Annotated in this window: 75 protein-coding genes, 2 tRNA genes and 1 pseudogene; 44 read left to right on the top strand and 34 right to left on the bottom strand. The window is 46.0% G+C overall.

Features of this window, described 5'->3' with window-relative positions:
• Window positions 1-1,160: restriction endonuclease subunit S (locus ACYVI9_RS17380; protein WP_460767172.1), on the top strand; the 1,160-nt coding region annotated here is incomplete at its 5' end.
• Here the strand turns inward: ACYVI9_RS17380 and ACYVI9_RS17375 are convergent.
• On the bottom strand, window positions 1,153-1,587 hold the full coding sequence (locus ACYVI9_RS17375; protein ID WP_460767178.1) for a restriction endonuclease subunit S: 435 nt from the start codon (window positions 1,585-1,587) through the stop codon (window positions 1,153-1,155). The genes ACYVI9_RS17380 and ACYVI9_RS17375 overlap by 8 nt on opposite strands.
• A gap of 121 nt (window positions 1,588-1,708) precedes the next feature.
• Here ACYVI9_RS17375 and ACYVI9_RS17370 point away from each other — a divergent pair, with 121 nt between their 5' ends.
• Window positions 1,709-2,263, top strand: coding sequence for a restriction endonuclease subunit S domain-containing protein (locus ACYVI9_RS17370; RefSeq protein ID WP_460767170.1), 555 nt, complete (start codon window positions 1,709-1,711; stop codon window positions 2,261-2,263).
• Here the strand turns inward: ACYVI9_RS17370 and ACYVI9_RS17365 are convergent.
• The gene (locus tag ACYVI9_RS17365; protein WP_460767175.1) at window positions 2,256-3,413 is read right to left on the bottom strand and encodes a restriction endonuclease subunit S; all 1,158 of its coding nucleotides are present in this window, start codon (window positions 3,411-3,413) and stop codon (window positions 2,256-2,258) included. The two genes, ACYVI9_RS17370 and ACYVI9_RS17365, sit on opposite strands and share 8 nt — an antisense overlap.
• Before the next feature lie 120 nt (window positions 3,414-3,533).
• On the opposite strand from ACYVI9_RS17365, the gene ACYVI9_RS17360 reads away from it, so the two are divergent.
• Both ACYVI9_RS17360 and ACYVI9_RS17355 read left to right on the top strand, forming a co-directional pair.
• A complete protein-coding gene (locus tag ACYVI9_RS17360; protein WP_460767167.1) occupies window positions 3,534-4,457 on the top strand; it encodes a tyrosine-type recombinase/integrase in 924 nt (307 codons plus the stop codon).
• 143 nt (window positions 4,458-4,600) lie between these two features.
• A complete protein-coding gene (locus tag ACYVI9_RS17355) occupies window positions 4,601-4,900 on the top strand; it encodes a winged helix-turn-helix domain-containing protein (protein ID WP_460767164.1) in 300 nt (99 codons plus the stop codon).
• Window positions 4,901-5,121: 221 nt separating this feature from the next.
• Here ACYVI9_RS17355 and ACYVI9_RS17350 read toward each other — a convergent pair whose 3' ends face one another.
• The 3 genes from ACYVI9_RS17350 to ACYVI9_RS17340 form a co-directional block, all read right to left on the bottom strand.
• The gene (locus tag ACYVI9_RS17350; protein WP_460767161.1) at window positions 5,122-6,477 is read right to left on the bottom strand and encodes an ISL3 family transposase; all 1,356 of its coding nucleotides are present in this window, start codon (window positions 6,475-6,477) and stop codon (window positions 5,122-5,124) included.
• A gap of 692 nt (window positions 6,478-7,169) precedes the next feature.
• On the bottom strand, window positions 7,170-8,903 hold the full coding sequence (locus tag ACYVI9_RS17345; protein ID WP_460767158.1) for an ATP-dependent nuclease: 1,734 nt from the start codon (window positions 8,901-8,903) through the stop codon (window positions 7,170-7,172).
• Window positions 8,904-9,117: 214 nt separating this feature from the next.
• A complete protein-coding gene (locus tag ACYVI9_RS17340; RefSeq protein WP_460767155.1) occupies window positions 9,118-9,417 on the bottom strand; it encodes a transposase in 300 nt (99 codons plus the stop codon).
• Window positions 9,418-9,695: 278 nt separating this feature from the next.
• Between ACYVI9_RS17340 and ACYVI9_RS17335 the strand changes: the two are divergent.
• The 3 genes and pseudogenes from ACYVI9_RS17335 to ACYVI9_RS17325 form a co-directional block, all read left to right on the top strand.
• A pseudogene (locus ACYVI9_RS17335) lies at window positions 9,696-9,980 on the top strand (transposase); the annotation flags it as partial.
• A 189-nt stretch (window positions 9,981-10,169) separates the two neighbouring features.
• On the top strand, window positions 10,170-10,418 hold the full coding sequence (locus ACYVI9_RS17330) for an IS3 family transposase (protein ID WP_460767153.1): 249 nt from the start codon (window positions 10,170-10,172) through the stop codon (window positions 10,416-10,418).
• 5 nt (window positions 10,419-10,423) lie between these two features.
• A complete protein-coding gene (locus ACYVI9_RS17325; RefSeq protein ID WP_460767150.1) occupies window positions 10,424-10,768 on the top strand; it encodes a hypothetical protein in 345 nt (114 codons plus the stop codon).
• A gap of 744 nt (window positions 10,769-11,512) precedes the next feature.
• Here ACYVI9_RS17325 and ACYVI9_RS17320 read toward each other — a convergent pair.
• Window positions 11,513-11,863 carry a hypothetical protein gene (locus ACYVI9_RS17320; RefSeq protein ID WP_460767148.1) on the bottom strand — a complete coding sequence of 117 codons (351 nt, stop codon included), beginning with the start codon at window positions 11,861-11,863 and terminating at the stop codon, window positions 11,513-11,515.
• Between the two features lie 562 nt (window positions 11,864-12,425).
• Here ACYVI9_RS17320 and ACYVI9_RS17315 point away from each other — a divergent pair.
• Genes ACYVI9_RS17315 through ACYVI9_RS17305 form a run of 3 tightly spaced genes read left to right on the top strand, consistent with a single transcriptional unit; the run spans window position 12,426 to window position 17,634 of the window.
• A complete protein-coding gene (locus ACYVI9_RS17315; RefSeq protein ID WP_460767145.1) occupies window positions 12,426-12,989 on the top strand; it encodes a TlpA family protein disulfide reductase in 564 nt (187 codons plus the stop codon).
• A complete protein-coding gene (locus tag ACYVI9_RS17310; RefSeq protein ID WP_460767142.1) occupies window positions 12,986-16,201 on the top strand; it encodes a SusC/RagA family TonB-linked outer membrane protein in 3,216 nt (1,071 codons plus the stop codon). The genes ACYVI9_RS17315 and ACYVI9_RS17310 overlap by 4 nt, the downstream gene beginning before the upstream one ends.
• Before the next feature lie 47 nt (window positions 16,202-16,248).
• Window positions 16,249-17,634 (top strand): RagB/SusD family nutrient uptake outer membrane protein, encoded by a 1,386-nt coding sequence (locus ACYVI9_RS17305; protein WP_460767139.1) that lies wholly within the window; start codon window positions 16,249-16,251, stop codon window positions 17,632-17,634.
• Between the two features lie 45 nt (window positions 17,635-17,679).
• On the opposite strand, the gene ACYVI9_RS17300 is transcribed toward ACYVI9_RS17305, so the two are convergent.
• Together ACYVI9_RS17300 and ACYVI9_RS17295 are read right to left on the bottom strand one after the other, a co-directional pair.
• Window positions 17,680-18,042, bottom strand: coding sequence for a hypothetical protein (locus ACYVI9_RS17300; RefSeq protein WP_460767137.1), 363 nt, complete (start codon window positions 18,040-18,042; stop codon window positions 17,680-17,682).
• A 531-nt stretch (window positions 18,043-18,573) separates the two neighbouring features.
• Window positions 18,574-19,569, bottom strand: a complete 996-nt coding sequence (locus ACYVI9_RS17295; protein ID WP_460767134.1) for a helix-turn-helix transcriptional regulator — start codon at window positions 19,567-19,569, stop codon at window positions 18,574-18,576.
• Window positions 19,570-19,715: 146 nt separating this feature from the next.
• Between ACYVI9_RS17295 and ACYVI9_RS17290 the strand changes: the two genes are divergently transcribed.
• The gene (locus ACYVI9_RS17290) at window positions 19,716-20,312 is read left to right on the top strand and encodes a GNAT family N-acetyltransferase (RefSeq protein WP_460767131.1); all 597 of its coding nucleotides are present in this window, start codon (window positions 19,716-19,718) and stop codon (window positions 20,310-20,312) included.
• A 254-nt stretch (window positions 20,313-20,566) separates the two neighbouring features.
• On the opposite strand, the gene ACYVI9_RS17285 is transcribed toward ACYVI9_RS17290, so the two are convergent.
• Both ACYVI9_RS17285 and ACYVI9_RS17280 read right to left on the bottom strand, forming a co-directional pair.
• Entirely contained in the window at window positions 20,567-22,036 is a 1,470-nt protein-coding gene (locus ACYVI9_RS17285) for a sensor histidine kinase (protein ID WP_460767128.1), read from the bottom strand.
• Window positions 22,036-22,743 carry a response regulator transcription factor gene (locus tag ACYVI9_RS17280; protein WP_460767126.1) on the bottom strand — a complete coding sequence of 236 codons (708 nt, stop codon included), beginning with the start codon at window positions 22,741-22,743 and terminating at the stop codon, window positions 22,036-22,038. Before ACYVI9_RS17280 ends, ACYVI9_RS17285 begins: the two co-directional genes overlap by 1 nt.
• Window positions 22,744-22,873: 130 nt before the next feature.
• On the opposite strand from ACYVI9_RS17280, the gene ACYVI9_RS17275 reads away from it, so the two are divergent.
• Window positions 22,874-24,172 carry a spondin domain-containing protein gene (locus ACYVI9_RS17275; protein ID WP_460767123.1) on the top strand — a complete coding sequence of 433 codons (1,299 nt, stop codon included), beginning with the start codon at window positions 22,874-22,876 and terminating at the stop codon, window positions 24,170-24,172.
• Window positions 24,173-24,594: 422 nt separating this feature from the next.
• Here ACYVI9_RS17275 and ACYVI9_RS17270 read toward each other — a convergent pair whose 3' ends face one another.
• Window positions 24,595-26,451, bottom strand: a complete 1,857-nt coding sequence (locus ACYVI9_RS17270) for an alpha-1,3-galactosidase-related protein (RefSeq protein ID WP_460767120.1) — start codon at window positions 26,449-26,451, stop codon at window positions 24,595-24,597.
• A 253-nt stretch (window positions 26,452-26,704) separates the two neighbouring features.
• The gene (locus ACYVI9_RS17265; protein WP_460767118.1) at window positions 26,705-27,097 is read right to left on the bottom strand and encodes a GreA/GreB family elongation factor; all 393 of its coding nucleotides are present in this window, start codon (window positions 27,095-27,097) and stop codon (window positions 26,705-26,707) included.
• Window positions 27,098-27,742: 645 nt separating this feature from the next.
• On the opposite strand from ACYVI9_RS17265, the gene ACYVI9_RS17260 reads away from it, so the two are divergent.
• The 8 genes from ACYVI9_RS17260 to ACYVI9_RS17225 all read left to right on the top strand — a co-directional run bounded on the left by ACYVI9_RS17260 (window position 27,743) and on the right by ACYVI9_RS17225 (window position 34,777).
• Window positions 27,743-29,665 (top strand): glycoside hydrolase family 127 protein, encoded by a 1,923-nt coding sequence (locus ACYVI9_RS17260; protein WP_460767115.1) that lies wholly within the window; start codon window positions 27,743-27,745, stop codon window positions 29,663-29,665.
• A 414-nt stretch (window positions 29,666-30,079) separates the two neighbouring features.
• Window positions 30,080-30,316 carry a hypothetical protein gene (locus ACYVI9_RS17255; protein WP_460767112.1) on the top strand — a complete coding sequence of 79 codons (237 nt, stop codon included), beginning with the start codon at window positions 30,080-30,082 and terminating at the stop codon, window positions 30,314-30,316.
• A gap of 310 nt (window positions 30,317-30,626) precedes the next feature.
• Window positions 30,627-30,764: a hypothetical protein gene (locus ACYVI9_RS17250; protein WP_460767110.1), complete on the top strand. Its 138-nt coding sequence runs from the start codon at window positions 30,627-30,629 to the stop codon at window positions 30,762-30,764.
• A gap of 103 nt (window positions 30,765-30,867) precedes the next feature.
• Window positions 30,868-30,942: transfer RNA gene (locus tag ACYVI9_RS17245), tRNA-Lys, on the top strand.
• Window positions 30,943-31,079: 137 nt separating this feature from the next.
• The gene (locus ACYVI9_RS17240; RefSeq protein ID WP_460767108.1) at window positions 31,080-31,559 is read left to right on the top strand and encodes a ribonuclease H-like YkuK family protein; all 480 of its coding nucleotides are present in this window, start codon (window positions 31,080-31,082) and stop codon (window positions 31,557-31,559) included.
• A gap of 209 nt (window positions 31,560-31,768) precedes the next feature.
• Window positions 31,769-31,833, top strand: a tRNA-OTHER gene (locus ACYVI9_RS17235).
• A gap of 333 nt (window positions 31,834-32,166) precedes the next feature.
• Window positions 32,167-33,267: a slipin family protein gene (locus ACYVI9_RS17230; RefSeq protein WP_460767105.1), complete on the top strand. Its 1,101-nt coding sequence runs from the start codon at window positions 32,167-32,169 to the stop codon at window positions 33,265-33,267.
• A gap of 91 nt (window positions 33,268-33,358) precedes the next feature.
• Window positions 33,359-34,777 carry an RtcB family protein gene (locus tag ACYVI9_RS17225; protein WP_460767102.1) on the top strand — a complete coding sequence of 473 codons (1,419 nt, stop codon included), beginning with the start codon at window positions 33,359-33,361 and terminating at the stop codon, window positions 34,775-34,777.
• Between the two features lie 80 nt (window positions 34,778-34,857).
• Here ACYVI9_RS17225 and ACYVI9_RS17220 read toward each other — a convergent pair whose 3' ends face one another.
• Together ACYVI9_RS17220 and ACYVI9_RS17215 are read right to left on the bottom strand one after the other, a co-directional pair.
• Window positions 34,858-35,469, bottom strand: a complete 612-nt coding sequence (locus tag ACYVI9_RS17220) for a response regulator (RefSeq protein ID WP_460767098.1) — start codon at window positions 35,467-35,469, stop codon at window positions 34,858-34,860.
• Window positions 35,462-37,411, bottom strand: coding sequence for a tetratricopeptide repeat-containing sensor histidine kinase (locus ACYVI9_RS17215; RefSeq protein WP_460767095.1), 1,950 nt, complete (start codon window positions 37,409-37,411; stop codon window positions 35,462-35,464). Before ACYVI9_RS17215 ends, ACYVI9_RS17220 begins: the two co-directional genes overlap by 8 nt.
• A gap of 192 nt (window positions 37,412-37,603) precedes the next feature.
• Between ACYVI9_RS17215 and ACYVI9_RS17210 the strand changes: the two genes are divergently transcribed.
• Together ACYVI9_RS17210 and ACYVI9_RS17205 are read left to right on the top strand one after the other, a co-directional pair.
• Window positions 37,604-38,215: a hypothetical protein gene (locus ACYVI9_RS17210; RefSeq protein WP_460767092.1), complete on the top strand. Its 612-nt coding sequence runs from the start codon at window positions 37,604-37,606 to the stop codon at window positions 38,213-38,215.
• 347 nt (window positions 38,216-38,562) lie between these two features.
• Window positions 38,563-41,055: a hypothetical protein gene (locus ACYVI9_RS17205; RefSeq protein WP_460767090.1), complete on the top strand. Its 2,493-nt coding sequence runs from the start codon at window positions 38,563-38,565 to the stop codon at window positions 41,053-41,055.
• Here the strand turns inward: ACYVI9_RS17205 and ACYVI9_RS17200 are convergent.
• From ACYVI9_RS17200 to ACYVI9_RS17180, 5 genes are all read right to left on the bottom strand, one after another.
• Entirely contained in the window at window positions 41,039-43,339 is a 2,301-nt protein-coding gene (locus tag ACYVI9_RS17200) for a GH92 family glycosyl hydrolase (protein ID WP_460767087.1), read from the bottom strand. The two genes, ACYVI9_RS17205 and ACYVI9_RS17200, sit on opposite strands and share 17 nt — an antisense overlap.
• A gap of 120 nt (window positions 43,340-43,459) precedes the next feature.
• A complete protein-coding gene (locus ACYVI9_RS17195) occupies window positions 43,460-44,665 on the bottom strand; it encodes an acyltransferase family protein (RefSeq protein WP_460767084.1) in 1,206 nt (401 codons plus the stop codon).
• A gap of 65 nt (window positions 44,666-44,730) precedes the next feature.
• Window positions 44,731-46,395 (bottom strand): RagB/SusD family nutrient uptake outer membrane protein, encoded by a 1,665-nt coding sequence (locus ACYVI9_RS17190; RefSeq protein ID WP_460767081.1) that lies wholly within the window; start codon window positions 46,393-46,395, stop codon window positions 44,731-44,733.
• Window positions 46,396-46,447: 52 nt separating this feature from the next.
• The gene (locus tag ACYVI9_RS17185) at window positions 46,448-49,489 is read right to left on the bottom strand and encodes a SusC/RagA family TonB-linked outer membrane protein (RefSeq protein WP_460767078.1); all 3,042 of its coding nucleotides are present in this window, start codon (window positions 49,487-49,489) and stop codon (window positions 46,448-46,450) included.
• Window positions 49,490-49,540: 51 nt separating this feature from the next.
• Window positions 49,541-50,416: an inositol oxygenase family protein gene (locus ACYVI9_RS17180; protein WP_460767075.1), complete on the bottom strand. Its 876-nt coding sequence runs from the start codon at window positions 50,414-50,416 to the stop codon at window positions 49,541-49,543.
• 270 nt (window positions 50,417-50,686) lie between these two features.
• On the opposite strand from ACYVI9_RS17180, the gene ACYVI9_RS17175 reads away from it, so the two are divergent.
• The 9 genes from ACYVI9_RS17175 to ACYVI9_RS17135 all read left to right on the top strand — a co-directional run bounded on the left by ACYVI9_RS17175 (window position 50,687) and on the right by ACYVI9_RS17135 (window position 66,964).
• Entirely contained in the window at window positions 50,687-51,700 is a 1,014-nt protein-coding gene (locus ACYVI9_RS17175; RefSeq protein ID WP_460767073.1) for a LacI family DNA-binding transcriptional regulator, read from the top strand.
• 561 nt (window positions 51,701-52,261) lie between these two features.
• A complete protein-coding gene (locus ACYVI9_RS17170; RefSeq protein WP_460767070.1) occupies window positions 52,262-55,336 on the top strand; it encodes a SusC/RagA family TonB-linked outer membrane protein in 3,075 nt (1,024 codons plus the stop codon).
• Between the two features lie 28 nt (window positions 55,337-55,364).
• Window positions 55,365-57,158, top strand: a complete 1,794-nt coding sequence (locus ACYVI9_RS17165) for a RagB/SusD family nutrient uptake outer membrane protein (RefSeq protein WP_460767067.1) — start codon at window positions 55,365-55,367, stop codon at window positions 57,156-57,158.
• 33 nt (window positions 57,159-57,191) lie between these two features.
• On the top strand, window positions 57,192-58,817 hold the full coding sequence (locus tag ACYVI9_RS17160) for a DUF4998 domain-containing protein (protein WP_460767065.1): 1,626 nt from the start codon (window positions 57,192-57,194) through the stop codon (window positions 58,815-58,817).
• A 98-nt stretch (window positions 58,818-58,915) separates the two neighbouring features.
• Window positions 58,916-60,370 (top strand): Ig-like domain-containing protein, encoded by a 1,455-nt coding sequence (locus ACYVI9_RS17155; RefSeq protein WP_460767062.1) that lies wholly within the window; start codon window positions 58,916-58,918, stop codon window positions 60,368-60,370.
• A 68-nt stretch (window positions 60,371-60,438) separates the two neighbouring features.
• A complete protein-coding gene (locus tag ACYVI9_RS17150; RefSeq protein ID WP_460767060.1) occupies window positions 60,439-61,911 on the top strand; it encodes a phosphodiester glycosidase family protein in 1,473 nt (490 codons plus the stop codon).
• A gap of 56 nt (window positions 61,912-61,967) precedes the next feature.
• Window positions 61,968-63,797, top strand: coding sequence for a glycoside hydrolase family 71/99 protein (locus tag ACYVI9_RS17145; RefSeq protein WP_460767057.1), 1,830 nt, complete (start codon window positions 61,968-61,970; stop codon window positions 63,795-63,797).
• Window positions 63,798-63,849: 52 nt separating this feature from the next.
• On the top strand, window positions 63,850-65,151 hold the full coding sequence (locus ACYVI9_RS17140) for an alpha/beta hydrolase family protein (RefSeq protein ID WP_460767055.1): 1,302 nt from the start codon (window positions 63,850-63,852) through the stop codon (window positions 65,149-65,151).
• 10 nt (window positions 65,152-65,161) lie between these two features.
• Window positions 65,162-66,964: a glycoside hydrolase family 71/99 protein gene (locus ACYVI9_RS17135; RefSeq protein WP_460767052.1), complete on the top strand. Its 1,803-nt coding sequence runs from the start codon at window positions 65,162-65,164 to the stop codon at window positions 66,962-66,964.
• Between the two features lie 7 nt (window positions 66,965-66,971).
• Here the strand turns inward: ACYVI9_RS17135 and ACYVI9_RS17130 are convergent, their stop codons facing one another.
• The gene (locus ACYVI9_RS17130) at window positions 66,972-68,003 is read right to left on the bottom strand and encodes a GntR family transcriptional regulator (RefSeq protein WP_460767050.1); all 1,032 of its coding nucleotides are present in this window, start codon (window positions 68,001-68,003) and stop codon (window positions 66,972-66,974) included.
• A gap of 223 nt (window positions 68,004-68,226) precedes the next feature.
• Between ACYVI9_RS17130 and ACYVI9_RS17125 the strand changes: the two genes are divergently transcribed.
• From ACYVI9_RS17125 to ACYVI9_RS17080, 10 genes are all read left to right on the top strand, one after another.
• Window positions 68,227-69,495 carry a class II aldolase/adducin family protein gene (locus ACYVI9_RS17125; protein ID WP_460767047.1) on the top strand — a complete coding sequence of 423 codons (1,269 nt, stop codon included), beginning with the start codon at window positions 68,227-68,229 and terminating at the stop codon, window positions 69,493-69,495.
• Between the two features lie 27 nt (window positions 69,496-69,522).
• Window positions 69,523-70,494, top strand: coding sequence for a sugar phosphate isomerase/epimerase family protein (locus tag ACYVI9_RS17120; protein WP_460767044.1), 972 nt, complete (start codon window positions 69,523-69,525; stop codon window positions 70,492-70,494).
• Between the two features lie 26 nt (window positions 70,495-70,520).
• Window positions 70,521-73,244, top strand: coding sequence for an alpha-L-rhamnosidase (locus ACYVI9_RS17115; protein WP_460767041.1), 2,724 nt, complete (start codon window positions 70,521-70,523; stop codon window positions 73,242-73,244).
• 94 nt (window positions 73,245-73,338) lie between these two features.
• A complete protein-coding gene (locus ACYVI9_RS17110) occupies window positions 73,339-74,241 on the top strand; it encodes a DUF4886 domain-containing protein (RefSeq protein WP_460767039.1) in 903 nt (300 codons plus the stop codon).
• A gap of 47 nt (window positions 74,242-74,288) precedes the next feature.
• Entirely contained in the window at window positions 74,289-77,072 is a 2,784-nt protein-coding gene (locus ACYVI9_RS17105; RefSeq protein ID WP_460767036.1) for an alpha-L-rhamnosidase, read from the top strand.
• Window positions 77,073-77,078: 6 nt separating this feature from the next.
• Window positions 77,079-78,164: an L-rhamnose/proton symporter RhaT gene (gene rhaT / locus ACYVI9_RS17100; protein ID WP_460767034.1), complete on the top strand. Its 1,086-nt coding sequence runs from the start codon at window positions 77,079-77,081 to the stop codon at window positions 78,162-78,164.
• Window positions 78,165-78,173: 9 nt separating this feature from the next.
• Complete coding sequence (locus ACYVI9_RS17095) at window positions 78,174-79,574, top strand: FGGY-family carbohydrate kinase (protein WP_460767031.1); 1,401 nt, start codon at window positions 78,174-78,176, stop codon at window positions 79,572-79,574.
• A 155-nt stretch (window positions 79,575-79,729) separates the two neighbouring features.
• Window positions 79,730-81,841: a bifunctional aldolase/short-chain dehydrogenase gene (locus ACYVI9_RS17090; protein ID WP_460767028.1), complete on the top strand. Its 2,112-nt coding sequence runs from the start codon at window positions 79,730-79,732 to the stop codon at window positions 81,839-81,841.
• A 170-nt stretch (window positions 81,842-82,011) separates the two neighbouring features.
• Entirely contained in the window at window positions 82,012-82,524 is a 513-nt protein-coding gene (locus ACYVI9_RS17085) for a GNAT family N-acetyltransferase (RefSeq protein WP_460767025.1), read from the top strand.
• 108 nt (window positions 82,525-82,632) lie between these two features.
• On the top strand, window positions 82,633-83,706 hold the full coding sequence (locus tag ACYVI9_RS17080; protein WP_460767022.1) for an SGNH/GDSL hydrolase family protein: 1,074 nt from the start codon (window positions 82,633-82,635) through the stop codon (window positions 83,704-83,706).
• A 137-nt stretch (window positions 83,707-83,843) separates the two neighbouring features.
• Here ACYVI9_RS17080 and ACYVI9_RS17075 read toward each other — a convergent pair whose 3' ends face one another.
• From ACYVI9_RS17075 to ACYVI9_RS17045, 7 genes are all read right to left on the bottom strand, one after another.
• On the bottom strand, window positions 83,844-84,440 hold the full coding sequence (locus tag ACYVI9_RS17075) for a hypothetical protein (protein ID WP_460767019.1): 597 nt from the start codon (window positions 84,438-84,440) through the stop codon (window positions 83,844-83,846).
• A 19-nt stretch (window positions 84,441-84,459) separates the two neighbouring features.
• Entirely contained in the window at window positions 84,460-85,458 is a 999-nt protein-coding gene (locus tag ACYVI9_RS17070) for a Kelch repeat-containing protein (RefSeq protein ID WP_460767017.1), read from the bottom strand.
• Window positions 85,459-85,473: 15 nt separating this feature from the next.
• Window positions 85,474-86,493: a hypothetical protein gene (locus tag ACYVI9_RS17065; protein WP_460767014.1), complete on the bottom strand. Its 1,020-nt coding sequence runs from the start codon at window positions 86,491-86,493 to the stop codon at window positions 85,474-85,476.
• Between the two features lie 32 nt (window positions 86,494-86,525).
• Window positions 86,526-87,251, bottom strand: a complete 726-nt coding sequence (locus ACYVI9_RS17060; RefSeq protein WP_460767012.1) for a hypothetical protein — start codon at window positions 87,249-87,251, stop codon at window positions 86,526-86,528.
• 280 nt (window positions 87,252-87,531) lie between these two features.
• Window positions 87,532-88,599: a hypothetical protein gene (locus tag ACYVI9_RS17055; protein ID WP_460767009.1), complete on the bottom strand. Its 1,068-nt coding sequence runs from the start codon at window positions 88,597-88,599 to the stop codon at window positions 87,532-87,534.
• A gap of 12 nt (window positions 88,600-88,611) precedes the next feature.
• Entirely contained in the window at window positions 88,612-89,421 is an 810-nt protein-coding gene (locus ACYVI9_RS17050) for a hypothetical protein (protein ID WP_460767006.1), read from the bottom strand.
• A 443-nt stretch (window positions 89,422-89,864) separates the two neighbouring features.
• Window positions 89,865-90,701, bottom strand: coding sequence for a helix-turn-helix domain-containing protein (locus ACYVI9_RS17045; RefSeq protein ID WP_460767004.1), 837 nt, complete (start codon window positions 90,699-90,701; stop codon window positions 89,865-89,867).
• A 234-nt stretch (window positions 90,702-90,935) separates the two neighbouring features.
• Between ACYVI9_RS17045 and ACYVI9_RS17040 the strand changes: the two genes are divergently transcribed.
• A complete protein-coding gene (locus ACYVI9_RS17040) occupies window positions 90,936-91,601 on the top strand; it encodes a DUF4372 domain-containing protein (RefSeq protein WP_460767001.1) in 666 nt (221 codons plus the stop codon).
• 280 nt (window positions 91,602-91,881) lie between these two features.
• Here the strand turns inward: ACYVI9_RS17040 and ACYVI9_RS17035 are convergent, their stop codons facing one another.
• The 3 genes from ACYVI9_RS17035 to trxA all read right to left on the bottom strand — a co-directional run bounded on the left by ACYVI9_RS17035 (window position 91,882) and on the right by trxA (window position 93,765).
• Window positions 91,882-92,205: an HIRAN domain-containing protein gene (locus tag ACYVI9_RS17035; RefSeq protein WP_460766999.1), complete on the bottom strand. Its 324-nt coding sequence runs from the start codon at window positions 92,203-92,205 to the stop codon at window positions 91,882-91,884.
• Window positions 92,206-92,386: 181 nt separating this feature from the next.
• Window positions 92,387-93,388, bottom strand: a complete 1,002-nt coding sequence (locus ACYVI9_RS17030; protein WP_460766996.1) for a helix-turn-helix transcriptional regulator — start codon at window positions 93,386-93,388, stop codon at window positions 92,387-92,389.
• 77 nt (window positions 93,389-93,465) lie between these two features.
• A complete protein-coding gene (gene trxA, locus ACYVI9_RS17025) occupies window positions 93,466-93,765 on the bottom strand; it encodes a thioredoxin (RefSeq protein ID WP_460766993.1) in 300 nt (99 codons plus the stop codon).
• 155 nt (window positions 93,766-93,920) lie between these two features.
• Between trxA and ACYVI9_RS17020 the strand changes: the two genes are divergently transcribed.
• Window positions 93,921-94,427 (top strand): hypothetical protein, encoded by a 507-nt coding sequence (locus ACYVI9_RS17020; RefSeq protein ID WP_460766991.1) that lies wholly within the window; start codon window positions 93,921-93,923, stop codon window positions 94,425-94,427.
• A 60-nt stretch (window positions 94,428-94,487) separates the two neighbouring features.
• On the opposite strand, the gene ACYVI9_RS17015 is transcribed toward ACYVI9_RS17020, so the two are convergent.
• On the bottom strand, window positions 94,488-98,291 hold the full coding sequence (locus ACYVI9_RS17015; RefSeq protein ID WP_460766989.1) for a TIM-barrel domain-containing protein: 3,804 nt from the start codon (window positions 98,289-98,291) through the stop codon (window positions 94,488-94,490).
• Between the two features lie 253 nt (window positions 98,292-98,544).
• Complete coding sequence (gene msrB / locus ACYVI9_RS17010; protein WP_460766986.1) at window positions 98,545-99,006, bottom strand: peptide-methionine (R)-S-oxide reductase MsrB; 462 nt, start codon at window positions 99,004-99,006, stop codon at window positions 98,545-98,547.
• A gap of 283 nt (window positions 99,007-99,289) precedes the next feature.
• On the opposite strand from msrB, the gene ACYVI9_RS17005 reads away from it, so the two are divergent.
• The gene (locus ACYVI9_RS17005) at window positions 99,290-99,868 is read left to right on the top strand and encodes an adenylate kinase (protein WP_460766984.1); all 579 of its coding nucleotides are present in this window, start codon (window positions 99,290-99,292) and stop codon (window positions 99,866-99,868) included.
• Window positions 99,869-99,934: 66 nt separating this feature from the next.
• Here the strand turns inward: ACYVI9_RS17005 and ACYVI9_RS17000 are convergent, their stop codons facing one another.
• Entirely contained in the window at window positions 99,935-100,384 is a 450-nt protein-coding gene (locus tag ACYVI9_RS17000; RefSeq protein WP_460766981.1) for a viral A-type inclusion protein, read from the bottom strand.
• 79 nt (window positions 100,385-100,463) lie between these two features.
• The coding region (locus ACYVI9_RS16995) for a zinc ribbon domain-containing protein (RefSeq protein WP_460766978.1) at window positions 100,464-100,702 on the bottom strand (239 nt) is incomplete at its 5' end.

The raw sequence follows: 100,702 nt of genomic DNA, 5'->3' as shown, positions 1-100,702 counted from the left end.
CCGCTTTTGCGGCAGGCGTCAATATGCGCACCCATAGCCGCTGCTTTGAGGTTGTTTTTACTTTTCATCGGGCAAAAGTCAAACCCTGTATCCTAAATTCCTATATGCCCTTGGCCAACTGGATACGATACAAGTTCATAAACGTATTGGACATTCTCAATAACGAGTTTATAACACACGATAAAATTATTGGGAGTGTAAATGTCAATGAAGAAATCATTGATAAATTCCCAGTGAACTACGGAGATATTCTGTTTCAACGAAGTTCTGAGACACGAGAGGAAGTGGGAACCACAAGTGTATACTTAGATAAAGACAAAACTGCAACATTTGGAGGATTTGTAATTAGAGGTAAAAAAATTGGAGAATATGAACCTATTTTTTTGAATAAATCATTAAAAACTGATTTAGTAAGAAATCAAATAACATCAAAATCGGGAGGAAGTACAAGATATAATATTGGTCAAGAAATATTAGCTTCTGTAACTCTGCCCTTTCCATCGCTCAATGAGCAAACTAAAATTGCATCATTTCTATCCTTAATAGACTCTCGAATCCAAACCCAAAACAAAATAATTGAACAATTAGAAACCTTAATTAAAGGGCTAAGTGAAAAAATATATTCGCAGAAAATTAGGTTTATGAAATTCACAGAGAAATGGGAGGTGAAGAAGTTAGGCGAAATATCAACCATAACAACTGGTTCTTCTAATCGAGAAGATTCTATTCTAAATGGAGAATATACTTTTTTTGACAGGTCACAAGATATTAGAACAAGTAGTAGATTTTTGTTTGATAAAGAAGCAGTAATTGTTCCAGGAGAAGGGCAAGAATTTATCCCTAAATATTTTATAGGAAAATTTGATCTTCATCAACGAACATATGCGATTTTTGATTTCAGAGGAATAAATGGAAAATATTTATATTACCATTTACTTAATGATGATAAATATTTACAATCAAAAGCAGTTGGTTCTACTGTAAAGTCATTACGATTGCCAATGTTTCAATCTATGCCTATCAAATCTCCTTGTTTAGATGAGCAAACTACCATTGCTAATTTTCTTTCTGTTATTGAAACAAAAATTCAAACAGAAAAAAATACTTTAGATAAATTCCATTGTCAAAAACAATATCTGTTACAGAGCCTATTTATATAAACAAGTTCTGTAAAAGGTTCTTTTTTTGTATCTCATACTTTTTTAATAACGTCTTTTCAATATTTATTTTCTCATCAAGTGATGATAGTAATTTCTCAGTATTACCTTGTTCATCAAGTGATGGGCAAAAAATTAATGATTCTCCATAATCTTTGAAATAGATATGCGGAATCCCAGAGCCAATTTTGTATTTTTCAAAGTTGAAGAATTTTAAACAGAAAAAAATATACTTCAAATTAACATCTGGTTTTACAGTTAGATAGTTCAAAGTACCAATAACCGAAAACTTATCCGATGCGTATTGAACCTTTCCAACTCCAGAACCATCTTTTATTATTAAAATCGCATCTTCATTAATTTGAGATTTTTCCGTAAATGCAATAACACCTGTAGCTCCATAAACTGGGTAAATTCCATTTTTATCAATTACATCAGATTCTGTTAATGATGATGAACAGCAAGAAACACAATTATTTATTTTCTTATTTGGTACTTGATTTAGAATTAGTTTCTGACAAAGCCCTTTAATTAGGGATTTTATTTCCTATGTGATTACGCTTCGCTATCAACTATACGAACAAATTCTTAATCAAGAAAATGAATATGTTCAAGTTAAGGATACTTTAAACTATGAACAGCCAACTAAATATTTGGTTACAAATACGGATTATTCATCTGATATTTCGCTAATTCCAGTTCTAACTGCAAATAAAGCTTTTGTATTAGGATATACCGATGAAGAATTTGGTATTTATGACAAAGGTCAATGTATCATTTTCGATGATTTTACAATGGATATAAAGTTTGTTAATTTTCTATTCAAAGTAAAATCTTCAGCAATTAAAATACTGAAAGCGAAACCAAATGTTAACCTAAAATTTATATTTGAGTATTTGTCATTTTTAAATCTATCATCAAATGAGCACAAACGGCATTATATATCCGAAATTGAGCCTATGGAAATGCAATTACCAAATTATGTTCAACAAACGTATGTTGCAGATTTTCTATCAAGTATTGACGATAAAATAAAAACTGAATTTGAAATTCATACGCTATTACTTAAGCAGAAACAATACTTGTTAGCTAATTTATTTATATAAATAAGTTAGCTAACAAGTATCTCTTTTGTTCTTCAAATTTATGCAATAGTTGGCTTTCAATATCAATCTTTGAATCTATAGATGAAAGGTAATCAGCAATCTTTTTTTGCTCTTCAATACAAGGTAAATCAAATTTAATTCTCGCAAAATTGTCGTAGAAAAGATAATCTCTTACTCCTCCTTCAACATTTTTTAAAACTTCTCTATTAAAAAAATCTGTCTTTAGATATTGATATAGAAAGTTATCATTTACGATGTTATCCGTTTTAAAACAAACATACAATGAACTGATAATAATATTCTCTAAGTTTTCATTATAGCCAATAGATCCCACATTAATTCTTGCTGGATTATAGGCAAAGGTGTTCTTGTCAATTATTTTGTATAATTTAATATCGTAGCCTCTATCTTCACTATCAACTCCCTCGAATTGCTCACTTTGCGGAACGAATCCTAATTTGTTATTTATAGAATAAACAGGAAACTTTTCGTTATTTTTATTTCTCCTATTTATAAGAGTTGTAACCTCTCCCAACTTTTTAGTATACCAATCTATATAATTTTCATTGTTTCCATTTTTAAATCTCAATTGACGTAAGAATAATTTCTTACTAATCGTAATCTTTAATAATTTCAACTCCTCAATTATTTTGTTTTGGGTTGCAATCCTTTGATCTATTAGAGAAAAGAATGAGGCGATTTTTTGTTGTTCAGAAAGTGACGGGAAATTGAATTCTATTTTTGATAACTTCTCTTGATTTAAATTATCTTGAGCAACTCCTTGTGAAAGTTTTTGAATAAAAATTTTAAATTTATCAAATGAGTATTTAACGAACAAGACAGTCGTTTTGTCTTTGTACGGTATCAAACCAATTATACTATCAGGAAAACAAGCCTTAATTTTAAGAATTGCTGTTTCCGCAATATTAGCAGCAATAGTAATACATAAAGTATCCTCATTCCATAGTTTACTTTGCTTTAAACCTTGTTCAGAATACGTTTGATTATATTCAGTTAAATATAAATCTGCTTTTTTTATATCCCCTGTCTGTATAAATGGGTATTTTCCACCAAACAAGAAATCAGCATCTCTGGGGCGATGTTTTGATTTACCTCTTGCTATTTCCGCTACTTCTCCCAACTTTCTCAATTCCCACTTTCCTTCAAACCCCGGAAATCTCAAAGTGGGAACATTGACTAATTCATTTCCTTAAGGTTTTAAAATCTATAAATGCTTTCCTTTAAGATTTTTAATCTTAATTCAAATAAAATGAACAAAAAATTAATTTCAGAAATCGTGACCCTATGGAAAATCAACAAAAAGCAATACGTGAAAAAATCAAGCTTTTCAGCGTATTCGCTAGTGGTTGAAAATCATTTGCTGCCAATTTTTGGTAGCAAATATGCAATTGAAGAGGCGGATGTACAAAGCTTTGTTTTGCAGAAATTGGAAACAGGTTTAAGCCATAAAACGATTAAGGACATTCTTATTGTCTTAAAAATGATTCTAAAATTTGGAGCAAAGAATAAATGGATAGACTATACACCTTTCGACATACAGTTTCCTACTGAAAGAGAAAGACACATTATTGAAGTATTAAGCAAATCTGATCAGAAAAAAATAATGAGTTATATACAGGAGCATTTTACATTTCGGAATTTGGGCGTTTATATATGTTTAAGTGCAGGAATGCGTATTGGCGAAATATGTGCATTGACTTGGGAAGATATTGATACAGATAATGGAGTTATTAGTGTTAACAGAACCATCCAACGCATTTATGTGATAGAGGATGGAATTCGTGGGACGGAATTAATTTTAGACACCCCGAAAACAAAAAATTCTATTCGTGAAATACCAATAAGTAAGGATTTGTTAAGAATATTAAAGCCGTTTAAAAAAATAGTGAATTCATCATTTTTTGTGTTGACTAATGATGCGAAACCAACTGAACCTAGAACATATCGAAGCTACTATAAAAATCTAATGACATCCCTTAATATGCCCGAATTGAAGTTTCATGGATTAAGACACAGCTTTGCAACCCGATGTATAGAAAGTAATTGTGATTACAAAACGGTAAGTGTACTGTTAGGACATTCTAATATTAGCACCACTCTTAATCTGTATGTTCATCCTAATATGGAACAGAAGAAGAAAGCAATTGAACAGATGTTTAAAGCATTGAAATAAAGAGTTAGAAATCTCAAGTAGTAAAACAGCCCATCGAACAAAATTTCGGAGGGCTGTTACTAGGTTATATTAATAAGCTATAAAATGATTTTAAGCACCCAGAACCATTAATTTTCAACAAATAAAATGTACAAAATTTATCGATGCCAATACAAGACTATCAAACGATCATGTTGCCTTTACTACAATTTGTAGCAGACAGAAAAGAGTATGTTTTTAAAGACGTAGTTGCTGCATTGGGGCAGCAATTTAAATTAACAGAAGAAGAGTTGAGTGAAATTCTGCCCAGCGGCGGTTCATTGTTATTTCCTAATCGTGCAGGCTGGGCCAGAACATACCTAAAGAAAGCAAGGTTGCTCGATTCCCCGAAAAGAGGTGTTGTCATTATTACTCATAGGGTGTATATTCCGTTGATGCTGGTTCTTAGTCAAATTTGGTGCTAAGAAGGAGCCAGCACCAGACGTTTCTCCAGAAGCCGGAGTGAACAGCGTCCATACATTTGCCGTTTTATTGTTTTTAATTTATTGACATTGCCTTCTACAGGCCCGTTTACTCCATTTATAATCAAATGCGTTTTTTATTGCATTAAAATCCGACGTTAGACTTTTCGCAAAGCCGGCTATTTCTTTCACGTTGCTTCGTACCGCCGCCTTCATCCATTTGCTCAATTTATTGCCATTTTTTCATCAAGCATTATCTGGAGAAATTCCATAACCAAGCGATAGGATTTTTGTATTTGCGAAGATCTCTCACAAAGACTTTTTAACAAGTCGGATTCTATTGGCTGAAGACGTTCTCGTTTTTTAAAGAACAGAATAGAGGTTTTTGAAGGCCTCCAGAATATGTCCATTTTAGGAAGGTTATGTGATGTATCTTTCTTGACTGACTTTTTTCGTAATCCCATTTTAACTATGTTCTCAGCTAATACGCTGTAGCATCCGGAGTACCCTTTACTTTGAAGTTCCTTATGCAAAACTCTGACTGTAATATTAGGTTGCTCTATTAGTCTTTGCTCAATGTAAGGACGCATTTGGTTAAAACTTGATGAGTATGATTTTAACGGCAATTGATCATATTGACGATATTTACGAATGGTAACCCTACACATTTTCAGCCTTCTACTTATTTCTCTAACAGGAACCCCTTGACTCAACATCTCCTTTACCTGTTGGAAGTTTCGTTGTAGTACTCCTATGGTGGGAGTCTTCGGGACTATATTCTTTTTCTGTTCCATAGTAGCCCAGTCCTGTCGAACCTTTCCGAGTACCATGTGCTCTCGATCAAGTATTTTGCGTATGGAGAAATGAAGATTCTGTAGCAAATGCCAGCGATCTGTCACTTGTATTGCCCGAGGAGCACCCTCAGATATTCCCTTTTGAAATTTACTGTATCGATCCCTGGAAACAATCCGGATATGAGGTTGGGTCTTAAGCCAATTTCGTAATGTAGCGGTCTCTCTGTCAGGGAGTAAACCTATTGGCTTATTGGTTGTAAGGTCAACCAGAATACTCCCGTACAGGCGACGTTTTGTATAGGCCCAATCATCAACTCCGATTGCCTTAGTCCGAGGTGGGGCTGGTAGAGGCGTTTTATAGATCAGGCGCAGCAGCGTAGTATCACTTGCCGCTATCGACATGAGTGAGCATAGCCTTTCCGCTGGGCGCCCTCCCATCTGCAATGCAAGGTTTTGTAAAAGAACAGTTAGCCGACTCGTTCGACGCTGATAAGGCTGAATTTCAGCCTTAAACCGCTCCGTAAAAATCCTGGCTTCGCAATTTTTATTGCAACACTTAAATTTCCTAGCCCGTAATAGAATCCGGCAGGAGCCTCCGAAGGCAGGCAGGTCAGCTAGTTTTCGACAGTAGTAACTGCGTATTTTACGAGAAGCTTTACCACATTTGGGACAAAGGCATTGTGATGCCTTGCTTTTGACCCGAATTGCGATTGAATCATAATGCCTGTCTATCGAAATTACCTCCAACCGATCCGCTGAATTAAAAATCAGTTGTGTTAAGTTCATCTCCGTTCTTTTAATAAGAACGGACCGCCCCCGGAAGATATTTTAAATCATGCACCAAATTTGACTAAGAACCAGCATCACAGGAATTTACACCTGAACCGGCTTGTGTATAATATCAAGTAATGTCGCCACTGTTATCAAGCTTTATTTACCCCTCCCGGCATATTTCGTAGACCATCATTCCGATGTTTTTACAGTTTATCAAAGGCTGCCATTTTTGCATGTGCGGTACTTTCTCATGCGATACAGGCCCATTTTTTCTCATGGCGTTTTGGGCCAATTTTTCTGAAACCATACAGGTCCAACCTGGATATTGAATTTAGGTTTTGGTTATTGGATTAAAAAAATCCGCGAAAGCTATTTTCCGATCCTTACAATTACGAACATCATTTATTTATATATTGATAATATGTATAATATGAATTTTTTTTATTGCTGTTTAAGGTGCCGAGTTTTGAGCATATGCCAGCCTCCCACCAGGCTCATACTGAGGCCTGGAGATGGGAAGGAATTGATTTTATAGAGCGGGCCGCGGTGGTAGGCCCTTATACTGTCCGTTGTATTGAACGGATACTGAAAAGCATACAAATAGAACAACATACCTATCGATCCTGTCAGGGGCTTCTTTGTCTTGGTTAATCTTGATCTTTGCTTAGTAAGCAATAAATAATTCAAATGGCTTTCAGTGTCAATTAAAAAGCAGTTGCGTTTTCAATACAGGTTATAGTTTTTATTATTTCAGAGTCAACTTCCGATAAATTTATTTCTCTGGCGACGCCAAATTTACTTAAAGAAGCTTTGTAAGTTTCGGCTGCCCATAAAAATAACTTTGAAAGAAGTTCCTTCCCTGAGCATAAACTCGTCTTTTCCTTATTCCATCTTTCATTAACATATTTTCTTGCTTGTTGATTGGCCGTTTTTAAGTCTTTAGAAGTATCTCTATTTCTTATTTCTGTAGCAAAAGAGTCAATAACATCATCTTTTAATTCTTCACAAAAATTGTCTATAGCATTCGCTACCGCAACTTCATCGACTTCAGCTGACTTTCTCTTTGCTTTAATTAACCGAAAGATTGCCGCTGGCACTAATAAATAGTTTTCAATTTCCTTTTTGTTCCAAATATGCAAGTTTATTTCATTTTCCTTGGCATCTGAAAGTCTTTTTAGTTTCTCGTCCTCAGTGTGATAATCGGAGTCAAAAATGCAATAGGTTTTAAGTGACATTTTATTTTCTTTAAAAACCTTGTTTGATCCAATTACTCTTTGCCAACCGCCCCAACCTTCAACAAATATTTTTGGTAAAATATCGAGTTGCTCAAAAGTATTCGCAAAAATCTTTCCTTGAAAAATAGAAAGCAGCTTAATATCGTCTTTATCACCCTCGACAATTAAAAATTTATTATAAGAGAATAATCTTGCTATCTCTATGTTATGAACGCTGCCAATTTCATTGACAACTTTCTGAACTATCGGCGCTTTGTTAGCATACTCTTGTCGAGGCTTCATGTTATTTATAGGTAGAATATTTTCAGGTTCAACTTCAGACATTATTTCTATTGAATGTGTCGCAACAATAATTTGCTTGTGATGGCTTTTAACTAACTTTATTAACCGTCTTTGTAAATCTGCATGCATATATACATCAGGCTCGTCAAGAATTACCGTAGAGGAGGGTAATGAACGAGAAAGAAACCACATTGTCTGTAGCCACATTTGTAGTCCATGGCCCATCATTCCGATTTCTCCTTCAAAGCGATTATCTCTTACGAATAGAAATAGATCTCCTTGCGTTCTTATGTTTTGACTTTCACTATGAATTAGGAGACCTTGCCATGTTATTTCCGATAATTCCTTGAATTTGCTAAACTCGCTACGATAATAGTGTAGTTGGTTCCTAAAGTTCCTAGAACTTAAGTAGGTAGCTAAATTTTTTTGAACGGTTTCGTACTTTATTATCGGCTCTTCCTTCAATAGAGGAGAAATTTGTGGGAGAATATTTATATCCTGAAGTTTCAAACTTGCGGCAAATTTCTTTGATTCAATATTTATTTGATGGCCATTGTGTATGGTGGCAAAGACATCTAACTCATCATTAATGAAGATGTTTATTGTCGTCCCATTTTCGAACGTTGCAATTATTTTAGCAGGCCCTTCGCGGTACATAAATATTATTCCCGCAACATTAATGTCAAGATTTTGTAATGATGGACTAATTCCTAAAAGGTCGTCACTAAGTCTTAACCAAGCTGGTCGTTTGGTATAATTAATATTCTTGCATCGGTTTACGACTAAAGAGAGAATTCGTAGTGCTTCAATAAGTGTAGATTTCCCTGCGTTGTTTTTACCAACAATTATTGTTAGGTCTTTGAAATTTATTTCCGTCTTCTCAAAGCATCTATAGTTTTCAAGAATTAGTTTTTTTAACATTCGTACACAAATTGGAAGTGTTGTCAATTGATTAAGTCACAAACACTATTAAAAAACATTGTTGTCCGGATAAATCCGGGGTTAAATTTGCCGTGACCCTTACTGGGTAAATGTTACAGCTTAAAAATTCCTTGTTCCAGATTCAGGGGGAGTACCCCCAGCTTCTTCATGTTGCAAAAGCAAAAGAGGTATTATGCATTTTCCTCCATGCTTTTTATGTGTTATTAATAAACTCAAACAGGTCGACATAGCTCATTAAATGAAGCCTGATCACAGTAATCATAATCGCAAAAGATTTCTTTGTAGCCGCCTTCTTTCTAATAACTACCATTAATAATTGACCGATCAGTACGCAATACACCTGTATTTTAATAGCATTGACGTTATTAGCCCAGAAGTACCGCAAGGGAAAGTTCTGCTTGATTTGTTTGAATAGCAGCTCGGTCCTCCAGCGACTCTTATAAATGGAAGCTATCTGTGTAGGCGGTAACGCAAAATTATTAGTGATAAACACATAAACTTTCCTTCATCTGTTTTAAAAGTAATACGCCGGAGCTTTAACCGATTCGTCTCCACCCCATTTTTCCTAACACCCACCATAATATATTGTTCTTTTAATAACCCTTCACATTTTTCTTTTTCGTCTTATCTACCAGCACTTTAGTTACATGATACACTGCAGTTTCCTTCATTGTCCTAGCCCCTTAAAAGCCTGGACAAAAATTGAAAATCTATTTAGTCACAGTAAATTTAAGGATTATGGCAAAAACAAGATGACATTTCGCAGCTGAGGAGAAGTACAGCATCTTGCAGGAAGCCGAACGAGAGGGTACGACCGCGACGGCTCGAAAGTATAATTTGGCGCATTCAGTAATAAGCTATTGGAAAAAGAAGTATCTGTCCAGAGGAAAAGATGGATTAAAAGCTGGTTACAAGAGAATAGATCCGCAGGTTCGCGCCCTGGAAGAGGAAAATGCCCGGCTTAAAAAGATTGTTGCCAATCAGGCTCTTGAACTGGAGTTTAAGACCGAGCTTTTAAAAAAAAGTGATGCCTATTATCTGAAACAAGGCAAATGATAGCTCAGTACAAAAGCAAGGCAGGTATAGAAGATCTCTGCAAATGGTCGGGGGTGGCCAAAAGTAGTCTGTATTACCTTTCACATCCGGGTCCCAGGGGGCGGAGGCCCAGCACGCACACCCAGGTTGGTCACTCAGGACTTGTGGAAAATGGCCTGGTGACTGATCAGATACGTTCAGATTCTTTCTATGGATTACTGCGTATACGGTTACCGGAAGATGACAGAAGAACCTCGGGATTTAGAATACCATATCAACCCCAAGAAAGTGTATCGGCTAATGAAAGAGAGCCACTTGCTGAGCGGTAAACGTATAAAGGTTCAGGGCAAGCGTAAATGGGTGGAGCATCGCCGTATTGACGCCAGGCATGCCATGAAGTACTTGTGTCTGGATATCAAATACATTTTCAGGGTGAAAGCCGCTGGTCTTACCAGTTAGCGATCATGGATGTGTTCAGCCGCAGGATCCTGTGCTGGATCTTTCAGCGGAGCGTTCGCCAAACAGATGTAATCGCACTGATGCGGTGGCTGGATCTCCGCTTTGGCCTCAAAGGAGTGATCATCCGTAATGACAATGGATCGAAGTTCATCGTCCATAAGGTACGCGAAGCATTGCAATTACTGGAAGCCAGGCAGGAGTTCACTCACGTGGCCACACCGGAAAAAAACGCATACATTGAAGCCTTTCATTCCATTGAGCAAAGTGAGCTGATTGACCGGCACAGTTTCTCAGGGCTTCTACAATGCCAAACAACATATCGAAAAGTACATGGATTGGTACAACTGTAGAAGAAAACATGGTGCAATAGGCTTTATGACACCCATGCAGAAATGGGCACAAGGATTATCCCGGAAAGCTGTTAAGGCACTCATGAAGCAAGGGGCGACGGGCTTGTCAAGGCCGGACTGCGTGAGCCTGAGCGCGGCGTCCGCTTTGTATAGCCTTGACAAGACTGGAGAACCTTCTTATCTTTGCCCGGAAGGTGACCGGGGTAACGGAGAATTAGTAGCAAACCATTTTGAAAAATCAGTCCAGTTTATTGGGGGTTAAGACACCGCTATTGAACCAGACCGATTCGTTAACGGAATTACCGATCGGAGCAATTTGGGCACAGTAAACTGCGCCCAAATTTTGTTTTTGGATTTCACACAGACTGAATACATATCTGGTTACCATGTGCCATCGGTATGTACTTGCGGTTTTGTTCCTGACCCATTATCGTAAACCAAAGGGTAAATTGTACCACCAACAGAGATCTCAATCGCCGGATTCGCTGGATTTACAGTAACATTCGCACCATTTGGCGTAGGAACACTGGGCTGATCTGAAAGCTGCTTGAAACTAGCGGCATTTATCTGGGCATATAATCCCGAATTTGCATACTTTTCACTGGTAGCAAATGCAAACGCTGTAACGGCCATTAGGCAAACCAAGGTAAGTGAGAATAACAATCTCCTTGGATGCTCTCCATGTATTGAAAAAGCCAGTGCTATATAATTCCAAGATGTTTAGTTTTTCACAAGTTCATCCTTTTATTTTTTAAGTTGCCTTTCTAGAATCTGGTTATACTTTTCTAAGATTTCATAGTATTTGGCTTTCCAATAGGCTATCTGTTTTTGAGCCTCATTCAGAGTTGCCGGCTCCTCATTAGATAGCATTGCCTTAATTCTCTTAACATCTGGCAATTCACTGGAAAAATCATAGTTTAATGCTTCTCCATACTTCAATAAAATTTCAGCAGAAAGATTCTTATCTTCAATGTGATTGTAATAGCTTGTTGTACTTTTGTATCCTGTTTTTTTAATCAAAATAGTTTTATTCATACCCGATGCGTCAACTATTTTTTTCAATAGTTCACCTCTATGAAGATTTCCTTTTGCCATTTTTCAAAGGTCAAATCGAGTAAATGCATAAAAATGTACGATTATGTACATATTTGGTCGTTATTAAATAGGTTTTTGTATATTTGTTGTGCGGTATTTCTTAAAGTTGTTTTTTGACACCTTGAGATTTACTTTTGCGAATTAGGCTGTAAAAAAATATTAAAGCAATTCGCTTGGAGTCTCGCTCTGAAAAACTGGTAATTTTTACGTACACGAGACGAAAAGTAGAATGGCTCACGACCCGGGCGTGAGCACCTTCTTTTCGTGTACAAGGTATACCAGTACCTCAGAGCGGTAAGTTGTGTGCCGCGCCCAATTTATTGCTTGGCAAAAAAAGCAATTTGCCTGGAGACTCATCCAACCCCTAACGGATGAGTATTAAAGCACTATACATCCTTTATTTTTCGTATGCAGTAGCGTATAAGCTATTGTATGCGTGTAAACCACGTCTACCCGAGTAACATCGGCAGCCGGGCGGCGGGCCTGCTTTTCTCATGGGCATTAGCCCGCAAATCCCGGCATTGCCGTAACCTAATTCCTCAAATTTTAATGCTTATGCAATATGAAAAAAGTAACGCTCTTAGGCGTAATAGCCATCTTATGGCTCCAGCTTACAGCCCAGGAAAACGCCCGGCAATCAAATATTAGCCCGATCTGTATTGACGACTATCTACCGGATAGCAGTTTTGCCGAGGGGATAAATTTTAAAGTTCCGGCGTTTAAGCTATCTGACTTTAAAGGTAAACTCCTGATCCTGGATTTTTGGTTTACCTCCTGCATTGTTTGTATCAGGTCGTTTCCCAAAATACTGGCACTTCAAAAACAGTTTAGTGACAAGGTCCAGTTTATAATGGTGGCGCATGAAGACAAGAACGCAGTTAAAACATTTATAAAAAACTGGGAGCAAAAAAATAAAATTGCATTTACACTGCCCATCATTACCAATGATACCCTGCTGCACAAACTTATACATCATCGTTATGAAACACATTACGCCTGGGTGGCAGCAGATGGAAGGCTACTGGCCCAGTCCTCCGTGCTCTTCATGAACGAGGGCATTATTAAGGCCTATCTGGAGGGCCAGGACAAAAAAAATCACCAACCTCTAAATACGAAAGCCCAATGAAAAAAACACTATTATTAATTGTAGGTATCTGTGTTTATTTCTGCAATCTGTCGGCACAGAGCGACAGTGCGGTTACCGGAATAGTTAGTAACGCCGTCACCGGTGCTGCACTCCCAGGTGTAACGGTAACAGCGTCCAATAATAAAATAGCTACCCAAACCAAGGGCAATGGCGCCTTCACCTTATTATTGCGTTTACCGGATACCCTGTATATTTCACATACAGGGTTTGAGACGGCAAAAATAATCCTGGAAAATAACGCACCATTACAAGTACGGCTTGTACCCCTCGGGGGTGAACTGGAGACTATAACTATTAATACCGGCTACCAGCGACTAAAGCCCAACGAAGTCAACGGCTCCTACACCCTAATTGACAATAAGGCACTGAACCAGCAAACCGGAACCAATATACTGGACCGGCTCAATGGCATTACCAGCAGCCTGTTAGTGAACATGGGTAAAAGCAACCGCAATCCGCAAAATACGACCAATATCAGCATCCGGGGCCTGAGCACCATTAACGGGCCCTTAGACCCCTTAATTGTTGTAGACAATTTTATTTACGAAGGTAATATTGCGAACATCAATCCCAATGATGTGGAGAGTGTAACCATCTTGAAGGATGCCGCAGCTGCCAGTATTTGGGGCGCGCGTGCCGGCAACGGGGTTATTGTAATAACCATGAAAAAAGGACGTTGGGATCAAAAAATTAATATAGGGATTAGCGCCAACACTATTATAACTGGCAAGCCGGACCTTTATTCCCTTTCACAGCTCAGCAGTTCAGACTACATAGACCTGGAGCAGCAATTATTCAGGCAGGGTTATTATGATGGCACAATCAATAGTCGAACCAGACCAGCATTATCTCCTGCAGTATATATTTTCAAAAACCGGCGCTCCGGCCTTATTTCGGCGCAGGATTCTGCGCTTGAAATAAATGCCTTAATGGCGATAGACAACCGCGAGCAATACATGAAATATTTCTACGAAAAAGCACTTACACAACAATACGCCGTGAATCTGTCGGGCGGTAGTTCCTCGATGGCCTGGCTAATTTCCGGGGCGTATGACCATAGCCGAGATCAGTTGAACAACAATATAGATAAAATAAATCTCCGTATTAAAAACGACTATAGACCGTTTAAACACTTTACGGTGCATGCCAGTGTTTTTTTTACCAGCAGTACAGCCCTATCGGGCAGACCTGATTATAATGCAACGACATCTGTAAATGGCCGGAAAATACCCTATTTACCCATTGCGGGGCCTTCCGGAAGGCCGGTTGCAGTACCTATATATAACCAGGACTATACGGATACCGCGGGTGGCGGTCGATTGCTTAGCTGGGACTATTACCCGCTTAACGATTATCTGCATAGCCGTACCAAAACCAATCGACGGGAGTTACTGGCTGAAATTGGAATGGAGTACCAGTTCAGCAGCAGCCTGCGGGCAATTCTAACCTACCAGCACCAATTACAGCAATCGACTGCCAACACACATTATGATACGACCAGCTTTTTTACGCGCAATCTTATCAACCTGTACACGCAGCTTAACACCCAAACAGGAGCGCGTACCTATATAGTGCCAATGGGGGGTATTTTGAATAAGCAGGATGTTGTGCTCAACGCTTATAATTTCCGGGGACAATTGAACTTCGATAGGGTCATTCAGAAAATGCATCGTATTTCCGCTATTACTGCGGTGGAAATAAGAGCTGCCCGATCAGATGATCGGACTACAAGGCGCTATGGTTATTATAAAGATCCGCTTATCTATAGTACCAATATGGATTTTGCAACCAGCTATCCCACGTTTATCACCGGCGGCCGGGCGCAAATACCATCAGGTATTGCGATGAATAAAACAGAAAACCGGTTTCTATCTGTACTGGCTAATGCAGCATATAGCTTTAAAGGAAGATACCAGCTATCTGGCAGTATCCGACAGGACGGGGCCAATATTTTTGGCGCAAAAGTTAACGATAGATGGAAACCGCTATGGTCGGCAGGTCTGGGCTGGGTGTTATCAAAGGAAAATTTTTATCACTGGACTGCAATGCCTTTTTTAAAATTATCAGTAACCTACGGCGCGAGCGGAAATGTCGACCTCGGGAAATCTGCACTGCCTGTCGCTGTTATGAATACCGATCCGCTCACGGGTCTACCTATAGCGCAGGTGACAGTTATAAATAATCCCCGCCTAAGCTGGGAAAAAACTTTTCAAACCAATATAAAAGCTGATTTTTCTCTGCGAGAGCAACGGATAACCGGCACCATAGAGTATTATTTAAAAAAGGGAACCAACCTTTACGGTCCAACGCCTTATGATTATACGGCCTGGGGTGCTTCCAGTACCATTGTGGCAAATGTTGCCGCTATGAAAGGCCGGGGTTGGGATATAACGCTGAACAGCCTTAATGTAAACCGGGCCTTTAAATGGCGCACCAGTTTTTTGTTTAACTATAACACAGCAATCACCACAAAATATTACGCGCCGCAGGCCGCTAACATGGCCCAGCTGCTGAGTTTTGACGGCTCAGGCATTAATCCGGTAATTGGCAAACCTCTTTATGCTATCGCCGCTTACCGTTGGGGTGGCCTTAATGCGCAGGGAATGCCGCTTGGCTACATGCAGGATACCTTAACCACAGATTATCGTTCACTCATTCAAAATGCATCTGATAAGGGTTTTGCATCGGGCAGCTTCAGGTATATAGGGCCTGCCTCACCGCCGATTTTTGGATCTGTATTCAATAGCATTAATTATAAAGGATGGGAAATCTCTGCAAATATTGTTTACAAATTGGGATATTATTTGTTTAGACGAAGCCTGTCTTACAGCGCGCTGTTAAATAGTGGTCAGGGCACTGGCGATTATCAAAACCGGTGGCGGCAGCCAGGTGATGAAGCCCGGACTTCGGTTCCCGTATTTACTTATCCCATCAACATCGACCGGGAAAGTTTTTACGGAAGGTCAGAAGTAAATGTGATCCGGGGTGATCAGGTCCGGCTTCAGTTTATTAACCTGTCATATTCATTCAACCCACAGGCGCATCGGGGCCTTTCCGGGTTACAGGTTTATGCAAACGCAAATAACCTGGGCATTCTTTGGCGCAGTAACAAGGAGGGCGCAGACCCGGACTATATAAATAGCATACCACCGCCAAGATCCTATACTGTTGGAATTAGGGCCAGTTTCTGAGTTATTACGAATGTATATGATCACACCTAAAAAATAAAAACAAACTGATGAAAAATCAATTTATAAAGCCTGCTATTATTGTATGGACAACCTTCTTTATCTTTTGCTCCTGCACAAAATTTTTGGATAAAAAGCAAAATAGTAAAGTGATAGTTCCTGTTACGCTACCTGATTTGCAGGCGCTGCTAGACAATAAAGGAATAATGAACGGTTATGTACCTACTTATGGTATGATCTCCGCAGATGAGTATATCATTACGGATGCATTCTACAATTCAAGGACGCCGGCGTTGAAAGCTGCTTATACCTGGAAGAAATATTCAATTGATGGAGAAAATGACTGGTCAAAGGCTTATAATGCAGTTTACAATACCAACCTTGTGTTGGAACAGTTGCAAAACATTAAGCGGACAACCGGCAATGAACAGGACTTCGATAATATCAAAGGCAGTGCCTTGTTTTATCGCAGTTTTTACTTCCTTCAACTCTTATGGAACCATGCAAAAGCCTATGATGCAGCCACGGCATCCAAAGACTTGGGCATTGCACTTAGGCAAACCTCAGATTTTAATGTGCCATCAGTTAGGACTACAGCTGAAGCCGGGTATCAGCAGGTAATCAGCGATACAAAATCTGCTCTTCAGTTTTTACCAGTGCTTTCATCAGTTGCCACAAGGCCATCTAAATGCGCGGCATATGGTTTGTTGGCAAGATGTTATTTATCGATGCGGGATTATGCCAATGCTTTTTTATATGCGGATTCCAGTCTCCGGCTCAATGACAGGCTGATGGATCTTAACGGGGATACGGATATTCCGGAGGGAATTGCAGCAAGACTACCCTTCGTTACCTTTAATAAGGAAACTATTTTTTATGCCAACTTCAACCCAATTTATTACTTGTTCAATACGGATGCTACTTCAAGAAGTTATATGGATACCACTTTGATAAGTATGTATGAAGATAATGATCTTCGAAAGGTGGCTTTTTTTGATATTTGGACACCTGGCCGGTATTTTTTTAAAGGCTCCTATTCAGGTCAGTATTACGTTCCCTTTGCCGGGATTACTACTAGTGAAATGTACCTGGTGAGAGCAGAAGCGGCTATCCGGATAGATAATATGCAGGCGGGGCTGGATGACCTTAATGCGCTTTTAAGCAAACGTTATAAGGATGGTACCTACATGCCATATCACCCTACGGACGTAGAGGAGAGCTTGCGTATCGTTTTGAATGAGCGCAGGAAAGAACTGGTAATGAGAGGACTTAGATGGAGCGATATAAAAAGGCTGAATAAGGAGGGAGCAAACATAATATTGAAACGGGTCGTAAACGGTGAGCCCTTTGTGCTATCGCCCAACGCGAACTATTATGCGTTACCACTCCCTGATGATATTATCAGACTAACAGGAATGCCTCAAAATGAAGAGTAGAAAACAAGGCATTAATTGCGTCAATGCCTTGTTCCGGAATGTTTCCTAATTTAAGGTATTGGAAACATATGTTGCGTCACTTCCCTCCGTTGTAGATATTACATGTGAGATCGATCCAGATGACGCAGTGATGACCAATGATGGGTCCAGTTTATAACCCGAACCATCTGGTACAACGTAAGCATCAGATACGTTTATCTTGCATGCAATGTCACTGCCGGCGGGGCAGGCGGTTGTGTTGGTAGTATAATTCCAGTTTGAGTTTTTCTGCACCTCGGTTTGTGAAAAATCGAGGCCGTTGTACTGAAACGTGCGCATCGTATACGCCTTCTCTACCACGGGCTTTTTATCGGTGTCACTGGCAGCCCATGCCAGCGCTGCGGCCATTGCTGTAGCAGCAAAAGCCAACGAGATTTTTTTTATTATCATTACATATAGCGGAGGGCCGGTATTGTTGTTTTGGAGCTTGGGAGAGGCATGTTCCGGGTCCTGCTTTAATGGGTTGGTTTAGATGTTAAATCCAATTTCTGCTCTGTGTTGAAAACCGTGAGATTCAGCGCAAATTTTGCACTTTTCCCAAACCACCAAGCCCAACTGGTAAGGTGGTAACCGCAACAATAGCTACAATAATAAACCCGCTTTTGCCTGGGTTTTAAACAGCGGTGTTTGATGCGTTTTCCGTCTGCACTTTTTCGCCTGGCAGCGCTCCGGATGGTGAGAAGTGCCCTCATTGCTTCGGTTCTTGACCCAAAAGATACTTTTCCTGTATGGTGGCAAGTTGCTTTCATGTTATTAAATGCGGTCGATCAATACTATAGGCCGGATAACATTTACAGAATGTAGTTAGCGTTCGGGTTAAAATAGCCATCTACATTCTTCTGAAACGAAGATACGATCCCCACCAAGTGCTCTGTTTATCAATTCGTATCATTTTCTTTTTTATTTGGAATTATTTTCTCTCATTTCGCTGGGATAAAGGTCAAATCGATTTTTAAACGCCTTGGAAAAAGAAAAAATATCCGAAAATTCCAGGTCGAGCGCAATATCTGAGATTGCGTCATCGCTACTTAGCAGGCGTTCCCGAGCAGTATTTAATCGGTTGATCATCCAAAATCGGTATGGGGATTCCAGGACAATTTCCTTAAAGAGTACTTTAAAACGAGGCAGGCTCATATGGGCTTCGCGGGCAAGATCTGTCAACCTTGGAATTTGGGAAAAATCTGTTAGCAAGCGGTTCCGTATGGCATGAATGTGGCTGATTTGCTCCAGGGAAATCCGCTTTTTCTTAGGATTGAGCTCGTATTTACAGGTAAAAGCGTAACTGAGCAGGGTTTTTACATTCAATTCCAGCAGGTAATCATTGTTATTACCGGTTTTTAAGTGATGTAGAATGCTATCTGCTAATGATAACATGAAATTAGTGGCAAATAGCGGCTGTGTAAATAACTGTACCGGCTTATTGTTTTTTACGGCGTTTAAAAAAGGATCAATGATATCAGGAAAAGGTTCTGAGAAGGTTTTCAGATAATCAAAGGTGAAATGAATATCCAGCGTAGTGGTCAACTGACCTACCTCAAAACTGGCCTGGCTTTCTATATAAGGAAGGTAGAAAATACTGAACTGGCTGTTTTTTACTGTCTGATGGCTGAACGGCTTTGCTCTATAGGAGACGCTGCCATCCACTTGCAATGAAAATTCCAATAATTTTATATTTCCACGGGCTTCAAAAGACCTGCGCAACCTGTTATCATAACGACTGCTCCAAATACTAAACTGTTGCTTTTTAAATGATTGAAAAAGCATATTCCCCCAACCTCCATAAGCAGTAAAGGACTCACTTCGGGGTAGATTTAGCCCCGATGAATGTTTATGGTACTGGTCTGCCCATGTTAGGGTGTCTCCCTGGAGACAGATGATTTCAAAAGGTGGGTTCATACGCACATCACAAAACAATACGAATTGACAAATAAAATAGCTGAATTGATAAGGGGAAGGATATTTTCCCGCTGTAGCTTGCCATCAATTCAATAGAGAGCTAATGCAGCTATAAATCTAATGATTTTCTAATAAAACCGCGTTTTATGCCCTATTCACTATTTAAGGGCCCGCATCATTTCTTTTACAGGAAAAAATTTGCGCGGACCTGGATCTATATACGCCCGTTCCATTTTCGAAAAGATGTGCCCTTAATACACCGGTGGGTAAACCGGCCTTATGCACACCGGTACTGGCAAATGCAGGGAACTTTAAAAGCACTGGTTCTGTATCTTATAAAACAAGAAGAGGCATCCGTTACCATTACTTTTATCGTTTGCCACCGCCTGAATCCAATTGCACTCTTTGAGGTCTATCATGTCGAACAAACCGAAGTCGCCGCAGTTTATGCATCAGCGAATGACGATTACGGTATTCACCTTTTAATGGCTCCTCCAGAAGAATTGCTTTCTTTAAAGGCGAAAATCCGGAACGTTTCCGAAAACGTGCTTGCAACGATACTGGAAATGCTTTTTTCCTATCAGGCGGTAAATAGAGTGGTTGCGGAACCCGATATTGGCAATGTGCTGGCCCACCGGTTGGCGGAGAAAGCAGGGTTTCAATTTCAGCGCGTGATTCGATTGACAGATAAAACGGCAAAGCTGTACATGATAACTAAAGAACAGTTTCTAAAAACTTCTTGATCCAGCAGTCTTTTTTTAAACGGGTCTTGCGAGCAATGACGCTTACAATTGAGTTTTAAAGCTGATAATCGACTCGCATACGCTTTCTTTATTTAATTTTCAAAGCTATTCGGATAGCTTTCTGTTCTTTTGATATTCGTATGCCTCCGGTGATTTCCGGATGAAAGCAACAAGTATATTTCTCTGGCTTTTATGCTCGACAAGTTTATTGGGTATCCCATTTTTGGGGAGGAGATGACCTTACATAAAATATATCAGGCCGGTATGACGAACCGGAACCTGGTACCATTGCCCGGTTGGCTGATGACATCAATCGTAGTATGATGCAGTTCCAGTATTTTTTTTACGATCGCCAGTCCGATCCCTATACCTTTTTGTGGGGATGCAACTTTATCAAGTTGCTTGTAACGTTCAAAGATAAATGCCTGGTCTTCCGGAGAAATGCCAATGCCGGTATCTGCCACCTCTACGTTTACACCAGCTGAGGTCTCTGATAAAATGATTCGAATGCTGCCTCCATCCGGCGTAAATTTAAATGCATTGTCCAGAAGGTTTTGGAATACCCGTTCAGTAAGAGCGATGTCTGCAAAAACCCGAGGCAGGTATCGGTGGGTGTCCAGCTCAAGAAGGATGGATCGTTCGGTGGCTTTTAACTGATAAGCCATTAAAATGTCTGATGCCAGTTCATTGATCAGAAATGGCTCCTTTTCCGGTGTCACGAGGTTGGCCTCAAGTTTTGCATATTGAAAAAGCTGGTCCACTAATATGGATAGTTTTTGAGCGCTGGCATGAATTACCGACAAATAGCGCTCTTTGTCGGTATCGGACAGGTTGTCTTTTTTCATCATTAGGGTTTCTATATACCCCTGCATAATGGACAGGGGCGTGCGCAGATCGTGCGATACATTGGCAATCAACTCCTGTCTGAATTTATCGGTAGCTGTTATCTTATCGAAATTACGCACAATAACATCTGCCATTTCATTGAATGTTGAAGTAAGCATTCCCAGCTCCCCTTCGGCCTTACCTTCAATACGAGCGGAATAGTCGCCCTCTTTGAAGCGTTGTACCACAAGGGCAGTATTCCGGATACTGCGCGTTATAAGAAAGAAGGTAACGAGGCCAACAACTAACGCCACGGTAAGTGCAGCAAAGAAAATAGAAACACTCAATCGAGTATATAGATGACTATTCAGCGCCGACAGTACGTCGCGCTGCTTTTCACTAGCAAGGACGGCATAGATATAGCCAGAGAGTTGTCCCTTCTCTCTGATGGGTGCGACTGAAAAAATGGCCGGTTCTTCAGGTTGTTTGGGGTTGTCGCCCATGGGCCGATCGCCGTTTTTTGAGGATAACCATTTTTTTACGAGGGCCATGTTTACCTGCCGGATCTGTACTGTGGTATCGGGCACCACAAAATCGGTGATATTGCCTACTGTGTCCAATAGGTATACCTCAACGCTGGGGTTCGCCACCATGGTGGAATGGATGATATCGTGCGTAACTGCGGTATCCGGTTTCCCATTTTTGATGGGTTGCGTAAACGACGCAAGGTGTTGGGCAAGGTCACCGTACAGCTCCTGGTGCGCTGCATTGTAATAGGATTTGGAGAACCGGGAGGCAATAAGTATGAATACAAGGCCGAGCACTACCAATACAACCGTAAATACCGTAGCGATTTTCCAGAATAGCAAATTGCTTTTGATGAATTTTGTCTTTGACATTATAATTCTTCATTAAACCGGTAGCCAACCCCCCAGGTGGTTAAAATATACTTCGGCGCGGACGGATCGGTCTCTATCTTCCCGCGCAGCCTGTTAATATGACTGTTAACTGTATGCTCATAGCCGTCAAAGTCATAGCCCCATACCAGGTTCAGCAGGCGTTTCCGATTGTAGCTCTTACCCGGGTTTGAGGCCAGCAATACCAAGAGCTCAAATTCCTTCGGTGAGAGATCCACACGCTGATGGTTTAAAGAAACCTTCCGCTTGTCCAAATCGATTTCCAATCCGTCGCATGAGCGTATAGCTGGTGTATCATCATTGTTAAATCGGGGGGATTGATTTTCTTCATTTCTTCTGAAGATCACTTTTACACGGGCAATGAATTCGCGGATACTAAAGGGTTTGGTAAGGTAATCATCAGCGCCCGTTTCCAATCCCATTACTTTATCGATTTCCTCAGACCTGGCGGTCAACATCAGTATGGGCGTATGACGATCGGTCTGGCGGATCCGTCGGCATACTTCCATGCCGTTCAGACCGGGCAGCATCAGATCCAGGATGATCAGCTCAAAAGGCGCATCACTTACAGCTTTTAATCCCCCTTGTCCATTGTTAACTGCAGTCACTTCACAACCCAGGTCCCTTAAATGGATCTTAAGCAGTTCAATAATCTCTGGGTCGTCTTCTATGATAAGTACTTTTTGCATGTTGCTGTATTGCGGAGACACAAATTTCAGAAAAAAACCGCTTAAAATTGGACCGTGATACTTTTGTTATAACTCTGTTACGTCTTTGAGAACTGGTACCTGTTCTTTTGTAGTCTAAAATAAATCAGACATGAAAAAGAACAGTATCCTGCCTTGTTCCCTGTTTGCCGCGGTCATACTAATGGCATCCTGTCATAAAGGGGATGGTATATCCAAAATGCAAATTAAAACCATTTCAATTGAAAACGTATTGGATGGCAAACCGCTGGTAGAATCCGGCAGGTTTAAAGGAAACGGTACACCACCCGTCATTCTGCCCGCTCAGTCGGTTTCCTTTTCATTTTACGCTGCTAAAAATCAACGGCTCACATTTGCAACGATGTATGGATGGAGCAATGACCTGTTCTTCGCGCCCGAAAACCCCGGTATCAGATTGTATAATGATGATGGAATGCCAATATCAGGTGATGTATCTGAGCAGATAAAACTCTGGGATAATGGAACCAGGATGAATCAGACACCTGGGGCCGCGGTGATGCATCCGGGGACTGCGGAGACTACTCCTAAAAATATTAAGGAAGTAAATGGAATGGATGACTTCGGGAATAATTATCTACCGGCTTCCAGGCTCATGCAGGTTTCATTAAAGTATGAGGGCAGTTCCAGATTTACGATTACCATAAAAAACAACTCCGGAGGTACTGCAAATGAAACACCATTCAGCCCGGGGGTATGGGCCATTTCCTATACAGCCGGTGAGAACTTGCTGCTGGAAGAACCTATTTATTCAGTGGATAAGCTATCCATGAATGGACTCACAAATATTGCAGAAATGGGTGATATCACCCCATTAGATGCCTGGCTTACGCAACATACGGGTATATTTACCCCTCTCTCCCCTGTGCTGGTCGTAGTTTATAGTGGAGAAAGCAATCCGTTTTACAAAACGGGAGAAAGCGATCGGGGTGAGGGGCTGAAGGATTTGGCCCAAACGGGGAATGCCGAGCCCCTTGCCGAAGTACTAAAAACCAGACCGGGAATAAGAAATGTGTATGTGCTGAAAGATATTTCCAATACAGTGTTATTGCCAAAGATCGATGACGCTCCTGGAGGTAAGGTATCTCAAGAGTTGTCTTTGCTGCCAGATGACCGTATCGCAATCGCGACGATGTATGGATTTTCAAATGACTGGTTCTTTGCTACTACCGGATCTGATATTGATGGGGCGCAGAAAGGCGATGTGACAGCAACCATAGGTCTCTTTGATGATGGTACGGCAGTAAACCAATACCCGGGTGCAGGGATAACACAGGCCAACCTGGCCGGCACTCCTTTACAGGAAAGCAAGGCGATCCAACCCGTGCCCAATCCTAACGAATTTAACAGCTTACCTGCTATCGGTGAGATGATCAAAGTTAGCTTGGAATAGATAAAGGGTAGTTTTATCGGCTATTTCGTTTTCTGCTATTGCAGTTATGGAAGCAGGGAAAATGGCCAACAGCGACTATTGGGAATGGCTGCATGGGGTCAGCTGGCGCTTTGTAGCTAATACAGGTCCCACTCAGTGCGGCAACGAAAGAGAAAGTATTTATGTCGGCAACTGTGCTAAGCGGGGCGGCAGAAGCCATTCACAGAACAAGTAAACTTTGTATTGAATAGGTAGTTTCCAGAACATCCAGCACCTCAGGCCCGCCTGTAGGTTACATTGAAATCAGGATCAGGAAGCGCCGGCGCTCCGGATCGTCCAGGACCGCAGGGCGGATATTTCCGTACTAACGGCTACCGCTTGCCGGTGGGTCCTTAATCTGGATAGCGGAGCCGGCTTTTCAGCAAATTGTAAGCACAGGATGCTCAATCGGATTGAATATCCCGTTCGGGGTCAAAATCATAGTCAAATGAATTGTCTTCTACCTTATAGTTCGTCACCCGCTCAAAAAGAAATGGGTGTTTATTCCAGTGGAAGGCAGGATAATCCCTGGTCGTTGTAATCTTGTTATGGGTAATTTCCAGTCCCTGGACCGACTTGGCATATACCAGGGGCCGGTCAAAGGTTTCAAAACTGTTTGAGGTAATGGTGATGCCGGAATGAAAATACTTATGTTGATTTTTTAAGTCAGGGATTACCGGAGCAATGGAGATAATAGCATTGGTGAACTGAAACATATTGGTCAATGCATTTACAAATCGGTTGTTTCGGATCATCACTGAATGGCAGGCTCCGGTTTCAAACCAGCCATTACAGTCTCCGCAGAGCAGGATGGCGGATCCTGAAGTATGATCAAAAAGATTGTTCTCGATGATGGTGGATTTGGGGGTGCTGAATAATGCGCCCCTGGCCCTGTTATTACGAATGACATTATTGGCAAAATAGACCTCGGGCGTCCAGGAAAGGTTTTCTATTCCGGTTTCCAGCTGGAAGAGCAGGGCTGTATCCAGTTTCTTTTGAAAACTGATTTCAAATAATTTCGCACCCCTGAAATTCGGCTGATCAACAGCACGGATGGAACGTATACGGTTTCTTTCACCGACGGTTTCCATGGTTTTGCTGGCGATGAACTGAATTTCATCTCCGGGATCTCCCCATTTAAAACCATAGGATTGACCATGCATATACAGTGCTACCAGGGTATAGGCATCTTTGTAGTTCCTGACCTTTAAGTAAGTGCCATGTACATTAATGGCATCATCCATCATGGCTTCATAGCGACCATTTACCGACCGGATCAGCCCCCGGCAGCCGGAAAAATGCGTGGCGTCGGCCTGGGTGGTGAAATAGCGGGGATCGTCGGGCCCCCTTAATGCCACTTCAAACCGATCCAGCGTGATATTTTCTGAAACCTGTGCCAGCAGTCCCATGCCTTCTGCATAGTGTACTTTTACGCCCAGCAGCCTGATATTATTGCTCTGATCCACAAAGATGGCGGGTGCAGGCCTTTGACCTGAGCGCAGCGCTAGTATAGTACCGGGTTGCAGCCGTGGATTATACCAGTTAAATGCTTTGATAACACCCGGTTCGAGCTCAACCGTCGCGTTCAGGGGCGCTGCTATATCACTGGTTTGATATACGATATGCCGGGTCTGTTGATCAAAGGCAATGGCAGACCGCGGATGCAGTTTCCAGCCCTGGCCTTTATTAGAAAATGAACTATCACGAATTTCGTATTGCACCCAGGGGGCAGTCCTGAAGGTGATGGTTTTCCGGGTGGTGTCATTTTGCAGCACTTCGACCTGGCAGATCTGTGGATTCTCAAAATCAATATGCAGGTTTTTTAAGGTGAACTGTGCCACCTGTTCCATCGCAATGGGCAGCATCCTTCCGTGAAAAATCAGCTCGGCGCCATTGCCATCCACCAGTACCTCTTGCATATTCTGGAAATGCAGTCCCAGGGATTTGGGGTTGGTTTGGTCATGGTTCGATATATACAGTGTTTTTTGAGCGTTGGTGTCGGGATAAAATTCGTAACGGCCGGGTGCGAAACTAATGACGACCAGTTTTCCCTTGCCCGTAGATCTTTTAATTTTTTCAATGGCCATGCGCAGGGGCCCCGTAATACTCTCAGCGGTATTGGGCCTGATGCCCATATCGGATAGTCGGAAATAAATCGTATCGGCGGCATGTAGTGATGGCTGCGACAGAGAAAATCCGGCAATCAGCATATATAAAAACAAAATTCTTCCAGAAAATACAGCTGTAAAATCCAATCGCATCTTTGCTATTTTTTTGGCTATTCGTTGAAAATCAAGCGAAGATAATTCTGACAGGGGTTTTTTGCAAGCGCTGCCGCAAAAAATTGCCGGATCCGAATCGGGAGGCCGGGACAGAAAAAATGCTAGCTGCCGCCAGCTCCCACAGTAACGGCACCCGATGCCGTCCAGGGCATTTCGGTGAGTGGGTTAGGCAGGGGCCGGTCTCTGAGTATTCACCCAGAGCCATAGGCACCGGGCCGGCATTTTCGGAGGATCAGGTGGCAGCTGGATTATTTTTTACCTCCATTATTTTAAAAGTTTTCAGTCCCTTGGGGAGTTGCCATTGTACCTGATCGCCTTTGCGAAACCCGATCAACGCGGCTCCCATAGGCGTGAGAATGGATATCTTTTTGGCCTGCAGGTCAGCATGTCCCGGCATAACAAGGGTAAATTCCAGTAGCTTTTCGGTGGCCAGGTCCATTACCGTCACTTTTGAATTCAGCCGAACGGCGTGTTCGGGAAACGCGTCTTTCTGGACAATAATCGCCCTTTTCAACTCTTCGCTGAGTGACATTTCTCCTTCCTGCGGATTGTTTTTGGCAAAAGGTTTTAATAACTGGTAATCTTCTTCGGTAATTAATACCGGATTGGCTAAATTAGGGTTCATAAATATTTGAATTACAGTAAGATAATAAATTGCCATCCAGCTGTTGCGCCCAGCTGTTTAAAAGACGGATATTTCCCGGATCTGGATCAGTTTTCAGGCCCGGGAACCCTGGGGAAACGCTTTATTCCCTATATGGATATAAAGTCGACCGCCGGAAAAGCAGTAGCCGGCAGCTCGCCCGACACAGGAACTGTGTGGCCGGTAAAGGCTCAATTTCGGGTGATATGAATAAAAGGGTCGCATGGAATCGTTACCGGAACGATTTAAAACCTTCTTTTGATGAAAAGGGTATATTTTTTAATCAACAAAGCCGGTACAGAAAAGTTCAATGAACTTCCATTAATAACCAGGGCTGGCAGCAGAAAGGCCATCGGAGGGGGGCGCCGGGGTTCCTGAGCTCCACACAATCAATCCGGACCTGGGGCGTGCTTCGCTGCTCGGCAGCTAAAAAAGCCGGCGTTTCTGGTGGCCGGCCCGGTATCCGGCGGATCATGACTGGTCGGATGGCTGCGGTTAACCTTATCTGGATGGCGGCCAGACCCGGTGACCGCCCCTAAACTTCAGGTACCGGGCCGCGGCTTTTAAAAATATAGCGTTACTTTAAAGCTTTAAATTAAAACGATTCATCGCCAACACCATCCAGACATGTTAAAATCCGTCAGCTTATTGATCCTTGCAGGACTGTTCATAACCAGATTGAACGCGCAAACACCGCTACAAAAATGTATTCCGGTTGATTTTTCCCGGGTGGAAATCCGGGATGCTTTCTGGACGCCAAAACTGAAGACCGTAGCCACGGCGACGCTCGATGCCTGCGTTTCCTACACGGCGAATAAAACCGGCCGGATCCGTAATTTCGAAAAAGCGGCCAAAAAACAGGGTAAGCATGAAGGCATTTATTATGATGATTCCGATGTATACAAAGCCCTGGAAGCCATTGCCTATTCCTTGAAGAACAACCCGGATCCGGCGCTCGAGGCCATCGCAGATAGCTGGATCGATAAAATAGCCGCGGCCCAATTACCCGACGGGTACCTAAACACTTATTATATCCTGACTGATATCAACCAGCGGTGGACCGATATGAGCAAACATGAAACCTATTGTGCGGGCCATCTCATTGAAGCCGGTATTGCTTATTATAATACTACCGGCAAGGATCGGCTGCTCCAAACCGGCATTCGTTTCGCCGAACATATAGATTCCGTTTTTCGCCTGGCCAACCGTCACTGGGCGCCCGGTCATCAGGAAATAGAGCTGGCCTTGATGCGCCTCTATCATCATACCGGTGAAGACCGTTATCTGAAACTGGCGGACTGGTTCCTGCAGCAGCGAGGCGGCGGCGAACAATACAATCAGAACAAGCTGCCCCTGATCCGGCAAAGAAAGATTACCGGCCATGCCGTCCGCGCCATGTATATGTATACCGGAGCGGCTGACGTGGCGGCAGTAACAGGGAACCCGCAGTTTACCACCACTATGGATTCGGTATGGGCAGATGTCGTCGGACATCATTTGTACATTACCGGTGGTATCGGTGCCCAGGCCTCCAATGAGGGCTTTGGCCAGCCCTATGATTTACCCAATGCGACTGCATATTGTGAAACCTGTGCTTCTGTCGGTATGGTATTCTGGAATCAGCGCATGCAGCTACTGTCGGGGCAGGCCCGGTATACCGATCTGCTGGAGCGTAGTTTGTATAACGGCGCCCTGGATGGGTTGTCGCTGTCGGGTGACCGGTTTTTTTATGGAAATCCATTGGCGTCAAAAGGGGATAAACACCGGCGGGAATGGTTTGGTACTGCCTGTTGCCCTTCCAATATCGCCCGCCTGGTTGCCTCCGTAGGTAATTATATTTATGCCAGCAGTCCCGGGGCCGTCTGGGTTAATTTATTTATCGGCAGCCGCACACAGATCAATATCGGCAAAACCGATCTTGGGATCGAAATGCTAACGGACTATCCCTGGAAGGGCAATGTCCGCCTGCGCCTGCAGCCTTCCGGAAAGACCGCTTTCCAGCTTCGGCTGCGCATTCCCGGTTGGTTGAAACACCCGGTGGATGGAAATTTATATTATTATACGGATGATAAACAACCGGAACCTGTTATCAAAGTCAACGGGAAGCCGGTGGCTTATACAACGGAAGACGGCTATGCGATACTTGAAAGAACCTGGAAAAAAGGCGATGAACTGCTGATGGAACTGCCGATGGAAGTCAGAAAAATAAAGGCCAATAATGCGGTGTTGGCCAATGCCAACCGTACGGCCATACAATACGGACCGATTGTCTACTGTGTAGAAAGTTCAGATGATGGCATCGAACCGGATCGAATTACCCTGCCCGCCGAAACGGTTTTTGAGGTAAACTACGACCCGCAGCTGCTCGGTGGCGTTAATACCATTGCGTTTCAGGCACCACAGCTAACCGTAAATGCAGCGGGTAATGCTGTAAGTACAAAAACCGCGACGGTTCAGGCCATTCCCTATTTCAGCTGGAACAACCGGGGAAATCGGAAAATGCAGGTCTGGTTACCCGAAACTTTCACAGGTCTGACCCTGGGGCAGTAAACCCGCTGAAGGCATCGGGAAAATCACGACACAGGTAACGGGGCGGACTGTTATAGGCAGGGCATTAAGCATTCAATAAAAGGCAAATTGATTGTCAGGCCGGCCCACCAGCGCCTGTTCGGGACTTCCTTACGGAATGCGCCTGACGGAAGGATAAGCGACAGACACAGGAAGAGAGGATTCCCATATCATGCACCCGTGCCTAAGATCAGGCTGTGCTAAAAAACATCCCCGAACAGCAGTAATAATAAGGATCGAATGGCGCTTTTGAAAAGAGGTTATCAGGGTATAAAAAATCGGAGGACAGCTTAATTACTGAAGCAATTAAAAGTAAGATACAAAAAGTATCCGGGTTCTTAGTCGTCAATTCCACAGTTCAAACCAGCTGAGAAAACACAGCAGGTAAAAAATATTTTGAAACAGCTGCGTTTTTTGGGTTACCATTTTTTACCATCCGTATTAAAGAAAAACTTTTATAAAAATATTTTTTTACTGAAAGTTTGGTGGAATCAAAAAAATTGTTTCAACTTTGCACCGCAAATAAAAAAGAATAAAATGCAACTCAGAGATAAACATATTCATTCAACGGAAAGCTTTGCCCGCTGGGGGTACAGCCGGACGGGGATGGTTTTATCTGTTGCGTTTTTATAATAACGATCTTCACGATAGCTGTACCCCGCTCTGAAAGCGGGGTTTTTTTATCTCCCCAATAATCAAGATTGTTCCGCCTTTGTAAAATGGTTTTATGTAAACAATAACACAATACAAACGATAAGTGCTGCTCAGTGATTACCAACGGTAACACAGTAAATAGATATTGCTGAATGCCCATTTATTGTTAGCAACTTATTGCGATATCTCTGCGGCGCTGACAGCGTTAAGATGGAAACAGGATTGTTTCAGGCTGATGTCTGAACCGGTCTTTGTAAGGGGTGGGGTTTGTGTTTTCAAAAAGAATAGAATGAAATTTTTAATCATTGTACTGGTCATATGCGCTTTGTTGCGCTTACTCAGACCTGCTGCGGCCGAAGGCACCCGGGAATGCCCGGATAAGCGGGCGCGTCGCCCGCATCCTGCGGAATCAGGTATCCGTAGTTGATCCTTAGCCGCGAAAACAGGGCAATGCAATGGCCGCTCCGGGACGCATCTCAACCGGGATGTGCCACAGTAGGCCTGCCAACAGCAGGGACAGCAGCAATTACTGGTTCGTAGCTCAACAGTGTCAGAGCACCGGTCTTTTACACCGGGGGTTCGGGGTTCGATCCCCCGCGGACCAACAAGGATGGGCCCCCAAAAGCAGGGCAGTTGTCGTGAGGAACCAGGGATCAGGTGCCAATGGCCGCGAACAAATAGGATCGGCAAGCCAGGGGCCCGGCTAAAAAACAGTTTGAAGAAAGAGAAAAATGATATAAAGATGGATCAACAATGGAGAACCTTTGACGGAAGGCGACTCGGTCGCTCCCTCGAAGAAGAAGTAAGAGCGCTATTGCTCAGGGAATCAGAAGCCGGACACCAGCTGAAAGTCTGTATTGGTACGGACAGCCAGGTGAAAAGCAGGGAAACGGAATTCGCAACGGTAATTGTCTTTATTAGACGAGGCCGGGGTGGTTTTATGCTCATCAGCAAAGAACGCTCCAGGCAAAGGATGCGGATTAAGGAAAGGATGTTGGCGGAGGTACAGAAAAGTATCGCCACCGCCTATGAGCTCTGTGATGTTTTTACCGCTTTTAATACCGATCTGGAATTGCACGTTGATATCAATACCAATCCCGCTTTTAAGAGCAATGATGCCCTGAGCGAAGCGATGGGATATATCAATGCCATGGGCTTCGCCTGCCGGGCAAAACCAGCGGCTTTTGCCAGTTCCTGCTGTGCCAATAAGATGGTGCAATAACCCGTGTAACCGGCCGGATATAAAGCGGGATGATACAATAATATTATTGCCTGAGGGCAGAAGAGGCTATAGCTCCGGTATACATAAACCAGGTAGCTGTATGACAGGCAGCACAGTGCAGGCGGTTGTAACCTACTGTATGCTGTTGTGCATATGCGGAGCATGGCTAAGAACGCGGCAGACAGGGGTTCGATTCCCCTTCGTTCCCAGGGACGATAGCTCAGTGGCAGAGCAGTTGCACCACTGCGGGTTCGAATCCCGCTCCAGTGTCCTATTGGATAGTTCAAAGGTAGAACATCAGAGCTTTAATCTGAAGGCAAAAGCAGCGCGCACTGCTAATATGCGTACAGCGACAGACCGGAACGGCAGCAGCGGATGGAACCGGGTTCCTTCGATCTGCACCGTTTGCCCGCCAGCAGCCGGCAGCAGCTATTAAGACCGCGAATCGTTCAGCCTACAGGCTTTAGGGATAGCAGGGCTATCGCAACAGCCGGTCCGCCTGAGGGGATTCGGACTTTTTATCGCTTGCCGGCTCCGCGAGGCCAGCGGCAGCCGTTTCGGTACCGAGCTGTTTTAAAAGCAATTTTTTAATTAGAAATCAATAGAAATGAAAAGGGTAAAAATCAATGCCTACCAGTTGGGACTGGTATTTAAAGACGGTGTTTATGAAGAACTGTTGGAGGAGGGTGTCTACTGGCGTTGGAACCGGAAGATCATCCTTTATGAACGGCAGGGGGCTTTCGAAGCGCCGGTGGCCCTGAACCTGCTATTGCAGGACCCGCAACTGGCGGCCGCACTCGAAGTGGTGCAGGTGAAAGATCACGAACTGGCCATTCAGTTTGAAAATGGTTTGTTGAAAGCGGTTTTGCAGGCGGGGGAATATGCATTCTGGAAATCCGGCGCCATCAACTATCAGTTTGTGCTGGTAGATAATTCCGTGCTGGAAATTCCCGATCAGCTTGAACCTGCTTTGCTGCAGCACCCGATCTTATCTCCCTATGTGAGGGTCGTGGGTGTGGAAGGCCATGAAGCCGCGGTCTTGTTTGTGAACGGGCATTATGAAAAACTGCTGGAAAGCGGTTATTATTACTGGTGGAGAAATGCCATGGATGTTCGGATTGTGCGGGTGGATTTGAGACGACAGCAAATGGAGGTAAACGGGCAGGAGATCCTTACCCATGATAAAGCCGCTTTACGGATTAATGCCTGGGCACAGTACCGCGTGGCGGTGATTGAAAAGGCCGTATTACAGCATAAGGACTACGAAAAACAGTTGTACATTGCTGTACAGTTGGCTTTGCGGGAATTTGTGGCCGGCTACCGCTTTGACGAATTGCTGGACAAAAGGGCCGAACTGGCACCCTTTGTGTTGCAGGCGGTACAGCACCAGGCCCGGGATATGGGCGTGGAAGTCCTAAACTTTGGTATCCGTGATATTATACTGCCTGGGGAAATGAAAGAAATCATGAACCAGGTGCTGGTAGCGGAGAAGAGAGCGCAGGCAAATTCGATTACCCGCAGGGAGGAAACTGCGAGCACCCGGAGCCTGCTGAATACTGCCCGGTTGATGGAGGAGAATGCGATGTTGTGGAAACTGAGGGAAATGGAACATGTGGAGAAAATTGCGGAAAAAATCAGCCATATCAGCGTTGGTGGAAACGGGGTTTTAATCGATCAATTAAAGCAGCTCTTTTTGCCAGCTCAATAAGCATGCATCCGTCATTTAGTTGAATGGCGGATGCTTATTTTCAAAAATAATTGTACCCGAATAAAGATCGGTAGCAATAAAAACAAAGGACATGAGTAAACTTACAATTAGCGGTAAAGAACTAAGGGCGATCGGATATCCCGAAGGTCCGGTGATATCGGTGGCAATGCATACCGTACAAAAAAACTTTAAATATTCAGAAAAAAAACAGGTCCTGGCGTTATTGAAAAAACTGCTGATGACACCGGAGGATTATCTTGCCGATAATTGTCTCGGCGTTATTGCAACCAGGCTGGTACCGGAGCCGGCTTCAAATGAAGGTGCAGCACTGTCGCTGAACAAGGCGGGGATTTCATTTAATGTATTCGGCGCCGAGCATATTGGGGAAGGCGCCATGCACCAGATGTATCAGGCGGCGAAGCTGCCGGTTGCGGTTGCAGGGGCGCTGATGCCCGATGCCCATCATGGTTACGGACTGCCTATTGGTGGCGTATTGGCCACCGACAATGCAGTCATTCCCTATGGTGTGGGCGTGGATATCGGGTGCAGGATGTGCCTGAGTATTTTTGACATCCCGGCAGATCAGCTGGGGCGCCGGGAAGATTTTCTCGTGCGCGAACTACAGGCCGCGACCCTGTTTGGCAGCGGCGCCCAGTTTGATAAGGCGACAGACCATGGTATCATGGAGCACCCCTTGTTTACCGAAATGCCCCTGCTCCGAAAACTTCATGGCCGTGCCTGGAAACAGTTGGGCAGTTCGGGTTCAGGCAATCATTTTGCGGAGTTTGGCCTGGTAAGCATTGAGGCGCCGGATGAGAAGTTGGCTGTGACACCGGGTTCTTATATTGGATTGTTGACGCATTCAGGATCCAGGGGGCTGGGCGCCTATATCGCCAATCATTATACCAGGGTGGCCATCAGTAAAAGACGATTGCCGCAGGAAGCAAAAAACCTGGCATGGCTGGATTTGGATGAATCTGAGGGGGCGGAGTACTGGCAGGCCATGAACCTCGCAGGCGACTACGCTTCGGCCTGCCATCAGGTTATCCATGATAAGATCGCCAGGCAACTGGGGCGGCCGCTGAAACGGGTGGAAAACCACCACAATTTCGCCTGGAAAGAAGAACTCGAAGGGCGACAGGTCATTGTGCATCGTAAGGGCGCGACGCCGGCAGGCGCCGGTGTACTGGGCATTATTCCAGGCAGTATGACAGCCGATGGCTTTATTGTAAAAGGCCGGGGACTTGCCGCAGCGGTCCATTCTGCCTCTCATGGTGCAGGCCGGCAAATGAGCCGGAGCCAGGCGATGCAGCGCATCACTGAAAAGCAGTTCCGTCAGGAACTCGAAAAAAGAGGTGTGCGCCTGCTGGGTGGTGGTCTTGATGAATCTCCCTTTGCTTATAAAGACATTCATCAGGTAATGGAATCCCAGAAAATGCTGGTAGATATTGTCGGCAGGTTCACCCCCCGGATTGTGCGAATGGACGGTGCACCACCAAAATTTCGATAAGGGGTGATCAATCAGCGGATAATGAGCCTGATCATAGGGAAGCGGGAATGCGCCGGCGAATGCCCGGCCATTTCCTCTTTTTAGATCAATTTCTTTTCCAGCGCCATTTTTACCAGTACGGCGGTATTACGGGCACCCAGTTTAAACAACAGGTTTTTCCGGTAACCACGAATCGTTTCCGGGCTGAGAAAGATTCGTTCACCGATCTCCTGGTTGGTCAGCCCTTCGGTAATCAGACGAAGCAACTCGCGTTCCCGCGGACTCAGCCAGATGTTTTTTTCGGGACTGCGCCGCATCAGTAAATCTACTTCATGACTCAGGAAACTTTGTCCGGCGGCTACCGCCTGGATACCTGCTAAGACTTCCTCTGTCATGGCATTCTTAATCAGATAACCCGAAGCGCCATTCTCCAGCATTTGCCTGATGACGGCATATTCAGTATGGGTGGTGAGCGCCAGTATCCTGAGGGAAGGGAATGCTTCCCTAAGTTCTCTACAAAAATCGATGCCGCTTTTATCCGGAAGCCCCACGTCCAGCAAAAGCACTTCAGGTTTCCAGAAAGGGAGCATACGCAGGCATTTCTCCGTTGTATGGGCCACGCCCACGACCTCCGCCAGATTGGATTCTTCGATCAGACTCTTTAGTCCTTCGGCAAGTATTTTATGATCGTCAACAATCGCTACCTTAATCATTGCTGTCTTTTTTAATGACCAGGTCCACATGAATCTCAGTGCCCTGTCCGGAGCTGTAAATATTTAGTTCACCGCCAAAAGCAGTAACCCGTTGGCGGACATTTTTCAGACCCATGCCCTCCGTAGTTGCTGCCCTGTCAAAACCTTTGCCGTCGTCCTGTACGGTAAAAGAGATCCGATCGGTCTCCTGTACCAGCTGGACATGGATCTGGCTGGCTGCTGCATGTTTCAGCGCATTATTGACCAGTTCATGGATACAGCGGTAGATCATAATTTCCATTTTTTCCTCCAGTCGCTGTTCATTACCGAAATAATGAAATTCAGCAATAGGAATCGCCTGGCAAAAATCGGCCAAGGAGGCGCGCAGGCCAAAACGTAGCAGCGATTCCGGCATCATATGGTGCGCCACCCTCCGGAGCTCCTTTATGGAGTCGTCCAACATGCCCAGGGCCGTTTGAAAACGAGACGCATCCACTTCTTCTATAAACGCATTTCCGCGTACCACCGGCAGATTGACTTTTACCATGGATAACATACTGCCCAGCCCGTCATGCAGGTCCCTGGCCAGCCGGCTGCGTTCGGAAGCTTCTCCATCCAGGGCCGCCTGGACGGCGACCAGTTGTTTTTCCTGCTCGAGCCGCCGGGCTTTTTCGTCAGCGAGTTTTCTTTTATTGACAGCCAGCCGGTATCGGACCAATGCAAATGCGAGCAGCGCCAGTAAAACCAATACGCCAGCTATACCGAGCCATATAAATAATCGATGCTGTTTTTCCAGGGCGTCTATTTTGAGCTGTTTTTTTTCTGTTTCGTACCGGACTTCGGTATCAGAGACGGCCTGATGATATTGTTGGGTGGTGTACAGCTGAGAGATATCCTTATACTTTCCCATATAGTCGAGGAAACTTTCGGATGCTCCCAGATAACCACTGCTTACTGCCAGATTATAGTACACATTCCGGGTAATATTTTTGTCGGTCGAATCCGTGGCCAGGACTTCTGCTGCCAGGCGCGCAGCCGCAGCAAATTTTTTCTGGTTCAGCAGGGCATTGGAACGAATCATCAGGGCCTTGGCCAAAAGAACAGGCATACCGATTTTCTGGGCTGCGGTGACCGCCTCCAGGGCAATCTTTTCAGATTGTATATAGTCTTTATGCCTGGCGTAAACTTTGGCAAGGGTCAGCCGGGCATTGGTTGTCGCCAATTCATTTCCGAGGGACTGGAAAATTTCGACGGCTTTAAGGCCGTAGTTTACAGAACTGTCTTTGGGTTGGTTTTGCTCAAGGCTTATATCGCACATCGACAGATAGACGCCTGCCAGTCCTTCCTGATCATTGAATTCCCGGGCCAGCCCTTCGGTTATCGTAAAGTATTTAATCGCCTGATCATAGTTTTTCATCACTTGATAGACGCCTGCAATATTGCCGTAAGGAATGGGCAATTTATCCCGACGATTGTTGTTGTCATAAATATTTGCAGCGGCAAAATAATGCTGAAGGGATTGGTCATACTGTCCCTGAGCCCGGTAAATATTTGCATAAGCATTGTGATAAGAGGCTTCCATTTGGTAATCCTTCAACCTCCCGACAACCGGCTGGCCCTTGTCCAGTTCGAGCAGCGCTGAATCAAGATCTCCTTTGATATAATAACCCGTTCCCAGGCCCTTATAAAAAACAGCCTGCATTTTATGATCATTGGTCTTTAGGGCAAGTGCCAGTCCTTTTTTTCCGAAGTCCAGCGATCGCTGTACATCACTGGTGAGCCATTTCCAGTTCAGGTCATCATATATTTTTAATTTTTCCGCGTCTGACAGCTTTTTGTGAACGAGGAGCTGTTCCAGTGAGTCTGTGACCTGGCCCAGGCCCAGCGCAGGAAGCAGAAGAAAACTTATCAGGAGATACAACGTTTGTTTTTGCGTCATCTGAAGATAACTTCTAAAAGACATAGACCTGGTATTGTAATTATAAAATGGGTTTATAGGTAAAGATAGAGGTTAAGGGGCTTCAAAAAACCCCCTTTGAGGGGTAGTTGCCGCTCGGCCACCGATCTAGATTTGCGGTAGTAAACCCGACCAGCGATGCCGGTACCGGCTGGTCCATTCGGTATCGAACATTTTTTAAACAATAAATTTATGAAGATGAGAAAGAATAGCAGTTTTTTGGGGGCACTTGCCCTGATGATCCTTTTTGTTTCCTGCAGTAAAGGCGATTCAGAGAAGGAAGGCGGCGGAGATGCCTGCTGGTATCGTCTGGTCCTGGATGGCCAGACCGTGGAACCGAACCGGTTTGGACAGGATCGTCTGGTATTGACATCTGGCGCCGATGTGAACGACCCGGCGGAGCAGGCATTTGGATTTCGGATTGATCAGGCCAAATCGGGAGGATCCGATCCGGCCATACTGAATCTGGCCGGTCCTGCCCTGCTGAATTCCCAACTGGCTCCCGGCGTCTATCCGGCCGCTGTTTTTTCAACAACCGCATTTCATACCGGCGGCTTTGCACTCTGGCCTTTTTATGGATTTGCAGCGGATGATCATAACGACCTTGGTCAGGTGAATGTGGAGTTGTTAGAAAACTCAGATCGGCAGATCAGGGTGAAAGCCTCCGGACTGCTGACCCGATACAATGAAGACTTTAAGAAGGACGGTATGGCGGATATGACGCTGGAGATTACCATGGGGCGGAAGCATTATGCCGAGATGTCTACGCAGGGGGTGCTTGGAGGCGGTGCTGTTTGTGATTGCAAGTAATAAGATCCGGGGTTGGATACGAAAGGAAAGGTTCATTTGAAAGGCTTTGAAAAATAAGGGGAACTGCACCCCTGCTGCTTCCCGGATTCTTTCGGTATCCTGTCTTCCTGAAGACGGGATACATGGCTTACGGCCGACCATCGACCAGGGTGGGCGAAGGCTGGGAGCCGGCAGATCCTCAGTAAAATAATACATCAGTTCAGTGTTCAGGTACATGAAAGGATGCTGCCTTCCGATTAATTTTACACGGCTTCCGATACGGAGCCGCCAATCGTCTCCGCTGCTGTCTTCCCTATTTGCCAGGGGGGCGCTGCAGTGATATCATCGGAGTTTTAATTCAAGCCATTATGATAAAGCAGGTTCCTTTTATCCCGATCATTGTTTTTTTGTGTTTTTTCAGCCTGGCGGGGGCGCAGCATCCCGTACTGAAAGTAGACCTGAATGAGACGACCCGTAAACTGAAGGAAATTAACGAACCGGGATATACTTCCTGGCAGTTCCGACCAGGGATAGCGGACACCTTTCGTAATAATGGCGTTCAGGTCATTTTTAGAAAAATCCATAGTCCTACCGGAACGCTGGCCAGCTCCTGGTACAAACTGAGCATGCAAGTGCCCTATTTTGCCCGGCTGGTCTCTGATGGCATTTCAGTTAAAGACGGCGACCGGCAAGCGGTGATTGAAATGCGGATCAGCGGGTTACCCACCGGCCGGCACAGCCTGCTGACCTATCATAACCTGTCACAAAGCGGCGCGCAACAGGATTTCAGCCCGATTGCCATTTATAGTGGCAACCGGCAGCTCGCCGAAGTCCTGCCCACCGTAAGAGCCCTGCGTAATGAAGATGCTGCCCAAAGCTATATCGATCTGCCGGCCCGTGCCGGTTCCGATATCATCCTCGAATTTCGTGCCACCGATTCCCGTTCCGCAGCGATCAGAAATATCGTGATCAATGGTTTTGAAATCAATACACCTAATCCTGCTTTACAGGCGGGGCGGCCCTTTCCGGCCTATAGCGACGAACATGTGGAACTGACCGGCCGCCGGCTGCAGCTCAGCTGGCATCCCGCATCCGGCGTCCGGGAGCATGCTATTTATTTTGGCCGGGATTCATTGGAGGTGGCCTCCGCTACGCCGGCATCTCCCACTTACCGGGGCCGGCAGACCGACACCGTATTTCAGAGCCCCGAACTGTACAGCGGCGATCATTACTATTGGCGGATAGATGAAATCACCGCTTCCGGGTCTACCCCGGGAGATGTCTGGTATTTTCGCCCGGCGCAAACAGCCTTCCCCGGCGCCGAAGGATATGGCCGTAATGGCCGCGGCGGCAGGGACGGTAAAGTGGTGCATGTTACAAATCTGCGGGATGACAACCAGCCGGGCAGTCTGCGTTATGCGGTTGAGCATCTGTCCGGACCGCGTACGATCGTTTTTGATGTGGGCGGCATCATTACCCTGAAGGACCGATTGACGCTGACGGACGATTATGTGACCGTTGCCGGTCAGACGGCACCGGGAAAAGGGATTTGCATTAAAGGCGCCCCATTTGGATCTACCGGCAATGATTGTATCATCCGGTTCATGCGGGTGCGACTGGGCGCAGGACGAACTTTCGACGGTATGGGGCTGACGGGTGCCAATCATTCCATTATGGATCACTGTTCGATCAGCTGGACCATCGATGAAGCCTTTAGTTCCCGGGGTGCCCTGAATATTACCCTGCAGCGGACCCTGATTTCTGAGGCCCTGAATGCCGCAGGTCATAAAAACTATGAACCTGGCAAACAACATGGTTTTGCGGCTACCATTTCGGGCTATACCGGCAGCTACCATCATAATTTACTGGCGCACTGTGCCGGCCGAAACTGGAGTCTGGGCGGCGCCCTGGATGGGGATGCGCATTATTCGGGCTATATTGATATTACCAATAATGTCGTCTATAACTGGAAACATAGAACTACTGACGGCGGATCCCGGGAAGTAAATTTTGTGAATAATTATTATAAACCGGGGCCGGCCTCCGAGAAATTTTATGCCCTGACCATGCAACATGAGGGCGTTGGCCTGGGAACCCAACGCGCCTATTTTGCCGGCAATGTAATGCCCGGTCATTTTGACGAACTGCATCAGGAGAAAGGCAGAAATACGACCTGGAGTCGGGGCGAGAAAACTCATTATGAAACCTATGTGGACCAGCCTTTTTTCCCTTCACTGGTGACGACTCAAACCGCCAGGCAGGCCTATAAGGACGTCCTTTCTGACGTGGGCTGTACCCAGCCCTTTTTCGATCTGCATGATCAGCGCATTATTCGTGAAACAAGGGACAGCAGCTTTACCTACCGGGGCAGTAAGACTGGTCTGCCGGGACTGCCCGATCACCAGCAGGACGTGGGTGGCTGGGAAGACTATCCGGAGCAGCACCGCGAAGCCAACTGGGACAGTGATGGTGATGGTTTGCCGGATTGGTGGGAAGCGCTAACGCATACCAACAGCCGGTCCGGCGTTGGTGATTTCAGCGATGCCCATTTGGATGAGGATCGCGACGGTTATACCCGGCTCGATGCGTATCTGCACTGGATGGCACTGCCGCATTATTTCAGCCGGGGTGAGCAGCTGAAGATAGACCTGGCAGCCCTTACCCGCGGATATACCCGGGCACCGCAGTACCGGCTGGTGAAAGCCGAAAACGGTAAGGTCGTTATTAGCGGCACGCAGGCGGTATTTCAGCCGGCCAGGCCCGGTCTGGCCAGCTTTAGCTTCGAAGTCAGGGACAGTGACGGCGACAGCATGATCCGGCAGGTGAATATCCGGGTGGAGAAAGCTACTGCGGCACTTTAGTCTGGAGGCCGGGTGGCCGGGCGGCAGGGTCTTTTCCCCAATCCGTAGGCTGGTCGGCCAGCACGAATTCCAGCCGGCCGCCGCCCATGATCATCCGGTAACTGATATAATTAGGCAGATAGGGCCGGCCATTCCACCGCACTGATTGTATATAGTCTCCGCTTCCGTTCCCGTGCCGGATGATTTCAAATTTTTTCTTTCCGGGGATCTGCAAAATAACCGAATCAAATATCGGGACCGTTAACAGGTAGTGGCCCGATACCGGATCCACGGGATAAAATCCCAGGCTGGCAAATACATACCAGGCACTCATCTGGCCGGCATCATCATTGCCACTCAGGCCGCCCGGTCCGTCGCTGTATTCTTCCTTAAGAATCCGGCTTACCTGTTGCTGGGTTTTGTAAGGCGCTGCCGTATAATTGTACAGAAAAGGGATCTGATGCCCGGGTTCATTACCATGCCAGTATTCTCCTTTGTCGAACAGGCTGTCCAAAGCCTTTTCCAATGCATTAGTACCGCCCATTAAACCGGCCAGTCCGGGGATATCATGGGGAACATAAAAAGTATATTGCCGGGGCGTGCCTTCCGTGATATAGGGCTCCCGTTGGTCGGGCCGGAAGGGCTCATACCAGCTGCCATTCCTGTAACGACCTCTGACCAGACCTACGGCGGTATCGAAGACCTTGCGATAATTGAATGCCCGGCCTCGTAATCGTTGGTAATCATCGGTCCTGCCCAGCGACCGGGCGGTCAGGGCCAGCGCATAATCATCAAAGGCATATTCCAGGGTGCGGCTGACCTGTTCCCGATGATGAAAAGCTTCGGGCACAGTATCCTCCATCGGAATAAAGCCGTATTTGCTATAGGAAATCAGGGCCCGCCGGCCCAATCCATTTTTATAATCCGCATTGTCAGGACGGTCGAAAGCATTTTTCCGCATGTAGTAATAGGCTTTTTGGATATCATAGTCGCGGATGCCTTTTTGGTAAGCGCCGGCAATAAAAGCAGTGGCATGGTCGCCAATCATGGCGGCCGTATAACTGTTCCAGCAGGGAAAGACCGGCAGCCAACCACCACTTGCTGCCTTGGCTATCAAGGATCGGATCCATTCATTGATCAAATCGGGTGAGAGGATTTCAAAGAGTGGCAATTGGGCGCGGTAAATATCCCACATGGAAAAATCATCATAATAATGACCCCTGGACATCCGCAGCAAACGACCCTTGCTATTAAAGGCAGGATAGCTGCCATCCACGTCACTGAAGAGCCGGGGTTGCTGCATGGCATGATAGAGCGCGGTATAAAAAATACGTTTTTGCTGCTGATCACCGGTCACCACTTCAACCTGACCCAGGGCCTGCTCCCAGGCACGGGCAGCTGCCTGACGAACGGCTTCAAAGGGTTGATGATGGATTTCTGCGCTCAGGTTGTTTCGGGCAGCCGCCAGGCTGCTGAAGGAGGTGCCGATACGGACCTGCAATCGCTGTCCTTTTTTTAAGGACCACCCGATATAAGCGCCCAACCCTTTCTCATCCCGGCGCACCGGCTTCCCGGAAATACCGGCCGCACTGAAGCTGCCGCATTGGGAAGAAGGCCGGTCGAATTCAATATAAAACCAGCCACTGAAACCCGCAGATTCTCCCCAGCCCTGATAAATACGGTGTACCGGATTATACCCCCAGACCGTTCCCGTCTTTTCATCTATCTGAATAAAACCTTTCGCTTCGTCACTATTGGGCCGGATCAGCAAGTACAGGCTGTCGTCCTGTTCCAAACGCAGCTGCAACATCCCACAGCGCGGGCTGGCAGTCATTTCTGCCACCCAGTCGGCCGTTTTTACCCGGTAATAATCCGGGCGGGCGGTTTCCTGCTGATGGGAGAAGGCAGCGGCATAAAGGGCCGGGTCGGTTTTCAGCTGGCCGGCCACCGGCATGAGGCTGAAGCTGCCGTAATCCTGGGTACAGGAGCCGCTCAGCCAGTGCGTGGCCCGGAATCCTGTTAAGAAACTGTCGCGGTAGTAATAAGGTGGGACACATTTATTTTCTGTAAGCCGGGTCTCCGGCGTCCACTGGGTCATGGCAAAAGGAAGGGTGACCGCCGGAATCGTATTGGCGTTTTTCTCGCTACCCGCCTCACTATGCTTCAGGGCCGCAGGCGTAGTGGCTGCGGCGGTACCTGAAAGCGGTTGCACATAATCAAGGAATTGCTGAGCCCTTGCCAGTCCAAAATAAATACAGCAGCCGGATAGCAGAGCCCCTTGTAGAAAATAGGATTTCAGAGTCATCTGTTCATATATTTTGACCGCCGTCCGGATGGATCAGCGCCGGTAAAGTTAAGTCGCTGCCGGCCGGAACACCAGGGCGGGATTGGCCCGGTTTTCGGGTGGCTGCACCCTGATTACGGGTTATAATTTTAAGAATATTTTTTTACGGTATAAAAAATACAGCAGGGCAAACTGGATCAGGGCCACGCCGGTCCAGATCAGCGCATCCTGATAACCGGAAGGCACCCATTGCAGCAGCCCGCCAAAGATAAACGCCGAACTGGTCTTAAAATTTACCAGCCCATGGGCCAGCATATAAATCAATATAGAATTACAACCCATCCACACCAGTGGCGCGCACCAGTTCTTATAGCCCATTACATCGATGACCAGATAGAACAGCGCCAGCAATAGCAGACTCCAGCCGCCTGCCACCAGTACAAAGGAACTGGACCAGAGGGTTTTATTGATCGGGAAGAGCCGTCCCCACAAAAGCCCCAGCCCTAATAGCAGCAGCCCGGCTGCCAGCAGGCCCACCGTTTTCTGTCTGCCGGTCAGGTCCCGGCGGCGCAGCCATTCGCCTGCCAGCACACCCAGCAGGGCGGAAACAATGGCGGGGACCGTCGATAACAACCCTTCCGGATCATAGACTTCCCGATGCAGCTTGCCGGGAAGGAAACTTCGGTCGAACCAGGCCGTCAGATTGCCTTCGGGCGTCAGCAGGCCGCGACCAAATCCCGGTACGGGTACCTGGGTAAGCAAAAGCCAGTAGCCCAATAACAGACCGATGGCCCATAGGATCCGCCCCCGCAGGGAGCTGTTGAGGTAGATGACCGCCGCAAAAAAGCAACTCAGGGCGATGCGTCCCAGCACACTCGCAAAGCGGGTATGCTCGTAAGCCTCCCATTGGAGGGCGCCATTCACGACCATGCCCAGTGCAATGAGCAGCAGACTGCGCCGGACCAGTGACCGGTATAGTTTCCGGCGTCCCGAAGGGTTGCGTTCGAGGGATTTGGCAAAAGAAAAGGGCATACTCACCCCGGCGATAAAAATGAACAGCGGGAAGATCAGGTCGTAGCAACTAAACCCATTCCAGACCGAATGATGCAATTGGTTACTGAACCAGATGACTGCACGTTCCATCCCATTCAGGCGACCATCAACCGCGATCTGCCAGTTGACCGGATCCTGCAGGAGTCCGTACCGGTTTTTGACCGCCGAAGCCAGTCCGTGCACGATCCCTTCCCCGCTGACGATCCAGAACATGTCAAAACCCCGCAGGCTGTCCAGCGATCTTAAACGACCGCCGGTTTTTTTAACAGGGCCCATTGCTACCGGTTGATTCATTGTATACATAAACAGGGGGCTGTCTGCTTCACCAGAGCAACAGCCCCCTGACAAGGGATTAATTTTTAATAGCCACTATTCTGTTCCAGCTTGGGATTAGCGGTTCTGGCTGCCGTTGGTATGGGGAACAAGCGGCGGGTGACATCCGTATTTGTTTTAAAACCATATATATCCTCAAATTTACCGAAACGGATCATATCATTGCGGTGCAGACATTCCCAGGCAAACTCCCGGCATCTTTCTTCATAAAGTTGCTCCAGGTTTACGGAAGACCAGGCAGTCGCCGTCGTCCGGTTAGTGCGTACCGTATTGACGAGGGAAAGGGCGGACTGGCCCATGGTTGGGCTGCCACCTCTCAGCATGGCTTCCGCTTTCATCAGCAATATATCGGCGTACCGGAATACCGGTACATCATTATTCTGATTTCTGCTGGTCGAGCCACCATCGGGGAAGAACTTGATATTTCTGGCACCCTGGTTCCAGGCAATTTCGTCATTACCGCAGTCAAAGAGACTGACATTCTGCCGGAGCTGAATGGCGGTATCGATATTCAGATGATATACATAAGCGGCGCTGCCATTGGATCCGCTGTAAAACTGGTCATAGCCCAGGTTGGTGGTTGCCACCATTATCGGGGCACCATCATCCCAGTATTGGGGTCCGTAAAGCCATTGTTTCAGGCGAATATCACCGGGATCTGAAAGAAAATAATTCAGGTAGCGGGACAGGGTGGAACGGGGCCCGCTGGGCTTGCTGTTCACCAGTCCGTTACCACTGGTCTGATTGACGACAGGATGGGTATTGGAACCCACCGTGGCGCCCGAATATTTATACTTCATACCCAGGTTCCGGTTCAGGTCATAGCGTCCGTAAAACATATATCCCCCGGAAGTGGAAGGATCATAGGGTATGGCAAAAATGAACGCTGACTGGGTAGTAGGTCCGTTGGAAGGGTAGAACATTTCCAGGTAGGAACTGCGGGGCTGCACGGCAAATTTATCGGCACTGATGATGGCGTCGCAGGCAGCGATGCACTCGTTGTACTTCGGTGTTCCGGTGTACACCTCAGCGTTGAGATAGATTTTGGCCAGCAACGCATTGGCAAAATGTACCGTGGGCTTGCCATAAGTGGAGGCGTCTGCTTCGGTTTTCAAATAGGGTTTAACCGCATTGAGTTCGTTAACAACAAAATCAAATACTTCAGCACGACTGGCCCGGGCCTGAAGCCCCGGGCTGGGATACAGGGTATCAAGCGGAACACCTCCGTATAGATCCATGAGTTCCCAGTAAGCATAGGCCCGCATCGTGCGTACTTCTGCCAGGCTGGTATTCTTAGCGTCGCCATCCGGAGCGTTTCTCAGGATGTAGAGCGTTTGATTACAGGTGCCGATCAAACCGGTCACATCGTTCCAGGCAGTCGTCACCCAGTTATGGTCCGGTGTCCAGCTGTGCCGGTGCAGCGCTTCATAGCTGGCGCCATCATACCAGTTCCCACCACGGGCAGCCAGGATGGATGCATCGGTTGTACATTCAGAGATAAAGAAGTAGGTCAGGGCAAAATGGCCGCGCAGGCTGGTATAAACCGGACCAAGTACTGCCTGAAACTGTTCTTCAGTTTGTGGGAAGCTATCTTCCGTGTAGAGGGATTTGGGTGTAATATCAATTTTATGACAACCGGCCATCGCCAGTATCAGAACGGCCGGCAGGATATATTTGTATAAGTGTTTCATGCGTAAATAGTTTAAACGTTAATAGATCTGTAAACAGGGCTTGGGTTCCCTATCAGAATCCGATATTCACCCCGAAGATGATGGTCCTGGTTTTGGGGTAGAAATTATTGCCGTCCACACCCAGTCCGACACCTCCCTGATTGATCTCCGGATCGATTCCCTTATACTTGGTTATTACAAATAAATTATTACCGGTCAGGTAGAACCGCAAATTATTAACAGCAGCGCCTTCCTTCAGACCCAGGCGATAGCTCAATGTGGCATTATCCATCCGGATATAGGAACCGGACTCAATATAACGGGTGGAATACGCATTGTTTTTAGCGTCGGTCATCAGGTCATCCATCGCATAACGGCTGATATTATTCACCGCAGCATTCACGGTATAGGAAAGATCCGCCCGGGTGACATTGAAGATTTTATTGCCGAAAGCACCTCTCAGGAAAAAATTCAAATCAAAATTTTTATAGGAAAAGGTATTGTTCCATCCCAACAGCATCTTGGGATGCGGACTGCCGGCGTAAATATAATCGGTGCCAATCGCTGGCGAGGTGGTGAGACTTCCGTCCCGGGCCATAAACTGGGAGATACCATCAGCGTCTTTGCCCTGATAGTTAAGGGTAAAGAATTCACCGATCGCATGCCCCACTTTGAGGATCTGCAGGGTACTATTGGTCTGTCCTGGTCCGTCAGGCTGGGTATACCGAATAGAATCAGAGTTTACGCCATATTTGGCAGGGCCGTTCATGTCCAGAATCAAATTCCGGTTGCTGGCAAAATTCAATGCGGTATTCCATTTGAAATGGGCGGTCTGTACAGGCGTCGCGCCTAAACTGATCTCAATACCGCGGTTGCGGACTTTTCCGCCATTCCCCCAAACATAGCCGCCGGGGACAATCGTGCTGCTTACCGTATAGGCAAAGATCATATTGGTAGTAATTTTTTCATATAAATCCACCGATCCCGTCAGTTTATTGTTGAATAGTCCGAAATCCAGACCCAGGTTGCTGGTGGCCGTCACCTCCCATTTCAGATCGGGATTCGAGCCCTGGGTAACACCAATGGCAGTTTCATACACACCATTATTATAATAAGTGCCATAACTGCTGAACAACTGTTTTGCCGTGTAGGCGCCAAAACCAAAGGCATTCCCTGTCTGGCCATAGCTCAGGCGCAGTTTCAGGTCACTGATAAATGTGGCCGGCTCCATAAAAGGCTCCTGATCAATTCTCCAGCCAATACCTACGGCAGGAAAATAACCCCATTGATTATTGGTACCGAATACGGAACTGCCGTCACGGCGAACAGAGGCCTGCAGCAGGTATTTGCTGGCATAATCATAGTTTACCCGGAAAAAATCAGAGATAAAACGGGTGGTTTGAAAAACCGTTCCGCCAAAATCAATAGTATAACCGTTGACGGCCTGATAGTTGCCCAAACCCAGGTTATAGTAACCGGTATAATCCGAAACAAAATTGGTATTGCTGGCCTGCAGGCCATCGCCATTGTTATTTTCCTGCCAGGAATAGCCCAGAACGGCATTGACATGGTGCCGGTCCAGGGTTTTATCCCAGGTAAGAAAGGACTCCAGCGTGGTCGTGTTGTTTTCATAAGAACTCCGGTAAGCCGCTCCGTTCTGACCGAAGCTCAATAAACCTTTATTGGTAAAGCCTGGGTCCGGATTGCTGTAGAACCCGGATTTGTAATTGTCGGAATAATAGCTGTTATAGTAGGCGCCAAACAGGGCTGTATTGCGCTGATAGGCGGCATTGACATTAAACCTGAAATTCCAGGGCAACTGCGCTTCCAGGGTAAAATTCCCGAGCAGGGTATTGTACTTGGTATCATCCTGGGCATTTTCAATCAGGGATACGGGGTTAAAATAACCCGGAGTATTGAAATTTTCGAAGAAGCTTCCATCCGGATTATAGACGGGCGAGAGCGGCATATGTTTGGCCGCCTGCTGCAGCACGACATTTCTGAGCGGTGTATGCCGGGCCTTACTATTGGAATTGGTAATATTCAGACCCAGCTTGATGCGGTCCCTGAGTACTTTCTGCTCCAGGCTTACGCGGGCAATAATTCTTTTAAGGTCACTTTTTAGCAGGATACCTTCCTTATCCAGGTAGTTCAGGCTGGCACTGTAAGTACTTTTTTCATTACCACCGCTGAACGCCAGGTTATGGTTCTGCGACACTGCCCCCGAACGTTGAATCGCCTGCAACCAGTCAGTATTGGCGCCCAGATCATCAGCCGGCGAAATCGAATTGCCGTTTTTGGTTACAAAGTCCTTGATTTCAGCCGCATTCATTACTTCCAATGACCCTGAGACTTTTTCGATACCTATGTATCCGTCATAGGAAGCCTGGGTTCTTCCGGCCTTACCCTTACGGGTGGTGACGATAATGACGCCGTTGGAAGCTTTATTCCCGTAGATGGCGGTCGCGGCGGCATCCTTCAATACATCAATGGAGGCGATATCTGATGGAGCAATCGTAGCGATATCCGCACCGGGAACACCATCTATCACATAGAAGGGTCCCTGCGGACTGTTAATCGTGGAAGCGCCCCGCAGGACGACGGCCGCCGAAGCATTGGGGTCGCCGCTGGAAGTAATATTCAATCCCGGAACTTTCCCCTGCAGCAATTGCCCTACATCGCCGGTTACTGCCCGGTTCAGTTCTTCAGGCTTTACGGAAGTAATTGCACTGGACAGGGTTTTTTTCGAACCCCTCCCGTAACCGACTACAACGATATCCGATAAAATAACGGAACTGTGTTGCAGTGTGATCGTGTATTGCGATGCGCCGGTTACCTGGATTTCCTGCGGACTAAAAGAAACCGCCGTGACCTGCAGTTGATCACCTGTGCTGGCGGCAATCACAAAGTCTCCTTTAGCGTCGGTCAGGGTCTGTACCGGTTTTCCCTTTATGGCAACGGTGGCGGCTTCAATCGGAGCGCCATTTTCGTCACTTACTTTTCCTCGAATCTGTCCCTGTTGGGCATGAAGTTGCCATCCGCAACAAAACAGCAGTAACAGCAGCACCGTGGTTATAGGAAGGATCCGGGAGGATTGTTTTACAGTTTCGGACATAAAAAATTTTTAAAAAATGAATAATGCAGCAATGAAATGGTTCAGCGGGACTTAGAATTTAAGCGTAGCCGGCAGGTATTTTTGAATCAGTTGCTGATAAAAGGGTTGCAGTTGCTTCCAGTCAGGCGGTTCGGGGCTTTTGGAATATAAATCATAGGGGTTGAATAATTGCACCCAGGGCAGCATCCTGTGGTCCTGGTCATCCAACAAATGCTGATAAGCACCTTCCCGATGCCAGGCGTAGAAAGAATGGTACCGCAGCATATATAACCCCTCCTCAGGCAGGTAATCTTTCAGTATCTGATAGATATATTCATCATGTCCCCAGGACATCGTTACATTTTTCAATCCACAGTGCGGCTCGTAGACGCCGTGCAGCTCCTGGTACTGCGGATGGTGGTAATCGGGATTATCCGAAAAAAATTCGGAATAAACGATTTTATCAGAATAGGCGCAGCCGACCGGAAAAGTATCGCCGACGACCGCCCATTGAGGTTCTCCGAACAGGCAGAGGACTTTTCCCAGATCGTGCATCAGGCCGACAAGAATCATCCAGTCAGGGTGGCCATCTGCGCGGATGGCCTCGGATGTTTGCAGCAGGTGCTGCAGCTGATCCAGGTCTGTATCGGGATCGGAGTCGTCCACCAGCCGGTTTAAAAAATCGAAAGCATCCCAGATGGACATTTCCTTTTTATCGAATTTCAGGAATTCCCGCCTTTTTTCACGAACGAAATCAAAAGTCTGGTATTTGTGATTCAACCGGTAGAACTCTCTGACCGTATCACGGACCGGCGCTTCATAATTCCGGTATTCGCCGGTAGTTTTTGCCTGAGCAATGGTCTCCGGATCCGGATAACGACGGATCAGGTCATCTTCCCACTCATCCAGGCTGCTGAGCGGAAGGGTTTCTCTGTTGTTTTTATTCATGATCTGAGAAATTTTTTCCAAAAAGTTGTTGACAACAATAAAACTTAAGCGGACCATTCAGTTTGCAGGATCCTCGTTCAGGTCTGGCTTCGGACCATCGTTTTCTTCCTTATGCATATTGTTTAAACTGTCGTTAAAGTCGTCACCAAAAATGCATTATTTACTGATAATTGTCGTTAATTGCAATCGCTTTATTTACGAAATCGTTTTCGTAATCCGGGTGGTGTTCAAGGGTTCGATTGAGATCATTTTTAATAGCAGAGGTTCGGCATGAGCAGAGTTACAATCAAGACATTAGCGCAGCAACTGGGCCTTTCCATTGCTACTGTTTCAAAAGCGCTTAAAGACAGCTATGAGATCAGTGCTGTTACCAAGAAGAAAGTGCTGGACCTGGCTGCCGACTTGAATTATACACCCAACCCTTACGCCAGCAGTCTCAGAAAGCAAAGCAGTAAAACCATTGCCGTAATCCTGCCGGAAGTTGCCGATAATTTTTTCTCATTGGCCATTAATGGAATACAGGAAGTTGCCTCCTCACGAAATTATCATGTACTCATATATTTATCTCATGAGAAAACTGCTATCGAAAAAGAGGTGGTCAAACATTGTATGAGCGGGCGGGTGGACGGGGTGCTGATATCTGTTTCCAATGAAACCTGTGACAGTACACATTTTTCGATGTTGGAAGCGGGGAAAATTCCCCTGGTCTTTTTCGACCGGGATTTTGAAGGCTATGCGGCGCCGAAAGTAGTTACTAATGATTATGAATGTGGACGGCTGGCGGCCCGGCATCTGATTCAACGTGGTTGTATCCGACCCCTCCTGCTTTCCAGCTCCACTGCTTTGTCGATTTGCAATAAGCGGGCTGCAGGATTCACCGATTTTCTAAAAGAAAAAAAATTGCCCTCAGACGACGCGGTGCGCCTGATTAAAGGAAATGACAGTCGAAGCATTATGCGTCAGCTAAAACGTATACTGCAGTCTACTCCCTCTCCTGATGGCATTGTGGCGACCGTGGAGCGGCTGGCTATACATGCCTATAGCGTATGTAAAACCGAAAAAATTCTGATACCCCGAGACTTGAAAATTATCGCCTTTTCCACCCTTGAGACAGCCCCATTATTATCACCTTCACTCACAACGATCACCCAACCTGCATTTGAAATTGGTAAGAATGCAGCTGAACTGCTGGTGAACCTGATCGAAAAGAACAGGGGAGCCGTTCCCCGGGATTATATGATGACCCTGGCATCCGGATTGATTAAAAGAGAAGCTACACTATAGCCATCCTTTACCCGGATTAGCTTTTTAAGTTAATAAGTCTCTGAAGCTCGACCCTTTACTGATCGGCAACCCAAATGCGCAGTTCGATCCAACTAACCTGATGGGTATTCATGCTGTTCCCAACAGCCGGTGAAATTATTAAGTAACGAACCTGTATATGGGTTTTCCGGTGGAAGTTTCCAGTTTTTGGTTTTTTCTGCTTCTTGTGCGGCCTGGAAGGAATCGCCCGTATTGTAGTTCATTCACATAGCGGTACCGGATTGCATAACAGAAAACGACCCATAATAAACGAAGAGAAAATTAGCGGACAATGATTTTTATAGCTGTAAATAAATAGGAGAAATAGCGTTTAATGAAGGTTAGCAAAACAGGTATTTTTTTGCTAAACTAGTCAGGTTTTTTTTGAGCCGGAATAAAATGAAAATAGGAATATGGAAAATTAGAACCTCCAGGTCTTTTCAGGCAGACAAAAAATATTTTTTCGAAAATCAGTACAAAGCAGGTCAACAAAAGCAAAATATACTTCTACATTCACATTAGAAATTACTAAAACTTTTTTCTATGAGTAACGATTGCATAAGGCTGATTCGCCCTTTATTTGTGGTTTTTCTGCTTAACCTTTTTTGCTTGTCCTCCCTTGATGGGTTGGCACAGCAAAAGCAGACGATTCAGGGAGTACTACTTGATTCTGCTACTGCTGCTCCTGTTTCCGGAGCCTCCATCGCATTGGGAGGAACAGATATCGTAGTAGTCTCCGATGAGGCCGGTCTTTTTAAACTGGACGCAGTTGTGGGTCAGGTCCTGACGATCTCTCACGTGAGTTATCGCACGATAGATTACACGGTGAGCCTGGATAAAAGCCCGGTGATAAATATGGCCGCAACAAACGGTAATCTGTCCGATATTGTTGTTGTCGGATACGGTAAACAAAAGCGTGCCAGTGTAGTCGCCGCCATTTCCCAGATAGATGCGACAGGACTCAAACAGACGCCGGCGGCCAACCTGGGTATCGCACTGGCGGGCCGATTGCCGGGTCTGAGTGTGCTGCAACGGTCGGGTGTCCCCGGAGGGGAACAGATGGAATTTTACATCCGCGGTAAAAGCACCGTAAACGGACAGCAACCGCTGATCCTGGTAGATGGGGTCGAACGTGATTTTACGGCGCTGGATCCCCGGGAAGTAGCTACGATTTCCGTTTTAAAGGATGCTTCTGCTACGGCGGTGTATGGTGTACGGGGCGCCAACGGCGTAATTATGATTACAACCCGACGCGGTCAGGCCGGAAAAGCCAAGATTGATATTACTGCAGAACAGTCCTGGCAGGCGCCGACCCGGCTCCCGGAGATGACCAATGCTTATGATTATGCGGTACTCCGTAATCAGGTTGAGGTACAAAACGGCCGTCAGGAAATTTATACTCCTGAAGAATTGGAGCATTACCGTACGGGTGATTTCAAGGAGTTATACCCGGTTCGGGATTTTATTCATGAGTTTATGAAAGATAATTTTCCGATGCGAAGGGTTAATGTAAATGTTAGCGGAGGAAATGAACGTATGCGTTACTTTACAACAGTAGGATATTTATTTCAGGAAGGAATTTTCCGAACCGAAAAATTTGATGAATACGACTACGATCCAACATCTAAAGCCAATCGCGTCAACTTCCGATCGAATTTTGATATTGATATTAATGCGTCCTTAAAGATGTTTTTGAACGTCAGTGGGTATATGGAGAAGAAAAATGATCCGGTAGTGGTGCCCTTTAACGGAAGTTATCTAAATGATGTAAATGCTTATTCGATTATAATAGGATCCCTGCTGCAAACACCCAATAATTACCATAATGATCTGACGCCGGATGGGGAAGTGCTGTCCACGCACCTCAAAGGGGGAAATGTTAATAACGTACCTTATGGAATGCTGAACCGTTCAGGCTTCCGCAATACCATGACCAATCAGGTGACTGCCACTTTGGGCGCAGAGCAGGGACTGGATTTTATCACCAAAGGATTAAGTGGAAGGGTTGTGGTATCCTACGACAATACGGCCGTCAATCAGCAGGTAAGGCAACGTTCTTATCAGCTATTTGAAGCGGTCGCGGATCCTGCGAACCCCGATTCCGTGTTGTATCAGAAAACAGGGACAAATGAAAACAGTCCCCTGTCTGATGCACAGGCCCAGTCCCAATGGAACCTGCTAAATATTGACGCATCGATAAATTATAACCGGTCATTTGGCCTGCACGATGTTACCGCGATGGCTTTGTTCAACCGTTATCAACGGGTAATCAATATCCAGCTGCCTTTTAATTATATTGGCTATGTCGGGAGGTTTACCTACGGTTACGACGATAAGTATCTTGCGGAGCTGAATTTCGGATACAACGGTTCGGAACAATTTGCACCTGGCAATAAAATGGGCTTTTTCCCATCTGTTTCGATTGGTTGGGTAGCAACCAGGGAGAAATTTCTGCGTGATGCAGCACCCTGGCTGAATTTTGCCAAGCTTCGGGCTTCATACGGACAGGTGGGAAATGACAATATGAACGGCGCCCGCTTTGCTTTCCTGACATTATGGAGTAACAGTTTGGAAAGTCAGATCGGTAATGAAGACCTTGTTTGGGAAAAGGCAAATAAGGCGAACCTGGGCATAGAAGCCCGCTTCCTGGATCATTTTAATATCGAAGCGGATGTATTTTATGAGAAACGTAATAATATCCTGATTTCCGCCGATGGCCTGGTGCCTACCGGCGTATTCGGTACCGGTGGGGTAAACGTGTCAGGTATTATACCCAAAATCAATGCCGGAGAAATTGAAAACCGGGGCTTCGAAATTAGTACGTCCTATACCAAGAATTTTGGCGCGGCTACCCGCCTGGATATCCGGCTGAATGCCGCGTATAATGAAAATGAAGTGCTCTATCTGAGTGAGGTATTGCTTCCCGAAAGTTACGCGTACCGATATCGAAGTACCGGTCTGCCGTTGGGTCAGCCATTCGGATATAAAACCGCCGGTTTTTTCAATACAGAACAAGAGATCGCCGATTGGTATGATCAGTCAGGTGTTGGAGCGGTCCCCAAGCTGGGCGACCTGAAGTATCAGGACATGAACGGCGACGGCATCATAACAGATGAGGATATGGTGCCCATAGGCAATCCCGAGTTTCCGTCATGGACTTATGGAGCCGGACTCAGTTTTCAAAAGGGGAGTTTTGATTTCAGTATGTTGTGGCAGGGCGTCGGCAAGAGAAGCTATCTGTTAACGGGACAGCGGATATTCGAAACCTATAATTTCAACGAATGGCATAAAGAAGCCTGGAGCCAGGAACGTTATGACGCTGGTCTGCCGATCACTTATCCACGACTGGATCAGGGGAGCAGTGCCAGCAAACTGACCTCAGATTTCTGGTATGTAAACGGTAGCTATATCCGGTTGCGGAACCTGGAACTGGGATATACTTTAGATCACCGGATTTCAGACCGAATCGGTGCCAGTTCGATCCGTATCTACGCCAATGGACTGAATTTATTCACTTTTGACAAGTATCCGGTGAAGTATCTGGATCCGGAGCAGAATAATGAATTGCTCTATCCGGTATTTAAAGCCTATAATGTTGGTTTTAATATCTCATTTTAAATTAATGAACCTTACAATATTGAATATCATGAAAAAGTTAATGGTTTTATTGATGTTGGGCGCTGGGCTTATATTGCTGAATGGCTGCCAGAAAGTATTGGAGAAAACCCCGGATGGTCAAATAACGATTGATAAAGTGCTGAACGACTTTGACCAGACCAAAGGTCTTAGAGACGTGGTTTTCGGTAGTGTTTATCAGGCCAGGGATCAGATATCGTTTGTACATAACACATTTGATGCGCTCACTGACAATGCATTCTGGGCGGCGACATTCAATGCTTATCGGTGGCATAACGGATCTTTATCACTTTCTGATCCTGTAATTGACTGGCAATGGCATACCAATCCCGAACAGTTGTGGCCCGATTTCTGGCGGGGCATTCGCTTAGCGAATAATGCTATTAAGTATCTGCCTCAATCTACGGCACCTTCTTTACAGGAAGAGCAGCGCACCCGCTGGATTGCGGAAGCCCGGGTATTACGTTGCCTGTTTTATATGCATTTACTGGAGTTTTATGGTCCGGTTCCCTGGATAGAAGAGCCGTTTGAACCCACATTTATGGGCTGGAATGAACTTACCCGCCCCAGTATGGACGAAATATCTACCAAAATAGCGTCTGAGCTATTGGATGTGATAAATTCAGGAGACCTGCCTATTAAAGCAAATGCGGGTCTTCAGGACCGGAGATTTGTAGATAAGGGCGTGGCGCTGGCCATTCGGGCAAGAGTGCTTATGTACAATGCCAGTCCGTTAAACAATCCTGAAAATGATTTGACGAAGTGGCGTAAGGCTGCGGATGCAGCGCAGGATGTTCTTGATCTTCCCGGTTACGACCTTGTGCCGATGAGTGATTACAAAAAGCTATTCGTAGGTGCTTTTGCCAATCCGCCAGAAGAAATTATCTGGAGAGCCTGGTCGGATAATTCTCATATCAACAATACGAATGGTGTTAATGTAGGCGCCTATCCCTATGCCAGCATTACAAATATTTGGAATTGCGGGGAGTCGCCTAGTCAGGAACTGGTAGACGCCTTTGAAATGAAGAACGGGGTATTACCGGTAAGCTATAACGATGAAACCCATACGCGGGTGACGGTCAATCCGGAAGCTGCGGCCCTGGGATATAGTGAAGCCCCGGGAGGCGATCCTTATTCCAACAGAGATGCAAGGTTCTATATTAATATCCTTTATAACACGGCTAATTATGGTGTTCCTTACAACTGTACCGAACCCTATATCATTGAGACTTTTGTGGGTGGCCGGAATGGCTTTAATGATATTATTTCCAGAGAGACGCAGACCTCCTGTACCGGCTACTACAGCAGGAAGGACAAGCAAATCACCTATTGGGGTCCTGGAAGTGATAAGGGCAATGAAGAGACTTATTGGGTGTTTTTCCGATTGGCTGAATTTTATCTCAACAAAGCAGAGGCCTTATGTGAGCTTGGTGAGTTGGCGCCGGCGATGGAAGCACTGAATGTCATTCGGCAACGGGCGCTGCAACCCAGAATTCAGGATGTGCCGGGCTTTGAAGCCTCCCAATCCTTTCTCAGAGAACGCATTCGAAACGAGCGAAGGGTAGAGTTTTGTCTGGAAGGGCAGTATCGGTTTTTTGACCAGCGTCGCTGGAAAATCCTGGACCGGACCAACCGGTTTATTACCGGAATGCGCATTACTAAAGATAGCGATGGGCTTTTCAATTACCAGCGAAAAAAGATTCGCGACTATCAATCCTATACTGATAAATATCTGGTCATGCCCATACCCCTGGAAGATGCAAAAAAAATGACTGGCATGCTGCAACCGGAAGCATGGCGTTAACAGGTATCGATTATCCTACTAAAACTCTTGAATATGAAATGGACTAAATTTTTTAATTGGATCATATTGCTGCTGACTATTTTGGCAGGGTGTAGTAAAGAGCACCCGACAGGTCCTGCCCAGGTGACAGATCTGATAGCCTATCCTGGTAAACATCGGGCCATGGTGGAGTTTCCGGTGCCGGAAGGGGCCGTCCGGGGTAAAGTATTTTACAATAACGGAGAATATAAGGAGTTTGAGGTGACGGGACCGGTACAGTCCGTTGTGGTTGAGGGCCTTTCCGAAGATGAGCATATCCTGCGCGTCGTAACCATCAACGCGTCGGGAATAGTCTCCGATCCCAAAGCCGTAAAAGTAACGGCTTATGGCGAGACATATGAAAGCACACTGCGTCCGCGACGCTGGAAGGATCAACTGGACCATTCATCGACAAATATTGAGATTTTGTTTGATCCTGCCTTCGCCAATGAAACCGAGTTGCGCGTATTGTATACTACGACAGGAGGACAAAAGGACAGTGTATCGATCGGCAGTGACAAGAATGCTGTGGTGATTGACAATATCGACTTAGATCAGCCATATTTCTATTACTCGGTTTATAAACCTCAGGTTTCAAATATTGATGATTTCTATTCTGAAGATGTTGACGCGAAAAATGCCCGGTTTTTTAATTTCAGAAAGGACGGTTGGGAGATTGCAGGCTCCTCGGATGAGTTGACGAATCATACAGCAGCAATGGCAATTGATAACGATCCTGCAACCTATTGGCAATCTGCGGCGGCGCCTTCGGCGCAGAACTGGATTAGTATAGATCTTGGATCTTCCAAAGTCATCAATGGCTTCAGTCTCTTGAATCCTTATACCAATGACAAGTCCGCCAAATCGATCCGTATCGACGTAAGTAATGACAATGCTACCTGGACCAAAGTACTGGAAACTTCCATAGGGCCCAGTTATCTGAGACAGTTGTTACCACTTTCCGAACCAGTGACGGTCCGGTATTTCCGAATTACGGCGATTGAAATGTTCGACAGTCAGACACCGGGAATGGTCTTTTCGGAAATAGATGCTTACAATGCAAACGGTTTGAGTGCGGAAAATGGATTGGAATCCTATACAGCCACTACTCCGGTTGAACTTGAAAATGCTCAGGCTCCTTTTGTGGGTGACGGCTCCAACCCATTTCCTTTGCTGGGCGATTACCGGCTTCAAAAGGTGAAAGACTGGATTCATAGTCCCAACGCCGTCGCTACTTATGACAATACAAAGTTTACGCTTTTTACCGCCGCCGTGTGGGGATTGCCGACCGTTACAAATGGCAAGATCCATCAGAGTTTAAACCTTTCGCCCGGTCATTATATATTAAAAATTGATATGGGCAGCGCTTCAGGACCGGTAGATATTTATGGTGCCGTCACCAGCGGCGGTGCCCTGCCAGACTATACAACGATTGCAGCAGCGACGCCGGTTTTACGGTACATGGACCTGGTTCCCTATTTCAATAAAGTGGCAACATTGCCGTTTCAGGTGACGACAGCAGGCTCCGTAAGCATTGGGTTTGTATATAATATCCGAAGTCAGTATAGTTCTACTGGTGTCCCCTGGTCAACGCTCACGATCAACGGCCTGGAGCTTATCAAGGTGGATTTGTCGCAATAAATAATGTCAGGGTGACGGAATGGCATCGTAGTGGCAGATTTGAAGGCGTAGGCCATCAGTTTATCCGCTATCGTTTGGAGTAGTACAATGAGTTTTTCATGCATATTTTTATCATTGGTCTTTATCTTTTTCTAACATCTCTGTCGGCCGCTGGTTGTCAGAAGAATCGGGATAGCAGTGGGCAAACCCCTGAGAGAATAACTGTATCTGCCCAGTCAATTACGCTGAAACCGGGAGAGTCGCGCCAGATTTCTGCGGCACTGGTTCCCGCCGGCTCAGGTACAGTGGCTTTTCAATGGCAGTCAGCTGATGAAAATATAGTTACTGTACAGGAAGGTCTGATTACTGCGGTACATGCGGGACAATCGACAGTAACGGTTCGGTATGCAGGTTATTATCAGGTGATAAAAGTAAAAGTCGCCAACCCTGGGGAAGAGCAGCAGCTGGCGACACTTTTTGAAGCCGTACTGAATGCGCAACCCCTGACTGCACTGGAGTTAAACGGCGCCGGCCGCTACACACAAGATGGCCTTCGAATCGATCAAATGGGCCCTTTAGTAAAACTCGATAAGTTTTATGCGCTAGCGCAGCGCAAAGTTCGGTACCTGGTACGGTTTGCTGCCGATAGCAAAGCTGTGTTCCAGAGCAGCGAAGGTGATTTCAAAGCTTATGTGGATGTCGGCCGTAAAATAATTTCGATCGCTACAGATCCTGCATCAGAGCAAGCGGCGGATTTTTTGCAGGCGGGCAGGGATTATATCGTGGAAGTGATACATGATTATCAAAAATCTCAACTAACGGTTATAGATCCGCAAACCGGTGTTAAGGCCGAAATTAGCGCCATACAGGATGGTCAGGGGGGTGTAGGTAAGGGTGTTATACATCAGGGCTATAGCGTTGGCATGCAATGGGATTATTATTGTTTCGGACTGGTTGAAGGAGCTGCCATGCTGGTGAAAAAAATTAGTGTATTCGCTTTGAAAAAGTCCGTAAAATTACTGCTATACGGCGATTCAATCTCTCAGCCGGAAGCGTATTTTCCGACCAAAGATTTTCAGCTGGCATGGACACAGCAGATCATTCGTAAACTACAGGGTCAGGCAATTTCCAGTGGCCGGGGAGGCGCGCGCATTGACATGATTTTGGATTATATCAAAAATGAACTCCCCTTTATCCGCGCTGAATATGTAATGGTAACGATTGGAACCAACGGAGGCAATACCGAAGAAAAGCTCAAAGCGCTAATGAGATATATCCGCGCTCAGGGGGCGATTCCCCTGTTGAATAATATTCCCTGCAATGAAAGCGGTACCCAGTTGAAGACGAATGAATTAATCGAGAAAGTCAGGCGGGATCTGGATATTCAGGGTTGCCAATTCGACGTTGCGACCTCGCTTAACGGCGATGGTAGGGAAGTAGATCAAACATTAATGTACTGGGAGGATTATACGGGCAGCTATGGCTGGCAGATCTATCACCACCCTAATGCAAAAGGAGGAACCCGCATGTTTGAACAGACACTCAGGGACCTGCCCGGTCTTTACCAGCAATAACCCGTGGAATAAGTTCTTAGCTGGTGGCTGGTGTCAGGATAAAAGTAATTTTTACGTAAATCATGAATTTGAGTTATAGGCGTATTTATTTTTTGGTCGCGTTGTTTTTCGCATTGGCCTGCGCTAAATCAGATCCGACTGAGCCGCAGAAGTCGCAATTAGCTTCCATCACAGGCCGTCCCGGAAACGGCAGGGTACAACTTTCGTTTCAGGCCGACAGGGCTGCATTCTCCTCCTATGAAATTTACTGGAACCATCGTTCTGCTTCAAGAAGACTGACATCAGAACTGGCAGTCGAAGGCGTTATTACCGTGAACATCACCAATCTGGATGCGGGTGATTATCTTTTCGAGTTAATAGGTTATACGGCTTCCGGAGCGGCCTCTGCACCCCAATCTGTGACTGTGAAAGTGTATGGAGCAGCCTATCAGTCGAATTTGGATAACCGCCAGATACAGGATTTGGTTTTTTTAGAGGGAGAAACGCCCTATATTGAGTGGAAGCAACCGCAGGCAGATGAAGTTGCTGTGCGAGTAAATTATACCAACAAATCCGGAGTTGCCAATAGCATTTGGATGATCGACGCATCTCAAAGGACCGAGCTCCCGGATTACAAGCCACAAACCGCGATCGAATATCAATCCTATTTTCTTCCGGAACCAGGATGTGTTGACAGCTTTAGAGCGGCAAGTCAATTCATACCTTATATTACCCGATACGCGAGTCTTGCTGCAAAAAATATCGTCGAAAAATCGGGACTGGTCGGCCGCCTGACAGGTCAGTCCGTTAAGCACCTGCGCTCAGATCTGGAATATACAACCCTTCAATTTGAAAACGGCTCGGGAAATCCATTCAGTCTTTTTATTGTCCGGGCTGACCTCAATGCCGGTAATCTCTCCATGACGACCTTAATGCCCAACAATGGCACTGCATTCGGGTTGCAAACCGTCCAGGCGATGGCAACACATAAGGATGCGGCGGGGGGAAGAATACTGGCGGCAGTAAATGCCGATTATTTTGACTGGTCGCCGGTAGCCGGCAGACCCTGGGGGCCGGTTGTCGCAGATGGCATAGTAATAAAAAATGAAATTAAGGCGGGGCTGACCGGTACCAGCTATTTCGGTATCAGGAAAGATAAAAGTATTGAAATCGGCCTCGCTTCAGAACTTTCAACTTCCGATTTTGCTGCGTTTCAAAATCTCTGTGGTGCCGGATCAAATTTATTATACATGAACGGCACCGGAAAATCCTATAATGATAGAGTGCGGGAGCCGAGGACCATGATTGGTTATACAACAAACAAGACGGTTTATCTGGTAGTGGTGGACGGCCGTCGGCCGGACTATTCGGTTGGGATGACCATCGATGAGCTGATAGCCATCATTGGCAGCCTGGGCGTTTATGCGGCAACGAATCTGGATGGTGGCGGATCCAGCACGATGGTTATAAAAAATGGATCCGGCGATTTTGAGATTGTCAACAGGTATTCAGATGCCGTTCCCAGGGCAGTAGCTAATGGGATAGCTATTCAATTGAATTGAGCACGGTCTTATTAAAAGGACTGTGGCCGAGAACCGGTGTTGATCTAAAATTTGCTATGAAAAAGGTAACTGATAATTTACGTTTACCGGTTTTTTTCCTATTGATCTGCTGCAGTTGTCATAAGGTAAAAGGGAATACCGGAGAGCCCGGTCCGGCAACTGTCACCGCTGAAGTTTCCGGTTTTTATAATATTGTCGGTATCGATCAATTTGGAAGGGCATTTTCTCCGGTAAAGGCGATGCGCCAGGATCGTCAGGTAGGCTTGTTCTTCTGGCTTTGGCTGGGTCAGCCCTATGCCAGTGCTATCTATGATGCGTCCAGGATTCTGTCGATGCCGGAAGGATTAAAACTGCTTACGGATTTTAATCATCAGGATGCTTCCGTAAGTCCTGCCGGACAGGCCCATTTCTGGGGAAAACCTATTTGGGGATATTATAATTCCGATGATCAATGGGTATTAAGAAAACAGGTAGAAATGCTGAGTATCGCCGGGATTGACTATATTTTTTTTGATGCGACCAATGCTTTTACCTACAAGCCGGTATTTATAAAATTGCTGGCTATTATTGACGAATACAGACGCGATGGATTTAAACCACCGCAAATAGCTTTTTATACCCATTCCAGGTCCATTCAGACTACAGAGCAGCTTTACAGAGAACTTTACCGACCCAACCTGTTCCCGGAGACCTGGTACCGGGTAAACGGTAAGCCCATGATTATTGCCTATACCAACCCCCAGGATGATTTGAGGGAGGCGGCAACCAGAGGCGATACGAGTTATGTGCCCACACCCCTTTCCGCTGAAATTCTTGACTTTTTTCATTTTTACAGACCGCAATGGCCAAGTGATCCGGTTTATCCCGATGGCTTTCCCTGGATAGAATGGATTTTCCCCCAACCCATGCATAATGGCGTTATGAATGTTACAGTCGCCAGTCATCCTAATGTTCCAATGTCATTTTCACTGACCCGACCGGAACAGATGACCAATTGGGGCCGCGGCTGGAATCCGGAGTCCCGAACGAATATTACTGCAGAAATCGATAGGGGCGGATTTTTCCAGCGACAATGGGATCATGCCCTTCAGGCCGACCCCAGGATGATCACCGTAGGTGGTTGGAACGAATGGATCGCTTACAAACAACCCTATTGGAACGAATACGTCCTTGTCGACGCTGTAAATAAAGAATACTCCCGGGATATTGAACCAATGGAAGGTGGTTATCAGGACGCTTTCTATTTGCAGCTGATTTCCAATGTTAGAAAATACAAAGCGACCGAATCTGCGGGGGCTGTTTTGCCTTCCGCGAGCATTGATATTAAGGCCGGGCTGCAACAATGGAGTCAGCTGCCGGTTGCCGGGGTAAATATAAATCGTAACCGTTTTAATCGGGATGCTTATGGCGCTTCTATGACGGTGCGGTATCAGCAGCCTGCGCCTGAGAATCTAATCCGGGAAATAAAAGTGGCATATGATGATCAGTATATTTACTTTTTAATCCGTGGCAGAAATAGCTTTACTTCTCCTTCGGGAAAATCGAACTGGGTCAATATTTTTATAGGTACGGGGCGTCCCTCTCTAAAAGGCTGGGAAGGCTATGAATACCTGATCGGTAATGAATTTGCTTCATCTTCGGTTTCGATAGATCGGCTGAGTGCGGGGTTCAACCGGACAAGCAACGGCGCCGCATCATGGAATTTATCAGGGAATGTCCTGCAGATCGCCTGCCCGCGTTCATCTGTAGGCTTAGCCGGAGACAAAAATTTTTATTTTAAAGTAGCCGCAGATGTTCAGGATCCGGGAGCTATTATGTCCTATTATACCTCAGGCAGTTCCATGCCGACGGGCAGAATCAGTTATATGTACCAGATCAAAGGCTGATTATTCACAGCGTAAATAAATTTGTCGAAATCGCATATTAAAATCCGTGAAAATGAAATTTTTTAACAGTCAATGCCTCAGGTTTATCGCATTATTTTTAACGGTTCATGGCAATCAGCTACTGGCACAGTCATCAATGGATAATAAAACCCAGGTCATCCAATCGTCCGCCGGCAAGATTTATTTAACCACTCAGACAAACCCAAAATATCGCATCGACTCCGCCCGGTATGCAATATTCATTCCTCAGGGTGTGTCTGCCATTCGGGGCGTTTTCATTCATCAACATGGTTGTACCATGGAAGGTCGGGGAATGGCAACCGCTTTTGATATACAGTATCAGGCATTCGCGAAAAAATGGCAATTGGCAATTGTGGGTCCTGATCTTTATGCAAAGAACAATTGCCATGACTGGAAAGATCCTGCTTCCGGCTCCGCTGCCGCCTTATTTGCTGCACTCAGGACGATCGGTCGGCAGTCGGAACATCCGGAGCTGAATACTGCGCCCTGGTTGTTATGGGGACATTCCGGAGGCGGATACTGGTCCCAGGCAATGCTGGCAGCTTACCCGCAGCGGGTACTTGCGCTGTTCAGTTATTCTCCCGGCCTGGATGCGCAGTTTCCGTACCCTCCGGCAGCACTGCAGGTTCCTGTGATGATCCGCCATGCAGGCCCTGTTGGTGATGCGTGCTGCTGGCAGACCGCGTTTCATACATTTCATGAACTCCGTGGGCAACAGGGACTGGCAGCCATCGCCTATACCCGGTTTCAAAATCACAATTACAGTTTCGTGCGTTACATGGCTATACCGTTTTTTGAAGCCGTCATGCGGCAGCGGCTTCCGGAATTGCCCGAGACGGATTATAAAGCCATGCGACCGATGGACGTAAAGAAAGCCTGGTTGGGCGATACCGCATCACTGAATATATACCCGCTGAACAGATATCCTGGTAACCCGCTATCAGCCTCATGGCTGCCGGATTCGATAGCGGCAACGCTATGGAGAGAATACGCGATTACCGGCACTGTAGTGGATCACACACCCCCTCCGCCTCCCTTCGGGGCCTCAATACATCGCCGGCATAATATGACCGTTGAACTTAAATGGAAGGCCGATGCGGATATAGGTTCGGGTATCAGCCATTTTAATATTTATAAGGGCGATCAATTCGTTGGTCGTTTTCCTGCAACCGGCAGTTATCAACAATTCGATACCAACGGCGATGATGCTTATCCCCTAAATTTGCCGCCTTTACAAACCGATATCTCCCTGCCCTGGAACGATTCATCTAAAATTTATATCAGTACTGTAAACCAATTTGGTCTGGAATCCCAGAGAACTGAAGCTTTATAACCTAAAGGGTATGCGCATATTTAAACTATACAGCCTGCTGTTTTTAACGGGGCTGCTTATTCAAAAGGAGGCCTGTACGCAAGCTGTATCTTCCCATCAAGGCCGGGACATCTTTAATTCGCGACTCAGACTTACTGCGACCGACAGACTTGGAAGGAGTTTCGGACCTGCATCCGCCAGGAAGGCCGGAAATAAAACGGTTGGTGTTTTTTATTCTTTATGGTTGGGACAGCACCGAAGCGGACAGAAGGGAATTTACGATATACAGAAGCTGTTAAATAAAAATCCGGCCGCCTTAAAGGATACCCTGGGCAGACCCGAAAGCCCGATGCGCCAGTTTCATTTCTGGGGAGAACCACTTTATGGCTATTATAGTATGAGTGACCCCTGGGTGGTGACCCGGCATATGGAACTCCTCTCCAACGCTGGTGTGGATTATCTTTGTATTGACGCCACCAACAATGTGGTATATAAAGAATCAACCGAAAATTTATTGAATATACTGCGACAGTTTATGGATCAGGGCTATGCGATTCCTAAAGTGGTTTTCTATACCAATAGTTATTCAGGAACCACCGTTGACCAGCTTTACCAACAGTTCTATCAATCCGGGACTTACGACAGCTTATGGTTCCGGCCAGAGGGCAAGCCGATGATTATTGGTATAACCCATAACAACAACCGGGCTTCAGATATGACAAAGTACAATGATTTCAAGGATTATATCAAACCCGCCATGGAAAAATACTTTGATGTCCGTGAATCCGAATGGCCTAACGGAGATTATAACCCTGCAGCTATTCCTTGGATGAGCTGGCAATATCCTCAATGGAATCATAGCGGAACGGTAGCAGTGCCGGTAGCACAACATAGTCATACTGCGATCGCTGCCAGCCTCATGCATCCTGAAAGCAGCCGTGGCTACAACAATAAGACCAAGAAAGTAGAAAAAAATTGGATGGCGGGCGCCAATTTCCAGACGATGTGGGACGCAGTTTTTGAAAGTGACGTGCAGGTAAATAATGTGCTGGTTACTTCATTCAATGAATGGATGGCCATAAAGTATGCCAATGAGTTTGGTCTCAAAGGTGTGTTTTTTGTAGACGTTTATAACCATGAGTTTTCGAGGGATATCGAAATGATGAAGGGCGGATATGCCGATAATTTTTACCTGCAACTGGTTCGCAATATCCGGCGCTTTAAACTGGAGGAACAGCCCACCGCTGAACGCCCGCCAGTTCCTCCGCGTCGCAAATTCCGCAGGACCAGCGATGAGGTCTGGGACCGCTATGCCATCACGTATACCGATCCGGCAGGAGATGCCCTGATTCGAAATTTTTCGAATGCTTCAGGAACGGAGATTTATACTGACAGCAGTGCCCGCAATGATATTACCCGGATCCAGGTAATGCACGATAAAAAACGGCTGTATTTTCGTATTCGAACACAAGGAGCTGTCACACCGTATAACGGAACGGACAGGAACTGGATGAACATTATGATACGAACCCGGGCTAAGGGCCCTTCTTTTGAAGGATATCAGTATGTTTTGAACCGTATGCCGACGCAGAAGCACAGTTCTGTCGAACGGTCCCTGGGCGGCTATAAATGGACCAAAACGGGCACCGCCAACTATCGGATCGCAGGCAACCTGTTGGAAATTTCGGTAAAGTTGAAAGATCTGGGTATGCAGCCCGGTCAGGTATTTTTTGAGTTCAAGGTAGCCGATCATGTGACCAAATACAACGATATTATGGATTACTATGTCAGCGGTGACAGTGCGCCCATTGGCCGTTTGAACTACAGTTATTAATTCCGGATTACAACGAATTTCTCAAGGTTAATTTAAAGGGCACTTTCTGACGGTCCGTAGATCCGGAAAGTATTGCTTTTGCGGTCATGACGCCCATTTCATAAAAGTCCGAGGAGATGGTTGTGATCCCGTTTAATATTACTCTTTTAAACGGCGTTTCATTATAGGAGATGATGCCTACCTGTTCACCGATTTTATAAGTAGTGGGCTGAATTTTTTCTATCAGGGTAACCAAGTCTTCTTCCACCATATTGATATAAACTTCTCCGGCCTTTATGGGTTCATTCTGAATGCTACTTATAATCTTATAAGAGAAGGCATTGTCCTGGCAGAAATGAGCGAAACCTTTTTTTATTTCCTTAGGAAAATAACTGTTCTCGGGAAAGATGAGTTTTATAGCATGATACTTTGACAGTGGTTCCAGCGCTTCGGTGAGGACCTGATAAATATCGTTTTTATAGTCAATGTAAATGGATCCGTACTCCCCTTTGACTTCCGGAACTGATTTATCCACAATGATCAACTTATCCTTTGGGATCATATCAATGACTTCATAAGCCCGATCACCACCATCTATAAAATGCGGAATAATTACATAGTGCGTATAGGGGTCTTTGTTTCCTGAAAGTAAACGTTTGAAAAGATGGAAGTCGTTGTTATAAATATAAAAATCAATACTGGCCGCGTCACCTAATTCATTAACCAGCGCGTCGTAGACCATTTTTTTAGGTGTGCTCAGCTTATTAAAAAGCAGAAATACCCGTAGTTGTCGCCGGAACTCAGTATTGTTAATAAAGTATCCGCGTCGCGGCACGGCATTAATAACACCTAATTGTCTTAACTGCTTATAACCCCGCTCTACCGTATCCCTGGAAATATCCAGTTCCAGGCTCAGGTCATTAATGGAGGGCATACTATCACCTGCTTTAATGCTTCCCTTTTCGATTTCTTTCAGGACAGCGTTCGCAATTTGCAGATATTTTGAAGTGCTTGAATAAGGATCGACCTGTATCAGATCCAGGAGATTTTGTTTCTTCATCACATGACGGGTTTGACAAACGAACAACCAATTTAGGACTAATGTTTGAATATTAAAAGGAACAAAAACAATATTTTTTAAAATGGAATTATTCGGGTCAACTCAGGATAGAAAACAAATGCGGTTAAGTTAAGTTTGTGACAACAAAGTAATTTTTAAGAGAAAAATGACAAGCTTGCTGAACACTAAAACCATGCATCCCCGCGACCAGATAACTTTAGTAATGAAGCGTATTTATGACCGGGTACTGACCACTACATCAGGAGGAAATCTGTCAATAAGGGACGAAGAGGACAATATATGGATTACACCAGCCGGTGTGGATAAAGGACTGTTAAAACCTTCTGATATCGTTTGTGTCACCAAATCGGGTGAAGTATTGGGAGACCATAAACCGTCTTCAGAATATCCGTTTCATTTAGCGATTTATCAAAAGAGACCGGATATACGGGCCGTCGTTCATGCGCACCCCCCGGGTATCGTCGCGTTTAGCATTGCCCGAAAAGTGCCTGATACCAGTGTGTTACCTCAATTTCGGGCTTTTTGCGGCGAAATAGGCTATGCGTCCTATGCCATGCCCGGAACGGAAGAGTTGGGTAAAAATATTGCGAATGAATTCAGAGCGGGCGTTCATATCGTCATTATGGAGAATCATGGCACCGTGGTGGGCGCAGAAGATTTATCTGAAGCTTACCAGAAATTTGAGATGCTGGAAGTGACTGCGAAGTCGCTTTTGTATGGGGCCAGGACCTCAGCTCCGGTTTCGCTCAACGACAAGCAGATCTCCGGACATCTGGCACAGTTTCACAACGAGTTGCCGGAAGAAAGCGAGTGGGTGACGCCCTCTTCTCTGAACCGGGAGAAGCGTACGGACATCGATAAAATCGTTAAGCGCGCCTGCCGGCAGGGACTTATGCTCGGTTCATACGGGTCGGTGTCCGCCCGGTGGAAGGACAACGACTTTATCATAACACCCGATAAGATGTCCAAATGGGATCTCACATTGGACGACATGGTGCACATCAGAGAAGGCAAACGGCAAAAAGGCAAAATGCCTGATAAAACAGTGTTGCTGCATCAGGCGATCTACGAACAGCACCCGGATATAAATGCTGTTATATTTACGCAGCCAACTTATCTGACTTCTTTTGCTATTACCGGTACCCCCCTGAATGTACGCACGATCCCCGAAACCTGGATTTATCTTCAGGATGTACGGATGGCCGAATTTGGCGCACAGTTCCTGGGAACAGAAGGACTGGCATCGTTGGTGTCTGCCGGATCTCCACTGGTTATTTTGAAAAACGAATGTGTTGTTGTAACCGGAAACAAGTTATTACAGGCTTTTGATTATTTGGAAGTGGCTGAGTTCAGCGCAAAATCCTTAGTATTGTCCTCCTCTCTTGGGGAGCTGGTTCCCATTAGCGATGAGGAGGTGGAGCAGTTGGGCAAGGTGATGAGTCGCTGGAAGAACTATGATTGGAAAATGTAGAATCGGATCATAATAAAAATTGTAGCTATGCATAATAAATATGCCATAATTCTGGGCAATCTGGGAAATACCAGAGATCGCTTTTGTCCCGGATATAAGGAGAATCCCAGTTCAGAGGAGATGCTTAAAATGGCGCTGGAAAAGATGCCCCATATTCAAGGCGTCGAGTTGGTTGGTACATGGGACATCCGGCCAGATAATGTATCAGATATGAAAAAAAGGCTGGATGATGCAGGCGTAGCCTGTGCCAGCATAATTCCTGATACCTTCGGCAACCCACGTTTCGGCAGGGGCAGCATTACGAGTATCGATAAAGGCGTTCGCCAGGAGGCCCTGGATTACTTACGGCAAATGAGTGAAGTAGCCCATAAAATGAATTGCAATATCGTCAATCTCTGGTTGGGTCAGGATGGTTATGATTACCTGCTGGCTACCAATTATGACCAGGAACGAGATTGGCTCCTGGAAGCAACCCGTGCGCTGGCAACCGAGTTTCCGCAGCTTCGGTTTGCACTGGAATACAAACCTAAGGAACCAAGAAATTTTTCCTATCACGCGCGTATGGCTGATACGATACTTGCCGCCAAAGAGACCGGCTATGATAATGTAGGTGTGACTATTGATACCGGTCATAGTTTCTATGCCGGCGAAAATGTGGCCGAAGCCGTCGTGCTGGCGAAAAGAGCCGGGAATTTGCTTTTTCATATGCACTTTAATGATAACCACGGAAGCTGGGACGACGATATGATTGTGAGCAGCGTGCATTTAACCACCTATGTGGAATTGTTGTTCTGGTTGAGGAAAACAGGCTACGAAGGATGGCTTTCGATGGACCAGTACCCGTATCGCGAAGATGCCGTGGACGCTATTTCTGAGAGTATACTCTGGGTAAAGAAATATCAGGAAATTGTCGATCAGTACTATGATGAAATCGATGCTTTGATTCAATTCAATGATGCCGTTAGTACTTCACGTTTCCTGCGGAAGTTGATTGTCTGATTTTTTTCATCTAAAGTTAATTCGATATGAACGATTGCCTTTCGTGTTGCCTGAAGCATGTTACCGCGGTGCTGTTGACGCTGTTGCTTTCCGGATTTCCTTCCCAGGTCCTAAGGGCTGTTCCTCCAGTGGAATTGCAGCATCTAAAATGTGATTATGCCCTCAATCCACTGGGTATTGATAGTCACCGACCGCAATTCAGCTGGGAAGCCACAGCTTCACAGCGTGGCATCCGGCAGACGGCCTACCAGATATTGGTAGCAGACGCGCCGGAAAAACTGACAATTACGGCTGCCCGTATCTGGAACAGCGGCAAAGTGATTACATCGCAGTCTTCGGGTATTTCCTATGATGGTGTTTCGCTGGAAAGCCGGAAAAAATATTACTGGAAAGTGTTGAGTTGGTATGGGAATGACCCAACACCGGTTCAGAGCGCTCCTGCCCACTTTGAAATGGGTTTACTGGAGCAATCTGATTGGAGCGGTGATTGGGTGGGGTTCCCCTTCGGGTGGATCGGAAAAGTTTTGTACTTCAGAAGAGTATTTTCTGTCGCCAAGCCTATAGACAGGGCCAGGGCGTATGTAGCAGGCATCGGTTATAATGAACTTGAAATCAATGGCAAAAAAGTGGGTGACCACGTGTTAGACCCGGCTACAAGTGATTATAATAAAACGGTGTATTATACGACCTATGATGTGAAAAGTTTTTTACAGAAGGATAACGTGATGGTCATTGCCGTAGCCCCCGGCTGGTATGGGAAGCCGCAACTCCGCATGCAGCTGGAGTTGTTATATACCGATGGTAGTACGGAGCTGATCAATTCCTCATCTATGCGAAACGTTACCCTCGGACCTGTGGTAAGCTCGGGAATTCTGGATGGTGAACGTTATGACGCCCGACAGGAACACAAGGAATGGTTGATTCCTTCCGACACTATTATTAAAGGATTGCCGAATAAACACTGGGGCGTCGCTACTGTGGTGGAAGCTCCAGGGGGTAAGATGACCGCGGCTTCGCTGGAACCCATCCGGGTTGTGGAATCCTTTGCACCGGTAGCGATCACCGAGCCTAAGCCCGGCATTTTTGTCCTGGACGCAGGTCAGAATATGGCCGGTTGGCTGGCGCTTAAAGTGAAGGGGAAAAGAGGTGCGCGGATTACCATGAGATTTGCAGAGACGATATATGAGAATGGCCTTGTAAATCAGGAAAACCTGCGTACCGCCGCAGCCACCGACTTGTATATTCTGAAAGGGGAGGGTGTGGAAGAATGGGAGCCCCGATTTACCTATCATGGATTCCGGTACGTGCAGGTAGAGGGCTGGCCCGGAAAGCCGGCTTCGAATGATTTTACGATCCGAAGGGTCCGATCCGATGTACAGGATGCGGGAAGCTTTACTAGTAGCAATGACCTGCTCAACCGGATTTATCAGATGGTTAAACGCACTGAAGCCAGCAATTTGCACAGCGTGCCAACCGATTGCCCGCAACGGGATGAGCGGATGGGCTGGTTGAATGATCTTACGGTTCGTATTGAGCAGGCAGTTTACAATTTTAATTTGCATCGGTTCTACGCCAAATACATCAAAGATGTTGCAGAGACGCAGGACGACCAGGGCCGTATTACAGATACGGCGCCTTTTCGTTATGGAGGCCGGCCGGCGGATCCTGTGTCTGCCAGTTTTCTCCTGTTGGCGCTCAAGAGTTACGAGTTTTACGGGAACACAGAAATTATTCGCCAACATTATGATCAGATGAAAGCCTGGGTCGACTATTTGACTACCCGGACAAAGGAGGGTATTGTAGATTACAGTTATTATGGAGATTGGTCGCCGCCCGCTTCGGAAAGCGTCAGCGGGCAGGCTTACGGAGCCTTGTCAGAGAATACTCCTGGTGACTTGATTTCTACCGGCTATTTATATTATTGTGCGAGAATGCTTGCCCAGTTTGCGGAGATCACCGGAAGAGAAAAAGATCAGGAAACCTATGGGTCTCTGGCGACGACCACTTTAAAGGCATTTAATGATCGGTTCTGGAAAGAGGAGATAGGCGGGTATGGAACCAATAACCAGGCATGTAACTCATTCGCGGTTTTTATCGGGGCCCCCGACGAGGAAAAGTTGCCGAGGGTGATGGAAAATTTAAGGAAGGACGTGGCAAAACATAATTATCACCTCACCACAGGGAATCTTTGTACTAAATACCTGTTGGAATCCCTGACGGAAAATGGAGCAGCGGAACTCGCGTTTAAAATTGCTACGCAGACCACTTACCCGAGCTGGGGGTTCATGCTGGAGAACGGAGCTACCACCCTGTGGGAACGCTGGGAGTATCTGACAGGCGGTTCTATGAATTCTCATAATCATCCAATGATGGGTTCTGTGGGCTCCTGGTTGTTCAAGTATGTCGTAGGGATACTTCCGGATATCCGGTATCCCGGATTTGACCGTTTTATACTTCGTCCTTATATCTTCAATGAGCTGAACCATGCATCCGGAACCTATCAGTCGGTCAAAGGGCAGATCCGGTCAGCCTGGAAAAAGACGTCCGGCCGGATAGAATACCGGGTGAGCATCCCGGCTAACACGATCGCCACTGTGTATCTCCCGGCTACCAGCAGCAGAAACATTACTGAGCGTGGAAAAGCAATTGAAAATGTCACAACCTGCAGGTACCTCCGTACGGAAGGAAACTGGCGGATATATGAGGTCAGCTCTGGCGACTACTCATTTAATACCGAGTGGAAACCCTGAGCCGTCATTGTTCAGGTATAATGATCCAACTGTAAGATGGGCATTCGCCCAGGGAGGATCCATGAATTCATTGAACCCGATAAAATAGATTAGAATGATTGCCAGGATGCCAAGAATATTATGTGTTATACTTTATGTGATCTGGCAGCTACTACCCTTCAGTACGCTGGCTGGAAAGTCAAAACCTGATACCCTTAGAATTCTGGCCATTGGCAATAGTTTTTCTGTCGATGCGTTGGAATTCTATCTCCATGACCTGGCTACCGCCGCAGGGAAGCCTCTGGTTATTGGAAACCTGGCTATTGCGGGTGGAACCCTGGAGCAGCATGTTACAAATATTCGGATGAAGCGTCATCCCTATATTTATACAAAAATAGATGAGGGAGGAAAAAAGACGACGACATTTAATAACGCGATTGAACCAGTATTGAAAAGTGAAAGATGGGACTATATTAGTTTACAGCAGGTAAGCCATCTTTCCGGCCGGTACCTGAGTTTTGTCCAGCCATTACCAGCGTTATTTACGTATGTAAAAAAGACATCTGCCAACCCGGACTCAAAAATCATTTTACATCAGATATGGGCTTATGCGGCAACTGCCACCCACCCCGGTTTTGTCAGCTACGATAAAGACCAGCAGGTTATGTATCGCGCAATTGTTAAGGCATATAGGAAAGCCCGGAAACTGATTAAGGCGGATGCTATTGTGCCTTCTGGAACAACGATTCAAAACGCCAGGACGAGTTTTATAGGAGATCATTTCAACCGCGACGGATTTCACCTGGAGACGACTTACGGGCGTTATGCCGTAGCCTGTTGCTGGTTTGAGATATTGTTTAATCAATCAGTCATCGGAAACCCCTACAGGCCGGATGACATTTCAGCTGAGAAAATAGAAATAGCACAGCAGGCTGCGCACGCTGCCGCCCGAAGGCCGAATCGGGTTACGATATTGAAGGATTATCGATTCGCTCAACACCCAGATGAAGAAAAATGAGATTATCAGAATAATGTCTCACTGCATTACCAGCTAAATTTTTTTAAATGAACAAAGTATACGGATTTTTAATGTTCCCTGTACTGGCGGGCCTCTTTTTGATGGCGGCAGGGTGCCATACGGGAAGTAAATCATTTCTGGTCGGTGAACTAACAGTTGAAGGGCGCGATACCCTACTTGGCTCAGATATAATGCAACCACGCTTTAGTTGGATATTGCAATCTACCGGGCATAATTTGCGTCAAACCGCCTATCAGATTCGGGTTGCCAGCTCGATTGATTGCCTGGAATCCGGGAAGGCCGACATCTGGGATAGTGGTAAGACGCTCAGTGACTCCTCAGTAAATATCGTTTATAAAGGCAGTCCCCTGAAGTCCTATCAGAACTGTTACTGGCAGGTTACCGTGTGGTCCGGCGATCAGCAAGCAGAAAGCGCCCCGTCCTACTGGAGTATGGGACTGCTGCCATCCGGTGAATGGAAGGCGCGATGGATTGGTCTGGATTCGGCGGGGCCGGAAGATGCTCCGGACAGTACCTTCACACGACTGGCTGCCCGGTACCTTCGAAAAGAGTTTACTGCAGATAAAAAAATCGCTTCCGCTAATGTGTATCTCAGTGGTATGGGCTTATATGAATTGATGCTGAATGGCCATAAAGTGGGACAGGATGTATTGGCTCCGACAGTTTCGGAGTATAATAAGACGATATATTATAATACCTATGATATAACTTCGGCGCTTCAGTCGGGTATCAATTGTTTGGGCGTAATTCTTGGCAATGGCCGCTTTTTTGCAGTACGGAATTATCACGGACAACCCAATCCCCTTACGCAGATCGAACAGGCGCACTACGGACTGCCGCAGTTATTGCTGCAATTAAGGATTGTCTATGAAGACAGTACGGTGGACTGGATACAATCGGACGAAAGCTGGAAAGTAACTGATCAGGGGCCTATTCGTGCCAATAACGAGTTTGACGGTGAAGTATATAATGCCAATAGGGAAATGATTGGCTGGAGTAAGCCGGGATATAATGATCAGCACTGGCGACCGGTGGACCTGATGCATTATGGAGATAGTGTTCGCATCGTTGCGCAGCCCAATGAAAATATCCGGGTTAAGGAAGTCCTAAATCCCCTATCAATACATCGGACTCCGCGTGGCACTTATATTGTCGATATGGGACAAAATATGGTCGGCTGGCTGGCTATTCAGGTTAACGGTCAACAGGGTGACACGATCCGGATGCGATTTGCCGAAACGCTAAAAAGTCCCGACTCGTTATATACCGATAACCTACGCGATGCCAAGGCAACAGACCTGTATATTTTGAAAGGCGGCACAACCGAAAATTGGGAACCAAAGTTTACCTATCATGGTTTCCGTTATGCGGAAATTGAAGGATTACGTGTTCCTCCAGCAGCGAGCCAGTTTCAGGGAAAAGTAGTTTATGACGACCTGGCCACTATCGGTAATTTTGAAACATCTGATTCTACGATCAATGCCATTTACCGAAATGCCTATTGGACGATCCGGGGCAATTATCGGGGCATGCCTACTGATTGTCCGCAACGTGATGAAAGGGTCGGCTGGTTGGGCGACCGGGTCATCAGTTCTTACGGAGAAAGCTTTCTATTTGATAACTCAAGGTTTTACGCCAAATGGCTGGATGATATACGTGACAGCCAAAAGCCTTCAGGCAGCATTCCGGATATTGCACCCAGTTTCTGGGTCCGATATGCGGATAATGTAACCTACCCGAGTGCGTTTATTCTGATACCGGAGATGCTGCGCCGGCAATTTGGGGATAACCGCAGTATTGAAAAACAGTATCCTGCAATGAAAAAATGGATGCTGTATATGTGGAACACGTACCGGGATAACGATCTCATTTTAAAGGATAACTATGGGGACTGGTGTGTACCGCCCGAATCGCCCGAGATCATCTGGACACAGGATCCGAAGCGAATCACTGAAGGTGGATTGCTCGCCTCTGCCTACTATTATTATTGTTTGGGCTTGATGCAGCAGTATGCAAGCATGATGGGGCAGGAAGCAGATCGTCTGCAGTTTGAAGATATTGCCTCAAAAGTGCTAACGGCATTTAACAAGAAATTTTACAACAGTGCGCAACAATCATATTCCAACAATACGGTAACAGCCAACCTTTTACCGTTGAGTTTCGGAATGGTGCCGGAGGGCGATCGTCAGGCAGTGTTCCATAATATTCTCGAGCGCCTCCATGAATTTGATGATCATGTGAATTCCGGTATTATCGGTGGTATGTGGCTGATGCGCGGACTTACTGACAATGGTGCAGGGGAACTCGCTTATAAACTGGCGACGAATACCAGTTATCCCAGCTGGGGCTATATGGTAAAGCAGGGCGCCACTACTATTTGGGAATTGTGGAACGGTGATGCGGCCAATCCAATGATGAACTCAGGCAATCATCAGATGTTGCTTGGTGATTTGCTTATATGGTATTACGAATACCTGGCTGGTATCAAAACCGACAGCGCTGAAGTGGCATTTAAGAAGATTATTATGAATCCCATCTTTCCGAAAGAATTGGACTACGTGAAGGCATCCCTGCATACAAAATATGGTCTGGTGAAAAGCGCATGGGAGAAATCTGCAGATCGTATTAGCTGGAAGATTGTCATTCCGGCCAATAGTAGTGCGGAAATAACGCTGCCTGGTAGCGTGGATTCCGCTACCGAATCCGGCCGCCCGCTCAGCGAATCTGGATGGGATGTTAAGGAATCTGGTACTGGTAAAACAGTGATATCCGTGGGGTCGGGAACCTATCATTTCATGATCAAAAAATAAAAATTTATGCAGGCAATCTTTGGTATTATCTATCATTTCATCGGGGGTGTCGCATCCGGAAGTTTTTATATTCCCTATAACAAAGTGAAGGGGTGGTCCTGGGAGTCCTACTGGCTGGCGGGTGGCCTGTTTTCCTGGCTGATAATACCGCCGTTGGTCGCCTGGTTAACTATCCCAGAGTTTACAACGATTATTGCCGGTGCTGCGTTTTCCACTTTGTTTTGGATATTTTTCTGGGGGGTGCTTTGGGGCATCGGCGGCCTGATGTACGGGCTGGGGATGCGATATCTGGGAATGTCGCTGGGCAATTCCGTATTGCTGGGGTTCACTTCCGCATTTGGCGCCCTGGCTCCTCCCATCTATTATGATTTGGTTGATGCAACGGATAAAGTAACTTTTACGCAGTTACTCCAAACCAACTGGGGGAATGTTATTCTGATCGGTGTGATACTTTGTTTACTGGGTATTTATTTATGCGGAAAAGCAGGGTTTTCCAAGGAGAAAGAGTTGCCAGATGCCACCAAGAAGGACAGTGTCAAGGAATTTAATCTAAGAAAAGGATTGACGGTTTGTATAATTTCCGGGATTCTTAGTGCCGGCTTTAATTATGGTATTGAAGCAGGTGCTGCGCTTGCGGAACAAGCCAATCAGATATGGAAGGCCGCCCATCCGGAAGCTTCCATTAATTTTCTTTTTCGAAATAATGTCATTTACGTGGTTTTGTTGTGGGGCGGATTGACGACCAACCTTTTATGGTGTTTGATACTTAACGCCCGAAACAAAAGTTTTAAGGATTATACAAATTCTAAGACACCACTTGGTAAAAATTATTTGTTTTGTGCCCTGGCGGGAACCACCTGGTTCATGCAGTATTTGTTTTATGGAATGGGGGAAAGTAAATTGGGTAACGGCTCGAGTTCCTGGATACTTCATATGGCGTTTATTATCCTGGTAGCAAATTTATGGGGATTTGCCCTCCGGGAATGGAAAGGCGTAAGTTCCAAAACCAGGCGAACCATTATTGCGGGAATAGCCACGATCATTTTGGCGGTGATTGTGGTGGGCTACGGAAATGGACTGAGGGCTGAATAAACCGAGATTATGGATACAAGAATTCCTGTTATAGCAATTTTCGATATCGGCAAGACCAATAAAAAATTATTGGTCTTTGACCAGCAGTACCAGTTGATTCGCGAAACCTCGGTCAGGTTCGATGAAATTCCGGATGAGGATGGTTTTCCGTGTGAGGATCTTAAAAGTTTAAGCGGCTGGGTCTTGGAGCAATTCCGAGAATTGTGTAATGACCCGGACTTATTGATACGCGCAGTAAATTTTTCTACTTATGGAGCTTCCCTGGTTTACCTGAACACTGCGGGTAAGGTGCTGACTCCTTTATACAATTATCTAAAGCCTTATCCTTCCGAGTTACAGGAGGCGTTTTTAGAAAAGCGAGGCGATCGGCATTCTTTTTCCGAGCAAACCAGCACGCCCATTATGGGAAGTTTAAATGCGGGTCTGCAACTTTATCGGGTAAAAAGGGAAAGACCGGATATTTTTGAACAGACGGAAACGATTCTTCATTTCCCGCAATACCTCAGCTACTTATTTACCGGCCACCGGATTGCTGAATTGACCCATATCGGCTGTCATTCAGCGATGTGGGATTTTTCCAAAATGAACTATCATAAATGGCTGGCGGAGGAAGGCTTTATAGGCAAGCTGGCGCCGATGCATTCCGGTCATCAGGGGTTCAGCATCGACATCCCCGGCATTGAGCAACCGGTATTTGTTGGGACGGGTCTGCATGATAGTTCGGCGGCGATCATTCCTTACTTAAGGTCTTTTAATGACCCATTTGTGATTTTGTCTACGGGCACCTGGACCATTAGTCTGAACCCCTTCAATCAGACACTGCCCGATATGAATTCGCTTTCAAAAGGAGGACTGAACTACCTGAGTTCCCACGGTTTGCCGGTACGTACATCCATGCTTTTTGCAGGGAATGATCATGATCAGCAGGTCCAGAGAATTGCTGGTCATTTTAATTTGTCGCCAGACTTTTATAAGGGGGTTTTACCGGATTTAAAATTAGTGGGACAACTTCGGAAAAAGGATGAAGGCATTACCATTGGTTCCGAACTGTTAGCCTCGGCGACAACACCAAGCTGTTTTCATCGCCGTGACCCGGGCACATTTGGAACTGCGGACGTCGCGTACCATCGCTTGCTAATGGACATTACCGACCAGCAACAACTGGCAACCCGAATGGTGTTGCAGGAATCTCCGGTTGAACAATTGTTTGTGGATGGTGGATTTTGTAGAAATGAACTGTATATGGAGTTGCTCAGAACAGCTTTCCCCGAATTAAGCGTATATGCTGCGAGCATGAAACAGGGGACTGCATTGGGCACGGCACTGGCGATTCATGACCAGTGGAACCCTAATCCGGTTCCGGATTCTTTAATCGAGTTGAAGGCCTATATGGCAACCGGCAAATCCTAATTCCGGTTCAACAGTACAGTGCAGGACAAACATTGCCGCACCGATAGTTAGTTTTGTAAAATTCATCTTTTCGTATTACAAAACGATCCCATCGTTTTGCATTTATACAACTAAATATGCCTAATCGGGCAGTAGAATAGAAAATACAAGATACAATGACTAAGAATTTTAAACATGTAAGTTATTTATGGGATGAGGCCAAAGCGGCGGAGCTGGCAGGCGATGAAGTGGGTCTGCTGATTTACCGATCGAACCTGCTGGGTGCGGATTTGCGTCTGACCAATTATGGGGGCGGCAATACCTCCTGTAAAGTAATGGCGAAAGATCCGTTGAGTGGTGCGGAGACAGAAGTAATGTGGGTGAAGGGCAGTGGGGGCGATTTGGGTACCCTGCAGCGCAGTGGTCTGGCGGCCTTGTATGTAGACCGTTTGCGGAGCCTTCAGTCTGTATACCGCGGACTGGAGCATGAGGACGAGATGGTGGAACTGTTCAATCACTGTATTTATGATCTGAAGTCCAAAGCGCCGTCCATCGATACGCCGCTTCATGGTTTTCTGCCCTTCCGGCATATTGATCACCTGCATCCGGATGCGGCCATTGCGATAGCAGCGGCCAAGGACAGTAAGCAGATCACCGAGGAGCTATTTGGGGGCAGCATTGGCTGGGTTCCCTGGCAGAAGCCGGGTTTCGAACTGGGGCTGATGCTCAAAAAATGCCTGGAAGAGAACCCCGGCATCCGGGGCATTATGCTGGGCTCCCACGGCCTGTTTACCTGGGGAGAAACGGCTTATGAGAGTTATATCAATACCCTGGAAGTCATAGAAAAATGTGCAGAGTATATAGAAACGCGGACCGGCAAAAAAGGTCCGGTATTCGGTGGGGAGCTGGTGAAGGCCCTGCCGGCAGAGCAGCGTCAGGCGCAGGCGGCGGCCCTGGCACCGGTACTGAGGGGACTGAGTTCCTCCCAGCGGCAGATGATTGGTCATTTTACCGATGATGATCGGGTGCTTGAGTTTATCAACTCCCGGGATCTGGAGCGGCTGGCACCGCTGGGTACTTCCTGCCCGGATCATTTTCTGCGAACCAAGATCAGCCCGCTGGTGCTGCACCTGTCACCGGATGAGGACCTGAGTGATGCCAATGCCGTCAAAGAAAAACTGGCGCCGCTTTTTGCGGACTACCGCCAGATGTATGAGCAGTACTACGAGGGCTGCCGGCATGCCAACAGCCCCGCCATGCGGGATCCCAACCCGGTAATCATTCTGTATCCCGGGGTAGGGATGTTCTCGTTTTCCAAAGACAAACAGACGGCCCGGGTAGCAGCCGAGTTCTATACCAATGCGATCAATGTGATGCGGGGTGCGGAAGCGATATCCGAATATACGGCATTGCCCCGTCAGGAAGCCTTTAATATCGAGTACTGGCTGCTGGAAGAAGCCAAACTGCAGCGGATGCCAGCGCCCAAGGCGCTGAGTGGTCGGGTAGCCCTGATTACGGGTTCCGGGGGCGGTATCGGCAAGGCCATTGCGAGGCGTTTTGCGCGGGAGGGAGCCTGTGTGATCATCAATGATATCAACCAGGAAAGGATCGATGCTACCACAGCCGAGTTCCAGCAGGAATTTGGGAAGGATGCGGTTGCCGCCGTCAGTCTGAACGTGACCGATGCGGCTTCCATCACGGCGGCCCTGGACCAGACCGCCCTGGCTTTCGGCGGGGTGGATATTGTGATTAACAATGCCGGCATCAGCATCTCCAAAAGTATTGCCGAACATTCTATCGAGGAATGGGACCGGCTCTATGATATTCTGGTGAAAGGGCAGTTTATGGTATCCAAGGCCGGTGTGGCGGTAATGCGCAAACAGGGCTTTGGCGGGGATATCATCAATATAGTATCCAAGAACTCCATTGTGGCGGGTCCGAACAATGCGGGCTATGGTTCTGCCAAGGCAGCCCAGGCGCATTTATCGCGACTGCTGGCCGCGGAACTGGGCGCAGACAAGATCCGGGTCAATGCGGTGAACCCGGATGCGGTAATTTCAGATTCAAATATCTGGGCTGGTGGCTGGGCCGAAGGCCGTGCCAAGGCATATGGTATTACGGTGGACGAGCTGCCGGCCTACTATGCCAAACGCACGCTGATGAATGCCATCATCCTGCCGGATGATATCGCCAATGCCTGTTTTGTATTTGTGAGCGGCCTGCTGAACAAATCCACCGGCAATATCCTGAACGTGGATGGTGGTGTCGCTACGGCCTTTGTAAGGTAGATGATCGCAGCGATAGTCATTTTTCGAATAAGCAACCAAAACGAAGCAGTCCGGTCTTCCGGTCTGCTTTATTGTTATCTTTAAACCAGTTTCATCGGCGACCTAGCAAAAAAGGAGGGTTCCAATAAAAGCAAATGGGTGTAATTTTAATTTCATTACATTAGGTGGCAATGAATTACAATGAAACACTCATATATAAGGATGCCAGAGAAACGGATTTGGAGGCGATCCTGGATATTTACAATGAAACCATTGCATCCGGCCGGGTGACCGCTGATACGGAGCCTGTCGGTCTGGAAGAAAGATTGCCCTGGTTCAAAAGCCACGATCCGGCCAAAAGACCGCTGTGGATCATTGAGGACCAGGAGGAAAAACTGATCGGATGGGTCAGTTTTCGTTCCTTTTACGGACGTCCGGCTTATGATGGGACTGCAGAAATCGCCATCTACCTGGCGACAGCACAGCGGGGCAGGGGATGGGGCAGACAGGTGCTTAGCTACTGTATCCGCAAAGCGCCGGAGCTGGGAATCGACATACTGCTGGGGTTTATATTCTCCGAAAATGAACCGAGTATCCGGTTATTCGAACAATTGGGATTTGAACAGTGGGGACTGCTTCCGGATGTAGCAACAATATTCGGACAGAAGCGAAGCCTCAAAATCATGGGCAGACGAACCCAATGATCGGGATTCAGCGACGGGTCTTATTGTGTAGTTTTATTGCTGGTTTCAACTGTTGTTCGACACGAGGGTAAATCTCATGGGTCGAAACCTATTAAAAATAAAGTCATTATGAAAAAGTATTTATTCTGGATTTTTCTTTTAGTTACAGCGTTTCAGGTGGCCCGGTCCCAGAACGAAGCACCCCCGAAGTTTGTGGACGCCACTACGCTCACCCTGATTGGTAAAGCACTGCCTACTGCTCACCCTTATCACCGTATTGATACGGCGGTATATAAAGGGCTATCAAAATCCGAGAACATTCAGGCCCGCTGCAGTTCCGGAATTGCTGTGGTCTTTCGTACTAATTCTTCTTTTATTGACCTGGATCCCCGATATATTTGGGAACGCAGGTCGGACAATATGACCGGGTTGGCCTCAGCCGGATTTGACCTTTACATTAAAAAGGACGGCAAATGGACCTATGCTAATACGGCCGTGCCTTCCAAACGGGACGCCGTTGTCCGCATAGCTGCTAATATGGATACCCAGACAAAGGAATGCCTGCTATACCTGCCCTTATACAGTGAACTCAAAAGCCTTTCCATCGGCGTGGCCGCCGAAGCGGATATCCAGGCGGCGCCCAATCCTTTTAAAAGAAAGACCGTATTCTTTGGTTCCAGTTTTACGCAGGGTACTTCTGCCAGCCGCCCCGGCATGAGTTACCCGATGCAGTTGGAAAGAATGTTAAATCTGGATGTTTGTAATCTGGGCTTTGCGGGCAATTCCAAGCTGCAACCCTATTTTGCTGATGTGCTGGCGGCTATTCAGGCAGATGCTTTTGTATTTGACGCATTCTCCAATCCCAATGCACAGCAGATTACCGAAAGGCTGCCGGCCTTTTTGGAACGACTGACGAAGGCCCATCCGAATACACCATTAATTTTTGTGGAAACCATTGATCGCGGTCGGTTGAGTTTTGACGGTAAAGTGCAGGAGACAGAGAAGGCCAAAAGAACCGCCGCCAGAAAATTGATGACATCACTGATGAAACGCTATGCGAATGTTTATTTTATTGATAATCCGTTGACCGCGGCAGAAGGGCATGATACTTCCGCAGACGGTATACATCCTTCTGATTGGGGCTATTATTACTGGGCCCGTAATCTGAGCAAGGAACTAAAAGGCATTTTCGGCAAGTTATAGTTCCACCGACGGTAATCATGGTTTTAGCTGATTGTGGTAAATCAAACTTAACCATTTGGGGTGGTTCTCAGGAACTGCCTTTTTTTATGCCTTTTTATATAATTTTAATCGGACAACAGTGGATTTTAGTAATTACTTCATTTCTTATATTTCGTTTCCAAAAAATCCACCGCTTTCTGTCCGATATTTTCTAAAGCGGTTTTGGGAGCGTCTTTCGATTGATTTTTGAAGGTGATTTTAATGCAATTCGCATAATCAGGATGTTGCAACAAAAGCCAGCCCTGGTTTGGGTGGTACCACATAAACTGATTGCCGGAACTCATTTTAAGGGATTTTTTTTCGTAATCCCCGGTTTGCCATTGCTCGGTTTCTTTTTTCACATCGCCTATGGATTTTTGGCCGGCGATGACGGAAAAAATAACCTTTCCATCATCTGTTTCCACCGAGTATTTGCAAAAGCTTCCGCCGGTAGTATTTCCTTTGCTGATGTAATCTTCTTTCACTTTATCTGCGGAAACATCGAATAAAGCGGCAACCTCCTCCATCGTCATTTTGCATTGGTTATCCAAAGCGTAAAGCCGGGAATAATCCGCGTTTGGCGAAGATTTTGTTTCTTCATTTTGTGACGCATTACTTTCCGCTTCCCCCGCAGATGTATTTTTCTCGCCCGATGAATTGCAGCCGACCAAAAATAAAAAAGCCGAAAAAACGGTTGTTGTTATGATTGGTTTCATATTTTTTAAATTTTAGTGATTAAAGTTCTTCCATTGTTTGAATTTTCCCCTGTAATTTCCATGCGTTATCCGAAGTATCGAAATATTCTCCTCCAAAAAGCCAGATTTTGCCGTTGTAATCCAGCGCGCTATGAAGCTTCATGGCCTGTGCATCGGCGGGCAAATCGGTATGCCGTATCCAATTCTTCATATCTGATGAATACCATAAATCCGGAGCCGGAGCTCCGCTACCTTCTCCGCCAATCAGCCATACTTTTCCGTTGTGCACTGTTGTGGTATGAAATGCCCGTCCGCTAAAAAGGCTTCCAGAAGCGGAAACCGTGCTCCAGATAACGCCGTCGGTACTTTTGTAGATTTCATTGAAATAGTCAGTGCCATTTGTTCCGCCAACGATGTAATATTCGTTTTGAAATTTTACGAAAGAGCTGCCGTATCGGTAAGGAAACGCGGAACTGTTCTCTTCTGTCCAGTTGGTTCCGTCGGTTGTTGACCAGATTTTATTATGCGAACGTGCCCCGGTTTGATACCCCGTAACCAAAATCATTTTATTGCCGTGGACAAAAGTGTGATGCTGTGCCGTTGCTCCAAAAGGCACGTTGTCGAGAACGCTTGTCCAACTTACGCCATCTGGACTCTTGTTAATATCTGCAAATAGATTTGACTCATGGTCTAAACCGCCGATAAGCCAAAGTTGGTCATTGAAAACGGTTAGCGAAGGAGCGTACCGTCTTGTATAATCACTATTGTGGCTAACGGCACTCCAGTTAATTCCGTTGGTACTTTGGAAGATTAAAAAGTTGGAGTTTTGACTACTCAGAACATCTCCACCGGCTAACCAGAGCTGCCCATTGAATTGGGTTATCGCGTTTCCCCCAAAATATTTTAATTCCGAATTGTTCGTAAGCTCTGTGATCCGAATTTCGACGGAACCGGAATTGCTTTTGTTATCTTTGCTGCAGCCCGCTACCAGGCAGGTGACCATCGCCAGCAGGGCATATCGCTTAACAGTCGTTTTCATTTTTATGTTTTTCATTTACGGGTTTCTTCGCGCTACAAATATTGAATTGACATTTGCGTTGCCCGACGGATCAGTAAGGTATTGAGATTCGCCATTTTTCCAAATGGTTGCCATATAGTTTTCTTTTCCTGCAACATACACATCATTGTCGACAACATAGACTGAATAAGCAATAGCATCATTGCTTCCATCTGACAGATCTTGGGCAACACCATTTTTCCAAAATTTCGCTACTAGACTGGATCCAATTTGCTCGTAACCAGCGATATAAACATCGCTTCCCGATACAAATACCGAATTGGCTGTAGCAGGATAAGATCCGTCGGTAAGGTTTTGTGCAACACCATTTTTCCAAACTTTCGCAACACGTTGACCAGTACTGCCTTCTTCAGCTCCTGCAACATACACATCGCTACCTGAGACAAATACTGATGTAGCGGTAGCGTAGTTTGCAATATTACTTAAGCTTTGTACTCCTCCATTTTTCCAAAGTTTGGCTACATAATGAGAACCGATATTTTCACTGCCTGCTACATATACATCACTCCCCGACACAAAAACTGATTTGGCGAAGGCGTTGTTTAATCCATCTGTAAGATTTTGGGCTACGCCGTTTTTCCAAAGTTTGGCTGCATAATAAGAACCGATATATTCCTCGCCTGCTATATATACATTACTCCCCGACACAAAAACTGAATAGGCGGAGGCGTTATTCGTGCCATCAGAAAGATTTGTAGAAAACCCGTTTTTCCATACTTTAGCAATGTTGTTAGTTCCATTGCTCTCACGGCCTGCAACATACACGTCACTCCCCAATACAAAAACTGAATGGGCAAAGGCGTTATTAGCCCCATCAGTTAGGTTATGAGCAGTGCCATTTTTCCATAGTTTGGCAACATTTTTAGAACCAATTTGTTCATAACCAACTGCATAAACGTCATAAACAGGTTCAGCGTTATTGTCGTCGTCGTCTTTTCTGCAATTCATTAATAAAATGGAGAAAAGGAAAAGTGTGATTAGTTTTAACGTTTTCATTGCAAATTTTTTTATCGTTATTATATTGCTTACTATGGCGTAATTGCTAATTGTTTGTATTGAATAAACCATTGTTTGTCCGTACCCGAAACACCTTCTTTTACAGCACGGATTTCATTGATATTACCGTCTGCATCTACAAGATTTTGCACCGTATAATCTAGACCGTCGATTTCAAAACTTGAAATCTCATTGCGGGAATGTAAAAGATGAATCAATGGAGAGATTTCTTCAATAAAATAAAGCTCGCTGTGTAAAGGTGCGTGACGGTGCACTCCTAACTTACTCGTGTAATTGATTTGGCCAATATCTGCAATTCTGGAAATTTCCAATTGGCGTTGGCTGTCCTCTCTTATGATTAAAACTCCGGATCTTAAATAGCTGCCGCTGGTATGGGTTATATCAGTATTGTCAATCAAAGTACCGGAACTTCCATAAGTTTTAATGTTATTGATTTTGTTGCTTGAGTTGTGCGAAAATGCATATTTCAAATTTCCATTTAGGGTTACTTTTTTCAGAACTCCATTATCGTATTCAAACTCGAAAACATTGGTTGTCATGTTGTCTTTTGCCGTCATTCCACTGACTTCTCCATTGTCATAAAAAAAATCGACAATGGTAGGATTATCCGGAGTAAGAGTGGTGTAATGCGTAATTTTTGTGACAAAAAACTCGGTGTTGGGGTCATTGTCCTCCTTTTCGCAGCTCATCCATATTATGGAACACAAGAACAGGATTGTTAATTTTAAAGTTTTCATTTTTTTCAAATTTTAAGGTTAATGTCGTTTTTTCAAATTGTTGCTTCCATATCTTCATTTTCCGCTACAGGTACATCGTCAAGGAGTTTGGTTTTTTTATCTATTCAGTTGTTACTAAATGCCATAAACTGGAAATTGCTACGCAGCGGCAAAAGCACAAGGAAAAAAATATGGCATTGGTTTTTGTAATTGATTTTTCATTTTTACTTCTTTTAATATAACCGCTATTGAAAATTATATAAAAACAGCTTGGTGAACGGTGGGTAATGATTGCTTATGCTTATTCGCTTCTTTCTGCTACAAATACAGAGGAGGCATAAGCATCGTTAGTAACGTCACTAAGGTTTTGCCCAACGCCGTTTTTCCATAATTTGGCGACTTTAATATAAGTACCATCAGTTCCGGAACTTTCTTCATATCCCACTACATAAACATCATTGCCTGTTACAAATACCGAATAAGCATCGGCTTCTGTGCCAATCCCTTCTGTGAGGTCTTGGGCTATGCCGTTTTTCCAGAGCTTCGCGACATAAGTGCCTAAGTCATCGATTTCAACCCCCGTCACATACACATCCGTGCCGGAGACAAAGACCGAGTTGGCTACCGCATTCTTAGTACCATCGGTAAGTTCTTGCACGACTCCGCTTTTCCATAGCTTAGCGACACGTTTACCGGAACCGTTTGCTTCATACCCCGCAACATATACATCTGTCCCGGAGACATAGACCGAGTTGGCTTCGGCATAGTTAGCTCCATCGGTAAGGTCTTGCGCGACTCCGTTTTTCCATAGCTTCATGACAGGTTTACCGGAACCGGTTGCTTCAACTCCCGTCACATATACATCTGTCCCGGAGACAAAGACCGAGTTGGCTACCGCATTGTTGGCGCCGTCAGTAAGGTTTTGAGCCACGCCGTTTTTCCACAGATTCGCAATATTTTTACCGGAAATGGTGCCTTGATACCCCGCAGCATATACATCCGCGCCGGAGACAAAAACAGAGTGGGCTACGGCATCCTCAGAACCATCGGAGAGGTTTTGGGGCATGCCATTTTTCCAGAGCTTTACGACATCTTTACTGAAACTGTTTGCTTCGGAGCCCGCCACATATACATCATTGCCAGAGACAAATACTGAATTGGCAAAAGCATGGTTACTTCCATCAGTAAGGTTTTGGGCTAGACCGTTTTTCCAAAGCTTGGCGACATATTTTCCGGAACTGTTTCTTTCATACCCCACCACATACACATCGTACACGGGCTCTTTTGGATGGTCGTTGTTCTTGCTGCAGCCCGCTACCAGGCAGGCTGCCATCGCCAGCAGGGCGTATCGTTTTACTACTGTTCTCATATCGTCTATTTTTTATTTTTTTAGCCAATGGTTGGCAATGTCGATGACAGTTTTTTTGGCTGTTTCGTAATCTGCCATTTTTTTGTCGGGATATACCGAAGCATAGGCGGTGGTCGAAAAATTGAACCGGTACACATAATCGCTGGAAAGGTCAAAAACCATAAGCCACCTGTTTGGCTTGTGGACACCCAACGTGACGTTACCTGATATGCTGCTTTGGGCGGAAAGCATTCCGCTGGGGTCGTTCTTATAATTTGAGGCCTCTTTTTTCATCTGGCTTTGGGACATTTTGTGCGCCGTGATGGTCAGCGGGATTATTTTTCCCCTGATGCTGATTTCGTAGCCGCAGGCATTGTCTTTCTGCGGAGTGACACGCCGGCTGACACCAGGAGCCGCCACCCCGACATAGACCTCGCCCACTTCCATGACCGGACATTCTATATCAGACCCGGCATTGGCGGACATGCTTCCGGATTTTATAGCGCCCATTACATCTCCTTCAAAGCCTGTCGCATCCGTCGTGGCGTCATTATTATCCGTGCCGGTATTGGTGTTTTTCTTTTTCTTTCCGCCGAGAACGCCGTCGAGCACCTCGCCGGTTTTTTCTTCGGTTTTTTCCTGTGCTTTTCGTTCTACGGTCTTTTCAACGCCACGCTCAACAGCTTTTTCGACCTTTTTGCCTAAATTTTTGAATATCTGTGCCTCTGCCGGAAAACTTCCCAGGCATAAGATAAATACGGAAGCCAATACTATTTTTAGCGTTTTGGGTATAGCACCGCTAAGATGCGTTCCGTGTTTCTGATTTTTCAATGATAAGTTCATATTTCAATATTTTTAAGGATTAATTTATTCTTCTCGTTGTGTAATAAAAACCGAACGGGAATACACATTGTTAGTTTCGTCCGTGAGGTCTTGTACTTCTTCATTCTTCCAGAGTTTGGCAGAAATACTAGAATAGTTGGTCACATAGCCAGCCAGATAGACATCATAAACAGGTTCGTGTACATTCGAGTTGCCGTCATCTTAGCTTCAACCCGTAAACAAGCAGGCGGACAGCGCCGTTAGCGCTAAAAAAATCAATATGTTTTTCATCCTGTAGGTTCTTTTATTTGTTACTATTTTTTGTTCGTTGTAGCTTTTTTCGGCAAGAAATGGCCATTGTTTTTAATGACCGCTTGCGGATGTCGGCTAATCAACGGATAAAATTAGAAAGGGGGGATGGAAAAAAATAGTAAAAATCAGCACAAGGGCTAAAAAAGAGCTGTTTAGGAGTTGAATCCTTGCTTGATATGCCGGGTCAGGTTGGTGGAGTTATCGTGTAACCATTGCCGTGGCGTGCAGTTTGCACATCGCTTAAATTCTTTGATGAAATGTGTCTGGTCGAAGAAATCAAAACGGTAGGCAAGGTCTTGCCAGTCCGGGGCAGGATTTGTCTGTAACTGGCTTAAAATCTGGTTGAATTTGATAATCCTGCTGAAGGTTTTGGGGCTGATGCCCACATATTCGCGAAACAGGTTGCGCAGGCTGGTCTCACAAAGGTTCAAGTCGGCACACAGCTCGTTGATGGGCATAGTGCCGTTGGAAAGCCGGATAAGGTTGCAGGCATACGCAATCTGGTCTATGTGTTTTTCGGAATATCGTTGTCCCTGTAACTGCTGTAAAAGCCATCCCTCTATCCTTTGGATCCTCTGTTCAGGGCTGAACAGGTCATCCGTCAGCTGTTGGGAAATACGCTTTCCTCCCGCAAGCATATCGGCAAGATTGGTGCCTTTATTGGCCAGCTCCTGCTGGGCTATACCCAAAAGACGGTATGCGCCAAAGGGTTTGAAAATTACGCCTATCAGGGAGTTTGGGGAACTGGTAAACTGCCTGCAAAAATCTGTCACGCCCAAAAAACACATCGGAAAATTGTATTCGCCGTGGTTTACTTCGTTAAAATGCCGGCTATTATAATCAAAGGACAGGATAGCGTAGTCCGTGGGATAGAGCTTTTTCGGAGTATCGGTTGCTGAACCATCCATACGCAGATGTGCGTAGACCAGCACATACGGTTGAAGTGCCGGATGGGGATTATAGAATTCGATGTGTTGCGCATTCAGCATGTGGTCTTGTGTTAAGGCATCTGTCAAGCCACTGTAATTGAACGTAAATCCCTAAAAACTGTACCTATAACTATACGTTCTTTGCGACCATTATAAATTTACACTAGATACCTCCTCTATATATAACTTATCACTGTTGTCCGATTAAAATTATAGAAAAAGGCATAAAAAAAGGGCAGTTCGTGAGAACCACCCAAAATGGTTAAGTATGATTTACGACAATCAGCTAAAACCATGGATAAAGTTAAAGAGTTTACCGGACAGCCGGTACTATCACAGATATTAAATTTAATTGACAGTTCTTTGATTAAGCAGGTAAATCGCAAGTACAAGGCCAATCGGTATTATAAGAAGCTGCCTTTGCGGGTACATTTGGTTAGCTGCCTGTATGGGGTATTCACCTATTGTAACGGGCTCAGGGAGCTATGTGAGGGGCTTTTGGCCTGTGAGGGCAGGCTGGTCCATTTGGGCTTTGATAAGGCTCCGGCGCGTAGCACCCTTTCAGATGCCAATAGAAAAAGAAGCTTTTTGGTTTTTGAGATGATTTATATGGAACTATTAAAGCGTTATCACGGATTTATCTCGGACAGCCGGTTAAAGGGATTGAGTATCAGAAATTTAAAGAATATTGATAGTAGCACGATCCAGTTGTTTAGCGAATTACTTCAAGGCGTGGGACGTAACCCCAGAGACGGATCCCGGAAAAAGGGAGGCATTAAGGTCCATACGATGATGGATGCTTTCAGCGGTGTAGCGGAGTTTGTCCGTATGGCAGCTGCCCGTGAACATGACCGCATGTTCCTGGAACCGCGGAAATTTTTCAACCATAAGACGGAATCCTTCTCATGCAGCGATTGCGCCATCAAAAATCATATTATTCTGTTTTTCGCTATGTTATAGCGAACATGAAATTATTTGCCTGCAAACCCCGTAATCCGCAGTAAGCTATTGCCGGGGAAGCGGGCCTGCTTTTACTCATGGGGCAGTTACCCGCTAACCTGGCATGTAAACGGGGGCTTTTCAGCCGAAGAAATATATATATCGGGAAATTCAGACAGCGATTTAGGTTTCTGTCATTGAGGCTCCCGACAAAAATGTTTCGAAGAAGGAAAACATTTTAGTAATATACGCCCGGCATCTCGGGCGTGTTTAACAAACAGGTAAACAACGACCAGGACTTTTAGCTTCCGAGCAGGTGTACGACAACCTGAATCTGATGCTCCGGATGTGAATCAACAGACACCCGCTGAATACGAGATTCCAGATGGCGCCCCAGTCCCACCGAGATTAATTTGAATAAAATCCTGTTTTCCGTCCTCGGCACATAGCCGAGTTTGTAGTTTTTAAAGGAGATCATTATCGCCCGGGGATCGTATTCATTTTTGCGATCATAAGATAATTGTAGCTGGGTGCCTATTCTTAAATTATTAAAAGCCTGTGGCCCGTCGTAGTAGGTGAAGCCAGCGATGTCAAAATGAGCCAAATGCTCTTTTTTACGATTCATGTGAGAGAAATTTTAAAGTAAACAGTGTTTTGGTAACGACTGTCAGATTCGTTATTTAAATCAAAGATGCGACGGCAGTATGCAATCTATTTGCATCCCGCAGACGTATGTATGCCAGAAACGGGAAATAGGCGATGCTATTGCCTGGAAATCAGTTCCAGGTGGCATCCGGCGTTCCGGGTCAGTATTTTTTCAGGGCCTTTTCTAATGTTTCTTTGATGGTAGTCCTTAAGGAGGCGGGGGCCAGTACTTCAAGACCGTCTCCAAAGCTCAGGAGGACGGCACGCATTTCATAATTATTGAGCAGCAGTAATTTTATCAGGAGGCCGCCGTCCTTATACTGTTTGAGTAGTTGCTGGCTTTGATGCAGCGGTTGCGTACGGACATAAGGTGCCTGAGCCGCCGCGATTTTGAGAAGTATTTCCTGTGGCAATTCCTCTTCCGGAACCGTGACACCGATGGCATTGTTAAACCAGGTGTCGGGATCAAAAACCGTATTGGACAGGAAGGGTTGCGCGCTGTTGTTAATTTTCTGAATGCGGTCGAGCGCAAAACAGGTTACCTGGGTTTTACGACCCACTCTGCCCAGAATAAACCATCGGTTCCGGTACTCCTTTAACAGGTAAGGATGGAAAATATGCTCCCTGGCCTGCAGGGCACCGAAGGGTTTATAGGTCAAACGGATGGCAGATTCGTTTTTGACCGCATCATAGAGCTCGCTGACAAAATCGGTACCGGAACGCAGCGGCTGCTGTTCGAACTGTATGGCCGGGCCCGGATCTGAGGAGCGGACATGAATGGTATTTTCCAGCTTCTTAATGATCGCCTCCACTTCCCCCAGAAGACTAAAATCACTGACTTGTTTTAAAATATGTATGACGTCATTCAGCCGGTCAATTTCTTCCGCTTCAATCGGCAGGTTTTTCAGCGAGAACCTTTTATCACTATAAGAGAAATAGGTTTTGCTACCGGCTTTAGTTTTTTGAATGGGGGCATTTTTGAAGTTTATCAGGTACCTGATATCATCCTGCAGTGTTCTTTTACTTACCGATTTGCCATAGCGATCCTCCAGGCATTCGTTCAGTTGCCGCAGCAGGTCCTCCAGGGTCCATTTTCTGAGATGGTTCCGCAGACATTCATCAATAATTTCAATACGTAGCGCAAAATCTTTGTTCTTGGGCATGGGTCTAAGCAGTTATTCGATACTAAAGTTATCAGCCATCAGCATCCTGTTCCTTTTTTTAAGCGGAAGTCGGCTAATTAATTGGCGAGATGGGTTTGAAGCACCTGCTCCAGTTCCCGGGCGTTTACCACACCGGATTTGCGCCAGAGCATCTGACCATTTTTAAAAAGGATCAGTGTCGGGACCCCCTGGACCTGATAGGCCGCAGCGGCGGCGGGACTTTGGTCAATATCCACTTTTATGATCCGGATCGCTTCGCCCAGTTTGCTTTTTACCTCAGACAATATGGGCGCCTGCATTTTACAGGGACCGCACCAGGTTGCAAAAAAATCCACCAAAACAGGCTCTTTGGCTTTAATTAATTCATCAAACTTCATACGGTTGCTTTTTTAAATCTATAGGGAAATTACGAATTTTTATTGATCCTGCCGGGAACACCCTGGCTTGAACAGCGCATAATAACATGATTTTCATTTAAATGTAATTCAAGGCATGTTTTTTGCCGTTCAGCTGTATACTAAATCAAAAAATCATGATGAAACAATCAGTATTAGTTATTTTTTCAGGGATAATGCTGCTTTTATCCTGTAAATCAGAAACTAAAGAGCAGCCGGCGATTACACCCCAGCAGTTCAATGAAACCCTCGTGAACATAGAGGAAACCATGGCCGAACCGATTCTGAAAACCGAAGCGGAAATTAAAGTCCGGGGCGACCGGGGTGATAATGCGGCCCTGATTCAGTCGGCTACAGCCATGGAAGATACCGTGGATGCTAAAATAGCCGCCGTAAAGGAGCTGCCGGCCATCGGTAAAGGCGCCGAGGATCTGAAAACGGCAACCGAAAGGTATTTTGAATATATTAAAAGTATTTATACTACTTACAGGGAGGCCGGAGAAGCAAAAACGGATGAAGAGAAGAAAGCGGCAGCAGAAAAGATGAATAAGATCATCAGCGCCCAACCAGAGGTAATGGCGAACCTGAAAGCAGTTCAGGATAAATATGTCGCAGATAATCAGATTAGTACCAAGCCGAAATAGCTTTTCGGAATATTGAAGAACAGCCGGATATCAACTTTTGATATCCGGCATTCTTTTGCATCAGAATGATTGTTCATTGAGTAGCCGGTCCACCAGCAGTCCGTCCACCGGTCGCAGTTCAAAGGCGCCCGATTTGCGGGCCCGAAACCGGATCCGGAATAATTCATGACTACCTTCCAGGACTGGTTGATCACCTATGTTTACAAAGCTGGGATATAAGGCTTTCTTCCCATTGCTGTGCAGCCGGTCATAGCTGAGGTTTTCCATGGACCCTGTGTGGAGCAGTTCCATGCCAAGGTATTCATAATCCTGATTATTATACGGCAGTGCGAAACTGAAGGCGTTGACAGCTTTCAGGTCCGCAGCTTTTACGGTGATGGTAACCAGTTCGCCGGATTGATAACTGCGCTTATCCGTGCTCAGGCTGATGCTGCCCTGCAGGCTGTCCTGCAGACCGGTTCCGGCGCCCCCGTTTAACTGAACGGCTACCTGGGAAATATCATAGGCATCGATCAGGCCGTTCTTATTGATATCACCGTTGCTGATATAACCGTCAAAATCTCCGTCCCCCTTTCTCAGGCCGGTATAATTGGTATAAGAAGTTAGGTCGTTCTCGTCGATTTTACCATCATTATTAATATCTCCGGGAATATAACTCGGGCTGCCGGGGACCTTAAAAATATAGAGTTCCCGGCCGGATCCGAACTTACCGGCGGCAGCTGATACCATTATCTTCAGATAGCGGGCCGTGGGTTTAGTGGAGAATACAAATTCCTTGACCGTATTATCTCTTTCCCAGGCAACCGAATCCGCCAGTGTCCAGTGCTTTTTATCCATACTGTACAGCACCCGGGCATGGGTAATAATACCGTTGGTGCCGGTGCTGCGGGGCAGGTATTGAAACTTATCCAGTTGGCTGACTGATTTCAAATCGATCAGAATTTCAAAGGGGACCGCTACGGTGCTAAATTCAGTATGCCAGTCGGAAGCGGCGTCCCCGTCAAAAAGTTTGTCAATGGAATGTACACCCTGGCCTGCTGCAGTACAGTAACCGCTAACGCCGGTCAGCGCATACTGTAAAGGGTTTTCCCTGGTATGACCTTCCAGGCTGACCCAGTCCGAATGGCCGTCTTTGTTGACTGCCCTGATTTTAAAATCATAACGGGTCGCCGCTTCGAGATCACTGAAACGGAAAAGCGTATCAGTGATATGCGTATAGTACATATCCTCAAACAGAATTTCATAAAAATCGGCTCCCTTTACCGCCGTCCAGGAGGGTGTCAGGGCGAAGGCATTACGGTGGGTGTCGGTAATCTTTGCTGAGGGGATTGCCAGGGGGCCTGAATGGCTCAGGGCGGGAGGCGCTATATCGAATGCCAGATCCCGGATGGAGACGCTGATGCGGTTCCTGGAGATATCTGTTTTGGCCAGTTTAATCAGGAGCTGGGGATTGCGGATAATTTTTGTTTTTGTGAAATCTGCACCCTGGGTGGCAAAACGGTTAAAGTCCGGCTGGGCGTCGTAGAAATACACATTGGTGGCATTTTCCAGTGCCTGGCGGCTATTCACGGCTTTTAATTTTTGTTTTTTAGGTCCGACTTTGACCCTCAGTTTGCCCGGAGGACGGGATATATTGATCCGCAACCGGGTCTCCTGCTGGTTTTCCATACCATCGAAATTTCCCTGAGTAGGCTCAATAGTGATATCGTACCTGCCGTCTTTTAATGCGGCATTGATCGCGGTGGTCGCCCCCTGACCATGCAGATAGGCTTCCGAGCGACCATCGTCATCATAAGCGATGAACCGGGTCGCCGGGCCGGGGTAAAATTCAAAAATGCGGGAATCGGAGGGTATCTGACCGGGGTTATTATTTGGCAGGGTCATGGGTAGGATCGCGCCGGCCTTCACAAATAAAGGAAGCTTCCACAAGGGGGCGTCAAAATGATTATAAATCCGGCCGCCTTCATAGGACTGGCCAGTGAAAAAATCGAACCAGCGACCATCCGGCAGATAAATATTGTGACGAATATCATTGCCCTTGTCGTCGCTCCGGGTATCCTGGTACACCGGCGCAACCAGGAAATAGGGGCCGTACATATATTCGTAGCGGGTGGCAGTCCCCAGTGTATAGGGATTAGCCTGTTCCAGAAAAAGCGCCCTGATGATGGGCAGCCCGTTGACTGCTGTCCGGGCAATGCTGTAGGTATAAGGTAATAATGCTGATTTCAGTTTCAGGTAATTTCTGTTGATGGAAGTCGCCGGTTCCCCCAGGGCCTCGGGATATTTCGGATTGGCACCCCAGCCATCCATATTCAATTCCATGGGCGTAAAGGTTTTCCATTGAAAATCCCTTACCTGAACCGGAATGTTTTTGCCGCCGAAGATCCCGTCCATATCAGAACCGATATTCGGCTGTCCGGATAGCCCCGAACCAATATAAGTAGGTATATGGAACCGGATATATTCCCATTGACCACCGGTCTGATCGCCGGTCCAGATGCCGGCAAATCGCTGGGTGCCCGCCCAGCCATTGAGCGTAATGATAAACGGCCTTGCATTGCTGCCATAGCGGGGTGTAATGGCTGCCACATCCGCGATGCCATTTAAGCCGAAGGAATAGCCCGGACCCACCCAGGCAACATCGGTTTTCAGGACCCGTACGCCTGCATCACGAACTTCCCTGATAATATCCCGCTGTAATAAAGGTTTTACGCCCGCTTTGGGATGCAGATCACTCTGGGTCCAGAGACCGATGGCAACCCCCTTGTCCCTGGCGTAATCCCCGAAACTTTTCAGATTGAGAATATTACTGTCCAGGGTACCTGTCTGACCATACCCGGCGCCATAACCGTCATTGGGCAGGATCCAGCCCAGGGGCATATCATGCCTGTTATATCGGTCAATAACGGCCCTGGCAGAAAACTGGTAATTGTTTTTTTCGCCATTCAGCGTTTCGGGAATTCCGCCATTGTTTTTCTGGCGCTCCTTATATTTTTTACCATCTTCAAACAATATGCCCGTCGTATCTTCTTTCCAAAAATCACGGTTATAGGCATTCAAATGCCCCTCATAGAAGGCGAACTTGGGGAGTAGTACCGGGTGTCCGGTAAGCTGATAGTATCCGTTCAGCAGATCCCTCATTTTACTGCCGATCATGACAAAGAAATCTGCATAATCGGTTTCATGCTGCAGGCGCACCTCTCCCTTTATGGTGGACCCAAAATCATAATGGCCCTTTTTAAAACTGTACCACAGGATTCCATATCCCCCGGTACTCCAGTAAAAAGGACAGGGAGAAGCGACGCCGCCATCGGTCCAGCTGCTCAGATTTTCAATCGCAATCGAATGGCCTTTATGTGAAAACCGCCCGTTTTGGACCCCGCCACCATAAAAATACTCATCCGGCCTTTCTATTAAATGCAGTACCGTCTTTTTTGTACCGATTTCCAGCGGTGCGGCGGAAGCCAGTACCTGCCGGCCATTGCGCAGATCCTGCACCCTGAACTGGCTGGTATTCTTCTCAAACAGAATACGGATTGCTGCGGTACTGATGGTTAATTCGGAGTCGCTGTCCCGGACCCTGATATCCCCTACCGGTTTTTTAGGCTGATCTACCAGAATACTGGCGGGCGGTTCAGCTGTCGGCGGACGCAGCGATTTGCCGGCGCTGTCGGAAAAAAACCTGAAAATATCCGGACCATAGAAATCCAGTAATATGTGCCGGCCATTGTCCAACTGCAGTTCTACCAGGGTCGAGTCGGATGGATGAACACCGGTAATCCGCACTGATGTCTGTGCATAACTAAGTGGGCTTGTACCAAGGCACAGAAGCATCAATAGGAAAGGGTAAAAATTTTTAGTCATAAGAATTTAAAAGATAAAGGCCGGCAACAATGGTTACAAATGAGCGGTAAAATTACGCAAAGCCCGAAGCTCCCGGCGCAATTGTTCAATCGTATGCGCAGATCAGAAACCGCATAAATACAGGTTACAGGCAGCAGATAGCCGGTGGTAGCGTGGAAATTTCCTGTACTCAAAAAAAAGGATCAGGACATACCAGCCCTGATCTTTGATAATTTTACGGTATTGATTACTTGTTTAAAAGCTGCCGCAATGCTTATTTTTTTCCCTCAAATTTCTGTTCTGCCTGACGGGCTTTTTCGAAATCAAGTACTACACCATTGATACAATACCTCAGGCCGGTAGGGGGAGGGCCATCTTTAAAAACATGCCCCAGATGGGCATGGCATCTTCCGCATTCTACTTCTGTCCGAACCATACCGTGCGAGCGATCTTCGAGATAGACAACACTTTTATCGGTTACGGGCTCATAGAAACTGGGCCAGCCACATCCACTTTCAAATTTGGTATCACTTTTAAACAGGGCGTTGCCGCAGGCGGCACAATAATAGGTGCCGATTTCCTTGGAATGTTCATATTTGCTGGTCCAGGGTCTTTCGGTGCCTTTTTGGCGGGCTATATAATACACTTCTTCCGGGAGGATTTTTTTCCATTCGTCATCCGACAGCTTTACAGTCGCGCTATCGGTCCTGGAATAGACGGGATTATTTTCTTTCATGGGTGCCGGTTTATGTTTGTTCGAAGGACTGTTTTGAGACTGACACTGCTGAAAACAGCAGCTGATACTGATTAATATGATAAATAACTGCCTCATCTCATTGATTAACATATTAAAATTAAGAAAAGTTCATCCTTGAAGTTCGTTATCGGAGGGCTTTATTTAGAATTTCTGGCAAAGGGCTGGCCCTGGCGCCTGTATACCTCAATAAAATTGATAAAAACCGCCAAATCCGGCGCCTGTACACTATATTTGTAGACTTTCAACAAACTCGAATCTATACATGTTTAACGTAGTTTTATTTGGCCCTCCGGGCAGCGGCAAGGGTACGCAGGCGGTGAAACTGGTTCAAAAATATCAACTGGTGCATCTTTCCACCGGTGATTTATTAAGAAGCGAGATCGCCAATAAAACCCCCCTCGGTCTTGAGGCAAAAAAAATTATGGATAGCGGCCAGTTGGTCCCGGACGAAGTGGTCATTGGTATTATCGATAACTGCCTGGAGAAAAATAACGGCGCCAACGGCTTTTTATTTGACGGATTTCCCAGGACGATTAATCAGGCCAAGGCGCTGGATAAATTGCTGGAATTAAAGAAAACCGGCATTGATCTGGTACTTGCACTTCAAGTCAATGAAAATGAGTTGGTAAGGAGACTTCTTGAAAGAGGAAAAACTTCCGGTCGCTCAGATGATACCAGCGAAGAAGTGATCCGGAATCGCTTTTATGTGTACAATAACGATACGGAACCGGTAGCACAGCATTATAAACATCAGGGAAAGTACCGCGCTATCGCCGGAGAAGGTTCTATTGATGATATTTTTAATGCGCTGGGCACCGAAATTGACAAGGAGCTGGATTAGTCCCTTCAAATTTATAAAGGGGCAGCACCGGCTGCCCATTTGATATTCATTACCCTGTTTATGGTCTTATTTGGCCGGAGTTGCTGCCAGCAGACTATCCGCGGCTGCAACACTGCTGAGGACCTGATCCTTCATTTGATTGACGGTCGTTAGCTGCTGTCTGAGGTATTGCTCCCTGGCGCCCGGATTATCTTTAAGGGTATCGTATTTAAATCCGTTCATCCAATGATGCATCGCAATATCTGCTGCGGTTACGGCGGCTAAGACAGCGCCGGTCGTTTTCAAGCTGTTTTCCGAAACGATGCCTGCGGGTTGTTTTTTCAGGGAATCCAGCCTGGCCTGCAGGTCTTTCTGCTGTCGTTGCATTACAAACATTTTCGCCATCGCCACATCATGGCCTTCAATGACCAGTTGTTGCAGGCTGTCTGCGACTGAAACAGGCGGCTGCTGATCACTTGCCGGGCTATTACAAGCGCCCAGAAAGAAGAGTATCAGGAATAGTAAATTACGCATCATCGGTTTGTTTTTGGCAAAAATAAAGGGTGAACTACCCATTGGCTAAAGACCAATGGGCTTCGCAACCCATACGCACAGCCTAATGACTCACGTTAGCGGTTGCAGGCTTGAACCGAAGCCCGAAGTTCTTTATATTTTTTGCAGCATTACCATCACGGTCGTGATGTGTGCCGCATGATTGACAAGTCCAAGACCTGTCTTTCAAACTTAGTTCTTTGAAAATTGTTCCACAAGAGGAACACAGCTTTGAGGATGGCTCAAATCTGCCAATGTTTTGAATATTTTTACCGTACCAATCGGCTTTGTATTCAAGCATTG

The organism is Niabella terrae (assembly GCF_054783135.1).
Note: the sequence above shows the minus strand (reverse complement) of the source record. Positions and strands in the feature narration are given on the sequence as shown.

What these genes read in the sequence shown, in the direction of transcription:
- ACYVI9_RS17220 (WP_460767098.1), bottom strand. Translation starts at nt 35,469, where the DNA reads ATGATTAAGGTAGCGATTGTTGACGATCATAAAATACTTGCCGAAGGA.
- ACYVI9_RS17075 (WP_460767019.1), bottom strand. Translation starts at nt 84,440, where the DNA reads ATGAAACCAATCATAACAACAACCGTTTTTTCGGCTTTTTTATTTTTG.
- ACYVI9_RS17070 (WP_460767017.1), bottom strand. Translation starts at nt 85,458, where the DNA reads ATGAAAACGACTGTTAAGCGATATGCCCTGCTGGCGATGGTCACCTGC.
- ACYVI9_RS17350 (WP_460767161.1), bottom strand. Translation starts at nt 6,477, where the DNA reads ATGAACTTAACACAACTGATTTTTAATTCAGCGGATCGGTTGGAGGTA.
- ACYVI9_RS17270 (WP_460767120.1), bottom strand. Translation starts at nt 26,451, where the DNA reads ATGCGATTGGATTTTACAGCTGTATTTTCTGGAAGAATTTTGTTTTTA.
- ACYVI9_RS17080 (WP_460767022.1), top strand. Translation starts at nt 82,633, where the DNA reads ATGAAAAAGTATTTATTCTGGATTTTTCTTTTAGTTACAGCGTTTCAG.
- ACYVI9_RS17205 (WP_460767090.1), top strand. Translation starts at nt 38,563, where the DNA reads ATGATAAAGCAGGTTCCTTTTATCCCGATCATTGTTTTTTTGTGTTTT.
- ACYVI9_RS17115 (WP_460767041.1), top strand. Translation starts at nt 70,521, where the DNA reads ATGAACGATTGCCTTTCGTGTTGCCTGAAGCATGTTACCGCGGTGCTG.
- ACYVI9_RS17240 (WP_460767108.1), top strand. Translation starts at nt 31,080, where the DNA reads ATGGATCAACAATGGAGAACCTTTGACGGAAGGCGACTCGGTCGCTCC.
- ACYVI9_RS17305 (WP_460767139.1), top strand. Translation starts at nt 16,249, where the DNA reads ATGAAAAATCAATTTATAAAGCCTGCTATTATTGTATGGACAACCTTC.
- ACYVI9_RS17005 (WP_460766984.1), top strand. Translation starts at nt 99,290, where the DNA reads ATGTTTAACGTAGTTTTATTTGGCCCTCCGGGCAGCGGCAAGGGTACG.
- ACYVI9_RS17015 (WP_460766989.1), bottom strand. Translation starts at nt 98,291, where the DNA reads ATGACTAAAAATTTTTACCCTTTCCTATTGATGCTTCTGTGCCTTGGT.
- ACYVI9_RS17165 (WP_460767067.1), top strand. Translation starts at nt 55,365, where the DNA reads ATGAAAAAGTTAATGGTTTTATTGATGTTGGGCGCTGGGCTTATATTG.
- ACYVI9_RS17095 (WP_460767031.1), top strand. Translation starts at nt 78,174, where the DNA reads ATGGATACAAGAATTCCTGTTATAGCAATTTTCGATATCGGCAAGACC.
- ACYVI9_RS17265 (WP_460767118.1), bottom strand. Translation starts at nt 27,097, where the DNA reads ATGAACCCTAATTTAGCCAATCCGGTATTAATTACCGAAGAAGATTAC.
- ACYVI9_RS17130 (WP_460767050.1), bottom strand. Translation starts at nt 68,003, where the DNA reads ATGAAGAAACAAAATCTCCTGGATCTGATACAGGTCGATCCTTATTCA.
- ACYVI9_RS17230 (WP_460767105.1), top strand. Translation starts at nt 32,167, where the DNA reads ATGAAAAGGGTAAAAATCAATGCCTACCAGTTGGGACTGGTATTTAAA.
- ACYVI9_RS17045 (WP_460767004.1), bottom strand. Translation starts at nt 90,701, where the DNA reads ATGCTGAATGCGCAACACATCGAATTCTATAATCCCCATCCGGCACTT.
- ACYVI9_RS17175 (WP_460767073.1), top strand. Translation starts at nt 50,687, where the DNA reads ATGAGCAGAGTTACAATCAAGACATTAGCGCAGCAACTGGGCCTTTCC.
- ACYVI9_RS17310 (WP_460767142.1), top strand. Translation starts at nt 12,986, where the DNA reads ATGAAAAAAACACTATTATTAATTGTAGGTATCTGTGTTTATTTCTGC.
- trxA (WP_460766993.1), bottom strand. Translation starts at nt 93,765, where the DNA reads ATGAAGTTTGATGAATTAATTAAAGCCAAAGAGCCTGTTTTGGTGGAT.
- ACYVI9_RS17225 (WP_460767102.1), top strand. Translation starts at nt 33,359, where the DNA reads ATGAGTAAACTTACAATTAGCGGTAAAGAACTAAGGGCGATCGGATAT.
- ACYVI9_RS17145 (WP_460767057.1), top strand. Translation starts at nt 61,968, where the DNA reads ATGAAAAAGGTAACTGATAATTTACGTTTACCGGTTTTTTTCCTATTG.
- ACYVI9_RS17345 (WP_460767158.1), bottom strand. Translation starts at nt 8,903, where the DNA reads ATGTTAAAAAAACTAATTCTTGAAAACTATAGATGCTTTGAGAAGACG.
- ACYVI9_RS17120 (WP_460767044.1), top strand. Translation starts at nt 69,523, where the DNA reads ATGCATAATAAATATGCCATAATTCTGGGCAATCTGGGAAATACCAGA.
- ACYVI9_RS17155 (WP_460767062.1), top strand. Translation starts at nt 58,916, where the DNA reads ATGCATATTTTTATCATTGGTCTTTATCTTTTTCTAACATCTCTGTCG.
- ACYVI9_RS17190 (WP_460767081.1), bottom strand. Translation starts at nt 46,395, where the DNA reads ATGAAACACTTATACAAATATATCCTGCCGGCCGTTCTGATACTGGCG.
- ACYVI9_RS17285 (WP_460767128.1), bottom strand. Translation starts at nt 22,036, where the DNA reads ATGTCAAAGACAAAATTCATCAAAAGCAATTTGCTATTCTGGAAAATC.
- ACYVI9_RS17180 (WP_460767075.1), bottom strand. Translation starts at nt 50,416, where the DNA reads ATGAATAAAAACAACAGAGAAACCCTTCCGCTCAGCAGCCTGGATGAG.
- ACYVI9_RS17215 (WP_460767095.1), bottom strand. Translation starts at nt 37,411, where the DNA reads ATGTCTTTTAGAAGTTATCTTCAGATGACGCAAAAACAAACGTTGTAT.
- ACYVI9_RS17055 (WP_460767009.1), bottom strand. Translation starts at nt 88,599, where the DNA reads ATGAGAACAGTAGTAAAACGATACGCCCTGCTGGCGATGGCAGCCTGC.
- ACYVI9_RS17085 (WP_460767025.1), top strand. Translation starts at nt 82,012, where the DNA reads ATGAATTACAATGAAACACTCATATATAAGGATGCCAGAGAAACGGAT.
- ACYVI9_RS17210 (WP_460767092.1), top strand. Translation starts at nt 37,604, where the DNA reads ATGAGAAAGAATAGCAGTTTTTTGGGGGCACTTGCCCTGATGATCCTT.
- ACYVI9_RS17140 (WP_460767055.1), top strand. Translation starts at nt 63,850, where the DNA reads ATGAAATTTTTTAACAGTCAATGCCTCAGGTTTATCGCATTATTTTTA.
- ACYVI9_RS17360 (WP_460767167.1), top strand. Translation starts at nt 3,534, where the DNA reads ATGAACAAAAAATTAATTTCAGAAATCGTGACCCTATGGAAAATCAAC.
- ACYVI9_RS17035 (WP_460766999.1), bottom strand. Translation starts at nt 92,205, where the DNA reads ATGAATCGTAAAAAAGAGCATTTGGCTCATTTTGACATCGCTGGCTTC.
- ACYVI9_RS17320 (WP_460767148.1), bottom strand. Translation starts at nt 11,863, where the DNA reads ATGGCAAAAGGAAATCTTCATAGAGGTGAACTATTGAAAAAAATAGTT.
- ACYVI9_RS17090 (WP_460767028.1), top strand. Translation starts at nt 79,730, where the DNA reads ATGACTAAGAATTTTAAACATGTAAGTTATTTATGGGATGAGGCCAAA.
- ACYVI9_RS17355 (WP_460767164.1), top strand. Translation starts at nt 4,601, where the DNA reads ATGCCAATACAAGACTATCAAACGATCATGTTGCCTTTACTACAATTT.
- ACYVI9_RS17135 (WP_460767052.1), top strand. Translation starts at nt 65,162, where the DNA reads ATGCGCATATTTAAACTATACAGCCTGCTGTTTTTAACGGGGCTGCTT.
- ACYVI9_RS17195 (WP_460767084.1), bottom strand. Translation starts at nt 44,665, where the DNA reads ATGAATCAACCGGTAGCAATGGGCCCTGTTAAAAAAACCGGCGGTCGT.
- ACYVI9_RS17295 (WP_460767134.1), bottom strand. Translation starts at nt 19,569, where the DNA reads ATGAACCCACCTTTTGAAATCATCTGTCTCCAGGGAGACACCCTAACA.
- ACYVI9_RS17275 (WP_460767123.1), top strand. Translation starts at nt 22,874, where the DNA reads ATGAAAAAGAACAGTATCCTGCCTTGTTCCCTGTTTGCCGCGGTCATA.
- ACYVI9_RS17200 (WP_460767087.1), bottom strand. Translation starts at nt 43,339, where the DNA reads ATGACTCTGAAATCCTATTTTCTACAAGGGGCTCTGCTATCCGGCTGC.
- ACYVI9_RS17185 (WP_460767078.1), bottom strand. Translation starts at nt 49,489, where the DNA reads ATGTCCGAAACTGTAAAACAATCCTCCCGGATCCTTCCTATAACCACG.
- ACYVI9_RS17290 (WP_460767131.1), top strand. Translation starts at nt 19,716, where the DNA reads ATGCCCTATTCACTATTTAAGGGCCCGCATCATTTCTTTTACAGGAAA.
- ACYVI9_RS17000 (WP_460766981.1), bottom strand. Translation starts at nt 100,384, where the DNA reads ATGATGCGTAATTTACTATTCCTGATACTCTTCTTTCTGGGCGCTTGT.
- ACYVI9_RS17110 (WP_460767039.1), top strand. Translation starts at nt 73,339, where the DNA reads ATGATTGCCAGGATGCCAAGAATATTATGTGTTATACTTTATGTGATC.
- ACYVI9_RS17060 (WP_460767012.1), bottom strand. Translation starts at nt 87,251, where the DNA reads ATGAAAACTTTAAAATTAACAATCCTGTTCTTGTGTTCCATAATATGG.
- ACYVI9_RS17040 (WP_460767001.1), top strand. Translation starts at nt 90,936, where the DNA reads ATGGATAAAGTTAAAGAGTTTACCGGACAGCCGGTACTATCACAGATA.
- ACYVI9_RS17160 (WP_460767065.1), top strand. Translation starts at nt 57,192, where the DNA reads ATGAAATGGACTAAATTTTTTAATTGGATCATATTGCTGCTGACTATT.
- ACYVI9_RS17260 (WP_460767115.1), top strand. Translation starts at nt 27,743, where the DNA reads ATGTTAAAATCCGTCAGCTTATTGATCCTTGCAGGACTGTTCATAACC.
- msrB (WP_460766986.1), bottom strand. Translation starts at nt 99,006, where the DNA reads ATGAAAGAAAATAATCCCGTCTATTCCAGGACCGATAGCGCGACTGTA.
- rhaT (WP_460767034.1), top strand. Translation starts at nt 77,079, where the DNA reads ATGCAGGCAATCTTTGGTATTATCTATCATTTCATCGGGGGTGTCGCA.
- ACYVI9_RS17030 (WP_460766996.1), bottom strand. Translation starts at nt 93,388, where the DNA reads ATGCCCAAGAACAAAGATTTTGCGCTACGTATTGAAATTATTGATGAA.
- ACYVI9_RS17170 (WP_460767070.1), top strand. Translation starts at nt 52,262, where the DNA reads ATGAGTAACGATTGCATAAGGCTGATTCGCCCTTTATTTGTGGTTTTT.
- ACYVI9_RS17280 (WP_460767126.1), bottom strand. Translation starts at nt 22,743, where the DNA reads ATGCAAAAAGTACTTATCATAGAAGACGACCCAGAGATTATTGAACTG.
- ACYVI9_RS17105 (WP_460767036.1), top strand. Translation starts at nt 74,289, where the DNA reads ATGAACAAAGTATACGGATTTTTAATGTTCCCTGTACTGGCGGGCCTC.
- ACYVI9_RS17065 (WP_460767014.1), bottom strand. Translation starts at nt 86,493, where the DNA reads ATGAAAACGTTAAAACTAATCACACTTTTCCTTTTCTCCATTTTATTA.
- ACYVI9_RS17330 (WP_460767153.1), top strand. Translation starts at nt 10,170, where the DNA reads ATGGATTACTGCGTATACGGTTACCGGAAGATGACAGAAGAACCTCGG.
- ACYVI9_RS17050 (WP_460767006.1), bottom strand. Translation starts at nt 89,421, where the DNA reads ATGAACTTATCATTGAAAAATCAGAAACACGGAACGCATCTTAGCGGT.
- ACYVI9_RS17250 (WP_460767110.1), top strand. Translation starts at nt 30,627, where the DNA reads ATGAAATTTTTAATCATTGTACTGGTCATATGCGCTTTGTTGCGCTTA.
- ACYVI9_RS17315 (WP_460767145.1), top strand. Translation starts at nt 12,426, where the DNA reads ATGAAAAAAGTAACGCTCTTAGGCGTAATAGCCATCTTATGGCTCCAG.
- ACYVI9_RS17125 (WP_460767047.1), top strand. Translation starts at nt 68,227, where the DNA reads ATGAAGCGTATTTATGACCGGGTACTGACCACTACATCAGGAGGAAAT.
- ACYVI9_RS17325 (WP_460767150.1), top strand. Translation starts at nt 10,424, where the DNA reads ATGGATGTGTTCAGCCGCAGGATCCTGTGCTGGATCTTTCAGCGGAGC.
- ACYVI9_RS17020 (WP_460766991.1), top strand. Translation starts at nt 93,921, where the DNA reads ATGATGAAACAATCAGTATTAGTTATTTTTTCAGGGATAATGCTGCTT.